109 protein-coding genes (1 of these 109 running past the window's edge) are annotated in these 115343 nt (G+C 64.5%); 43 read left to right on the forward strand and 66 right to left on the reverse strand.

Features of this window, described 5'->3' with window-relative positions; all coding sequences use genetic code 11:
- From ACP15R_RS13160 to ACP15R_RS13175, 4 genes are all read right to left on the reverse strand, one after another.
- A partial coding sequence (locus ACP15R_RS13160) for a formate--tetrahydrofolate ligase (RefSeq protein ID WP_424986878.1) occupies positions 1–795 on the reverse strand: 795 nt, incomplete at its 3' end.
- A gap of 27 nt (positions 796–822) precedes the next feature.
- Complete coding sequence (fdhF, locus tag ACP15R_RS13165) at positions 823–3600, reverse strand: formate dehydrogenase subunit alpha (protein WP_424986879.1); 2778 nt, start codon at positions 3598–3600, stop codon at positions 823–825.
- A 3-nt stretch (positions 3601–3603) separates the two neighbouring features.
- Entirely contained in the window at positions 3604–5286 is a 1683-nt protein-coding gene (locus tag ACP15R_RS13170; protein WP_424986880.1) for an NAD(P)H-dependent oxidoreductase subunit E, read from the reverse strand.
- 212 nt (positions 5287–5498) lie between these two features.
- Positions 5499–6479, reverse strand: a complete 981-nt coding sequence (locus ACP15R_RS13175; RefSeq protein ID WP_424986881.1) for a LacI family DNA-binding transcriptional regulator — start codon at positions 6477–6479, stop codon at positions 5499–5501.
- Positions 6480–6631: 152 nt separating this feature from the next.
- On the opposite strand from ACP15R_RS13175, the gene ACP15R_RS13180 reads away from it, so the two are divergent.
- Positions 6632–7387: an HpcH/HpaI aldolase family protein gene (locus tag ACP15R_RS13180; protein ID WP_424986882.1), complete on the forward strand. Its 756-nt coding sequence runs from the start codon at positions 6632–6634 to the stop codon at positions 7385–7387.
- Here the strand turns inward: ACP15R_RS13180 and ACP15R_RS13185 are convergent.
- Together ACP15R_RS13185 and ACP15R_RS13190 are read right to left on the reverse strand one after the other, a co-directional pair.
- Complete coding sequence (locus ACP15R_RS13185; protein WP_424986883.1) at positions 7384–8259, reverse strand: amidohydrolase family protein; 876 nt, start codon at positions 8257–8259, stop codon at positions 7384–7386. The two genes, ACP15R_RS13180 and ACP15R_RS13185, sit on opposite strands and share 4 nt — an antisense overlap.
- On the reverse strand, positions 8252–9211 hold the full coding sequence (locus tag ACP15R_RS13190; protein WP_424986884.1) for a glutathione S-transferase C-terminal domain-containing protein: 960 nt from the start codon (positions 9209–9211) through the stop codon (positions 8252–8254). Before ACP15R_RS13190 ends, ACP15R_RS13185 begins: the two co-directional genes overlap by 8 nt.
- A 196-nt stretch (positions 9212–9407) precedes the next feature.
- On the opposite strand from ACP15R_RS13190, the gene ACP15R_RS13195 reads away from it, so the two are divergent.
- The 4 genes from ACP15R_RS13195 (at position 9408) to ACP15R_RS13210 (ending at position 14808) form a co-directional block, all read left to right on the forward strand.
- Complete coding sequence (locus ACP15R_RS13195; protein WP_424986885.1) at positions 9408–10571, forward strand: TAXI family TRAP transporter solute-binding subunit; 1164 nt, start codon at positions 9408–9410, stop codon at positions 10569–10571.
- A 63-nt stretch (positions 10572–10634) separates the two neighbouring features.
- Positions 10635–12620, forward strand: coding sequence for a TRAP transporter permease (locus ACP15R_RS13200; protein WP_424986886.1), 1986 nt, complete (start codon positions 10635–10637; stop codon positions 12618–12620).
- A complete protein-coding gene (locus ACP15R_RS13205) occupies positions 12617–13693 on the forward strand; it encodes a LacI family DNA-binding transcriptional regulator (protein ID WP_424986887.1) in 1077 nt (358 codons plus the stop codon). Before ACP15R_RS13200 ends, ACP15R_RS13205 begins: the two co-directional genes overlap by 4 nt.
- Complete coding sequence (locus tag ACP15R_RS13210; RefSeq protein ID WP_424986888.1) at positions 13690–14808, forward strand: NAD/NADP octopine/nopaline dehydrogenase family protein; 1119 nt, start codon at positions 13690–13692, stop codon at positions 14806–14808. The genes ACP15R_RS13205 and ACP15R_RS13210 overlap by 4 nt, the downstream gene beginning before the upstream one ends.
- Before the next feature lie 12 nt (positions 14809–14820).
- Here the strand turns inward: ACP15R_RS13210 and ACP15R_RS13215 are convergent, their stop codons facing one another.
- From ACP15R_RS13215 to ectA, 4 genes are read right to left on the reverse strand one after another with little or no spacing between them, the layout of a single operon-like run.
- On the reverse strand, positions 14821–16245 hold the full coding sequence (locus ACP15R_RS13215; RefSeq protein ID WP_424986889.1) for an aspartate kinase: 1425 nt from the start codon (positions 16243–16245) through the stop codon (positions 14821–14823).
- A 1-nt stretch (position 16246) separates the two neighbouring features.
- Complete coding sequence (locus ACP15R_RS13220; RefSeq protein WP_424986890.1) at positions 16247–16642, reverse strand: ectoine synthase; 396 nt, start codon at positions 16640–16642, stop codon at positions 16247–16249.
- A gap of 5 nt (positions 16643–16647) precedes the next feature.
- Positions 16648–17943, reverse strand: coding sequence for a diaminobutyrate--2-oxoglutarate transaminase (gene ectB, locus ACP15R_RS13225; protein WP_424986891.1), 1296 nt, complete (start codon positions 17941–17943; stop codon positions 16648–16650).
- A 52-nt stretch (positions 17944–17995) separates the two neighbouring features.
- Complete coding sequence (gene ectA, locus ACP15R_RS13230) at positions 17996–18529, reverse strand: diaminobutyrate acetyltransferase (RefSeq protein WP_424986892.1); 534 nt, start codon at positions 18527–18529, stop codon at positions 17996–17998.
- 172 nt (positions 18530–18701) lie between these two features.
- Here ectA and ACP15R_RS13235 point away from each other — a divergent pair, with 172 nt between their 5' ends.
- On the forward strand, positions 18702–19247 hold the full coding sequence (locus ACP15R_RS13235; protein WP_424986893.1) for a MarR family winged helix-turn-helix transcriptional regulator: 546 nt from the start codon (positions 18702–18704) through the stop codon (positions 19245–19247).
- Here the strand turns inward: ACP15R_RS13235 and ACP15R_RS13240 are convergent.
- The 6 genes from ACP15R_RS13240 to ACP15R_RS13265 form a co-directional block, all read right to left on the reverse strand.
- The gene (locus tag ACP15R_RS13240) at positions 19244–20161 is read right to left on the reverse strand and encodes a LysR family transcriptional regulator (protein WP_424986894.1); all 918 of its coding nucleotides are present in this window, start codon (positions 20159–20161) and stop codon (positions 19244–19246) included. The genes ACP15R_RS13235 and ACP15R_RS13240 overlap by 4 nt on opposite strands.
- Before the next feature lie 58 nt (positions 20162–20219).
- On the reverse strand, positions 20220–21704 hold the full coding sequence (locus tag ACP15R_RS13245; RefSeq protein ID WP_424986895.1) for a tripartite tricarboxylate transporter permease: 1485 nt from the start codon (positions 21702–21704) through the stop codon (positions 20220–20222).
- A 10-nt stretch (positions 21705–21714) separates the two neighbouring features.
- Entirely contained in the window at positions 21715–22194 is a 480-nt protein-coding gene (locus tag ACP15R_RS13250) for a tripartite tricarboxylate transporter TctB family protein (RefSeq protein WP_424986896.1), read from the reverse strand.
- 24 nt (positions 22195–22218) lie between these two features.
- Positions 22219–23790: a sulfatase family protein gene (locus tag ACP15R_RS13255; protein WP_424986897.1), complete on the reverse strand. Its 1572-nt coding sequence runs from the start codon at positions 23788–23790 to the stop codon at positions 22219–22221.
- 98 nt (positions 23791–23888) lie between these two features.
- Positions 23889–24059, reverse strand: a complete 171-nt coding sequence (locus ACP15R_RS13260; RefSeq protein ID WP_424986898.1) for a hypothetical protein — start codon at positions 24057–24059, stop codon at positions 23889–23891.
- A gap of 24 nt (positions 24060–24083) precedes the next feature.
- On the reverse strand, positions 24084–24833 hold the full coding sequence (locus tag ACP15R_RS13265; RefSeq protein ID WP_424986899.1) for a Bug family tripartite tricarboxylate transporter substrate binding protein: 750 nt from the start codon (positions 24831–24833) through the stop codon (positions 24084–24086).
- A gap of 762 nt (positions 24834–25595) precedes the next feature.
- Between ACP15R_RS13265 and repA the strand changes: the two genes are divergently transcribed.
- The 3 genes from repA to ACP15R_RS13280 all read left to right on the forward strand — a co-directional run bounded on the left by repA (position 25596) and on the right by ACP15R_RS13280 (position 29092).
- A complete protein-coding gene (repA, locus tag ACP15R_RS13270) occupies positions 25596–26798 on the forward strand; it encodes a plasmid partitioning protein RepA (protein WP_424986900.1) in 1203 nt (400 codons plus the stop codon).
- Complete coding sequence (gene repB / locus ACP15R_RS13275; RefSeq protein ID WP_424986901.1) at positions 26788–27714, forward strand: plasmid partitioning protein RepB; 927 nt, start codon at positions 26788–26790, stop codon at positions 27712–27714. The genes repA and repB overlap by 11 nt, the downstream gene beginning before the upstream one ends.
- Positions 27715–28024: 310 nt before the next feature.
- Positions 28025–29092: a helix-turn-helix domain-containing protein gene (locus tag ACP15R_RS13280; RefSeq protein WP_424986902.1), complete on the forward strand. Its 1068-nt coding sequence runs from the start codon at positions 28025–28027 to the stop codon at positions 29090–29092.
- An 842-nt stretch (positions 29093–29934) separates the two neighbouring features.
- On the opposite strand, the gene pta is transcribed toward ACP15R_RS13280, so the two are convergent.
- The 4 genes from pta to ACP15R_RS13300 all read right to left on the reverse strand — a co-directional run bounded on the left by pta (position 29935) and on the right by ACP15R_RS13300 (position 35565).
- Positions 29935–30939, reverse strand: a complete 1005-nt coding sequence (gene pta / locus ACP15R_RS13285) for a phosphate acetyltransferase (RefSeq protein WP_424986903.1) — start codon at positions 30937–30939, stop codon at positions 29935–29937.
- Positions 30940–30982: 43 nt separating this feature from the next.
- Positions 30983–32023, reverse strand: a complete 1041-nt coding sequence (locus tag ACP15R_RS13290) for a YeiH family protein (RefSeq protein WP_424986904.1) — start codon at positions 32021–32023, stop codon at positions 30983–30985.
- Positions 32024–32116: 93 nt separating this feature from the next.
- Complete coding sequence (gene xsc / locus ACP15R_RS13295) at positions 32117–33898, reverse strand: sulfoacetaldehyde acetyltransferase (protein WP_424986905.1); 1782 nt, start codon at positions 33896–33898, stop codon at positions 32117–32119.
- Between the two features lie 50 nt (positions 33899–33948).
- Positions 33949–35565: a GMC family oxidoreductase gene (locus tag ACP15R_RS13300; RefSeq protein WP_424986906.1), complete on the reverse strand. Its 1617-nt coding sequence runs from the start codon at positions 35563–35565 to the stop codon at positions 33949–33951.
- A gap of 167 nt (positions 35566–35732) precedes the next feature.
- Here ACP15R_RS13300 and ACP15R_RS13305 point away from each other — a divergent pair, with 167 nt between their 5' ends.
- From ACP15R_RS13305 to ACP15R_RS13320, 4 genes are all read left to right on the forward strand, one after another.
- Positions 35733–36923, forward strand: coding sequence for a TRAP transporter substrate-binding protein (locus tag ACP15R_RS13305; RefSeq protein WP_424986907.1), 1191 nt, complete (start codon positions 35733–35735; stop codon positions 36921–36923).
- 119 nt (positions 36924–37042) lie between these two features.
- Positions 37043–37708: a TRAP transporter small permease gene (locus ACP15R_RS13310; protein WP_424986908.1), complete on the forward strand. Its 666-nt coding sequence runs from the start codon at positions 37043–37045 to the stop codon at positions 37706–37708.
- 2 nt (positions 37709–37710) lie between these two features.
- A complete protein-coding gene (locus ACP15R_RS13315; protein ID WP_424986909.1) occupies positions 37711–39069 on the forward strand; it encodes a TRAP transporter large permease in 1359 nt (452 codons plus the stop codon).
- Between the two features lie 9 nt (positions 39070–39078).
- Positions 39079–39858 carry an IclR family transcriptional regulator gene (locus ACP15R_RS13320; protein WP_424986910.1) on the forward strand — a complete coding sequence of 260 codons (780 nt, stop codon included), beginning with the start codon at positions 39079–39081 and terminating at the stop codon, positions 39856–39858.
- 74 nt (positions 39859–39932) lie between these two features.
- On the opposite strand, the gene ACP15R_RS13325 is transcribed toward ACP15R_RS13320, so the two are convergent.
- From ACP15R_RS13325 to ACP15R_RS13360, 8 genes are all read right to left on the reverse strand, one after another.
- On the reverse strand, positions 39933–40232 hold the full coding sequence (locus ACP15R_RS13325; RefSeq protein ID WP_424986911.1) for an SH3 domain-containing protein: 300 nt from the start codon (positions 40230–40232) through the stop codon (positions 39933–39935).
- A 78-nt stretch (positions 40233–40310) separates the two neighbouring features.
- Positions 40311–42107: a dipeptide ABC transporter ATP-binding protein gene (locus tag ACP15R_RS13330; protein WP_424986912.1), complete on the reverse strand. Its 1797-nt coding sequence runs from the start codon at positions 42105–42107 to the stop codon at positions 40311–40313.
- Entirely contained in the window at positions 42104–43009 is a 906-nt protein-coding gene (locus ACP15R_RS13335) for an ABC transporter permease (RefSeq protein ID WP_424986913.1), read from the reverse strand. Before ACP15R_RS13335 ends, ACP15R_RS13330 begins: the two co-directional genes overlap by 4 nt.
- The gene (locus ACP15R_RS13340; protein WP_424986914.1) at positions 43009–43947 is read right to left on the reverse strand and encodes an ABC transporter permease; all 939 of its coding nucleotides are present in this window, start codon (positions 43945–43947) and stop codon (positions 43009–43011) included. The genes ACP15R_RS13335 and ACP15R_RS13340 overlap by 1 nt, the downstream gene beginning before the upstream one ends.
- A gap of 51 nt (positions 43948–43998) precedes the next feature.
- Positions 43999–45540, reverse strand: coding sequence for an ABC transporter substrate-binding protein (locus ACP15R_RS13345; RefSeq protein WP_424986915.1), 1542 nt, complete (start codon positions 45538–45540; stop codon positions 43999–44001).
- A 51-nt stretch (positions 45541–45591) separates the two neighbouring features.
- The gene (locus ACP15R_RS13350) at positions 45592–46305 is read right to left on the reverse strand and encodes an SDR family NAD(P)-dependent oxidoreductase (protein WP_424986916.1); all 714 of its coding nucleotides are present in this window, start codon (positions 46303–46305) and stop codon (positions 45592–45594) included.
- Between the two features lie 13 nt (positions 46306–46318).
- Positions 46319–47479 (reverse strand): NAD(P)/FAD-dependent oxidoreductase, encoded by a 1161-nt coding sequence (locus tag ACP15R_RS13355; RefSeq protein ID WP_424986917.1) that lies wholly within the window; start codon positions 47477–47479, stop codon positions 46319–46321.
- Positions 47476–48777, reverse strand: a complete 1302-nt coding sequence (locus ACP15R_RS13360; protein WP_424986918.1) for an NAD(P)/FAD-dependent oxidoreductase — start codon at positions 48775–48777, stop codon at positions 47476–47478. Before ACP15R_RS13360 ends, ACP15R_RS13355 begins: the two co-directional genes overlap by 4 nt.
- A gap of 98 nt (positions 48778–48875) precedes the next feature.
- Between ACP15R_RS13360 and ACP15R_RS13365 the strand changes: the two genes are divergently transcribed.
- A complete protein-coding gene (locus ACP15R_RS13365; protein WP_424986919.1) occupies positions 48876–49781 on the forward strand; it encodes a LysR family transcriptional regulator in 906 nt (301 codons plus the stop codon).
- Between the two features lie 19 nt (positions 49782–49800).
- Here ACP15R_RS13365 and ACP15R_RS13370 read toward each other — a convergent pair whose 3' ends face one another.
- Positions 49801–50217 (reverse strand): RrF2 family transcriptional regulator, encoded by a 417-nt coding sequence (locus ACP15R_RS13370; protein WP_424986920.1) that lies wholly within the window; start codon positions 50215–50217, stop codon positions 49801–49803.
- Between the two features lie 105 nt (positions 50218–50322).
- On the opposite strand from ACP15R_RS13370, the gene ACP15R_RS13375 reads away from it, so the two are divergent.
- On the forward strand, positions 50323–51072 hold the full coding sequence (locus ACP15R_RS13375) for a 5-formyltetrahydrofolate cyclo-ligase (RefSeq protein ID WP_424986921.1): 750 nt from the start codon (positions 50323–50325) through the stop codon (positions 51070–51072).
- Between the two features lie 68 nt (positions 51073–51140).
- Positions 51141–51422: a DUF6522 family protein gene (locus ACP15R_RS13380; protein ID WP_424986922.1), complete on the forward strand. Its 282-nt coding sequence runs from the start codon at positions 51141–51143 to the stop codon at positions 51420–51422.
- On the opposite strand, the gene ACP15R_RS13385 is transcribed toward ACP15R_RS13380, so the two are convergent.
- Entirely contained in the window at positions 51419–54475 is a 3057-nt protein-coding gene (locus ACP15R_RS13385; RefSeq protein WP_424986923.1) for an efflux RND transporter permease subunit, read from the reverse strand. The genes ACP15R_RS13380 and ACP15R_RS13385 overlap by 4 nt on opposite strands.
- A gap of 7 nt (positions 54476–54482) precedes the next feature.
- Positions 54483–55541 (reverse strand): efflux RND transporter periplasmic adaptor subunit, encoded by a 1059-nt coding sequence (locus ACP15R_RS13390; RefSeq protein ID WP_424986924.1) that lies wholly within the window; start codon positions 55539–55541, stop codon positions 54483–54485.
- Between the two features lie 251 nt (positions 55542–55792).
- On the opposite strand from ACP15R_RS13390, the gene ACP15R_RS13395 reads away from it, so the two are divergent.
- From ACP15R_RS13395 to ACP15R_RS13405, 3 genes are all read left to right on the forward strand, one after another.
- A complete protein-coding gene (locus ACP15R_RS13395; RefSeq protein ID WP_424986925.1) occupies positions 55793–56455 on the forward strand; it encodes a Crp/Fnr family transcriptional regulator in 663 nt (220 codons plus the stop codon).
- Between the two features lie 166 nt (positions 56456–56621).
- On the forward strand, positions 56622–57053 hold the full coding sequence (locus ACP15R_RS13400) for a YeeE/YedE family protein (protein ID WP_424986926.1): 432 nt from the start codon (positions 56622–56624) through the stop codon (positions 57051–57053).
- 3 nt (positions 57054–57056) lie between these two features.
- Positions 57057–57491: a DUF6691 family protein gene (locus ACP15R_RS13405; RefSeq protein ID WP_424986927.1), complete on the forward strand. Its 435-nt coding sequence runs from the start codon at positions 57057–57059 to the stop codon at positions 57489–57491.
- 95 nt (positions 57492–57586) lie between these two features.
- Here the strand turns inward: ACP15R_RS13405 and ACP15R_RS13410 are convergent, their stop codons facing one another.
- Positions 57587–58201 (reverse strand): 4'-phosphopantetheinyl transferase family protein, encoded by a 615-nt coding sequence (locus ACP15R_RS13410; protein ID WP_424986928.1) that lies wholly within the window; start codon positions 58199–58201, stop codon positions 57587–57589.
- Positions 58202–58269: 68 nt separating this feature from the next.
- Between ACP15R_RS13410 and ACP15R_RS13415 the strand changes: the two genes are divergently transcribed.
- The 17 genes from ACP15R_RS13415 to ACP15R_RS13495 are packed head-to-tail and all read left to right on the forward strand — an operon-like array spanning position 58270 to position 72612.
- Positions 58270–58671 (forward strand): hypothetical protein, encoded by a 402-nt coding sequence (locus ACP15R_RS13415; protein WP_424986929.1) that lies wholly within the window; start codon positions 58270–58272, stop codon positions 58669–58671.
- A 4-nt stretch (positions 58672–58675) separates the two neighbouring features.
- Positions 58676–59386 carry a beta-ketoacyl synthase chain length factor gene (locus ACP15R_RS13420; protein WP_424986930.1) on the forward strand — a complete coding sequence of 237 codons (711 nt, stop codon included), beginning with the start codon at positions 58676–58678 and terminating at the stop codon, positions 59384–59386.
- On the forward strand, positions 59376–60137 hold the full coding sequence (locus ACP15R_RS13425) for a lysophospholipid acyltransferase family protein (protein ID WP_424986931.1): 762 nt from the start codon (positions 59376–59378) through the stop codon (positions 60135–60137). Before ACP15R_RS13420 ends, ACP15R_RS13425 begins: the two co-directional genes overlap by 11 nt.
- A gap of 5 nt (positions 60138–60142) precedes the next feature.
- Entirely contained in the window at positions 60143–60403 is a 261-nt protein-coding gene (locus ACP15R_RS13430) for a phosphopantetheine-binding protein (RefSeq protein WP_424986932.1), read from the forward strand.
- Positions 60396–60662, forward strand: a complete 267-nt coding sequence (locus ACP15R_RS13435; RefSeq protein ID WP_424986933.1) for an acyl carrier protein — start codon at positions 60396–60398, stop codon at positions 60660–60662. The genes ACP15R_RS13430 and ACP15R_RS13435 overlap by 8 nt, the downstream gene beginning before the upstream one ends.
- Positions 60637–61221 (forward strand): hypothetical protein, encoded by a 585-nt coding sequence (locus tag ACP15R_RS13440; protein WP_424986934.1) that lies wholly within the window; start codon positions 60637–60639, stop codon positions 61219–61221. Before ACP15R_RS13435 ends, ACP15R_RS13440 begins: the two co-directional genes overlap by 26 nt.
- Positions 61221–62543: an AMP-binding protein gene (locus tag ACP15R_RS13445; protein WP_424986935.1), complete on the forward strand. Its 1323-nt coding sequence runs from the start codon at positions 61221–61223 to the stop codon at positions 62541–62543. Before ACP15R_RS13440 ends, ACP15R_RS13445 begins: the two co-directional genes overlap by 1 nt.
- On the forward strand, positions 62536–62895 hold the full coding sequence (locus ACP15R_RS13450) for a hypothetical protein (protein ID WP_424986936.1): 360 nt from the start codon (positions 62536–62538) through the stop codon (positions 62893–62895). The genes ACP15R_RS13445 and ACP15R_RS13450 overlap by 8 nt, the downstream gene beginning before the upstream one ends.
- Positions 62892–64529, forward strand: coding sequence for a glycosyltransferase family 2 protein (locus ACP15R_RS13455; protein WP_424986937.1), 1638 nt, complete (start codon positions 62892–62894; stop codon positions 64527–64529). Before ACP15R_RS13450 ends, ACP15R_RS13455 begins: the two co-directional genes overlap by 4 nt.
- A complete protein-coding gene (locus ACP15R_RS13460) occupies positions 64526–64933 on the forward strand; it encodes an acyl-CoA thioesterase (RefSeq protein WP_424986938.1) in 408 nt (135 codons plus the stop codon). The genes ACP15R_RS13455 and ACP15R_RS13460 overlap by 4 nt, the downstream gene beginning before the upstream one ends.
- On the forward strand, positions 64930–65499 hold the full coding sequence (locus ACP15R_RS13465; RefSeq protein WP_424986939.1) for an outer membrane lipoprotein carrier protein LolA: 570 nt from the start codon (positions 64930–64932) through the stop codon (positions 65497–65499). Before ACP15R_RS13460 ends, ACP15R_RS13465 begins: the two co-directional genes overlap by 4 nt.
- Entirely contained in the window at positions 65496–67811 is a 2316-nt protein-coding gene (locus ACP15R_RS13470; protein ID WP_424986940.1) for an MMPL family transporter, read from the forward strand. The genes ACP15R_RS13465 and ACP15R_RS13470 overlap by 4 nt, the downstream gene beginning before the upstream one ends.
- Entirely contained in the window at positions 67786–69015 is a 1230-nt protein-coding gene (locus tag ACP15R_RS13475; RefSeq protein WP_424986941.1) for an NAD(P)/FAD-dependent oxidoreductase, read from the forward strand. Before ACP15R_RS13470 ends, ACP15R_RS13475 begins: the two co-directional genes overlap by 26 nt.
- A gap of 13 nt (positions 69016–69028) precedes the next feature.
- Positions 69029–70195, forward strand: a complete 1167-nt coding sequence (locus ACP15R_RS13480; RefSeq protein WP_424986942.1) for a beta-ketoacyl-[acyl-carrier-protein] synthase family protein — start codon at positions 69029–69031, stop codon at positions 70193–70195.
- Position 70196: 1 nt separating this feature from the next.
- A complete protein-coding gene (locus ACP15R_RS13485) occupies positions 70197–70637 on the forward strand; it encodes a hypothetical protein (protein WP_424986943.1) in 441 nt (146 codons plus the stop codon).
- 26 nt (positions 70638–70663) lie between these two features.
- Entirely contained in the window at positions 70664–71389 is a 726-nt protein-coding gene (gene fabG, locus ACP15R_RS13490) for a 3-oxoacyl-ACP reductase FabG (RefSeq protein ID WP_424986944.1), read from the forward strand.
- Positions 71386–72612 (forward strand): beta-ketoacyl-ACP synthase, encoded by a 1227-nt coding sequence (locus ACP15R_RS13495; RefSeq protein ID WP_424986945.1) that lies wholly within the window; start codon positions 71386–71388, stop codon positions 72610–72612. Before fabG ends, ACP15R_RS13495 begins: the two co-directional genes overlap by 4 nt.
- A 54-nt stretch (positions 72613–72666) precedes the next feature.
- Here ACP15R_RS13495 and ACP15R_RS13500 read toward each other — a convergent pair whose 3' ends face one another.
- From ACP15R_RS13500 to ACP15R_RS13535, 8 genes are all read right to left on the reverse strand, one after another.
- Positions 72667–73530 (reverse strand): Rossmann-like and DUF2520 domain-containing protein, encoded by an 864-nt coding sequence (locus ACP15R_RS13500; RefSeq protein WP_424986946.1) that lies wholly within the window; start codon positions 73528–73530, stop codon positions 72667–72669.
- A 151-nt stretch (positions 73531–73681) separates the two neighbouring features.
- A complete protein-coding gene (locus tag ACP15R_RS13505; RefSeq protein WP_424986947.1) occupies positions 73682–74629 on the reverse strand; it encodes an oligopeptide/dipeptide ABC transporter ATP-binding protein in 948 nt (315 codons plus the stop codon).
- Positions 74626–75600: an ABC transporter ATP-binding protein gene (locus ACP15R_RS13510; RefSeq protein WP_424986948.1), complete on the reverse strand. Its 975-nt coding sequence runs from the start codon at positions 75598–75600 to the stop codon at positions 74626–74628. Before ACP15R_RS13510 ends, ACP15R_RS13505 begins: the two co-directional genes overlap by 4 nt.
- Positions 75601–75605: 5 nt before the next feature.
- Positions 75606–76478 (reverse strand): ABC transporter permease, encoded by an 873-nt coding sequence (locus ACP15R_RS13515; protein ID WP_424986949.1) that lies wholly within the window; start codon positions 76476–76478, stop codon positions 75606–75608.
- A 1-nt stretch (position 76479) separates the two neighbouring features.
- Positions 76480–77400, reverse strand: coding sequence for an ABC transporter permease (locus ACP15R_RS13520; protein ID WP_424986950.1), 921 nt, complete (start codon positions 77398–77400; stop codon positions 76480–76482).
- Between the two features lie 74 nt (positions 77401–77474).
- Positions 77475–79007, reverse strand: coding sequence for an ABC transporter substrate-binding protein (locus ACP15R_RS13525; RefSeq protein WP_424986951.1), 1533 nt, complete (start codon positions 79005–79007; stop codon positions 77475–77477).
- A 56-nt stretch (positions 79008–79063) separates the two neighbouring features.
- Positions 79064–79678, reverse strand: coding sequence for an RraA family protein (locus ACP15R_RS13530; protein ID WP_424986952.1), 615 nt, complete (start codon positions 79676–79678; stop codon positions 79064–79066).
- Between the two features lie 105 nt (positions 79679–79783).
- Positions 79784–80128, reverse strand: a complete 345-nt coding sequence (locus ACP15R_RS13535; protein ID WP_424986953.1) for a RidA family protein — start codon at positions 80126–80128, stop codon at positions 79784–79786.
- Between the two features lie 169 nt (positions 80129–80297).
- On the opposite strand from ACP15R_RS13535, the gene ACP15R_RS13540 reads away from it, so the two are divergent.
- Positions 80298–81230, forward strand: a complete 933-nt coding sequence (locus tag ACP15R_RS13540; protein ID WP_424986954.1) for a LysR family transcriptional regulator — start codon at positions 80298–80300, stop codon at positions 81228–81230.
- Here ACP15R_RS13540 and ACP15R_RS13545 read toward each other — a convergent pair.
- The 9 genes from ACP15R_RS13545 to ACP15R_RS13585 all read right to left on the reverse strand — a co-directional run bounded on the left by ACP15R_RS13545 (position 81212) and on the right by ACP15R_RS13585 (position 89654).
- Positions 81212–82159, reverse strand: coding sequence for an ornithine cyclodeaminase family protein (locus ACP15R_RS13545; protein WP_424986955.1), 948 nt, complete (start codon positions 82157–82159; stop codon positions 81212–81214). The genes ACP15R_RS13540 and ACP15R_RS13545 overlap by 19 nt on opposite strands.
- A complete protein-coding gene (locus ACP15R_RS13550; RefSeq protein WP_424986956.1) occupies positions 82156–83400 on the reverse strand; it encodes a Zn-dependent hydrolase in 1245 nt (414 codons plus the stop codon). Before ACP15R_RS13550 ends, ACP15R_RS13545 begins: the two co-directional genes overlap by 4 nt.
- A 29-nt stretch (positions 83401–83429) precedes the next feature.
- Positions 83430–84713, reverse strand: a complete 1284-nt coding sequence (locus tag ACP15R_RS13555; protein WP_424986957.1) for a TRAP transporter large permease — start codon at positions 84711–84713, stop codon at positions 83430–83432.
- Positions 84710–85183, reverse strand: coding sequence for a TRAP transporter small permease (locus ACP15R_RS13560; protein WP_424986958.1), 474 nt, complete (start codon positions 85181–85183; stop codon positions 84710–84712). Before ACP15R_RS13560 ends, ACP15R_RS13555 begins: the two co-directional genes overlap by 4 nt.
- Entirely contained in the window at positions 85180–85554 is a 375-nt protein-coding gene (locus tag ACP15R_RS13565; RefSeq protein ID WP_424986959.1) for a cupin domain-containing protein, read from the reverse strand. The genes ACP15R_RS13560 and ACP15R_RS13565 overlap by 4 nt, the downstream gene beginning before the upstream one ends.
- The gene (locus ACP15R_RS13570; protein ID WP_424986960.1) at positions 85551–86540 is read right to left on the reverse strand and encodes a DctP family TRAP transporter solute-binding subunit; all 990 of its coding nucleotides are present in this window, start codon (positions 86538–86540) and stop codon (positions 85551–85553) included. The genes ACP15R_RS13565 and ACP15R_RS13570 overlap by 4 nt, the downstream gene beginning before the upstream one ends.
- Positions 86541–86722: 182 nt before the next feature.
- Positions 86723–87493 (reverse strand): ABC transporter ATP-binding protein, encoded by a 771-nt coding sequence (locus ACP15R_RS13575; protein WP_424986961.1) that lies wholly within the window; start codon positions 87491–87493, stop codon positions 86723–86725.
- Positions 87490–88542, reverse strand: coding sequence for a FecCD family ABC transporter permease (locus tag ACP15R_RS13580; RefSeq protein WP_424986962.1), 1053 nt, complete (start codon positions 88540–88542; stop codon positions 87490–87492). Before ACP15R_RS13580 ends, ACP15R_RS13575 begins: the two co-directional genes overlap by 4 nt.
- A complete protein-coding gene (locus tag ACP15R_RS13585; RefSeq protein ID WP_424986963.1) occupies positions 88539–89654 on the reverse strand; it encodes an ABC transporter substrate-binding protein in 1116 nt (371 codons plus the stop codon). The genes ACP15R_RS13580 and ACP15R_RS13585 overlap by 4 nt, the downstream gene beginning before the upstream one ends.
- Positions 89655–89752: 98 nt before the next feature.
- Between ACP15R_RS13585 and ACP15R_RS13590 the strand changes: the two genes are divergently transcribed.
- Positions 89753–90631, forward strand: a complete 879-nt coding sequence (locus ACP15R_RS13590; RefSeq protein ID WP_424986964.1) for an alpha/beta hydrolase — start codon at positions 89753–89755, stop codon at positions 90629–90631.
- A gap of 8 nt (positions 90632–90639) precedes the next feature.
- Here ACP15R_RS13590 and ACP15R_RS13595 read toward each other — a convergent pair whose 3' ends face one another.
- The 8 genes from ACP15R_RS13595 to ACP15R_RS13630 form a co-directional block, all read right to left on the reverse strand.
- Complete coding sequence (locus tag ACP15R_RS13595) at positions 90640–94515, reverse strand: amino acid adenylation domain-containing protein (RefSeq protein WP_424986965.1); 3876 nt, start codon at positions 94513–94515, stop codon at positions 90640–90642.
- The gene (locus ACP15R_RS13600) at positions 94512–94757 is read right to left on the reverse strand and encodes a phosphopantetheine-binding protein (RefSeq protein WP_424986966.1); all 246 of its coding nucleotides are present in this window, start codon (positions 94755–94757) and stop codon (positions 94512–94514) included. Before ACP15R_RS13600 ends, ACP15R_RS13595 begins: the two co-directional genes overlap by 4 nt.
- Complete coding sequence (locus tag ACP15R_RS13605) at positions 94754–96382, reverse strand: (2,3-dihydroxybenzoyl)adenylate synthase (protein ID WP_424986967.1); 1629 nt, start codon at positions 96380–96382, stop codon at positions 94754–94756. Before ACP15R_RS13605 ends, ACP15R_RS13600 begins: the two co-directional genes overlap by 4 nt.
- A 60-nt stretch (positions 96383–96442) precedes the next feature.
- Positions 96443–97843, reverse strand: coding sequence for a YncE family protein (locus tag ACP15R_RS13610; RefSeq protein WP_424986968.1), 1401 nt, complete (start codon positions 97841–97843; stop codon positions 96443–96445).
- A 72-nt stretch (positions 97844–97915) separates the two neighbouring features.
- On the reverse strand, positions 97916–98683 hold the full coding sequence (locus ACP15R_RS13615) for an SDR family oxidoreductase (RefSeq protein ID WP_424986969.1): 768 nt from the start codon (positions 98681–98683) through the stop codon (positions 97916–97918).
- The gene (locus tag ACP15R_RS13620) at positions 98680–99342 is read right to left on the reverse strand and encodes an isochorismatase family protein (protein ID WP_424986970.1); all 663 of its coding nucleotides are present in this window, start codon (positions 99340–99342) and stop codon (positions 98680–98682) included. The genes ACP15R_RS13615 and ACP15R_RS13620 overlap by 4 nt, the downstream gene beginning before the upstream one ends.
- Positions 99343–99357: 15 nt before the next feature.
- Positions 99358–100461: an isochorismate synthase gene (locus ACP15R_RS13625; protein WP_424986971.1), complete on the reverse strand. Its 1104-nt coding sequence runs from the start codon at positions 100459–100461 to the stop codon at positions 99358–99360.
- A 105-nt stretch (positions 100462–100566) separates the two neighbouring features.
- Positions 100567–102483 carry a TonB-dependent receptor gene (locus tag ACP15R_RS13630; protein WP_424986972.1) on the reverse strand — a complete coding sequence of 639 codons (1917 nt, stop codon included), beginning with the start codon at positions 102481–102483 and terminating at the stop codon, positions 100567–100569.
- 432 nt (positions 102484–102915) lie between these two features.
- Between ACP15R_RS13630 and ACP15R_RS13635 the strand changes: the two genes are divergently transcribed.
- From ACP15R_RS13635 to ACP15R_RS13655, 5 genes are read left to right on the forward strand one after another with little or no spacing between them, the layout of a single operon-like run.
- Complete coding sequence (locus ACP15R_RS13635; RefSeq protein ID WP_424986973.1) at positions 102916–103371, forward strand: hypothetical protein; 456 nt, start codon at positions 102916–102918, stop codon at positions 103369–103371.
- On the forward strand, positions 103368–104060 hold the full coding sequence (locus tag ACP15R_RS13640) for a MotA/TolQ/ExbB proton channel family protein (RefSeq protein WP_424986974.1): 693 nt from the start codon (positions 103368–103370) through the stop codon (positions 104058–104060). Before ACP15R_RS13635 ends, ACP15R_RS13640 begins: the two co-directional genes overlap by 4 nt.
- Positions 104050–104445: a biopolymer transporter ExbD gene (locus ACP15R_RS13645; RefSeq protein ID WP_424986975.1), complete on the forward strand. Its 396-nt coding sequence runs from the start codon at positions 104050–104052 to the stop codon at positions 104443–104445. The genes ACP15R_RS13640 and ACP15R_RS13645 overlap by 11 nt, the downstream gene beginning before the upstream one ends.
- Positions 104445–104834 carry an ExbD/TolR family protein gene (locus tag ACP15R_RS13650; RefSeq protein WP_424986976.1) on the forward strand — a complete coding sequence of 130 codons (390 nt, stop codon included), beginning with the start codon at positions 104445–104447 and terminating at the stop codon, positions 104832–104834. The genes ACP15R_RS13645 and ACP15R_RS13650 overlap by 1 nt, the downstream gene beginning before the upstream one ends.
- A complete protein-coding gene (locus tag ACP15R_RS13655) occupies positions 104831–105757 on the forward strand; it encodes a TonB family protein (protein WP_424986977.1) in 927 nt (308 codons plus the stop codon). Before ACP15R_RS13650 ends, ACP15R_RS13655 begins: the two co-directional genes overlap by 4 nt.
- A gap of 56 nt (positions 105758–105813) precedes the next feature.
- Here ACP15R_RS13655 and ACP15R_RS13660 read toward each other — a convergent pair whose 3' ends face one another.
- The 9 genes from ACP15R_RS13660 to ACP15R_RS13700 form a co-directional block, all read right to left on the reverse strand.
- Positions 105814–106800, reverse strand: coding sequence for an ABC transporter permease (locus tag ACP15R_RS13660; RefSeq protein WP_424986978.1), 987 nt, complete (start codon positions 106798–106800; stop codon positions 105814–105816).
- Positions 106800–108296: a sugar ABC transporter ATP-binding protein gene (locus ACP15R_RS13665; protein WP_424986979.1), complete on the reverse strand. Its 1497-nt coding sequence runs from the start codon at positions 108294–108296 to the stop codon at positions 106800–106802. Before ACP15R_RS13665 ends, ACP15R_RS13660 begins: the two co-directional genes overlap by 1 nt.
- Positions 108293–109234, reverse strand: a complete 942-nt coding sequence (locus ACP15R_RS13670; protein ID WP_424986980.1) for an ABC transporter permease — start codon at positions 109232–109234, stop codon at positions 108293–108295. The genes ACP15R_RS13665 and ACP15R_RS13670 overlap by 4 nt, the downstream gene beginning before the upstream one ends.
- A gap of 48 nt (positions 109235–109282) precedes the next feature.
- Positions 109283–110236: a sugar ABC transporter substrate-binding protein gene (locus ACP15R_RS13675; RefSeq protein WP_424986981.1), complete on the reverse strand. Its 954-nt coding sequence runs from the start codon at positions 110234–110236 to the stop codon at positions 109283–109285.
- 105 nt (positions 110237–110341) lie between these two features.
- Positions 110342–111505, reverse strand: coding sequence for a CaiB/BaiF CoA transferase family protein (locus tag ACP15R_RS13680; RefSeq protein ID WP_424986982.1), 1164 nt, complete (start codon positions 111503–111505; stop codon positions 110342–110344).
- Positions 111502–112671, reverse strand: coding sequence for a CaiB/BaiF CoA transferase family protein (locus ACP15R_RS13685; protein ID WP_424986983.1), 1170 nt, complete (start codon positions 112669–112671; stop codon positions 111502–111504). Before ACP15R_RS13685 ends, ACP15R_RS13680 begins: the two co-directional genes overlap by 4 nt.
- A gap of 16 nt (positions 112672–112687) precedes the next feature.
- Positions 112688–113491 carry an IclR family transcriptional regulator gene (locus tag ACP15R_RS13690; RefSeq protein ID WP_424986984.1) on the reverse strand — a complete coding sequence of 268 codons (804 nt, stop codon included), beginning with the start codon at positions 113489–113491 and terminating at the stop codon, positions 112688–112690.
- A 2-nt stretch (positions 113492–113493) separates the two neighbouring features.
- Positions 113494–114255 (reverse strand): enoyl-CoA hydratase/isomerase family protein, encoded by a 762-nt coding sequence (locus ACP15R_RS13695; RefSeq protein WP_424986985.1) that lies wholly within the window; start codon positions 114253–114255, stop codon positions 113494–113496.
- 11 nt (positions 114256–114266) lie between these two features.
- A protein-coding gene (locus ACP15R_RS13700) for a TRAP transporter large permease (protein ID WP_424986986.1) crosses the window boundary here: on the reverse strand, positions 114267–115343 show its 3' portion. It continues 204 nt past the right edge of the window; only the last 1077 of its 1281 coding nucleotides appear in the window; the start codon falls outside the window, past its right edge; its stop codon occupies positions 114267–114269.

Consider the following 115343-nt stretch of genomic DNA (forward strand, 5'->3'; position numbering starts at 1 on the left):
GTTGTTCTCCAGCGTCTGCACCAGGTTGGGCTGCATCGCGTCCTTGAGCAGCACGGTCATCGCGCCTTCGGCCTTGATATCACGGGCATAAACCGGCGTGCGGTCGCGGCGATAGGCGACGATCATGTCGCCCAGGCGCTTTTCCAGGTCCTTCAGGTCCTTGGCCAGGCAGAGGATTGCCATCACTTCGGAGGCCACGGTGATGTCAAACCCGCCCTCGCGCGGAAAGCCGTTGGCCACGCCCCCGAGGCTCAGCACCACATTGCGCAGGGCGCGGTCGTTCATGTCGACAACCCGCCGCCACTGGACCCGGCGCAGGTCGATCTCCTGTTCGTTGCCCCAGTAGATGTGGTTGTCGATCATCGCGCTCAACAGCGAATGCGCGCTGGTGATGGCGTGGAAATCGCCGGTGAAATGCAGGTTCATGTCCTCCATCGGCACAACCTGCGCCATGCCCCCCCCGGCGGCACCGCCCTTCATGCCGAAATTCGGACCCAGCGACGCCTCGCGGATACAAATCATCGCCTTTTTGCCGATATGGTTCAGACCATCACCCAGCCCCACGGTTGTCGTGGTCTTGCCCTCGCCCGCCGGGGTCGGGTTGATCGCGGTCACCAGGATCAGCTTGCCATCGGGACGATCCTGCACCGAGTCGATGAACGCCTGCCCGACCTTGGCCTTGTCATGACCATAAGGCAACAAATGCTCCGACGGGATCCCAAGCCCGTCACCAATCTCCTGAATCCCCTTCTTACGCGCTTCCCGCGCTATCTCAATATCACTTCTATAGGCCATGATGGTGCTTCCTGTTGGTTGGATTTGTTACTCGGCGGCGGTCTTGGCGATCGCTTCGACGCGCACCGCCGAGAATTTGAATTCCGGGATCTTGCCATAGGGATCGATCGCCGGGTTGGTCAGCACGTTCGCCGCCGCCTCGACATAGGCGAAGGGAACAAAGACCATGTCTTCGGACACCGCGCGGTCGGCGCGGGCCATGATGTCGATACTGCCACGCCGGGTGGTCAGGCGGATCATCTCGCCGGGGCTGACGCCCAGACCGCGCAGCGTTTTCGGGTGCAGCGAACAATTGGCTTCCGGTTCGACCGCGTCCAGAACGCTGGCCCGGCGGGTCATTGACCCGGTATGCCAATGTTCCAGCTGCCGCCCGGTGGTCATGATCATCGGATAGGTTTCATCCGGTGCCTCGTCCGGCGGGATCACCGCGGCGGGGGTGAATTTCGCGCGGCCCTCGGGGCGCGGAAAGCCATCACCAAACACCACCGCCTGTCCCGGATCGGTTTCCGACAGCGACGGGTAGGTCACGGTTTCGGTCTTGAGGCGCTCCCAGGTGATGTTGTCAAGCGATGCCATCACCTGTTTCATCTCGTCAAAGACCTGGGACACATCGGTGTAATCCCACGGCAGGCCAAGACGCTGGCCCAGCTCCACGGTGATCTGCCAATCCTCGCGCGCCTCGCCCGGCGGCGCCACGGCAGGGCGCACCCGCTGGACCTGGCGGTTGGTGTTGCTGACGGTGCCGTTCTTTTCATAGAGCGCCGAAGCGGGCAGGATCACGTCGGCAAAACAGGCGGTTTCGGTCAGAAAGATGTCCTGCACCACCAGGTGTTCGAGCTTGGCAAAAGCGTCGCGGGCATGTTCCACGTCCGGGTCGGACATGGCCGGGTTTTCCCCCTGGATATACATGCCCTTGATATTGCCCGCGTAAACCTGATCGACGATCTCGGTCACGGTCAGACCCTTTTTGTTGGACCAATCCTCGTCCCGGCCCCAGACGCCAAATATGGCTTCGCGCACCGCGTCATCCTCGACCGAGCGGTAATCCGGCACGAACATCGGGATCAGCCCGGCATCGGACGCACCCTGCACGTTGTTCTGGCCACGCAAGGGATGCAGGCCGGACCCCGGCCGACCCACCTGCCCCGTCATCAGCGCGAGGCTGATCAGGCAGCGGGAATTGTCGGTGCCGTGGATATGCTGGCTGACGCCCATGCCCCAGAAGATCATCGCCGCCTTGGCACCGGCAAAGGTGCGCGCCACGTCGCGGATCACATCGGGTGCAATGCCGCAGATCGGCTCCATCGCCTCGGGGGTAAAGGCCTTCAGGTGTTCCTTCTCGGCCTCCCAGTTCTCGGTATAGGCGTCGATATATTGCTGATCATACAGCCCTTCCTCGATGATCACGTTCATGATCGCGTTGAGCATCGACACGTCGGCGCCCGGGCGGAATTGCAGCATCTGGTAGGCAAAGCGCTTCATGCCCTGCCCGCGCGGATCCATCACGATCAGCTTGCCGCCGCGCTTGGTGAACTGCTTGAAGTAAGTCGCAGCGACCGGGTGGTTCTCGATCGGGTTGGCCCCGATGATGATCGCCACATCGGCGTTTTCGATCTCGTTGAAAGTGGCCGTCACCGCGCCCGAGCCGACGTTTTCGATCAGCGCCGACACCGATGACGCATGGCACAGCCGCGTGCAGTGATCGACATTGTTGTGCTTGAACCCCTGCCGGATCAGCTTCTGAAACAGATAGGCCTCTTCATTGGTGCATTTGGCCGAACCAAAGCCCGCCACCGATTGCCCGCCATGGGCCTGGCGCAGGTTCGACAGGCCGCCGGCCGCGGCCTGCATCGCCTCTTCCCAGCTGGCTTCGCGGAAATGGGTCATCAGGTTGCCGGGATCGACATTCAGCCCCTTGGCCGGGGCATCCTCGCGGCGGATCAACGGTTTGGTCAGCCGGTGCGGATGGTGAATATAGTCAAAGCCAAAGCGGCCCTTGACGCAGAGCCGGCCTTCGTTGGCGGGGCCGTTGATGCCCTCGACATATTTCACCTTGCCGTCCTTGACCTTGAGCGAGACCTTGCAGCCGACACCGCAGAACGGGCAGACACTTTCGGTTTCGCTGTCAAAATCGGCGCTGTTGCCGTGCTGGTGTTCATCCACCACCGTGGCGGGCATCAGCGCGCCGGTCGGGCAGGCCTGTACACATTCACCGCAGGCGACACAGGTCGAGGCCCCCATCGGATCACCGAAATCAAACACCGGATAGGCATCGTGCCCGCGCCCGGCCATGCCGATCACGTCATTGACCTGCACTTCGCGGCAGGCGCGCACGCAAAGGCCACATTGGATACAGGCATCGAGATTGACGCGCATCGCCACGTGGCTGTCATCCAGCAACGGAATGCGCCCCTCTTCCAGCTTGGGAAAGCGGCTGGCGTCGACACCATTGGCTTCGGCCATGTCCCACAGATGCGCGGATTTGTCATGTGCCGCGTCGCGTGCGGGCTGATCGGCGACCAGCAGTTCCATCACCATCTTGCGGGCGCTTTCGGCGCGGGGCGTGGCAGTCTTGACCACCATACCCTCGGACGGTTCGCGGATGCAGGAGGCGGCCAGCGTGCGCTCGCCCTCGATCTCGACCATGCAGGCGCGGCAATTGCCGTCGGGGCGATAGCCCGGCGCGGGTTTGTGGCACAGATGCGGGATCTTCAACCCCCGGCCATTGGCCACCTCCCAGATCGTCATGCCCGGTTCGGCGCTGACATCCTCGCCGTTCAGATTGAAGGTGATGGTCTCGCTCATGGCTCAGATCTCTTCCGGGAAATGTTTCATCGTCAGGCGGATCGGGTTCGGCGCGGCCTGTCCCAGGCCACAAATCGAGGCGTCGACCATGGTCTGGCTCAGCTCTTCCAGCAGCTCCTGATCCCAATGTTCGGCCTGCATAAGCTTGACCGCCTTTTCACACCCGGCGCGGCAGGGGGTGCATTGACCACAGCTTTCGTCCTCAAAGAACCGCAGCATGTTCAGCGCCGCCCCGCGGGCCGAGTCCTGGTCCGACAGGACCACCACCGCCGCCGAGCCGATAAAGCTGCCATGGGGTTGCAACGTGTCGAAATCCAGCGGCACGTCATCCAGCGATGCCGGCAACAGCCCCGAGGAGGGCCCGCCCGGCTGATAGGCCTTGAATGTGTGCCCGTCCAACATGCCGCCCGCCGCGGCGATGATGTCGGTAATCGTCGATCCGGCAGGCAACAGGTGGACGCCCGGAGCCTTAACCCGCCCCGAGACCGAATAAGACCGCAGCCCCTTGCGCCCGTTCTTTTCCACGCCCGAGAGGATCTGTGGCCCCTCACGGCAAATCCGCGCGATCCAATAGAGCGTTTCGACATTGTGCACGAGGGTCGGACGACCGAACACGCCCACCTGCGCCACGAAGGGCGGGCGGTGGCGCGGGATGCCACGCTTGCCCTCGATGGATTCGATCATGGCGCTTTCTTCGCCGCAGATATAGGCCCCGGCGCCGCGCCGCAATTCGACATAGCCCCTTGCGATCAGCCCCTTGTCCTCAAGCGCGGCGATCTCGCGGCGCAGGATTTCCAGAACTGCCGGGTATTCGTCGCGCATGTAGATAAAGCAACGATCCGCCTCGACCGCCCAGGCGGCGATCAGCATCCCCTCGAGAAAGACATGCGGCGTGCGTTCCAGGTAATAGCGGTCCTTGAACGTGCCCGGCTCGCCCTCGTCACCATTCACGGCGAGATAACGCACACCGGATTCCGCCCGCACAAAGCCCCATTTCCGCCCCGACGGGAACCCCGCCCCGCCCAGCCCGCGCAGACCGGCAGCGAGCAGTGTCTCTTGCACCGCTTGCCAATCGCCCTCCGCACGCAGCGCCCCGAGCCGGTCATAGCCGCCATCGTCGATATAGGCGTCAAGCGTTTCGTATGGGGGAATTCGCACGCCCGTATCGCCCGCGTCGATCGCCGCCCGTACCTTGTCCGGCGTGGCGTGGTCGATGTGGTTGTGCCCGATTTCCAGAACCGGCGCGGTATCGCAGCGCCCCATGCAGGGCGCGCGCAGCACGCGGACCTGCGATGCCTCCAACCCGTCCTGCAGCGCCTGTTTCAACTGTTCGGCCCCGGCCAGTTCGCAGGACAGCGAATCGCAAACCCGTATCGTCAGCGCCGGAGGCGGCGTCTCGCCCTCTTTGACCACGTCGAAATGGGCATAAAACGTCGCCACTTCGTAGATTTCGGCCATGGATAGTCGCATTTCCTCCGCCAGCGCCCGCAAATGTGTGGCAGAGAGGTGCCCGAAACGGTCCTGGATAAGGTGCAGGTATTCAATCAGCAGGTCGCGGCGACGCGGCTCTTCTCCAAGGAGGTCACGGATCTCGGCAAGTGCCGCGTCTTCATATTGACGCCCCTTCGGCGTATGACGCCCCTTGCCACGGCCAGACTTCCAGATACCGACGTCATCAAGCGACATGCTTCTTGGTCCTCTCAGGTTTCGAGCAGCTCAATATTTCCTTATAATCAAGTTATTTTACTACGCGTCAACACGTAGTTTTGCAGAAATCTGCGGAAATTTCCGCGCAATGGCGCGGATCCGAAACGGGTTTCCATCATCGGCACGCTCTGTCCCGATCGGGAACGGCCCGGCACCCTGGTGGCCTGGCCCCACGAATCGGAGGGTGACTGTCAGGCGCTGGCGCGCAGCTTGAGCTCGCCCGGCAGAATGCGAATGTCGCCCGCCGCCGCGTCCACATCCGGCGCGGTGATCATGTCGACCGCATGGCCCAGCATCCGGCGCAGCGGCTGGCGGATGGTGGTCAGCCGATAGGATTCCCAACCGGCCATCGGGATGTCGTCGAACCCGGCAATGGCCATGTCGCCGGGCACATCCACCGCCGCCGCGCGCGCCGCGTCGAGGGCGGCGATGGCCATGATGTCATTGGCACAAAAGATCGCGTCGGGCCGCGGGCGCATCGCCATAACCTGTTGCGCCGCCGCAAAGGCCCGCCGATAGCTGTACCCGCCGTCAAGCTGGCAAAGCAGCGTCAGACCGGCCTCGGCCAACCGGTCCTGAAAGCCGCGCACCCGTTCCAGATGGGTCGAGGTGTCCGCCCGCCCGCCGATCACCGCGATCCGTTGCCGGCCGGTTTCGACAAACCGCGACGCGATCACCCGCGCCCCGCCGTAATTGTCACAACAGACCGCCATCATGTCGCTATCCGATTGCACCCGGTTCAGCAGGACGGCGGGAATACCGTTGTTGCGGCACTGGCGGGCCAGCTGCGATCCCATCGAGGAACTGGCCAGGATGACGCCCTGGCTGCGGTACTCCAGCACCTGGCGCAACACCATGTCCACGTCCTCGCCCGTGGGCACCACATGCGCGATGACCCGCAAGCCGCGCGGCGGCAACAGCCGGCTCAGCTCGTCCGCGACCACCGGGTAGAACGGGTTGCGCATGTCGCCCAGCACCATGGCAATCGTGTCGCTCGCCTGTTTGGCCAGAACCTGGTCGATCGGGCTGACATAGCCCAGGTCGCGCGCGGCGGCAAAGATCGCGCGGCGCTTGTTCGCGGCGATGGGCGCATCGGCGCGATAGGCACGGGACACGGCGGAAACCGAGACCCCGGCCCGCGCCGCGACATCCTTGGCAGTGATCTTTTTCATGACACCCGGATAGTGCCGAAATCGCGCCGGATTGCAATTCTTTCACCAGATTGCACAGAATCCGTTGAAATTTTTTCGCTCTGCCCCCCGACGATTGCGCCGCGCGCCGCTTGCACCTAGGCCATGCACAGCTAATCCCGACAGGAGCCGACATGACCCCCAACGCCGATTTCAAAGCCCGCCTGACCGGGCGCGCGCCGCTGATGGGCGTGTTCGTCAAGACGCCGCATCCGATCGTGATCGAGGTGCTCGGGCAATCCGGTCTGGACCTGTTGATCCTCGATGCCGAACATGCGCCGTTTGACCGGGCCGGGATCGACCTGTGCATCATGGCGGCGCAGGCGGTGAATTGCCCGCTGCTGGTGCGTGTGCCCAATGCCGCGCCCGACACGATCCTGGCCGTGCTGGATGCCGGGGCGGCGGGCATCGTCGTGCCGCATGTGAAATCCGCCCGGGACGCCGCTGAAATCGTGCGCAACACCCGCTATGGCAAGGCGCAGGGACGTGGCTTTGCCGCCACTACGCGGGCCGGCGGATATGGCCGGCGCAGCGCCGCCGAGCACCTGTCGGCGGCGGCCGCCGAGGTCAGCGTGATCTGCCAGATCGAGGATCCCGAGGGGGTCGAGCATTGCGCGGCCATCGCCGCCACCGACGGGGTCGATGCGGTGTTCGTGGGGCGCGCCGATCTGGCGATTTCGCAGGGGCTGACCGATTTTCAGGCCCCCGCCATCGGCGACACCTGTGCCCGGATTCTCGGAGAAACGGGCGCGGCCACCGGGCTATTCTGTGCGCCGGGCGAAGACCTGGGCCGCTGGCGCGACGCGGGGGCAAGCCTGTTCATCGTCGGATCGGATCACGCGCTGATGGCGCAGGGGGCACGGGCGCTGCGCGACGGCCTGGACGGCTAGAACCCGAACAGCTTTGCCGGGTTGTCGCCCAGGATCGCCTGTTGCAGCGCGGGTTCCGGAACCACCCGCCGCAGCGCCGCCGCCAGGTCGCCAACCTGCGGACGTGCCGCGCCGCCCAGCATGATGAAGGGCCAGTCGCTGCCCCAGATGCAACGGTCGGAATTGGCGGCGAGCGCCCGCCGGATGAACCCGTCGGCGGCGTCGTAGGGGCTGTTCGAAAACCGGTAAATCCCGGACAGCTTGAGCCAGACCCCGCCATCCGCCAGCAGGGCAAGCAGCTCTTCGAACCCCGCGTCGCCGGGGCCGGCGGCCATGTCGGGCCAGCCCATATGGTCGATCACCACGTCGCAGGGCAAACGCCGCAGGTCGGGGGCAAGGGCGCTCATGTGGCGGTCGCTGTTGAGCAGGATCTGCACATGCATGTCGCGCGCCGCCAGACGGGGGGCCAGCGCCACGGTGCCGGCCCAATCGAGGACCCCGCCATGCACATAATTCAGCCTGACACCGCGAAACCCGCTGGCGGCCATGTGGTCAAGCTGCGCCTCGCTCACGGCGTTGTCCACCAGCCCGACGGCGCGGAAATTGTCGCGGCCCAACCGTCGCACCGCCTCGGCGGTGATGCTGTTGTCGAGCCCGTAGAGCATCGAATGCACGATCACCCCGCGCGACAGGCCAAGCGTCGCCAGATGGGTGCGATACTGGTCAAGCCAGAAGTCCAGCGGCCCCGGCGCCGGGTCCTCGCCGCGCTGTGCCGACAGGGGAAAGGCCGGATCGTCGCCGATCATGTGGGCATGACAGTCGCAGCCCCCGGTGATGCCCTCAAAGGCCGGGGCGGCGATGTCGCGGGTGGCGGGGGCTGAGGCGTCAGGCATGTTGGCGCTCCGTTTGCTGTGTGTCGAGCCAGCCCAGGGCCGGCGGCGCCGGGACGATCCCGGTCGGGTTGATATGCCGGTGCGAGCGAAAGTAATGCTGCATGCAGGCATCGAGATCAAAGGTCCCCGCCACACCGGGCAGGCGATGGATGCGGGCAAGGAATCCGGCAAGCGCGGGCATGTCGGCAATCCGCCGGGTGGTGGTGCGAAACAGCGGAACATAGATCGCGTCAAAGCGCGCCAGCGAGGTATAGAGCATGAAATCCGCCTCGCTCGGGCCATCCGCCAGGAGATAGGGCTGGCGTTCAAAATGCGCCTCCCAACGGTCGAGCGCCGCGCCCAGCCCGTCCAGCGCCGCGTCGTAATCCGCCTGCGCCCGGGCAAAGCCGCATTTGTAGACCGCCGACGTCACCCCCGCATAGATCTCATCCATCATCCCGGCCACAGCCCCGGACTCGGCGGCAGGCCGGAAATCCTGCCCGACCTCGCTAAAGGCGTCAAAGGCGCGGTTGAACATGGCAAAGATATCGCGCGTGTTGTTCGACAGGATCCGGCCGCGATGCAGGTCATAGAGAACCGGGGTCGAGGCGCGCCCGGTATAGGCCGGATCGGTGGCCAGGTAAGCCTCGTAGAGATAGCGGAACCCGGTCCGCGGTTCGGGCTGGCCTTCCGGGCCCGCGAACTCCCGGCCATTCACCCCCATCTCGGGCCGCACCGACACGGTCGGCACCACATGTTCCAGCCGCTTGGCCCGGTGCAGCATCGACACCCTCTGGGCCAGCGGACATCCCGGACATTCGACCAGCAGATAGCGGCCCGGCTCGGGGGGCGTGGCCGTGCCCGGCTCGTTTGACACGCGCTCGCGGAAGCCTTCCTTGCGCGGCTCCCATCCTGCGGCGCCAATCTGAAGATCGGTGCCCCCCGTCCATTTCCCGTTGACCAGTTGCCCCATGCTCTGGACCTCTTCTTGCTGTGTACACGTTTTCATTACGTCACGGGAACACTTAATATAAACCGCCTTGTTTTGCTGCATTTTCTGTACCAGCTGAAATATTTTCATATCTATGGACACGTGTACATTCAAAATGCAACCATCCAGAAAGACCAGCGAGTCGGATCAGGCTCGTGACCAACAGGGAGACCAAGAAATGAAAATTCACCGCATTCTTCCCGCCGCCCTTGCGGTTGCTCTGCCGGGGCTGGCCCATGCAGACGAGGTGCCGCTGCCCGACCGGATGACCTGGGCGAGCTATGACAGCCAGTCGATCGTCTATGCCGAGTCGATCGCCATCGGAAAGGTTCTCGAGACCCATTACGGGACCAAGTTGCAGGCCATCCCGATCCGCAACGGCTTTTCGCGGATGCTGCCGCTGTTCTCGGGCAAGGCCGATATCGTGACCACCGGCAGCGACGGGTATTTCGCGCAGGAAGGGGCGTTCATCTTTGCCAAGCAGGGCTATGGCCCGCAGCGGCTGCGCATCATTGCCTATAACGAGACCAACCCCGGCAACGGCGCCGCGGTCACCGCCGACAGCGGCATCAAGACCTGGGCCGATGCCAAGGGCAAGCGCGTTGCCGTGGTCCAGGGCAGCGCCGCCCCCGCCAAGGTGGTCGAAGCCTCTCTGGCCTTTGCCGGCCTGACCTGGGATGACGTGGTTCGGGTCCCGGTGTCGTCCTGGTCGGCAGGGCAAGAGGCGCTGATCAATGGACAGGCGGATATTGCCGCCGCCAACACCACCTCGCCCAGTGTCGAACGGCTGGCGAATTCGCCGCGCGGCATCCACTGGCCCGCCACATCGCATGACGACACCGAGGGCTGGGCCCGGCTGAACGCGGTCGCACCCTATATCCAGCAGGCCGAGATCTGCCAGGGCATCGGCATTCCCGAGGGCGAATGCGTGCAGATCAACGGCTATGGCTATCCGGAATACCTCGCGCTTCCCGATCTTGACGGGGACACGGTCTATGGTCTGGTCAAGGCGATGGACATTCATTCCGACGAGATCGCCACCGCCTTTCCACGCGCCAAGGGCTATGCCTTTGCCAACCAGCGCATGCAACAGGCCTGGCCCTGGCATGACGGTGCCATCCGCTATTTCAAGGAAAAGGGCGTCTGGGATGACGCGGCCCAGGCCCATCACGAGATGTTGCTGACGCGGCAGGATGTTCTGGCCGCCGCCTGGGACGAGATGACCTCGGGCGATGTTCCGGGCGACGAGGCCGAGTTTGCCGCCAAATGGTCCGATATCCGGGCGCGCCACCTGCGCGAGGCGGAACTGCCGGTCGTCTATGACGATGTGTGGAACTACTGAACGATACTCCCCCCGACTGCGGCCCGGCCTTGTGCTGGGCCGGCTCTTTGCGAGGCTTCAACCATGACCGACTCCGCCCCCGCCACACCCCCGCAGGACCAGGGCCGCCAGCGCAACCTTTCGACCGGCTGGCGTGTCGTGGTGGCGCTTTTTGCCGTCGCCAGCGTGGCGATGGTCGTCTACATGGTGTTCAACCTTGGCCTGTACGCGGGCTATATCCCGATCCAGGCGGTCTATTTCTATGCGGCGCTGACCCTGCTCTGCCCGCTGACGTTCATCCTGTTCCCGGCCCATGCCAGTGCCCCGCGCGACCGGGTGCCGTGGTATGACATGCTGTTGTTCGCGCTGTTCCTTGCGGCGGGCGTGATTGCCACCGTCAACACGCGCACCATCTTTGACTATGGCTGGGATTATCTCGCGCCCGACTGGGCGCTGTGGATGGCGCTTGGCGTCTGGCTGCTGATGCTCGAAGCGACGCGGCGGGCGGCGGGGCTGGCGGTGTTTGTCGTGGTCGCCATCGCCAGCTTTTACCCGTGGTTCGGCAGCGCGCCGTTTCTTGGCCTGTTCCAGGTGCCGGGCAGCACGCTGCTTGAGACCGCGCAATACCATCTTTTTGGTACCGAGAGCCTGATCGGCGTGCCGATGCAGGCGCTGGTCAATATCGTCATCGGCTTTCTGCTGTTCGGCGTGGCACTGCAAAAGACCGGGGCGGGACAGTTCTTTATCGACCTGTCCTTTGCCATCCTTGGCGGCACGCGCGGCGGTCCGGCCAAGGTTGCGGTGCTGTCCAGCGGGCTGATGGGCTCGATCAGCGGCAGCCCCGTCACCAATGTCGTCACCACCGGCTCGATGACCATCCCGGCGATGCGCAAGGTGGGGTTCCCCGCCGTGACCGCCGGCGCGATCGAGGCCTGCGCCTCGACCGGCGGGGTGCTGATGCCGCCGGTGATGGGGGCCACGGCCTTTATCATGGCGACCTATCTTGAGATTTCCTACCAGACCATCGCCCTTGCCGCGATCATCCCGTCCTTCCTGTTCTTTCTGGGGCTGTTCCTGCAAATCGACGCGATGGCGGCACGCAAGGGGCTGACCGGCTTCCCGCGCGAAGAGCTGCCCCGGCTTCGCAACGTGCTGCGCGAGGGGTGGTATTTCCTGCTGGCGCTGGTGCTGCTGGTGTGGCTGCTGTTCTTTCTGAAACAGGAATCGCGCGCGCCGTTCTTTGCCACGCTGGCGCTGATCGCCCTGAACCAGCTCAACCCGGCACGGCGCTGGCGCTGGTCGGACCTGATGGAATTCGCCGTGGCCTGCGGGCGGCTGTTTGTCGAGATCGCCACGATCCTTGCCGGTGTCGGGTTGCTGCTGGGGGCGCTGGTTCTGACCGGCAAGGTGGGTTCGCTCGCCTATGACCTGATCGCGCTGGCCGGTGACAACACGCTGGTGCTGTTGCTGGCGGGGGCGCTGACCAGCATGGTGCTGGGCATGGGCATGACGATCAGCGCCGCCTACCTGTTCCTGGCGATCGCGCTGGCGCCGGCGCTCACCGAAAGCGGGCTGAACGTGCTCGCGATCCACATGTTCATGCTCTATTGGGGGATGATCTCTTACATCACGCCGCCTATCGCCTTTGCCGCCTTTGCCGCCGCCCCGATCAGCGGATCGTCCTCGATGCGCACCGGGATCGAGGCGATGCGCCTGGGGACGATCATCTATTTCATCCCGTTCTTCTTCGTGCTGAACCCGGCGCTGATCGGGCAGGGAACCATGCCGGAAATCCTGGGTGTGCTGGCCACCGCCATCGTCGGGGTGCTGCTGCTGTCCTCGGCCTTGCAGGGCTATCTGCTGGGCATCGGACAGCTGGGCGGCGGCGGCGCGCTGCAATGGCCGATCCGCGTCGCGCTGTTTGCGGCGGGGCTGTTGCTCTTGGTGCCGGGGGGCGAGAATTTCGGCAATATCGACGGCGGCGTGTTTCTGATGGCGGCACTGGCCTGTGTGGCGGCGGGGCTGGCCCTGCACGCCCTGCCCCGCATCGCACGCGGGGTGCGGCCATGAGCGAAGGAACATTCCGACGCAACGCCACCTCGACCGACGTGGCGCGGCAGGCGGGGGTATCGCGCGCCACGGTGTCGCGGTGTTTTTCCGACCCCGAAACCGTGCGCGCGGATACCCGTGCCCGGGTGATGCAGGCGGCGCGCGACCTGGGCTATGCCCCGAACCAGCTGGCCCGCATGTTACAGACCCGCACCAGCGACATGATCGCCGTGCTGACCGCCGATTTCGCCAACCCGTTCCAGCCCGCCCTGATCGAGGCGCTGTCCGGTGGGCTGACCGGGCTGGGCATGATGCCCCTGCTGCTGAAATCCGACATCACCACCGACGCGGCGGATGAGCTGGTGCAGGTGGCGCTGGCCTATCGTGTCGCCGCCGTGGTGGTGACGGTACTGCCGGTGTCGGATCGCGCCATTCGCAGATGTGTCGAGGCGGAAACGCCGCTGATCCTGCTTAACCGGGTGGCCGAGGACAGCCGGGCAATCTCGATCTGTGCCGACCTTGAGGCCGGGGCGCGGCGGGCGGCGGATGTTCTGATCGAGGGCGGCCACCGCCGGATCAGCATGATCACCGGGCGCACCGGCCACTGGACCACCCGGATGCGGCGCGGCGGCTTTCGCCACCGGCTGGACGAACACGGGATCGACATCCTGACACAAGAGCCGGGCGATTACACCTATGAGGGCGGGCGCGAGGCAGCCCTGCGGATCATCGAGGCGATGCCGCAGACCGATGCGATCTATGCCTGCAACGACGCCATGGCCTGTGGTGCGATCGACGCGCTGCGCGGCAGCCTGGGCCGCCGCGTTCCCGATGATGTGGCGGTGCTTGGCTTTGACAACGTGCCGATGGCCGGCTGGGACGGCTATGCGCTCAGCACCATCCACCAGCCGATCAACCGCCTGATCGCCAGAGTCTGCGACACGCTCGAACTCCCGGACCGGGGCCTGTCGCGCGCCGGCAGCCAGACGTTGGAAACCTGCCGCTATGTCCAGCGGCACAGCACCCGCCCGGTGGCATTGCTGCCGGATGATATCGACGACCTGACCACCCCCCCGAAAGGACCCAGACCATGACCGGCCATATCGCAATCATCGGCAACTCGCCGCTCAATATCGGCGCGGTGATGGCCGCCGACCTGACCCTGGGCGGCGAAGAGGCGCGGTTGTTTCTGTGGCCCGATCAGGCGGAACTGGCCGATGCGGCCGGGGCGGCGGGCGGACTGACCGTCTTGGACCCCGCCGATCAATTGAAATCGGGCCAGACAGGTCTCGCCACGCCGCGGATTTTCACCGGCTCGCCCGCCGAGGCGGTGGCCGGGGCGGCGCTTGTGGTGATGGATGTGACCGGCGACGATGTGGAACGGCGCTTTCGTGACCTGCTGCCGCATCTGGAGAACGGCCAGGTGGTGCATGTGAACACCCATGGCTATTGGCCGTCCTTGCGGGTGGCCGGGATGCTGCGCGCGGCGGGCAAGAGCGGCGTCACCCTGACCGAAGGCGTCACCCCGTCAATCGCCGCCGGGCGCGACGGGGCGGTGATCACCCCGCATACCCTGCGCCGCAACGTGCTGGTGGCGGCCTTTCCCGCCAGCCGCAGCGACCAGGCGCGGGACCAGCTGGCGCGGATTTTCCACAGTTTCGAGATGGCGCGCGATGTGCTGCACGCGAACCTGTCGGGGATGAACTTCCTGATCCATCCAGGCATCGCTCTGGTCAATATCGGCTATTTCGACCGGGCCGGCGCGCGCGGCGACCGGATCAGCTTTTACGGCACCGGCAATACCGAGAACGCCATGCGCATGACCGAAGCGCTGGATGCCGAGCGCCCGGCCGTAGCGGCGCTGTTGGATGTGCCCTGTCCGAGCGTGTCCGAACAGGTCGCGCGGATCTATGGGCTTGCGCCGAAACCGCTGGGCGCACTGGTGGCCGAGGTGCCGTTCTATCGCGACCTGCCGCCGCTGCCCGCGGATGTGTGGAAGGCGTGGATGCGGTGGGACATCCCGCATGGCCATGTGCCCTTTGTCCTGCTCGCCGAGGCGCTTGGCCAGCCCGCGCCGCTGCATCGCGGGCTGGTCGACATCATGGATGCGCTTGTCGGCATGTCGTCGTGGCGCGATGGGCTGACGCTGGAACGGCTGGGCCTTGCGGGGATGAGCGCCGACGACATGATCCGCATGGTGCGGCAATAGCCGCCCGCCCCATCAAGCCGCGCTGACGAGGCGCGGCGCCGGGGTTTCGATCAATGTGCCATGCAGCGCCGCAATCGCGGGTTTCAGCATGTCCCGTTCCAGGATGAACTGTACATCGACATTGCGCGGCCCCTGGCTCGCCCCGATGGTTTCACAGCCAGCCTCGGCAATCGCCTGCAACCCGCGCGTCAAAACCGACAGCCCCGACAGGTCGCGCCCGACCACCGAGGCCATGGCGATGGCGCGGATCGAGATCTCGGCCGCCGGATAGCGCGCGGCCAGGTCCCGCTCGACGCGGCGCAGCACTTTCATCGAACTGTCGACGTAATGGGTGATCGTATTGGCATTTGATACCTTGGACACGATGCGCACGTCATGGCGGCTGAGCACGTCGAGGATCGCGGCGTCATAGCCCTTGACCCCGACCATGTCCTGTTCAAACAACGCCAGCGCAAAAAGGTCGAGACCGGTGACGATCTCCACGGCAGGGTGCTCGGCGGTCTGATCGTCGATCAGCGTGCCGGGATCCTCTGGCTCAAAGGCGTTGGTCACCCGCAGGGGCACGCGGGCCTGGCGCAGGGTTTTCGCCGCCTTGGGGTGGATCGCCTCCATGCCCAGGTTCGACAACTGGTCGGCCACGTCGTAATTGGTGCGCCCCAGTTTGCGGACCACCCCGGCCCCGACCAGGTTGGGATCGGCAGAGGACAGGTGGAATTCCTTGTGGATGATCGCCTCGCGCGCGCCGGTCAGCGCCGCCAGACGCGAAAAGGTCACTTCGGAATAGCCCCGGTCATACTCTTCCATCAGCCCCTCGGCACATTGCGCATAGCCGGTGACGATGGGCATTTCCCGGCGCGCATCGATGCCCTCGGTCGCCCCGGTGATCCGCGCGTCCAGCGACAGTTCGCCCTCGTCGCACCAGCCCGAGAGATCGACAAAGCGGGCATTCACCCCGGCGCGCTGCAACATCAGGCTGGTGACAAAGGCCGAATGCGATTCACCCAGCCCGGCCAGCATCTCGCGGGTCTGGCCCAGGTTGCGCGCCAGCCGGAAATGCCCATAGGAACACAGCCGTTGCAGATCGATCAAACAGTTGCGCGCGCCCAGGATACGGTCATGCACGAACGCATCCGCGCGCTCGGCATCCGCAGGGTTGGTCAGAACCCTGCGATGCGCCCGCGTCATCGCCTCGGCCACGCGGTCCAGCCGGCCGTGCCAGCCATGATCGTTGTCGCCATTGGCAAAGGCGGCATAGGCACCGGGCTCGCCGGTTTTCTTGTGCTCAAGCAACAGGTTGGTGATGCCGCCAAAGGCCGAGACCACAAAGATGCGGCCATAGACCGACCCGGCATCGCGATCGCCAAGGATCAGCGTATCGCGCAGCTCGTCGATGCGGTCCATCGAGGTGCCGCCGATCTTTTCCACCGTATGGGTCATCTCAGGCCTCTTCGGCAACCGCGTATGAGCCGTCTTCGCGATGCACTTCCTTGCCCGTCACCGGCGGGTTGAAGACACAGGCCATCACCAGCTCTTCCTCGGCGCGCAGGGTGTGGCGGTCGTGTTCGTTCAGCGCATACATGACACCGGGCAGGATCGCGTGGGTCTCGCCGGTGGCGAGATCGGTGATCGACCCCTTGCCCTTCATGCAATAGACGCTCTCGAAATGGTTCTTGTATTCGAACGTGTGTTCGGACCCCTCTTCGAGAAAGGTGATGTGAAAGGAGAAGCCCATTCCATCATCCGCCAGCAACATGCGAACCGAGGTCCATTGCGCGTCCGAAACCACACGGTCGCCCCCGGTTTTGACGATCTTGTTGAAATCCCTGACAATCATCTCTGTTACTCCGCTGCGATTGCGTGTTGTTGGTCGGCCAGCACATCCCGTGTCGCCGCGTGCAGGATCTCGAACCCCTTGCGCAGCGTCTCGGGGGGCGTGGTCAGCGGCGCGAGCACCTTGACCACCTGATCCTCGTTGCCCGAGGTCTCGATCACCAGCCCGGCCTCATAGGCGCGGGCACAGATCGCGCCCGCCAGCGCGCCCGAGCCCACATCGACCCCCTGCATCAGCCCGCGCCCCTTGAGCCGGGCGTCGGGTATCCGCGCCGCCATGTCGCTCAGCGCGTCATGGATCAGCCCGGCCTTTTGCGACAACCCCTGCTGAAACGCCGGGTCGGACCAGAATTTCTCGATCGCGACCCGCGCGGTGACAAAGGCATGGGTATTGCCGCGAAACGTGCCGTTGTGCTCGGCGGGGCCGAACACGTCATGTTCGGGCCGCACCAGCATCATCGCCATCGGCAGGCCGAACCCGGAAATCGATTTGGCCAGGGTCACGATGTCGGGCGTCACCCCCATCTGTTCAAAGGAAAAGAACGTGCCACACCGTCCGCACCCGGCCTGGATATCGTCGATGATCAGCAACGCGCCGTGATCCCGGGCAATCGCGGCGATGCGGCGGATCCAGTCGGGACGGGCGGCGTTCAGCCCGCCTTCGCCCTGCACCGTTTCCAGGATGATCGCCGCCGGTGCGTCGATCCCGCCGGATGCGTCGTTCAACAGGGTTTCAAGATGCTCCGCCGTGTCGGTGTCCGCGCCGAAATAGCCATCATAGGGCATGCGTGTCACCCCCTGAAGCGCCATGCCCGCCCCGCCCCGGTGATAGCCGTTGCCGGTGGCCGCCAGCGCCCCATTGGTCACGCCGTGAAACCCGTTGGTAAAGGCGATGACGTTGCTGCGGCCGGTGATCTTGCGCGCGAGCTTCATCGCCGCCTCGACCGCGTTGGCACCGGTCGGGCCGGTGAACATCACCCGGTGATCCATGTCGCGCGGCGCGAGGATGTGCCGCTCGAACGCCGCCAGGAACGCGCCCTTGGCATCGGTGTGCAGGTCCAGCCCATGCGCGATGCCGTCGCCCGCGATATGGTCGAGCAGCGCCGATTTCATGTCGGGATCGTTATGCCCATAGTTCAGCGACGAGCACCCGGCGAGGAAATCGATATAGGTTTCGCCATCGGCGCAGGTCAATTGCGCGCCGCTGGCGCGGGTGAATATGGCGGGCATCCCCCGGCAATACGAGCGCGCGGCGCTCTCGCGGCGGGCATAGATGTCAGGGGTTTCGGTCATGTCCTTGGGCATGAAGTATCCTTTCGCAGCGTGTGCGTTAATGATGTCTGAATGTGATCGGGGATCAGGCCGCGCGGGCAAGCCCGGTGGCGGCAGGCAAGGTGATTGTCACCATGTGCTCGGTGGCGTGTTGCCCGTTGAAATGGCTGTCCCGCGTGAAATGCGGCGCATCGCCGAGCGTGCCGCCCATGTCGCGGGCAAAGCTGCGGAACAGCGCCCATGAGGCATGGTTGTCTTTGGTGATGGTGGTTTTGAGCTGCCGGGCGGCGGCGCAGGCGTCGCGTTCGATCAGCGCGTGCAGCATCCGCTTGCCCAGCCCCAGGCCGCGCGCGCCGGGGCTGACCGCGACCTGCCAGACGAACAACGCGTCGCGGCCGGGGATGATATGGCCCGAGATCCAGCCGACGATCTCGCCCTCAAGCTCCGCCACCACACAGGTGTCGCGGAAATGATCCGCCTGGATCAGGTTGGCATAGACCGAATTTTCGTCGAGCGGCTTGCAATCTCTGACAAGCGCCCAGATTTCCGCTCCGTCCGTCGCATCGGGTTTGCGCAGACGGAGCTTGCGCGTTCGGGGGTCGGCGGTGTCTTTCGGCATCTGAATGGCTCCCTGATCGTTCGGTCATCTAACTAACCGGCCCGAATAAAAACTTCAACCGGCGAAGGGAATTTTTCTGATAGCCCGAAAATGCGAGGAAAATCGAAGAATTTCGACATACCGCCCTTTGCCTTCACTTCAACAGATGAAGCATAATGCAAGGGCGCTTTGGATGTTGAAGCAATCCGTATCCCTATGCCACACTGGCCCCATGACCGACCGGCCACCCAATCGCATTGATGACTGCCTGATCGCGCTGCGGCGGGTTCTGCGGGCCACCACGCTATACGAACGTGACCTTGCCATCGCCGCCGGGATCACCCCCGCGCAGCTCAGGGTGTTGCAGATCCTGCAGGGTCGCCCCGATGGCAGCACCAACCCCAAGGCGCTGGCGACGCAGATGGGCGTGGTGCAGGCCACCGTGACGGCGATTGTCGACAAGCTGGAAAAATCCGGGCTGGTGTCACGGCAGCGATCCGAGACCGACCGGCGAAAGACCAATGTGGTGATCACCGAACGTGGGCGCGGCGTGGTCCGCGAGGTGCCGGATGCGCTTCAGCAACGGTTTGTCGGGGCGTTCGAAGGGATGCGGGACTGGGAACAGGCGCAACTGCTGGCCTCGCTGGAACGCATCGCCGCGATGCTCGATGCCGGGGATATCGACGCCTCGCCGGTTCTGGCCGCGGGCGACATCCACAGCCCCCAGACCCCCGCCTAGCCGACCGCCGCCCGGCGCGCCAGTTCGGAGCCGAGATGTGACAGAAACGCGGCCTCCAGCCCCGACCGCACATGCGAGGCCCGCTGGATGATCCCGATGGGCCGCTGAAAGGCGGTGCTGTTCAGCGCGAGGAACTCGATAGTTCCCATATGGTCCGAGAGGATCGTCGGCAGGCGCGGCATCACGGTGATGAGGTCGGATTTGGCCACCGTCTTGTAAGCCGTTTCGGTCGAGTCGGTATCCAGCGCGATGTCAAAGGATTTGACCCCGAACTTGGCCAGGCCATCCTCGGTCTGCATCCGCAGATAGCTGCCCCGCGAATGGGCAACCCACCGTTGCGCCTCAAGATGCTGGGGCAGGATTTCCGGCCGGCGCGTCAGCGCGTGGCCCTTGCGGCAGACGATGCCCAGCACGTCCTCGACCAGCGGTTGGGTTTCCAGTTGCAGATCCACCGACAGCGGGCGCGCCGGGCCGATCACGTGGTTGACCTGGCCGGTGGACAGCAGGGTTTCAAGCTCGGCCACCAGCCCGACGCGCAGCTCGACCTTGCAATCGCCGTGCGCACCAAGGAAATCCGCGAGGATCGGCGCGAGGAAATTGTCGGCCAGCGATGGCGGCGTCCCGATCAGCAGGCTGCCCGCCTGGCCGGTGGCCACGTGGCGCGCATAGGCGCGGGCCTGATCATCCGCCGCCAGCATCATCAGCCCGAACCGCGCAAAGGTGCCGCCCAGCTCGGTGGCCACGGATTGCCGGCCGATCTTTTCAAAAATCGGCGCGCCCAGACGCTGTTCGAGCTTTTTCATGTTCTTGCTGAGCGCCGGTTGCGCCACGCCCAGCTTGGCCGCCGCCGCGGCAAACGAGCCGCTCTGGACAATGGTGGCAAGCTGGATCAGGTGGCGCGGATCGATCTGCATGGGCGGCTCGGGGCGGGGATGGCTGTTGGGGTACGCTACAGCCACCACCGGCGCGGGATCAACCGGCGGCGCGCCGCGCCTTGATCCGGGCCTGCACCAGCGGCCACACCGCGAGAACCAGAGTCAGCACGATGAAAAACAGCGAGATCGGCCGGGTCAACAGCGGCAGCAGGCTGTTGTCATAGAGCATCAGCCCCGAGCGCAGCTCCTTCTCGGCCAGCGGCGCGAGGATATAGCCCAATACGAACGGCCCCACCGGAAACCCGCCCCGGCGGAACAGGAACCCCAGCACCCCGAAGGCAATCATCACCCAGACGCTCGACATGGAATTGGACAGCGAATAAACCCCGATCACACAGCAGACAATGATCGTCGGGAACAGATAGGCGCGCGAGATGGTGGCGATCCGGGCAATCGGGCGGACCCCGGCGAACATCAGCGCCGCCATCATCACATTGGCCACCAGCGCCGCGGCGATCACCCCATAGGCGATCTCGGGACTGTTGGTGAACAGCAGCGGCCCCGGTTGCAGGTTGTGGATCACCAGCGCGCCGATCAGGATCGCGTCGATCACGCTGCCCGGAATGCCAAGGGTGATCAGCGGGATCAGCGCCCCGTTGACCGAGGCGTTGTTGGCCGATTCCGCCGCCACGATCCCCGCCTCTTCGCCGGTGCCAAAGGTCTCGGGATGCCTGGAAAAGCTCTTGGTGGTGGTATAGGCGACAATGGCGGCGATGGCGCTGCCCACGCCGGGCAGAACCCCGATCCAGGTGCCGATCAGCGACGAGCGCACCGCGTTGGGGCCATGTTTGCGCAGATCGCCCGCCGATGGCGCGAACCCGGTCAGCGGGCCGCTTTGCTGTTGGATCGGCGTTTCCGGCCTGAGCACGTCCTCGATGATCTGGCTGATGACGAACACCCCGAGCAGCACCGGCAGCAGCGAAAAGCCGCCGCTGATCACGTCAAAGCCGAAATTCAGCCGCAGCACCCCGGAGGACGCATCGGGCCCGACCATCGCCACCGCCATGCCAAAGAGCGCGATCAGCAACCCCTTGAGCAGCGTGCCCTCGGCAATGGTGGCAATCAGCACCAGCGCCATCAGCACCAGCGTAAACAATTCGTAAGGCCCGAACCTGAGCGCGAAATCGGCCAGTGGCGGCGACAGCAGCGCCAGGAACAGCCACGAGATCAGACCGCCCGCGAAGGACGCCATGATCCCCAGCGACAGCGCCCGCCCCGCCCGGCCCTGTGCCGCCATCGGATAGCCATCCAGCACGGTCATCACCGCCGAAGGCGTGCCCGGCATTTTCAGCATGATCGCGGTGATCAACCCGCCGCTGACCGATCCGACATAGATCGACACCAGCAGCATCAGCGCCAGAACCGAGTCCATGTAGAACGTCACTGGCAGCAGCAGCGCAATCAGCATCGCCCCGCCCAGCCCCGGAATCGCCCCGACGACGATGCCCAGCAACACCCCGAGAAAGATGAAGAACATCGGCGCGGGAGCGAGAAGGTTCACGAAAGCCTCGAACAATTGCATGACGCGTCTCCTATTGCGGCAACACGACCGACAGCAGGTCGGCGAAAACATGGGTCAGGGCCAGGCTCATCCCCACCGCGATAGCCAGCACGGTGATCAGCCGGCGCACGGAGAGGTCGCCCATCGCCGCCCCGAGTGCCGCCAGAAAACCAAGCGTGACCCAGGTAAAGGGCAGCACCTTGGCGGTCAGCAGCGCGAGATAGGCCAGCGTGATCGCCGAAACGAACGCAAGGCGGCGGATGTCCGGGCGCGGTCCCGCCGGTGCCGCCGCCGGCTTGCGGCCACGGGTTGCGGCGGCAAGAACCACGGCGCGCAGCCCGGTCAGCCCCAGCAGCAGCCAGCCGATCCAGCGGGGCAATCCGGCGGGGCCAAGCGGGTCGAACATCGGGGCCGGCAACGCCGCCGCCCCGACCAGCAGCGCCACACCGGTCGCCGCCAGCAGCAACAGGCACAGCGCCTCGCCGCGATATTCGGGTGACAGGATTGTCATGTGGGATCTCCTCGGGTTTGCGGCTCAGGCCCGATAGGTGGGCAGCGGCGCGCGGTCTTGCAGGTTTATCGTTTCGACGAGCATGGCCTGAACCAGCCGGGCCTGTTCCGCCGCATAGCGCGGATCGTCCCAGAGGTTGACCACCTCGTCCGGGTCGTTGCCAAGATCGTACATCTCGTTCCAATCCTCGCCGTGGCGGATGCTGATGCGCCAGTTTTTCTCCAGATAGGTGCGGACACGCTGGGGCCGTTCAAAGGCGGCCATGCTGCGCTGGCTGTCTTCTTCGATGATCAGCCCCTGACGCTCGGGCCCGCCGGCGAACGCGTTGGCCCCCTGCACCCCGTGAAACGGCTGGATGCGGGCGGCCTCCAGGATGGTCGGCCCGATGTCGAGCGCATTGCGCAGGGCGTCGTCGGTGCGGGCCCCGGGATCGCGCGGATCGGCCCAGATGAACGGCACCCGGATCAGCCCCTGGTAATGCATCAACAGTTTCAGCATCAGCCCGTGATCGCCCATGTAGTCGCCATGATCCGAGGTAAAGACCACGATGGTATCCTGCTCGAGCCCCTGTTCGCGCAAACTGGCAAGCACCCGGCCCACCGCGTCGTCGATCATGGTGATCGATCCATAGGTCAGCGCGATGATCTCGCGCGCCTCGCGGTCGGTGACGGCAAAAGGGTCCTGGCCGGTCCGGGTCTCGGGGGCCTCGGCCAATTGCCGGCGCAGGTTGTGGATTGGCGGGATGTCGCCCTTGCCAAAGCTGGAGGGCAGCGCGATGTCATCCGGGTTGTACATGTCCCAGTATTTGCCCGGTGGGGTAAAGGGGTGATGCGGATCGGGAAAGGACATCATCAGAAAGAACGGCGCGTCATCCTCGGCGCGGTTCCTGATATAGTCCTGGCACTGATCGGCGATCCAGTTTGTGGGATAGAGCTCTTGCGGGATCTGCGTGCGCCAGGCCTGTGGCGCGCAATAGCGGTCGTCGGGGATGGCATTGTCCGGCCCGCGCAGCGCATCCACCCGCGGATGGGTCCGGGCCAGCCAGGCGGCGTAATCGCCGGTGACCAGATCGGCGTGGTCGTCGGCAATCTGTACATGGTCAAAGCCGTAGAACGGCGTGCGCACCCGGTGATTTGGGTCTTGCTGCCAGCGCAGGGCGGTTTCCTGTTCATAGGCTTCGCCCGATCGCAGGTGCTTGCTGGCTTCGCGCAGGTTTTCGGACGGATCCTCGAGACCCGGCCTGACCTGCCGTTTCGCGGTCGCGGGCAGGCCGGTCATGCCCTGGATATGCGACTTGCCGATCAGCGCCGTGTCATAGCCCCGGTCGCGCAGCAGGTCCACGAAGGTCGTCGACTCGAGCGACAACGGGATGCCGTTGTGCCGCCCGCCATGCAGGCTCGGCATCCGCGAGGTCAGGATGCTGGCCCGGTTGCACATGCAGATCGGGTTGGCGACATAGAAACGGTCAAACCGCGTGCCCCGCGCCGCCAGCGCATCGATATGCGGGGTTTGCACCGTGGCATTGCCATAGCAGCCAAGATGGTCGGCGCGGTGCTGGTCGGTCACGATGAACAGGAAATTGGGCTTTTTCGACATGGTTTCTTCCGGCAAGGGGAGGGTCATGCGCTGCCGGTGGCAACGCCCGGTACGGGTCCGCCGACCGCGATCCGGGCCGGCGGGCGTTTCAGTTCGGGTTACTTCAGGTTCCCGGCCACCGCCGACAGGTCCTGATAGATCGCGTCAAGCCGCTGTTTCAGATCGTCACCCGCGACAAACAGAACCTCGTCGCCCTTGGCCTCCATCGACTCGATCAGCTGGGCATCCTCGCTCACCTGCCTGAACACCCCGGCCAGCGTCTGAACCACGTCATCCGGGGTGCCCGCGGGCGCCTACCAGACATTGTCCAGGCACGAGGTCACGTCATAACCCAGCTCTTTGGCGGTCGGCGTATCGGGCAATTCCGGGTGCCGCTCGGCGCCGTAATAGACCAGCCCCGAGAGTTTCGGGTTCTGCACCACCGGCGTCGCCACCAGCACCGCAGTCTTGGTGTGGTTGCCAAGGATCGACGCAATCCGGTCGGCGCCGCCGCCGGCATTGACATAGCCCACCTTCATGTCGGCGGCGCTGGCGAACATCTCGGTGGTGAAATGCGCGCTGCTGCCCACCAGCGTGGCCTCTTTGATGCCACCGGGATTGGCCCGCGCCTGTGCGATCCAGTCCTCGGCATCGGCAATGCCCGATCCTTCGGCGGTCGCGGTCAGCAGGCAGGAATAATTGGTCTCGGCCACCGGCACCAGGTCGGCATAGCTGAAGTCCAGAACCCCGGTCAGCTCCGAGGTCATCATCGTCTGGTGGATATATAACAGCGTGTGGCCGTCCGGGTCCGCGTCCCGGCCCTGCCGCATACCGATCGTCGCCGCACCACCGGGCACGTTGACCACGACCATCGGCTGAGCCAACAGGCCCAGCTCCTGGATACGCTGGATCACCAGCCGCGCCTTGACATCGCCCTGCCCGCCGGCGGCAAAGGGCACGATCACCTGGATCGGCTTTTCGGGATACCCCTGTGCGGTTGCCGCGCCGAACGAAACGGCCATCGCCAGCGCGCTGGCGGCAAATGTGCAGACCCCCTTGGACATACGGTTGTTCCTCCCATGCGTATGTGTCGGTTGGTTCCGGTTTACCGGTTTGTCATTTTCCAATCCAATAACATGTGGCGCCAATACATATCCGTTTGGAATGTATTAGCGATGACAGGGCCGGGATTTCATCTGCCAAAGACCTTCGCAAACAGAGCCTTGACCCCGCACCATGCGGACCGATAGGTTGAGATCACGAGGACGGCGCGGCGCTTGGACCGGCAATTTCCACCCGTAACCGCCCCACTGCAACCACGCCACACAGGTCCGATAATTTCCCCACGGGCCATTGGCTCTGCACCGGATCGGGTAAGTGATGGCACGCATCGGGCGGGTAACGCAAGCATCGGAAATTCAGCGCGCCTACCGATAGAAAAACCGCAATGAAACAGAATCGCAACATCCAGAAGGCGGACGCATCTGGCAGGGGATCGCCGCGGGTTGCGTTACAAGAACCAGCCCCGCCCCGTCCCCCCTACCCGCCTGTGGGTAAACCTGTGGACAAGTGGATTTCGTGAATATTTATAAATATCAACCACTTGTCGATTTTTTCAGCCACACGCGCCAGAGAGGGCATGAACCGCCGCATGAGCACGGCGCTGGTAACGCGAGAGCGCGCTGAATATTTTCCTTGAGTTTCAATGGTGCAAGCGGCATACCTGTAACGCGAAACATAAAAATATTTGCCGTCCGCGTTCCTGCCCCACCGAACCAACCGGCAGCGCAGGCGCGGAACAGGCAAAACAATACGGGCAGACAATTATGCACCCTGTGCTGCATGACAAGCTACAATCGGATGCCGACCGGCTGTCCGAGGCGCTGGAACACATGTCGAAACTCTTTCTTGCACCCAAGGAAGAGAAAACGCTGCGCAGTTTCACCACTGCCGAAGTCGGTGAATTGCTGCGTGTCAGCGACGGCTATTTGCGCAAGGCGCATTTTGACGGCCGTATTCCCGAAGTCAGCCAGGGCCCCGGAAACAAGCGCCTGTACTCGGCCGAAAACATCCAGGACATCCGCCAGATCCTTGCGCGCAATGCCAAGGACCCGGACCAGTTCCTGCCCGGGCGACGCCCCGGCGACAAGTTGCAGATCTGGTCGACCGTCAACTTCAAGGGCGGGTCGAGCAAAACCACCACGACGGTAACGCTTGGTATGCGGCTGGCGCTGCGGGGGTATCGCGTGTGCCTGGTCGATGCCGATCCACAGGCGTCGCTGACCACGTTTTTCGGCTATCAGCCCGAGATCGATTTCCGCAAGGGCGGCACGCTGTACGACGCGATCCGTTACAATGACGGCGAGATTTCGCGACAGCCGATCACCGAGATCCTGCGCAAGACCTATTTCCCCAATCTCGACCTTGTGCCCGGCGGCATCATGCTCTCGGAATTCGAAACCGAGACCCCCACCGCCCTCAGCCGGGGCGAACAGCCGGTGTTCTTCAACCGCATCCGCGATTCGCTGCGGCAGGTCGAGGATGAATATGACATCGTTCTGATCGACTGCCCGCCCCAGCTTGGCTATCTCACGATGGCGGCGGTCTGCGCTTCGACATCGCTGTTGATGACGGTCATCCCCGAACGGGTCGACCTCGCGTCGGCGAGCCAGTTCCTGACCATGGCGTCGGGCATTCTCGAGGTGCTGCATACCAATGGCGGCATCGGGGCCTATGACAATTTCGCCTACCTGCTGACCCGGTTCGACACCGCGATCAGTACGCAGCAGGACCTGGCGGAATGGATTCGCGAGCTCTTGGGCGACAGTGTGGTCCGGACACCATTTGTGAAGTCTTCCGCGGTAAGCGAGGCCGGGTTGTCACAAAAGACGATTTTCGAAGTCGACCTGGTCGGGTCCAAGAACCGCAAGACCTACGAGCGGGCGCTGGAATCCGCGATCGGCTTTTCGAACGATATTGAACGGATGATCCAATCCGCATGGGGCCGGGGAGGCAACGATGAAGCGTGACCTTCTGAGCAAGAGCCTCGCACAGATGGGGTCGAAGGCGACGGAACCCGCCAAGACGCAGGAGGACGCGCCGCGATCGCTCAAGAGCATGTCCGATGTCCTGTCGCAGGTGTCGGCGCAGGCCGCGCAGGATGTGGATGTCAATGACATTGCCGATTCCGAGATCGCCGACCGCTTTCAGGTGGAAGAGGGTCTGCAGGACCTGATCGACTCGATCCGCGCATCGGGGCAACAGCTCCCTGCCCTGCTGCGGTACCGGCGTGGTGCCGGGCCGCGATACGAGGTTGTCTATGGCCGTCGCCGCATTGCAGCATGCCGGGCACTCGGGATCAAGGTCAAAGCCTATATCAAGGAAATGGATCAGCGCGAGGCGCTGGTATCCCAGGCGCTGGAAAACTCGGCCCGCCTTGAGCGCAGCTTTATCGAACAGGCGATCTTTGCCACACGGCTTGAGGAACAGGGGTTCAACCGCGTCGAGATCGGCGAAGTTCTGGCGGTCGACAAGGGCACGCTGAGCAAGCTGATCGGGGTGGCGCGCGACGTGCCCGAAGCGGTGATCTATGCCATCGGCGCCGCACATGACGCGGGGCGGCGCCCTTGGCTGGAATTGCGGCGGCTGATCAAGGCGACCGGCGCGCGCGACGTGGTGTCGCTGGTACCCGGCAAGGGCGCACCGGCGGAACGGCTGAACGCGACAGTCGCGGCATTGCAGGCGGCCGAAGCCAAACAGAACGCCCCTGCCCCGGCCCCCTCCCCTGCCCCGCCGGCAAAACTGCGCGGCACGCCCGTTGCCTTTGCGGCGCGCGGCAAACGGTTGGTGGTCGAGGTGTCGGCAAGAGAGGAACAGGGCTTTCTGAGTTTCGTGGAATCGAATCTCGAGCGGCTCTACCAGGAATGGAAACAGCGGGAAACATGAGGGATAACAGTGTAACCCGTTGATTTCATTGATGTTGGCCATGGCCAACACGCAAATACAGGCAACAAACAAGCAGTAAGGAGGCAGACCAAGGACAAAAAGAAACCCCCCGAAGGCGGTGAAGCACTCCAGAGGGTCCCGATTTTCTAGCACCTAATTGGTACCCCTAAATTCGAATCACTGCAACACCGATTTCGGTGAATGGTACGATTTTGTCGTCTGAAATGTGATGAGACATCAAAATGTCACGGTATTTGATACCGCGGCACAGGTAAGCTGTGCCCAAACCCTGCCCCAGTCGTTCAGCGACATGGGAACCATCGCCGCGCAACCGGGATTCAGGCCGATCAGGCGTCGGGATCTGATGGCCGCGGTCAACACGATTGGCCGCGACTTGGGCCTGCGCCCCGCATCGGTTCTGGTTCTTGACGTGTTGCTAAGCTGCCTGCCGTGCAAACATCCCACCAGCGGCAAGGAAATGGCGATCACCCCGGACATGCTGCTGACGGTCTTTGCCTGCAACAAGACCCTGTGCTTTCGTGCCAAGGGCATCACCGAGCGTCAACTGCGTCGGCATCTGGAAAAGCTCGAACACTGCGGGCTGATCCAGCGCCGCGACAGCGCTAATGGCAAGCGTTTTCCGATCCATCGTGGTGGCAAGCTGGTGGGAGCCTTTGGCATCGATCTCAGCCCCCTGCTCGCCCAATCCGGCGCGTTCTCCGAGCGCGCGCACAAGGCCACCGAGGATGCCGCCGAATTGCGTGGCCTGAAAGCCCGCATTCAGAAACTGCGCGCCAAGTGCCTCGCCATTCCGCTGACCGAAACCGCCCGCGGCTATGTCGAGGCCACCCGCAACCAGATGCGCCGGGTTGGTGCCACGTTGACCGAGGCCAACGCAATCATTGCCAGGCTGATCGAAATCCTGCGGTCCGGACAGGCGCGGCAGCAACCGCAAGCAATCACACCGGAACCTGCGCAAACAAACCCAATGCCCGCCACTGACGGACAAAACGTCCGGCACAAAGAGTCAGAAAAACCAGATACAAAAAAAACAATCCGCACCCAGCTCTCGGAAACCTGGCGCAAGCTGACCTGTGTTCCAACTTTTTTTCCTGATGAACCAAGATCGGAACACGGATATCACAGCGTTGTTTATCAACTGGCGAATATGCTTGGAATTGAGCAGAACGCCGTCGCCCATGCCATTGCCAGAGTCGGATTGCTGAGAACCCTGACAGTGCAGGATCGTATAGCCGCGCGGATCGACCAGATTGATCATCCAGCGCGATACTTTTCCAATTGCATCATCAAGGACAAGGTTGGCCATGGCCAAATGCACGGTACATCGATGGTTTCAACCATCTGTGAAACACCATGACTTACTCGCATCAAAGATACTGGCACGTCCCAAGAAGCGGCAACTCAGGTTGGCCATGGCCAACTTTCTGCGAGCATCAAATAGCGTGGAACAGGGCAGGGCGAAAACATCAGGCATAGACGACGGGCAATTGGCATGTTCACCCACAAAGTTCCATGCGCCCAGGCAATCCCACACCGGAGAAACCCATTCTGAACATCCACGGACAAAACCCCCCATGCTGCAAATCGGTGGTACAACCGGAACAGCGCCAAACCGTCATGACGTGAGTAGGGGCACCGTAATCATTGCCCTCATCAACAGCGCGGCGCATGGAGCAAGGATTGGCCCATTGCTAGGATTCGCGTGATCTATTGATAGCTACGCACCGATCCCTGGCGAACTCACCTAAGTTGACCGAGGCACTGAAAAGGTACTGGGCCCAAAGCCCTACAGATGGACAATCAGTTACCTCAAACGGCAAGAGTGGCTAAACACAATGGAACACCACAGCACCCAACCATGTTGCCGAGAGGCAGTGCGGAAGCTTTATCTAGCAGACAAGGGCAAGGGACGCTGGAGCATCCGCGAGCCTTACCTGCACCTAACGCCGGTTAGATAGCGCCGAACTAATGCCATGTCCGGATAAACGCGATCCTAAACGAAATTTCCGGTATCCGACCGAAAAGCGCCGGAATATGTTGCAATATCAAATACTTATGGGAAATTTTCGACCAAATGGATCAACCGGACGCGCGATCAGGTCAATCAAACGCATCCGGGGCCTAAATTCTCGTGTCAGTGGGGGCAGGGGAGGGGGCACGGCCTGTGATTCCGCCGCGCAGACCCCACCCGCCGGGCCGTCAGGCCGGGTGCATCGCCTGGGCCGTGGTGACGGCGATGATGTGCAGGATGTCTTCGGCAGAGCAGCCACGCGACAAGTCGTTGGCCGGTTTCGCCAGCCCTTGCAGGATCGGGCCGATCGCCACTGCGCCGCCAACCCGTTGCGCCACCTTGTAGGCGATGTTGCCGGATTCAAGGTTGGGAAACACGAATACGTTGGCCGCGCCACCCAGGGCGGAATCCGCGGCCTTGGACTTGGCGACGTCCGGAACAAAGGCGGCGTCAAACTGGATTTCGCCATCGACGATCATGTCGGGGGCCATCTCACGCACCAGCTCGGTGGCCTTGACGACCTTGGAGACCTTTTCATGGCTGGCGCTGCCACGGGTCGAGAAAGACAGCATCGCGACGCGGGGCGTCTCGGCAACCAGCTGCTGCAGGGAGGCGGCGGATGCACAGGCGATTTCGGCCATTTCACGCGAATCCGGATCGATGACCAGACCGGCGTCGGCAAAGACATGCGCGCCCTTGGTCTCGTGGTGGTCCTTGCAGAACAGCATCAGGAAGAAACTGGATACCAGCTTGGCATCGGGCGCGGTGCCGATCATCTGGATGGCGGTACGCACGATCTCGGCCGTGGCGGTTGCTGCGCCGCCCACGGTACCATCCGCCAGCCCGAGATTGACCAGCAGGGCAGCAAACACATGCGGGTTCCTGACCGCTTCGGCGGCGCTCTCGGGGGTTGCGCCCTTGTGCTTGCGCCGCTCCAGATAGGCCTCGGCCATGCGCCCGGCCAGCGGGGTGTCGGTGGGGTCGTGAATCTCGATCCCGTCCAGCGTATCGCCCCCGGCCGCGGCCAGACGGGCACCGATCACGGCTGCGTCGCCCACCAGGACAATGCGCGCGACCTTTTGCCTGCGGGCCATGATCGCCGCCTCGATGACGCGCGGATCGGTTCCTTCGCTGAGGGCGATTTTTTTGTCGGACTGGGCGGCGTTGGCCAACAGGATTTGCAGGGGCTTCATTGCGGATCTCCGGGGTTGTCGGGGCAGGGGGCTGGCGCCGGGATCACCCGGTCAGCATCTTGATGCCAATCAGGATAAAGGCGGCGATGAACACGGTTTCGGCGACGATCAGGATAATCGCCTGACCACCCACGTCCAGAATGGTTTTGAGCGAGGTCTTCATTCCCACGGCGGCAATCGAGATCAGCAGCGCCCAGCGGGACAGGTCGCTGAGGGCGGATTGCACGAAAGCCGGGATCACGCCAAAAGAGTTGATGGCGGCCAGCAGCAGGAACATCAGCACAAAGAACGGGATCAGCGGCGGGCGCTTGCCACCTTCCTGCGCGGCGGTATCGGCATAGCTGCGAATGACCAGCGAGAACACCAGAACCACCGGGGCCAGCATGGTGACGCGGATCAGCTTGACCAGCGTCGCGGTCTCGCCGGTTTCTTCGGAGACCGAGAAACCCGCGCCGACAACCTGCGCCACGTCATGAATGGTGCCGCCAAGGAAAACGCCGGTTTGCAGATCGTCCAGGCCCATGGTCTGGGTGATGATCGGATAGGCGATCATGGCCAGGGTGCTGAGCACGGTAACGGCCAGCACGGTAAAGATCAGGTTGCGTTCGGAATGCTCGTTCTTGGGCAGCACGGCGGCAATGGCCATCGCGGCAGAGGCCCCGCAGATCGCAACCGAGCCGCCGGTCAAAAGGGCAAACCGCCAGCCACGGCCAAGCACCCTGGCACCGACGATGCCGAACAGGATGGTCAGGATCACACCGCCCACCACCAGCGAGATCAACTCGGGTCCGAGCCCGATCAGCAGTTCGACGCTGATGCGTGCGCCCAGCAGGGCAACCCCGATGCGCAGCACCGTGCGCGAGGTCAGCGCGATACCGGCGACACAGCGGCCTTCTTCGGCAAGGAAATGAAATGCAATGCCCAGCAGCAGCGCCATCAGCATGGCGGGCGCACCGTAATGTTCCGACAGGAACTGCGCGGCGACCGCGATCACCAGCGATACCAGAAAGCCCGGCGCATTGCCCGTGATGAACCGATGCACCCGAGCGGTCGGGGTTTGGGGCGTGGCGGTCGCGTCGGACATGGGGGCTCTCCTGCTGGGTCGCGAATGTGTTAGGGCGAAACGAAAAAATCTGTCCGGGGGGCGGCGTTGGCCACCGCCCCCCGGGAGGTTGGATCAGGCGATCTGCTGGTCGCGCATATCCGAGGCGTCGATGCCGGCAACCGAAACCGGTTTCTTCATCGCGTCACGGCGGAACGGTTCACCCAGTTCCTGGTTCAGCACAACTTCGATAAAGGTGGTGACGTTGTCGTTCATCTGTTCCTTTACTGCGGTGTTCAGCACGTCGGTCAGTTGCTCCATCGAGGTGACCTGAACGCCTTTTAGCCCGCATCCCTCGGCGATCTTGGCGTAATTCACGTCAAGATTCAGTTCGGTTCCGACAAAGTTGTCATCGAACCACAGGGTCGTGTTGCGCTTTTCCGCGCCCCACTGGTAGTTGCGGAACACGATCATGGTGATCGCCGGCCAGTCGCCGCGCCCACAGGCGGTCATCTCGTTCATCGAGATGCCAAAGGCACCGTCACCGGCAAAGCCGATCACCGGCGTGTCAGGGCAGCCGATCTTGGCCCCAAGGATCGCGGGCAGACCATAGCCGCAGGGACCGAACAGGCCCGGCGCCAGGTATTTCCGGCCCTTTTCAAAGCTCGGATAGGCATTGCCGATGGCACAGTTGTTGCCGATATCCGAGCTGATGATCGCGTCTTTGGGCATTGCCGACATGATCGCACGCCAGGCCTGGCGCGGGCTCATGCGGTCGGGCTGGCGGTTACGCGCGCGCTCGTTCCAGGTGACGCCCTCGTCGTTGTCCTCTTCGTGGTCCAGCGAGCTGAGCTCCTGCGCCCAGCGGGATTTGGTCATCGAAATCAGCTCTTTGCGCTCGGTGCGGCCCTTGTCGCCCGCGCCATCGGCGAGTTGTTCGAGCAGCTGTTCCGCGACCCGCTTGGCGTCGCCCTGGATCGCCACATCGACCTTTTTCGTCAGACCGATCCGGTCCGAGTTGATGTCGACCTGGATGATCTTGGCGTCCTGAGGCCAATAGTTGATGCCATAGCCGGGCAGGGTCGAGAACGGGTTCAGACGGTTGCCGAGGGCCAGCACCACGTCGGCCTTCTGGATCAGCTCCATCGCCGCCTTGCTGCCGTTATAGCCCAGCGGGCCAACCGCCAGCGGGTGGCTGCCCGGGAAGGCGTCGTTGTGCTGATAGCCACAGGCCACCGGGGCGTCCAGTGCCTCGGCCAGCTTGGCGCTGGCGTCGATGGCACCGGCCAGGATCACGCCCGCACCGTTCAGGATGACGGGGAATTCCGCTTCGGACAGCAGTTTGGCGGCATCGGCCACCGCCTGCGCACCACCGGCGGGGCGTTCCAGGCGGATGATCTGGGGCAGCTCGATATCGACAACCTGGGTCCAGAAGTCGCGCGGGATGTTGATCTGTGCCGGGGCAGAGCCACGCCATGCCTTTTCGATCACGCGGTTCAGAACCTCGGCCATGCGGCTGGGGTCGCGCACTTCTTCCTGATAGCAGACCATGTCCTCGAACAGTTTCATCTGCTCGATTTCCTGGAACCCGCCCTGGCCGATGGTCTTGTTGGCGGCCTGCGGCGTCACCAGCAGCAGCGGCGTGTGGTTCCAATAGGCGGTTTTCACCGGGGTGACAAAGTTGGTGATGCCCGGACCGTTCTGGGCGATCATCATGCTCATCTTGCCGCTGGCGCGGGTATAGCCGTCCGAGATCATGCCGCCCGATGTTTCATGGGCGCAGTCCCAGAACTTGATCCCCGCGGCGGGGAACAGGTCGGAAATCGGCATCATTGCGGAACCGATGATGCCAAAGGCATTGTCGATGCCGTGCATTTGCAGTGTTTTGACAAATGCCTCTTCGGTGGTCATTTTCATGGGGTGTCTCCTCTGGAAAGTGATTGCTATGTCGTTGGTTTAATTGGGTTTCAGTTGGCCAACTGTCGGTCGGCGATGATCAGGTCGCTGGCCTTTTCACCGATCATGATGGCCGGGGCGTTGGTGTTGCCCGACACGATTTCCGGCATGATCGAACAATCCGCGACGCGCAGGCCGCGAATGCCGTGAACCCGCAGCTTGTCGTCGACGACCGCATCCTTGCCCTGGCCCATCTTGCAGGTGCCGGTGGGGTGATAGATCGACGCGGTGTTGTTGCGGGCCCAGTCCAGCGTGGCCTCGTAATCGTTAATGTCGAGATCCGCGTGGGGGCGGAATTCCTCGGAAATCTTGCTGTCCAGCGGCGCGTGGCGGGCGATCCGGCGGGCAATGTTGACGCCCTCGACAATCGTGCGACAGTCGGTTTCGGTGGACAGGTAGTTCGGGATGATCCGGGGATAGGCCCGCCCGTCGCCGCTGGTCAGGCGAATCTCGCCCCGGCTTTCGGGACGCAGCTGGCAGACCGACATGGTAAAGGCCGAGAACTTGTCCGCCCCCTTGCCGGGATTCTCTGCCGACAGCGGCTGAACATGGAACTGGATATCGGGGGTTTCAAGATCCTGGTTAGTCTTGAGGAACCCGGTTGCCAGGCTCGCCGCCATGGTCATCGGACCCGAGCGGAACAGCATGTATTTCAGCCCGATCCGCGCCTGTCCGAACAGCGAGGACACCTCGTCATTCAGGGTCGGTTCGTTGCATTTGTAGACCAGCCGTGCCTGCAGGTGGTCCTGCAACCCCTTGCCGACGCCAAACAGGTCCTGTTCGACCTTGATGCCATGCTCGGCCAGCTGTTCGGCCTCGCCAATGCCCGACAGCATCAGGAGCTGTGGCGAGTTGATCGCGCCGCCCGACAGGACGATCTCGCGGTTGGCCTTGACGGTCTGCACCTCGCCGTTGCGGTCGGTATAGGTGACGGCGGTGGCGCGCTTGTCCTCGATCACCACCTTTTCGACCTGCGCATGGGTGATGATGTTCAGGTTGTCGCGCGAGCGGGCCGGGTTCAGAAAGGCCACCGCCGAGCTGCACCGCCGCCCCTTGCGCGAGGTCAGCTGAAAGAACCCGACGCCTTCCTGGTCCGCCCCGTTGTAGTCGGGGTTGAACTTGTAGCCCGCGGATTGCGCGGCGGCGACCCAGGCATCGGTGATCGGGCGCTGAATACGCATGTTGGACACCGACAGCGGCCCTTCGTCGCCGTGAAACTCATCGGCACCGCGCTCGTTGTTCTCGGAACGCTTGAACAGCGGCAGAACATCGTCCCAGCCCCAGCCGGAATTGCCCATCTGACGCCAGCGGTCGTAATCCTGCGGCTGTCCGCGCACATAAAGAAGCCCGTTCAGCGACGAGGACCCCCCCAGAACCTTGCCGCGCGGCCATTCGATCGACCGCCCGTTCAGCCCCGGATCGGGTTCGGTCTTGTAGCACCAGTCGACATTCGGATTGTGGATCGTCTTGAAGTAACCGACCGGGATGTGAATCCACGGGTTCCAGTCACGCCCCCCCGCTTCGAGCAGGACGACCTTGGCCTTGGGGTCCGCGCTGAGGCGATTCGCCAGCACACAACCGGCCGAGCCCGCGCCCACGACCACATAGTCTGCCTCGATAATTCCCATCGCATCCTCCTCCTCGTGCGAGCGCCGAAACCGGCGAATCTTTTGTCTTGCGTAACCTTCAATACGTCACTATTAATGAGACTGCAAGTATCAAAAATTGAAACACCATTAAAGGGAGGATCCAAATGGGTGTTGGTGAAAAACTGAGTCGGATTAGCCGGAGGGACTTGTTCAAGCTGGCCGGTCAGTACGGCATGAGCTCGACATTGATGGCGGCGGGAACCTTTGGCGGCGCGATGAGCATCGGCAGCCTGGCGCGCGCGGCAGAGTCCACTTACGAGCGGCGCTTTTCCAAGCCCGCCAAGCATACGCTCAAGTTCGGCGCGTCCGGCTTTAATGCCCGTAACCTGTTGATTGAACGTATGGGCGCGCTGGAATTCGCCCGTGATCTCGAAGCGCGCACCGATGGTGAAATCCGCATCGAGTTTATCGGTGACAACCAGATCTGCGGTCAGACGAGCTGTGTCGAAAAGACCCAGCTGGGCATTGTCGATATCTATGCGGCCTCGACCCAGAACTCGGCAGGGGCGGCACCGTATCTGAACGTGCTCGACTATGCCTACATGTTCCCGACCCGCGCATCGCAGTATCATTTCCTGTACAGCCCCGAATCGCAGCGAATCCTGCGCGACCCGCTGGAAGAGCGTCACGGGCTGAAATTCCTGTTCTCGCATTGCGAACTGCGCGGTCTGCAAATGGGCCTGAAATGGGAAAACGAACCCACCGTCACCAAGCTCGAACAGCTGTTTGGCACCAAGAACCGCGTGACTGGCACCCAGCTGGGCCGAATCGCCATGCAGGCGCTGAACCTGAACCCGGTGCCCGTCGCCTGGGAAGAAACCCTGGACGGTCTGCGCCAGGGCCTGATCGACGGCGCGGAAACCTGGGCGTCGGCGGTGGCCTATGCGGGCATGACCCCGGTGGTATCACAGTCGGTCGACCTGAAATTCTTCTGCGGCACCGAGCACACCTCGATGTCGACCAAGGTTTTCAACAGCCTTGAGGGGTATCTTCAGGACGCGGTGATGGAATCGGCCTATTGGGCGCAGGTCCACGTGCAGGGCGCGAACGAGGCGGCGCTGGTCAAGACCGTCGGCTTCTCGGATCCGCAGCTGCCTGATACCATGTTCGTTCAGGACAATGTGCGCTGTGCCTTCCTGCCGGACAGCGAGATCAAGATGGCCGAGGAAATGTGCTCGCCCGAGTTCCAGCCCCAGCTCTGGGAGCAGTGGCGCGAGCGTCTGAACAACTGGGCCGGTGGCATCGACACCTACCAGGAGATCTATAACATCGCCCGCGAAATCCCCGCCGACACCAAGCCCGAGAACGTCGAGCCGCGTCGTTGGTGGAAAGGCTGACCCTCAGCCATAAGCAACCCGGTCCGCTCCCCGCAGGGGGGGCGGCCATGCATTCAGTTACATATTGACCGAAGGGCCCGCAGCGTCGGGGGAGCGGTTTTACAAAGGAGGAGACGGCCATGACGTTATGGTCAGACGTCTTGGAAATCCTGTCTGCCCTGGGCAGCGGTGATTCCTGGACGATAAGCAAAGCATTGGCGACGGAAGGGGTCTGGATCATCGGCACCCTTGCGACCATCCTGGGCGGCGTTCTTGTTGCCGCGCTATATAGCTGGTTCCCGGTGCTTGAGCGCCATTTCGAGCGCAGCGTGATGGTCTATACCTATCTCGCCATCGCCATCATCATCTTTGTCGAGGTGATCCGGCGATTTGTCTTTTCGCTGCAGGCCCCCTGGTCGACGACCCTGCCGCCGGTGCTGTTCCTGGTGATGACCTGGTTCGGCTGTTCCTACAATATCCGCCTGCGCACCCACCTGGCCTTTGCCGAATTCCGCGGTTCGATGTCGCGCGGGTTGCAGATGCTGTGCCTGTCGCTGGACATGGTGCTGTGGATCGGCTTCTGCGTCATCGTGGTGGTCACCGCCACGCGGGTCGCGGCGAACTCGGCGTCGAACTTCCAGATCCTCGCCGGCACCGACAATTTCATGCAGTGGTGGTACCTTGTCACGGTTCCCATTGCCTTCATCCTGATGGCGGGCCGCGTGTTCGAAAACTGGTTCGAGGATCTCGCCAATTACCGCAGCGGTGAAGACCTGATCAAACCAACCGTGATCGGAGCGGATTAATCATGGCCGACAGCACAATCATCACACTCATCTCGCTGGGTGTCACCTTTCTGTTCATGCTGGGTGTCCCCGTGTTCCTGATCATCGCCTACTGGGTGATCGGCACCACCTTTGTCCTGGGCCAGACGCTCGACAATATCGGGGCCGCCCTGTCGGACGTGTTCACCGACGGTTTTGCCCTTCTGGCGATGCCGCTGTTCATCCTGACCGGTGATTTGATCAACAAGTCCGGCATCGCCAAACGCCTGTCCGATTTCGCCTATTCCTGCCTGGGATGGCTGCGTGGCGGGCTGGCGATGGCGTCAATCGGGGCCTGTGGCCTGTTCGCGGCGATCTCGGGGTCGAACTCGGCCACCACCGCCACCATCGGGTCGATGCTGCACCCGGAGATGGTCAAGGGCGGCTATGACGAGCGCTTTTCGGCGGCAACCGCCGCGGCGGGCGGCACCGTGGGCATCATCATCCCGCCCTCGATCATCTTTATCGTCTACGGCTACCTGATGAACCTGTCGATCTCCGACCTGTTCATCGCCGGCATCGTGCCCGGTGCGCTGATGGTGTTTGCCATGCAGTTCGCCTGCTGGATCCTGTGCCGCCTCAATGGCTGGGGCCATATCATCCCGCTGAACCTGAACCGTGTTCTCAAGACCGGGTTCGGTGCGTGGCTGGGCTTTTTCGCCATCGGGCTGGTGCTGTGGGGCATCTATACCGGCAAGTTCTCGCCCACCGAGGCGGCGGGCGTGACGGTTGGTTTCTGCCTGATTGTCGGCGTGATCTGCTATCCGCTGAACAAGATGATGAAGAATGACGACAACACCCCGGTCAACGAGAAAACCTATGCCGACATGCTGGTTGTCGGGGGCTTCAAGATCACCGAGATCCCCTCGGTCGTGGTGCGCTCGGCCCAGATCACCGGCATCCTTGCGCCGCTGATCGGCGTGTCGGTGGTGATGCAGCAGAACCTGTCCCTGCTGGGGGCCCAGCAGGTGATCGGCGATTTTGTCACCGGCATGGGCGGCTATTACGCGGTGCTTCTGACCAGCATGGCCATCGTCTTTGTGTCGGGCATGATTCTCGAATCCCTGCCGGTCACCATCATCCTTGCGCCGATTCTCGCGCCGATTGCCGCATCCGTGGGCATCGATCCGGTGCATTTCTCGGTGATCTTCCTTGTGGGGGCGTCCATCGGGTTCATCACGCCACCTTACGGGTTGAATCTCTATGTCGCATCTGGCGTAACCGGTGTTCCATACTTCAGGTTGCTGAAATACACTGTGGCCTACCTCGTGGCGCTGATCGGCACATGGTTCCTCGTTGCCTTTGTGCCCCAGTTGGCGCTGATGCTGGTACCGCAAATATAGAGACTGCACATGGCCGACACCGGAAACACCACTGACCAAGGTAACATTCCGACCAATCTGCGGCTGTTGATGGTTCTCGAAGAAATGGCCTCGGCCGGGGTGCCCGTCACCCCGACCGAGGTCAACCAGTCGCTGGGCCTGCCCAAGCCCACGATCCACCGGCTGTTTTCCACGCTCGAGGCCGAGGGCTTTATCCAGCGTGACATCGACGGGCGCGGTTACTCGCCCGGACAGCGGGCGCGGTCGCTGTCGGCGGGCATCCTGTCATCCCTGCGCATCCGCACCGCGCGGGTGGCGATCATGACGCAACTGGGCGAACAGATCGGCGAAACGCTGAATCTCGCGCTGCCCGAACGCGATGGCATGATCTATATCGACCGGGTCGAAACCAAGTGGCCGCTGCGCATCCAGCTGCCCATTGGCACGCGGGTGCCGTTCTATTGCACCGCCAGCGGCAAGCTCTATCTCAGCTCGCTCACCCCGCAGCACCTGGAACGCTATGCCCACGCCACCAAGTTCGAACAATTCACCGACCGCACCATCACCACGCCCGAGCGCCTGACCGAGGAAATCGAGCGGGTGCGCGAGCTGGGCCATTCCATCGACGACGAAGAGTTCATGGAAGGCATGATCGCCATCGGGGTGCCGATTGTCGAAACCAATGGCCGGCTGGTGTCGACCCTGTCCTTTCACGCCCCGGTTCAGCGCCTGTCGATGAAAGACGCCTACCGGCATCTGGACGCGCTGAAAGAAGCGGCGGTTCACCTCTCGGCGTTGCTGACCGACTGATCCGGGGCCATGTGCCGGCCCGCGATTTCGGAGCGGGGCAGGGGGGCGCGACCTGCTGATCTGTGGCGGCTGGCTCAGATCTTGCGCAGATAGGCCCACGAGACATAACCTTTGACCCCGCGCGCCTGTTTCAGCGACACCTTGCACCATCGCGTGCCGCCGGTTTGATCACAGCCATGCAACCGCAGGATGGTGCCATTGGGCAGCCCGAGCAGGATCCTGTACCCGGTTCCCGGCCCGGCGCGCATCTTGAGCATATCGTCGGTTTCAACGCCCACAACTTCGTGCAGCCCGGTGGAGCCTGCCTGTGCCGGGGCGGCGCAGAGCACCGCCAGCATGGTCGCCACGAGCGCGGCTGTGATGGCCTTGTGCATCACGTTCTCCTGTTTTCTGCCTCGGGCGCATGATACGCGCCCGCGCCCGGTGCGTGCAACAGGATCGGTCGCCCGCGTTCAATGGGCGGCGACGAAATGATCCGGCCCGACCCGGGACATTTCGCGGCGCGGCGGCTCCCATCCCAGCGGGCGCACCGGGCTTCTGAGCTCGTCGGTGATCAGGCTGCGGCGTCGCCCCCGGACCGCCGGGTCGGGCACCGGCACCGCCTCGATCAGCTTGCGGGTATAGGGGTGGCGCGGATTGGCCAGAACCTGGTCACGCGGCCCGATCTCGACGATCTCGCCCAGCAGCATCACCGCGATCCGGTGGCTGATCCGTTCGACCACCGCGATGTCATGGCTGATGAACAGGTATCCCACGCCCAGCTTCTGTTGCAGCTCCAGCATCAGGTTCACCACCTGCGCCTTGATCGTCGCGTCCAGCGCCGACACCGATTCATCCGCCACGATCAGCCGGGGATTGAGCGCAAGCCCGCGCGCGATGCAGATGCGTTGCCGCTGGCCGCCGGAAAACTCGTGCGGAAAGCGCAGGGCATGCTCGGGCGGCAGCCCCACCAGGTCGAGCAGTTCGGCCACGCGGGCGTCGATTGCGCCCGCCTCGGCCAGCCCATGCACCCGCAGCGGTTCGGCAATGGCCGCCCCCACGGATTTACGCGGGTTGAGCGAGCCATAGGGATCCTGAAAGATCATCTGCATCCGCAGTCGCACCTTGCGCATCTCTTCGGCGCTGGCCTGCATCAGGGATTGCCCCTCGAAACGGATCTCGCCCGCCGCCGGCTCGACCAGCCGCAGGATCGACCGCCCGGTGGTCGACTTGCCACAGCCGGATTCCCCCACCAGCGCCAGCGTCTCTCCGGCGCGCAGGTCAAAGGACACGTTCTCGACCGCGTGGACATTGCCATTGACCCGGCCCAGCAGGCCGCCGCGCATCGGGAACCGCGTGGTCAGCCCCTTGACATCAAGGATGACATCGCCCCGCGCATCCGGTTCATTGGCGGGCTCCATGCCCGCGCCGCTCAGGTCCATCTTGGGAAAGCGCCGCGGCGTCCGGCTGTTGCCGAGGCTGCCAAGGCGCGGCACCGCGCCGAGCAGCATCCTGGAATACCCCTGTTGCGGGGCGGCGAACAGGTCGGCGGCGGTGGCCTCTTCGACCTTGTCGCCCTTGAGCATGACAACCACCCGGTCGGCGATCTCGGCCACCACGCCCATGTCATGGGTGATGAACATCACGGCGGTGCCGGTCTCGGCCTGCAAGTCGCGGATCAGTTCGAGGATCTGCGCCTGGATCGTCACGTCCAGCGCCGTGGTCGGTTCGTCCGCAATCAGCAGTTTCGGCTGACAGGCCAGCGCCATGGCGATCATCGCCCGTTGCCGCATCCCGCCGGAAAAGCTGTGCGGGTGCTCGTTGGCGCGGCGTTTCGCGTCCGGGATGCGCACCAGATCGAACAGGCGCAGGGTCTCGGCATGGGCCTCGGCCATGCTCATGTCGCGGTGTTCGCGCAGCACTTCGGCAATCTGGAACCCCACCCGCAGCACCGGGTTGAGGCTGGTCATCGGTTCCTGAAAGATCATCCCGATCTCGTTGCCGCGCACCTTGCGCATGGCGGCGTCATCCAGCTGCAAGAGGTCGGTGCCATCCAGCCGGATCGCGCCCTCGATGCGGCCCATGTCCTGCTGGATCAGCTGCATGATCGAAAGCGCGGTGACCGATTTCCCCGAACCGGATTCCCCGACCACCGCCACGGTTTCGCGCCGGTCGATGTCAAAGCTGATGTCGCGTATCACCGGCACCCATGCGCCGTCAACCCGAAAGGATGTGGTCAGCCCGTCAACGGACAGCAACGGCGCGCTCATCCTTCACCCCGCAATCTGGGATCGAGCGCATCGCGCAACCCATCGCCCAGCAGGTTCAGCGCAAAGACCACGATCAGGATCACGATCGACGGGAACAGCGCCAGCCAGAAACTGTCGAGAATGTTCTCGAACCCCTCGCGGATCATCCCGCCCCATGTTGCTGTCGGCGGGCTGACACCCAGCCCGACAAAGGCCAGCGACGCCTCGACCCGGATCGCGGTGGCCAGCCACAGTGACCCCATGACAAGGATCTCGGGCGCGATATTGGGCAGGATATGGCCAAACATCAGCCGCGTGTCCGAATAGCCCAGGGCCCGCCCCGCCTCGATGAATTCGCGGTTCTTGACGGCGATGGTCGGGGCGCGGGCAATGCGGGCAAAGGGCGGGATCGAGGTCAGCGCAATGGCAATGACCAAATTGGCCACCGAAGGCCCGAGCATCGCAACAACGATCAGCCCCAGGATCAGCGACGGAAACGCCAGGAGCACATCCATCGTCTGCATGATGATGATGTCGGTGCGCCCCCCCACATAGCCCGCCACCAGCCCGATGACCGAACCGATCACCAGCGCGGCACCAATGGCCATGATGCCGATGGTCAGCGAAATCCGCGCGCCCCACATGATCCGCGACAGGGTATCGCGGCCGTAGTAATCGGTGCCGAACCAATGCGCGGCAGAGGGCGGTTTCAGCCGGTTCAACACGTTCTGATCCAGCGGGTCATAGGGCGCGATCCACGGAGCCAGCAGCGCGATCAGCGCCACCAGCAGGAACAGGCCCAGCCCGATCCACGAGGTCTTGTTGGTGTTGAAGGCGCGCAGCAGACCGTCGCCGGCCACCGCAAGCGAGCGGCGCAGATAGGCCCCGCGCGACAGGGTCGGGGGTGTATTCGAATGTGCCATCAGTATTTGATCCTCGGGTCGATCAGCCCATAGGTGAGATCGGTCAGCAGGTTCACCAGACCCACGATCAGCGTGTAGATCACCATCATGCCCTGGAGCATGGTATAGTCGCGCTGGTTCAGCGCGCCGATGATCAGCTTGCCCAGCCCCGGCCGGTTGAACACGATTTCGGTCAGGACCGAGTTGCCGATCAGGATGCCCAGATAGAGGCCCACCACCGTGACCACCGGGATCATCGCGTTGCGCATGCAATGGCGGCGGATGATGACCGCAAAGGCCAGCCCCTTGGCATGGGCGGTGCGCACGTAATCCTGATTGAGAACCTCGAGCATCGCCGAGCGCGTGACCCGCGTGATATAGGCCGCCATGATCAGACCCAGGTTGATCGCGGGCAGGGCGAGGTTCTGCAGCCGCTCGCCCGGCGTGCCGCCCTGTCCGGAGCTGATCACCGGGAACCAGCGCAGCTGGATGGCAAATACCAGAAGCAGCAGCACCGCCGAGACAAAGGCCGGAAAGGACAGACCCAGCAGCGACGCCATGCGGGTCACGTAATCGGGCAGCTTGTTGCGTTTCACCGCCGACCAGACGCCCAGCGGAATGCCCACCACCGCGCCCAGAACCAGCGCCGCCAGCGTTAGCTCCAGCGTTGCGGGCAGGACCTTGGCGATCTCCTGGATCACCGGCCGTCCCGAGACCAGCGAGACCCCCCAGTCGCCCACCATGACACCGCGCAGGAAATCGAAATATTGCAGCACCAGCGGCTGATCCAGCCCCAGCCGTTCGCGCAGCGCGATCAGCGCCTCCTGGCTGGCCTGATCCCCCAGGATCGCCATCGCCGGATCGCCCGGCAGGATGCGCACGATAAAGAACACGATGGTCAGCACCGCGAACAGCGTGATCACCGCAAAGCCAAGCCGTTTCAGAACAAAAGCAGTCATGTCACCCGCCTGTCTGGTGCCGGGCCGAAACCCGGCACCGTTTGGTTTGCCCTATTCGGTAAAGGTGGCCTGTTCGGTCACCGGCGGGCTCAGGTTGAGCGATCCGTTGACCTCGGTGCCCAGGTCAAGCGTGTCTTTCCAGGCCCACAATTGCAGGCTCTGCACCACCGGAACGGCACAGACTTCCTGCATGATCTTGGCCTGCGCGCTGGCCCACATCTCGGCCTGCTTGGCCGGGTCGGTTGCAACACGGGCCGCCGCGATGTCGTCATCGGCCACCGCGCAATGCGAGAAATTGGCAACCGCCGTGGGCGTGTTCACCGTGGCGTCCGAGTGAAAGAACTGTGACAGGTACACATCCGCCACCGGGAACCGCGCGGCGGCATAATGCACGACCTGGCTCATGTCCTTGCGGATCTGTTCGTGGAACGTGGCGTGTTCCACCGTCTCGATCTCCATGTTGATGCCCGCATCGCGCAGCATCGACTGTGCCGCTTCCATGGTCGACAACATGCCGGGCAGGGTGGTGTGGATCGCCTTGATCGTCACGCCGTCGGGGAAACCGGCCTCGGCCAGCAATGCCTTGGCGGCGTCGATATCGTGATCATAGGTCGGCACCTGGTCGGTATAGCCCATGTTGCCCTCGGGCACCGGCGAAATCGCGGCCAGCGTCACATCGGGGCCCTTGAACTGTACCATCGCGTCGCGGTTGATCGCATGGGCAAAGGCCTTGCGCACGCGAATGTCATCCAGCGGCGGCATGGTCATGTTCAGGTGCAGAACCGACATCTCGCCGGGTTTCATCACCGACACCCTGGTGCCGGGCAGCTTGCTGATCCGCTCAGACCATGTCTGGTCCTGCTTGCCATAGATCATGTCGATCTCGCCCGACTGGAACGCCAGGTCGCGCGAGGCATCGGACGGGATATAGCGGTAAAAGATTTCCTTGATCCTGGGTTCGCCGCGGAAATACTCGGGATTGGCCACCAGTTTCACATATTGCTGCGGCTGGTAGTCCGCGAACATGAACGGCCCGGTGCCGATCGGGGTGCGCTGGTAATCCTCTCCCAACGCCTCGACCGCATCCTGACAGACGATATTGCCGCCATGATAGGGCACCAACATGCCCAACAGGCTGGGCACCGGGTTCTTGAGCGTGATCGTCACCTCGTAATCGCCGCTGGCCTCGACTCTGTCAAAGGCGGCGAAATCCTTGGCAAAGGACGATTGTTCGGGATTGGCCGACCGGTTCAGCGAATAGACCACATCCGCCGCGTCGATGCCGCCATAGTCGCCATGGCACTGCACATCCTGTCGCAGGGTGAACACCCAGGTCAGACCATCCTCGGACGCGGTCCAGCTTTCGGCAATGTCCGGTTCGATGAAATCCGGGCTGGATTCTCCGGGCTTGATCCGCACCAACCCGTTGAACATCCAGTGCAGCAACCCCTTGTCCGGCGTCGACGTGGCCACATGCGGGTCGAGCTTCCCGGCATCCGCGCTGCCCATGCCGACATTCAGCGTGGTGCCCGCGGCCATGGCACCGCTGGCCGAAACCATGCCGGCGCAGGCCAGTCCAATCAATCTGTTCATCTGTGTGTCCTTTCTGTTGGGTGTCGTTTCTTGGTTATTCTGCGTTGGGCGTCAGAGCGTATCCTCCAGGCGGCAATTCACCAGCATCTCGGCCATGGCGGCGGTGTTGGGCAGGGCAATCGCGGTGGCCGCCAGTTCCGCAAGGTCCAGCGGGTCGATCATTTCGGCGGCGCTGACCTTGGTGACATCCGCCGTCAGGTCGGTCGCGACAAAGCTGGGGCAGAGGGCGGTGGCGCGCACCCCGTCCTCCCAGCCGATCCGCCGGGTGCCATGGGTCAGCGCCAGCACCGCGTGCTTGGTCATGTTATAGGCGATATTCTCGTTGCGCACGCGTTTCCCGGACAGTGAGGCGACATTGACGATGCGCCCCGATCCCGCGGCCCTCAGATGCGGCAGGCACAGCCGGGTCAGAAACAGCGGCCCCTTGACATTGACCGTCCACAGCGCATCCAGATCGGCCTCGTCCCCGGCCTCGATGGAAAAGCTGTTGCTGGTGCCCGCATTGTTGACCAGCCCGTCCAGCCGTCCGAACCGCGCCAGCGTCCCGTCCAGCCAGGCCGGGTGGCTGGAATGGTCGGCGGCGTCGTAGGCGGCGCAATACAGCCTATCCCCGGCCTGGTCGCGCAACGCCTGTTGCAGGGCGGCACTGTCGCGGGAACCGGCGCTGACCGAATATCCCCGGGCGTGCAGGACCCGCGCAATCGCCAGCCCGATGCCCCGGCTGGCCCCGGATACCATCACCACGCGGTTGGTCGGGTCGATCATGTCAGGCTCCTGTTCATCCGTGCAAGCTTAGCGGGGCGGTGGCTGGATTGGACGCGAACCGCCCGATGCCAAAGGGTTCGATCGCAAGGCTCGGGGCACGGTCCAGCGCCAGGTCGGCAGCCAGCGGGCCGGTGACAGGTCCGATCCCGAACCCGTGCCCCGAAAAGCCCGCCGCGACCACGAGGTTGCACAGGCCGGGCAGGCGGTCGATCACCGGCAGCCCGTCCGGTGTCAGGTCAAGCGCCCCGGCCCAGATGCTGTCGATTTCGGCATCGGCAAAGGCGGGCAACACGGCGCTGACCGTGGCGATGGTATCCATCACCCGCTGTGCCACCGGGCGGATCGCGGGGCGGCCGTCGCGTTCGATCAGCGCGCCGCCCTCATGCTGTGCGCCGCTGGTCACGCGAAACTGTCCCGACGCTTCCTGGCGCGCGGCCATGTCCGCATTCGCCACCCCCAGCACCGGCGCCAGCACCGCATCGCAGGGGGCCGAGCGCAGCACCGTCACCACCGGGCGGCGCAGCGGGACGGTCCAGCCAAGCGGCGTCAGCAACGCGTTGACCTGGGTTCCGGTGGCCAGGATGACGGTGCCCGGCGACAGGCTGCGCCGGTTGGTGACGACACGGGTGATACGCCCGCCCTCGACAACCAGCTGCTGCACGGTTTCGCCCATCGAGGCCCGCGCGCCGTGCCGTTGCGCCATGGCGAGATAGGCCCCGACCGTCGCCACCGGGTCCGCCTGTCCGTCGCTGGCACACCAGGACGCCGCGCGCACCCGGTCCGACAGGCCGGGTACGATGGCGCGCAGATCCGACAGGTCGGCCAGGAACTCCAGCGCCAATCCCGCCTGCGCCTGATCGGCGACCAGCGTGCGAATGATCTCGACCTCGGCGGCACTGCGCGCGAGCCGCAGGTTGCCGGTTTGCCGATAGCCGGTGTCGGCCTCAAGCCGTTTGTCCAGATCGCGCCACAGGGCCACCGCCGCCCGCGCCAGCGGCAATTCCGCCGCATCGCGCCCGGATTGGCGCACCCCGGCCAGGGTCCAGCCCGAGGCCATGGCGGCGGGTCCGTAGCGGTCGATGATATCCACCGAGACCCCGGCCTCGGCAAGCGCAAGCGCGGCGGTCACGCCGGTGATCCCGGCCCCGATCACCAGAGCGTCGGGTGTGTTCATGCCGCCGCCCTCCGGCTGAACCGGGTGGGGGAAAACGCCGCCGGATCGACCACGGGCGTGTCGCCGGTGATCATCTGCGCCGCCAGCAGCCCGACGCCGGGGCCGATGCCAAACCCGTGACCGGACAGCCCGGTCACCACCGACAGCCCGTCATGTCCGGGGATCGGGCCGATCACCGGGATCTCGTCGGGCACCACGTCGATCATCCCGGCCCAGCTTTCGACCGGGGCCACCCCGGCAAGCTGTGGAAACAGCTCGCGGGCCCCGGCCATCACATCATTGAGCAGAGAGGCATCCGGGCGCGGGTCCAGAACCCGGACCCGTTCGAACGGGCTGATGTCGTCGGCGCCCCATTTCATCCGGCCCAGGGGGCCGAAAAACTGTCGCCCGGCGCGGATCTTCATGATCTGCCACCGGTCGCGCAGCATCGGCATGTACTGTGGCAGATAGCGGAACGCCGCCGGGATCAGCTGAAACTCGGCGGCACCGCTGCGCGCGATGGTATACCCGCCGTCCCGACGCGGGCGGATCGACACCCGCTGTGACCCGATGGCCCCGCTACAGGGCACCATCGCCGGGCCGGTGCGCAGGACCGAGGACTTGATCGCCAGCTGCGGAAAGGCGACGCCGATATTTTCGAGAAACCCGCGCGACCAGACACCGCCCGCCAGCACCACCTCGGCACAGGCGATGCGCCCGCGTTCGGTGATGACGCCGCCGATGCGGCCCGCGGCATGGTCGATCATCCGCACGGCACAGTTTTCAATCAGCCGCACGCCCTGTGCCTCGGCAAGGCGGGCCAGCGCCGGAACGGCAAGGGCGGGCTCGGCCACCGCATCCGACGCGGTGTGCAGTGCGCCCAGGAATTGCTGGTCGTTGCGGCCCAGTAAGCGGTCGGTCTCGTTCCCGGTCAACAGCCGCGAGTCGAGCCCGAAATGCCCGTTGGCTTCGAGCCAGTCCACATGCCGGTGCAGCTCGGCCTCGCTGCGGGCCAGGTAGGTCGCGCCGCATTTGCGATAACCGATATCCTCGGGCATCTCGGCGGCAAGCTGCTCCCACAGGCGGGCGCTTTCGATCATCAGGGGCAATTCGCGATGGTCGCGCCCCATCTTGCGGATCCATCCCCAGTTGCGCGAGGATTGTTCGCCGGCAATCCGACCCTTTTCGCAGAGCACCACCGACCGGCCCCGCCGCGCCAGGAACAGCGCGGTGGACACCCCCGCAACGCCGCCGCCGATCACGACCACGTCAGCCGCTTCCGGCAAGGGAGCATCGCTCCCGGTTCTGCTTGCCTGCATGGTCACACGTCTTGCCCCCGTCATGCCGCGTTTACATTGAGGAAACCATGGGCCTATAAGTCAAATAGCTGTTCGTTTGATCGCTATAACAAAACCTCATGGGGAACATGCTCAGCCAACGCGCATTGGAAGCATTCAGGGAAGTCATGCGCTGTGGCACGATCTCGGCCGCGGCCGAGGAAATGCGCGTCTCGCAACCCGCGATCAGCCGCCAGATCCGCGAACTCGAGGATCGTCTGGGGCTGAGCCTGTTCACGCGCCATGGCGGGCGGATCGCGGCAACCCCCGAGGCGCATGAATTCTGGATGGAGGTCGAGCGCAACCTTGTCGGGTTGAAACAGATCGAGCGCGCCGCCGAACAGATCAAGCGCGGCCAGCGGTCGACCATCACCGTTGCGGCGGCCCCGGTCTTTGCGCTGACCGCGCTGCCCGAGGCGGTGGCGCTGGTCAATCGCGACCAGCCGCGGGTGACGACAAGTTTCCTGTCGATGACCACCCTGCCGGTGGTGCGGCAGGTGGCGCTCGGGCAATGCCAGGTCGGGTTCAACATGCGCACCCATCACAAGTTCGAAACCGACCTGATCTGTGCCGGGGCCTTGCCCTATCGGTTCATCGCGCCGGCGGATCACCCGCTGGCGGCAAAACCCGAGATCACCCTCGCCGATCTTGCCCGGCAGGAGTTTGTCGGGTTCGAGGATTCAACCCAGACCGGGCGCAACCAGGACCGGCTGTTTGCCGGCATGGGAAATCCGCCGCTGGTGCGGTTTCGCAGCTACCTGTCGCATATCGTGTCGGTGATGGTGCTGCGCGGCCTGGGCGTGGCGCTGGTCGATCCCTTTACCGCCGAAACCCACGAGCGGATGGGCGGGGTGTCACGCCCGTTCCGGTCGGGTGAGCGGTTTGAATATTCGGTCATCAAGGCCGTCGGCGCCCGGCTGAGCAGTGAATGCATGCAGCTGGTCGAAACCTTTGAACACCTGGTTGACCGGCACCGGATCGACTGACGCGGATTGGTGCAACCGGCTATGCCGCGCCGCGCAAGGGGGGCAGGGCGACATCGGCAAGGGTGGATTGATCGAGCGCGGCGAGAAAGGCGCGCTCGGCGACGCGCAACCGCCCTTTGAGCCCGCAATGCCCGTCGATCGTACACCGGCCACCGGTTTCGAAACACTCGACCAGCGCCTTGCCGTCCTCCAGCAGGCGCACGATATCGCCCAGCCGGATCACCGCGGGATCACACACCAGCACCGCGCCGCCCCCGCCGCCGCGCCGGGTTTCGACGATGCCGGCCCTGGCGAGTTTCTGCATGATCTTGGTCAGGTGATGGCGGGACAATCCGAATTCGGCGGCCAGGTCCGAGGTTGAAAACACCTGTCCGGGCGCGCTCGCCAGACGCATCAACATGCGCAGGCCGTAATCGGTGAACGAGGTCAGTCGCATGTGATGCCACCCTGTATCGGTATTTACAGTACCGATTAACAGGCGTAAACCCGTAAGGAAAGGCCAATCGGGTCGGGCGGCTCGGGAATGTCGGTCGGAGGGATTATGGGCAAGCCATCAGACAATCCGCGCGGGCAGGGGGGCTATGCGTCGTCGCCCTGCATGGCGGCGCAGGTCGCGCCGGACTATTTCGACCCGCTCGCGGTGGACCCGGCGCAGGCGCGGGATGTGGCGCGCTGGCGGCAATCCGAACGCCGCCGCCTGCGTGAAATGCGCAAACAGATCGCGGCCGGGCAACGCGGTGAAATCGCCCGCGCCCTGATGGCGGGGCTGGCCGCGCTGCTCGAGCAATGGGACCATCCCCGCTGTGTGTCCTTCTATTGGCCGATCAAGGACGAGCCCGATCTCAGGCCGCTGATGCACGCGCTTGGGGATCGCGGTTACGACATTGCCCTGCCGCTGGTCGAGACCCGCGCCGCGCCGTTGGTGTTTCGCCGCTGGACCCCGCAGACACGCATGGTGCGGGGGCATTGGAACATCCCGGTGCCGCCCCCTGACGCGCCCGAGCTGCGGCCCGACGTGGTGCTTGCGCCGCTGGTCGGCTGGGCGGACGGGGGGTATCGGCTGGGCTATGGGGGCGGGTATTTCGACCGCACCCTCGCCGCGAGCGACCCGCGGCCCCGGTCCATCGGTGTCGGGTTGCAATCGGCGCGGCTGGCGACGATCTATCCGCAACCGCATGACATCGCGCTGGACCTGATCCTGACCGAAGCCGGCGTGCAGGCGGGGCAGGGGGATTGGAAGGGATCACGACAGGCTGGCGTGACCCCTTGCGCGCCACCGCCCGCACCCTAGGTTACATTCGACAACACCGGGGCGCAGCGCATCCCGCGCCAGACGCCCGGTTCCAACGGAGCAGACCCATGAGCGAGATTTCCGTTTCCGCCGACGGTTTCGTGGTTGATGCGGGCTTTCTGGGCTCGGTCTTTGGCGTCGCTCCGGACACTATCCGGGCGGAGATGCGCGATGGCACCATCACCAGCCGCTGTGAAACCGGGGTCGACGAGGATGCCGGAACCTCGCGGCTGACCTTTTACCGCGCCGGGCGGGCGCTGCGGCTGGTGGTGGACGACAAGGGCAGCATCCTGAAACGCAGCAGCTTTCCGGTGTCGGCCAGACCCCGGCACCAGGCCGGCAGACCCTAGGCCGGGCCCGTTTCCGCCGCGCCGCGCCGGCGCGCGTCCTCGCGGCGGAAGAACAGGTAATACAATACCGGCGCGGCAATCAGCGTCAGCACCGAGGCGAAGGCCAGCCCGCCCATGATGGTGATTGCCATCGACTGAAAGAACGCGTCCGAAATCAGCGGCAACATCCCCAGGATCGTGGTAGAGGCCGCCAGAAAGACCGGGCGCAGACGCGAGGTCGAGGCTTCGACAATCGCATCGCTCAGCGCCATCTCGGGCCGGGCTTCGCGGGTCAGGTCGATCTCTTCGACCAGCACGATGCCGTTCTTGATCAGCATCCCCGACAGCGACAACAGCCCCAGCAAGGCGGTAAAGGTAAAGGGCAGGCCGGTGCCCAGCAGTCCGAGGCTGACCCCGTTGACCGCCATCGGCACCAGCAGCCAGATGATCAGCGGCTGGCGCAGCGCATTGAACAGCAGCACCGAGATCAGCACCATGATGATCAGGCTCAGCGGCAATTGCTTGCCCAGTGATTGCTGCGCATCGGTCGAGCTTTCGAGCTCCCCGCCCCATTCCATCTTGTAGCCCTGGGGGATCGGCATGGACTCGATGGTGTCGCGCACCTCGGCCAGCACCTCGGACGCGGTCATGTCGCGCGGAATATCGGCCCCGACGGTGATCACATCGGCGCGGTCGCGGCGCAGGATCAGCGTGTCCTCGGGTTCGAATACCAGGCCGTCGATGACCTGCTGCATCGGGATGGTGCCGTTGCGGCTCTCGGAATAGAGCAGGTGGTCGGTGAGGGCGAGATCGGCGTCCTGCTGGGCGCGGATGACAATCGGGATCTGGCGGTCCGCCTCGCGGAAGGTGCCGGCGGTCAGCCCCTCGGTCGCGAATTGCAGCGTTTCGGTGATGTCCGAGCGGGAAATGCCCGCATCCTGGGCGCGGTCCTCGGCATAGATCGGGCGCAGCACGAGTTCCTTTTCGCGCCAGTCCTGTCGCGGCGCCACCACGTTGTCAGAGGCCGACCTGAGCCGTGCGATCGCCTGGTCCGCAAGGTCGCGCAGAACTTCGGGATCGGGGCCCGAGAAGCGCACCTCGATCGGCGCGCCGCCGCCGGGGCCAAAGGCCAGGCGTTGCACCCGAAATTCGCCCTGCGGCACCGCGGTCTGCGCATAGGCTTCGAGCGCGTTCATCTCGTCCTCGATGACATCGAGCGAGCTGACCCGCACGATCAGGTGGCCATAGCTGGGGTTCGGATCCTCGCTGTCATAGGTTAGCATGAAACGCGACGCGCCCGAGCCGGCAAAGGCGGTGACGTTCCGAACCTCGTCGCGCCCGGCCAGCCAGTCTTCCAGCACGGCGAGATCGGCCGAGGTCTGCTGGATCGCGGCCCCCTGGGGCAGCTTGTAGTGGACAAAATAGAGCGGCGTGTTGCTGTCGGGAAAGAACTGTTGCCGGATCTGCCCGAACATGCCGTAGCACAGCACCGTGGTCACGACGAGCGCGCCAACCACCAGCCAGCGCAGGCGCAGGCAGGCGCGCAGAAAGGCGGAATAGCTGCGGAACAGCGCGCCGTCATAGCCCATCGCCGCGCCGTTCTCGCCCCGTTTGAAAAAGTAATGTCCCAGGAGCGGCGTTGCCGTGATCGCCAGAACCCAGGACAGCAGCAGCGAGATCGCGATCACCGCAAACAGCGAGAACAGGAATTCGCCGGTGGCATCCGGGCTGAGACCGATGCCCGCAAAGGCCATGATCCCGATCACCGTTGCCCCGAGCAGGGGAATCTGGGTCTTGCGGGCCGCCTCGGATGACGCATCGCGCGACGACTGGCCGCCCAGCATGGCAAACTGCATCCCCTCGGCCACCACGATGGCGTTATCGACCAGCATCCCCATCGCGATGATCAGCGCCCCGAGCGAGATACGCTCCATTTCGATGGATGCCAGCGCCATGAAAAACAGCGTGCCCACAACCGTCAGCAACAGGGTGGCCCCCACCACGATGGCCGCGCGCCAGCCCATGAAAATCGCCAGCACCACCACCACGATGGCCACCGACATGGCCAGGTTGACCAGAAAGTCGTTGGAGGCCTGTTCAACCACCTGGTGCTGTTGATAGATCGGTTGTACCGAAACCCCGACCGGGATCAGGTCGCGCAATTCCCCGAGCTTGCGGTCGACGCGTTTGCCCACCTCGACGATGTTCTCGGAGGCGACCCCGGCAACACCCAGGGTAAACGCTTCGTTGCCATTGTGGCGCACGATCAGGTTCGGCGAGGATTCCCGGCCGCGATAGACATGGGTGAAGTCGGTCAGGTTGACGATCTGGCCGCCCACGCCAATCGACAGGGCGGCAATTTCCGACACGCTGTCCGAGCCTTTGGGCCGCTGGATCAGGGTGCGGCCCTCTTGCGACTGGATGACCCCGCCATCGACGATCTCGTCGGCGCTGGCAATCGCGCCCTCGATGGCGGTGGGCGGAATGCCGAGCGTGGCGGCCAGGGCGAAATCGGGTTCGACATAGATCACCTCGTTGGGCAGCCCCGAAACCGCCACGTCCGACACCCCGTCCACCGCCAGCAATTGCAGCCGCAGGAACTCGGCCAGTTCGTTGATCTCGGCATCGCTATACCCCGGCGCGGTGACCGCGAAATACATGCCGAAGACGTCGCCAAAGCTGTCATTGACAAAGGGCACCGATGTTCCGCTGGGCAGCTGCGCCTCGCTCACCCGGTTGCGCAGCTTGGTCCAGATCTCGGGCAGTTCCGAGCCGTCATACTGGTTCTGCATGTTGACGGTGATCCAGGACAGGCCGGGCTGGTTCATCGTCTGGATATCGTCGACCTCGCCCATTTTCTGAATCTCGGATTCGATGGGTTCCGAGACTTCGCGCGCCACCTCATGCGCCGAGGCGCCGGGATATTGCGTCACCACCACGGCGGTCTTGATGGTAAAGGCCGGGTCTTCGAGCCGCCCCAGCGACAGGAACCCCCAAATGCCGCCCAGCAGACAGACCAGGATGATGATCCAGGTATAGATCGGGCGGTCGATCGACGAACGGGCGATATCCATGACGCGATCAGTTCCCAAAGCCGGCGAACCGGCGCACGGTCGCGCCGTCTTGCAGGCTGCCCGCGCCGATGGCGACGATCTCCTGGCCCGGTTCCACACCGGACAACAGCGCGACCGTGCCGCTATCGGTGGCGGCGATTTCAACGGGCGTGCGGGTCACGGTGCCTTGGTCCGCGCCGGTGGGGGTGAACACCATGACGCTGGTGGTTGAATCATTGCCGATGACAACCGCCGACATCGGTATCTCGATCCGCGGCTCGCCAAGGTGAAGAACCGCCGTGACCTTGGCCGACGACCCCGGCAGGATCGGCACATCATCGGGCGGGGCCATGCCCAGGGTGATCTTGTAGGTCTGGCCGATCTGTTCGGTTTCGGCGTTGAACTCGCGCACCTGCAACGGGAACGATCCCTGCACCGCGGGGAATTCCGCGTGGATATCGACCTTCTCCGCCTTGCCGGCGCGCTGGAACAGGGTTTCGGGCACGTCGATTTCGATGCGCAGGTCGGACATGTCATGCAGCCGCACCACCGGTGTCCCGGCCGAGATGGTCGAGAAATTCGGCACCAGCCGCGTGGCGACAACCGAATCAAAGGGCGCGTGCAGCGTCGCCTGAGACAGGGCGCGTTCGGCATTGCGCAACGCCAGATCGGCGAGCTCGACAGCGGTTTCCTCGTCCTGCACGGCGGTTTCGGTGACCGCGCTGCCCAGCAGTTTCTGATATCGTTCAAGGGTGCGGTGCGCCTGGACGCTGCGCGCTTCGGCCTCGTCGCGGGCGAGGGTGAAGGGCACCTGGTCAAGCTTGGCCACCACCGACCCGGCGGTGATCGCGGCACCCTCTTCGACCGGGAATTCAAGGATTTGTCCGCCGACCTGAAAGGCAAGGTCCACCGTCTCGCGGGCGACGACACGGCCAAAGAACACCCGTCTTGTTCCTGTGTCGCCGGTCGGAACCGTGGCCAGTTTCACGATGGGGGCCGGTGTCGGGTTGGGGGTTTGCGCCGAGCCCGCGACAGGAGCCGTCAGGATCGCCACGCCCACGATCAGCCCCCGGAGAATATCGGTCATCGTCAAAGACTCCGCTTCCTGTTTCGACAGATGGCACGGCCGGCGTTACCGCCAACATGCAGGTGGGGTGAATCCAACGCCGGAACAGGAATGTCCAGCGAAAGTTCACAAAGCGACCGTACGTCACATGGTTTCGTCGCGCACAGGGGGTGTGTATTGCTGCACAGGTCCGCGATGATATGAAACATCAGAAATGTGGTGCAAGTATATGACAATTAACATGCATCCAGATCAGACCGCGAGGTGGGGACATGACCGCAGACTGGACTGACCGCTTTGCCGGCACCCGTGCCCTGCCGCGCGGCGTGCGCGACCGGCTGCTGGGGGCCGCGCGCGTGCTGCGGTATGACAAGGGGCGGCAGGTCTTTGGGCCGGACAACGTTCCCGATAGCCTGCTGTTCTTGCAGGAGGGTCGCATCCGGGTGTCGCAATCGTCCGAAAGCGGTCGCGAGATTGTCCTTTACCGTGTCGAAGCGGGCGAAAGCTGTGTGCTGACCACCGCCTGTATGTTGGCCGAAGAGGCCTATAATGCCAATGGTCACGCGGAAACCGATGTCACCGCCGTGGTGCTGCCCAGGCCAGCCTTTGACCGGCTTGCCGCCGAGGAAGACGCGTTTCGCAATTTTGTCTTTGCGGCCTATTCGCGCCGGCTGATCGATCTGCTGCGCGTCGTCGATGACGTGGCTTTTGGCCGGATGGATGTGCGGCTGGCGCAGCGGGTGCTGGAACTGGCGGGAGATGAGCGCGAAATATCCACGACTCACCAGCAACTGGCGGACGAGCTGGGCACCGCGCGAGAAGTCGTGTCGCGGCTGCTCCAGGACTTTCAGAAACGCGAATTGATTGCCCGGTCACGCGGGCGCATCGTCGTGCTGGACCGTGCCGCCCTGAGCGCCATCGCCCACAGCGGCTGAGCGCAAGGCCGGGTTGGGTGACAATGTCACTGAAACCGCCGGGCGATGCGGCTAGAGTGACGATCATGACACGGGCACCGGAGGCCACGGGTTGATCGACACGGCACCGCGCGGGGCCGGACCGGTCGGCCCATGCCCCGGTCTGAAACACTGCGGAGGTTGGGCGATGGAAACGACATTCACACCGGTGGCATCCCTTGGCGGCGGGCTGGCGATCGGGCTGGGCGCGGTGCTGCTGATGCTGGGGCTGGGCCGGGTTCTCGGGGCAACCGGCATCCTGTCGGGGCTGGTCTTTGCCGAGAGCCGCGACGAGGCGCTCTGGCGCGGGGCGATGATCCTGGGCATGGTGCTGGCACCGGTGCTGATCCTTGCGGTGACCGGCGACATGCCCGCCATCGAGGTGCCGGTCAGCCCGGTGATGATCGGGGTTGGCGGGGTGCTGGTGGGGCTCGGGGCCAGCCTGGGGTCGGGCTGTACGTCGGGGCACGGGGTCTGTGGCCTGGCGCGCCTGTCGATCCGGTCGCTGGTGGCGGTGCCGACCTTCATGGCCACGGCGGCGATCACGGTTTTCCTGCTGCGGCATGTCATGGGAGGTTGACGGATGACGCTTGTCTATGCCATGTTCACCGGTCTTGTCTTTGGCGTCGGCATCGCGGTTTCCGGCATGATGAACCCGGCCAAGGTGCTGAATTTCTTTGATATCGCCGGGCAATGGGACCCAAGCCTGGCCCTGGTGATGGCGGGCGCGCTGCTTGTCACCCTTGTTGGCTATCGTTTGGTCTGGCGGCGGGCGACGCCGCTCTTGACAGCCCGGTTCCTGATGCCCGGCAACCGAGCGATCGACGCCCGGCTGATCGGCGGTTCGGCGATCTTTGGCATCGGCTGGGGCATCGCGGGGTTTTGTCCGGGCGCGGCGCTGCCGGCCTTGGGCACGGGCCGCTGGGAGGTGGCGCTGTTTGTGCTGGCGGTGATCGGCGGCTTTGGACTGCGCCGCATCCTGACCCGACCTGATCGCGCCAGCACCGCCTCGGGATAGGCATTCCGCTTGAGCTCGCGATAAATCGTCGATGGCGCGCGGCCATTAGTCGTTCCCGTAATCCGAATTATGTTGAATATGCGCCAATGCCCTGATCAGGATTGTTCGCACAGGCTCAGCACGTAACCGGGCAATTGCGCGACATCGAACCTATAGGTCACTCCTTCAATCGACACGAGGTACCGGCATTTTTGCCCGGCCTGGTCTAGCGCGCCGAGGATCTCGCTCGGGATGTGATGGGACACCGGAGCGGCGCGCGCCTTCAGCCAGGCCTCATACATCGCCCAGGCGGCAAAGCTCGTGTCGCGATCCCCGGGTATCGGTGCGGTCCGGGATGTAAGTTGCCGCAGGATATTTGCCATGTCCCGCTTGGGGTGGCGTCGCTCGATATCTATGCCGACACGGCCGTCGACCGAGAGTGCGGCCGCCACCGCGGGGCCGCTGTGGCTGATGCTGACGAAGAGCGGGAAATGGCAATCCGGGTGATACGCGCTCAGGCCACGATCACGCGAGATCGACCATGCGCGCCCGGCCAGGCCGGTTTGCTTGTGCAGCAACTGCCGCAGCAGCGCCCGTGCCAACAGGCTTTGCTTGCGCCGCTGCGCCCGGCCAAATGACGCCGCATAGGCATGGTCCGCCGGTGTCGAAAGATCAGCGATGCGGCGCGATGCATCCGGGGAATTCAAATCTCCGATTAAAATGGCAGCCACTGCAATTGCGTCTCCGGTTCCCTGCGGGCATAAACCCCGGCAAGAAGAATACATCAAGAGATCAGCAGATGAATAAATTTGTCCAATTCGTTGCATTGTCGGGCGCGGCCATATTTCTGGCCGCCTGCGAAATGCGGGTTCAGCCGGTTTACAATGTGTCCGAACACCCGGTCACTTCGGTTTCACACCAATTGTCGACCGCCCAGGTGCGCCGCGTGATCCTGAATGCCGGTGCCCAGCGTGGCTGGGTCATGGAGCAGGCCGGGCCCAACACCATCCGGGCCACCTTGCGGTTGCGCGATCATGTGGCGGTTGCCCGGATCGTCTATACCTCGACCGCCTTCAGCATCGAATATGTGAACAGTTCCAATCTGTTGTATTCGAACGGCAATATTCACCGAAACTATAACAGCTGGATTACCAATCTCGAAAATGACATTGCGCTCGGATTGAACAAGGCGTCGCAATAGCACCGTGCCTAGGTTTGCCCTTCAGGCATGGTCGGCTTGGTCTCCGGGGCTGACAACCCGGCAGGACTGGCATGCCTGGGCCAGGGCCGCGCGTGACATGTCAGCCGAGGGTACACCGCCGGTTGCCGATATTCCGATGCTGATGCGTCGCCGGCTGAGCCGGCTGGGGCGAATGGCGTTGCGCAGTGCGATTGATGCCAATGGTGACGGGATGCCGCATCTGGTGTTCACTTCGCGCCATGGCGAATGTGGCCAGACGTTGATCCAGCTGCAACGCCTGGCCGAGGCGACACCGCTTTCGCCGGCGCGGTTCGGCATGTCGGTGCATAACGCGCTGGCCGGCATGTTTTCGATGCTTACCGGGAACACCGCCCCGCATACGGCCATTGCCGCCGGGGCGCAGAGTTTCGAGCACGGTTTGCTCGAGTCGGTTCTGTTGGTTGCCGAGGACGCGGCGCGGCAGGTTTTGCTGGTTCACTACGACGAACCGATCCCGGAGTTCTACGAAATGCCGGACCCCGGCCAGCCGGCCATGGCGCTGGCGTTGCTGATCGGGTCGCAAGCGGGCGACCCCATGGTGCTTGGCCACGGGCCGGACGCGCCCGCGCAGGGCGACAGTGCGCTGGCCTTTGTGCGCTTTCTGACCGGTGCGCAAACACGCTGGTCGGGCATGATCGGGCAACAAGGCTGGAAATGCGAGTCCGATGCCGGCTAGGTTGTTTTATCTCTGGCGATTGCTCGGGACCGGCTTTGCGTTCCTGGTGTTCGGTGTGGGAGGCTTGGCGCTGACCCTGATCGTGTTCCCGCTGATCATGCTGACGCTGAGGGACGCGGCGCGGCGCGAGGCGGCAGTGGACAAGGTGATTCACTTGCTCTTCAGGCATTACATCGGGATGCTGCGTGCCATCGGGGTCATCGGCGTCACGATCACGGATGGCGAACGGTTGGCCTCTTGCCGGGGCAAGCTCATTGTTGCCAATCATCCCTCGCTTCTTGATGTCGTGCTGATCCTGTCGGTGGTGCCGCGTGCTAAATGTCTCGTCAAGGCCGCGCTCTGGCAGAACTTCTTTCTTGGCGGCGTGGTGCGCAGCGCCGGCTATATCCGCAATGATGCCGAGCCGGACGAGATCGTCGCCGCCTGTCGCGATCGACTGGAGGCCGGGAGCAATATCGTGCTGTTCCCGGAGGGCACGCGCACGGTGCCCGGGCAACCGATCCGCTTTCGCCGGGGGGCGGCCAATATCTCGCTGCTGGCGCAGGCCGACATCCAGATGGTCATGCTGACGGTGACGCCGCCGACCCTGACCAAGGGCGAGCCTTGGCATAACATCCCTGCGGTTCAGCCGCAGTTCGGAATTACCGTGGGGTCGAGTCTGGACATAACTGCGGACCTGCTGCAAAAGCCCCGTAGCATTGTAGCCCGAGAACTGACCCGGACGATGGAGCGGTATTTCACCGGAAAGTAATGAGTATGGACAGCCTTGAACTCGAAATTAAACAATTGATCATCACGGCGCTCGATCTTGAGGATATTTCCCCGACCGAGATTGCAACCGATGAACCGATTTTTGGCGATGGCCTTGGATTGGACAGTATTGACGCGCTTGAATTGGGTGTCGCAATTCAACGCAAATTCGGCGTCAAGATCGATGCGCAAGACAAGGATATCAAAACGCATTTCTCCTCGGTCGCCAATCTGGCGCGGTTTGTCGGATCGCATTCCAATGGCTGATCCCGTTCCCAGCCGCGATGAATTGAGGGCCAGGTTGTCCGAATATCTGGAAACCTATTTCGAGGTTCCGGCCGAAGATATCCGTCCCGATGCAAATCTGTACGAAGACCTGGATCTCGACAGTATCGATGCCGTTGACCTGATGATCAAATTGCAGGAATTGACGGTGGAAAAGATCGCACCGGAAGACTTCAAGACCGTGCAGACGGTCAGCGATGTCGTAGACAGGTTGCATGACCTCGTTTCAAAATCCGCATAAAGGCCTGCACCTTGTCATGGTCGCGATTGGCGTGGCCTACCCGTTCCTGGTGTATTTCGGGCTGCGACAATTCGGCAGCATCGTCGTCGGGGCGTTGCTGATCGGGTTGCTGATCGCGCGGCTGTTTCTGGTCCGGGCGGCGGGCAAGCCACGGCATGAATATGTCATTCTGCTGGCCAGCCTCGTGCTTGTGGCCGCGATATTGCCGGTCGACGGCACCCTGGCCCTGATGATCTATCCGCTGACAATCAGCTTTGGGCTGGCGGCCGCCTTTGCCATTTCGTTGTTGCGGCCCCCGAACGTCATCGAGACATTCGCCCGGCTGATGACGCCCGACCTGAGCGCCGCCGCGATTGCCTATACGCGAAAAGTGACGCTGGTCTGGGTCGTGTTCCTTGTGGCCAACGGGTTGGTGTCGGCGGCAACGGCGCTATGGGGGGATATGGAAATCTGGGTGCTGTATAACGGTTTCATTTCCTATCTGCTTGTTGGCGCGTTGCTGGCGGGCGAATTCGTGGTCCGCCAGTTCGTCAAGCAGAGCCACGGGACGGCGCGGTGATGTTTCTGCCGCTTTCAAGCCTGCTCGCCCAGGGGCGCGACAAGGCGCATACCGTTGCCCTGCGCGCGGGGCGTGACATTACATTTGCCGAGCTGCGGGCCGATGTGCGCGAAGCCATGCGCAGGCTGCCACCTGAACCCAGGGTCGTTCTGGCGGCGCAGGACAGCTATGTGTTTGCCGTCGGGTTGCTCGCCCTGCTGCACGCGGGAAAAACCATCTGCCTGCCCCAGAACCAGCGCCCCAAGACATTGGAGCCACTGCGCCGCCAAGGCTATGGCATGCTTATCGATGGCGTGGGGCAAGCGCCGCAATGCCATCCCGAGCCGTTCACCCGGCTTGATCCCGGCGCATGTGACATCGTCATGTTCACCTCTGGCTCAACCGGCGAGCCAAAGGAAATCCGCAAGACTCTGGCGCAATTACAGACCGAGGTTGCGGCGCTGGACGCGGTGTGGGGGGCGGCGCTGAGCGGGGCGACGGTGCTTGCCACCGTGACCCATCAGCATATCTACGGCATGCTGTTCAAGATTTTGTGGCCCTTGGGCGCGGGTCGGCCTTTTGTCGTGGATTCCTTTGAATACTGGGAACAGCTGCTTCCCTGGCTTGACGGCAAAACCTGTGTCCTGTCGAGCCCGGCGCACCTGACGCGCTATCCCGATACATTCAAGGCCCCCTGCCCGCCCGCGATGGTGTTTTCCTCGGGGGGGCCGCTGCCGTTTGGCGCGGCGCAAGACTGTCTTCACCGGCTGGGCACGCTCCCCGTGGAAGTGTTCGGAAGCACCGAAACCGGCGGCATCGCCCATCGCAGCCAGGCCACCGAAGATCAGCCGTGGACGCGGTTCGATCCGGTCGAGGTTGCGGCCGTGGATGACATTCTGCATGTGCGCTCGCCCTATTTGACCGGGGATGGCTGGTATCCGATGAATGACATGGTGCAATTTCAACCGGATGGCCGGTTTCTGCTGCGTGGGCGCAACGACCGGGTGGCCAAGATCGAGGGCAAGCGGGTGTCGCTGCCCGAGGTGGAAACCTGTTTGACCGCGCATGAATGGATCGACGATGCCGCGGTCCTGGTGCTGGACGGGCGCCGCAGGGCGTTGGGCGGCGTGCTGGTTCTGAACGATGCGGGGCAACGGCACCGGCAGCTGCTGGGCGATTTTCGCTTTGGACAACGGTTGCGCCGTGATCTGGGACAGCGCTTTGAATCCGCGGCCCTGCCGCGCCAATGGAGGGTCGTCCAACGGATGCCGCAGACCGCGCAGGGAAAGCGTATATTGGCGGACCTGACGGCGCTGTTTGCGCATGAGGCGGCAGATGTCTGACTGGGGCGACGGGCGCACCGAACCGGAGATACTCGAGGAAGAAATCAGCGCACAGACCGCGGTGTTGCGGTTGCGCGTGCCCGCCGACCTCTTGCAGTTTCAGGGGCATTTCCCCGATCACCCCGTCTTGCCGGGCGTGGCACAGCTGGATTGGGCCGTTGGGTTCGCCCGGCGTTGTTTCGGCCTTGGCATGCCGGTCCGGCAGGTTCAGCAACTGAAATTCAAGTCGCTCGTGCCGCCCGGAACGGTCATGCAACTGACCCTGCACAGAACCGGCGACGGCATTTCTTTTCTCTACCAGAACGACGAAACGGTCTTTTCCTCTGGCAAGGTCAGGCTGGGCAACGCATGAGTTTTGCCGCCTGCGCGATCATCCCGACCTATAATCATCACCGCGACATTGCGGGTGTGGTTTCGGCGTTGCGTGACTGTGATCTGCCGGTTGTGATCGTCGATGACGGCAGCACGGAACCGGCCCGCACCGCCATCACCCGCTTGCATGATCCGGCTGCTGGCGTCCACGTGGCGCGGTTGCCGGTGAACCGGGGCAAGGGCGCGGCGGTGTTGCACGGTATGCGGATTGCGGATGACATGGGGTTCAGCCACGCGGTGCAGGTTGACGCGGATGGCCAGCATGACGCGGCCGCCATTCCACGGCTGCTAGGGCTCGCACGGGACAACCCGACATCTCTTGTCAGTGGCAAACCGATCTATGATGACAGCGTCCCGCGCGCGCGCAGGATCGGGCGCTGGCTGACCCATGTCTGGGTCTGGATCGAAACCCTGTCCCTTGGCATCTCCGACAGCATGTGCGGTTTTCGTGTCTACCCCCTGCGGCCCTGCCTCGATCTGGCCGCGCGGCAGCCTATCGGCACACGGATGGATTTCGATACCGAGATCATGGTGCGGCTGTACTGGAGCGGCACGCCGGTCGTGATGACGCCGGTCAAGGTGATCTATCCGCCCCATAACACGTCGAATTTCGACATGATCGCAGACAATTGGCGGATCACGACAATGCACGTGCGGCTGGTGCTGGCCATGCTTGTCAACCTGCGCGGGATTTTGCGCAACCGCCCTCGCAGCGCGACGCATTGGTCACGCCTGGGGGAACGGGGCGCGGCGTGGGGATTGAATTTTCTCGCCCTGCTCTACCGGCTGCTGGGCAAACGGTTCTGCCTGGCGATGATGCAGCCCGTGCTGCTCTATTTCTTTCTGACGGGTTCAGAACAGCGGCGGGCGTCCCGGGATTATCTGCGGCGTGTCGGACTGCCCTCGGGGTGGTGGCAGAGCTATGCACATTTCCGTTCGTTCGGCCGCATGACACTCGACAAGTTCGCGGCATGGACCGGCGACATGACGCCTGCGGATCTGGTGTTTGAAAACGAGGCCGAGTTCAACCGGGTGGTCAAGAGCGGCAAGGGCATCCTGCTGCTGGTGTCACATCTCGGGAATGTCGAGGTGTGCCGCGCCCTGTCCCGCCAGCGCAGCGGCATCCGGATCACCGTGCTGGCACATCACAAACACGCGGTCCGGTTCAACCAGCTGGTGGCGCGCTTCAATCCCGGCTCGGCGGTCGACGTTCTTCAGGTCAGCGAGATCGGCCCGGCGACGGCGCTGGACCTGCAAGAGCGGCTGGACCGTGGCGATTGGGTTGTCATTGCGCTTGACCGGACGCCGGTAACGGCATCCCGACGGGTCAGCGACATCGATTTTCTGGGCGAGCCCGCGCCCTTCAGCCAGGGGGGGCTGATTCTCGCATCGATCCTCAAGGTGCCGGTCTACACCATGTTCTGCATGAAGGAAGACCGCCATCACCGGTTGTGGTTCGGGTTGTTTTCCGAGCGCATCCTTCTGCCGCGAAAATCACGGGACGCCTCGCTGCGCGCCTATCTGGAGCGCTACGCCGGGCGGCTCGAATTCATCTGCCGCAAGTACCCGTATCAATGGTTCAACTTCTATGATTTCTGGAGGGCCGGAACGTGATAACCGCAACCGTTCGCATCATGGCACAGTTTTACGATCTGGACCCGATGAACATCGTCTGGCACGGCAACTACCTGCGGTTCTTCGAGCAGGCCCGTTGCGCTCTTCTTGACCGGATCGGATATAATTACGACGAAATGCACGCGTCCGGCTATCATTGGCCGATTGTCGATGCGCGGCTCAAATACGTGCGTTCCGTGGCGTTTCAGCAAGAGATTGATGTCACCGCGACGCTGGTGGAATACGAACACCGTCTCAAGATCAACTACCTGGCCAGGGATGTGCAAACCGGGGCAAAGACCACGACAGGCACCACGATCCAGGTGGCGGTTGCACGGGACAGCGGCGAAATGTGCTTTGTGTCGCCCGCTGTTCTGACTGAAAAACTGGCCCGGCTGTTGTGATCCGCCTGTTGCTCTGCCTCGTGTTGCTGGCGTGTCCCGCCTCTGCGGACCCGGTTGTCGCCGCGGGCGACGTGCTCACGGCGTCGTTTCAGCAGACGCGCCAGATGGGCGGGGCCTTGAGGCCGGTGCACTCGCGTGGACGGTTCCTGCTGTTTCCGGAACGCGGGGTGATCTGGCATACGTCCGAGCCGGTCGCCAGTTACCTTGTGATCGACGATCAGGCGATGTGGCAATCGGTTGACGGACGGAAAACCCGCAAGATCGCGCTGCGCCGCGTGCCCGAAGCCCGGATATTGCAGACCGTGCTCAAGGCGGTCCTGATGCGCGACTGGCAGCAGATCGAAGATCGGTTCGGCACCCGGCCCCGCTTTGATGGCGCGCGTTGGAAGATGACGCTGGACACCGGGCAAGGCGGCCGTCGGGCCGCCCGGATCACATTGACGGGCACGACATTTGTCGAGCGCATCGATGTCAGGCGCAACACCGGGGGGCATGACGTCATCGAATTCGCGGATTTCTCGATCAGGCCCGCCCGTGACCTGGCGGAACTGGAGCGTCTGTTTTGAGGCGCATCGGGCTGGCTCTGTGGGTTCTGTTGATGCTGATCGCGCTGAGCGTGGTGGCGCACCGGTTGGTGTCCGGATTGCGGCTCGAAACCAACATTCTGGCACTGCTGCCACAGGGCGAGAGCGGCGCGGCGTGGCAGGAAGAGGCGCGTGCGGCCATGCAGAAACGCGCCACCGGCCATATCGTCGTGGTGCTGACCCATGCCCGCCCCGACATCGCGGTAGAGGCCGCCAGGGAACTCGCCCAGGCCTTGACCGGGGCCGGGCTTGTGACGTCAGGGCCGCGCGATGCGGTGGAATGGAGCGATCTCGCCACCAGCTATTATCCCTATCGATCCGGGTTGTTGTCCGATCAAACGCGGGCCTTGCTGCGCGCCGGCGATGCCCGGTCGGTCGAGGCGATGGCGCTTGCGCGGATCCATGCCCCGTTTGGCCTGGCGGATGCCGCACAATTGCGGGACGACCCCTATCTGCTGTTCGCCGATTATGTGGCCGGGCTGTCTGACGGGTCGCGGGATATGGCCCGCATCGATGGCTTCAATGTCCTGACACAACCGGAACAGGTGAATGTGATCGTTGATCTGGCCCTGGCCGGAAACAGTTTTTCGTCCCGCTTTCAAACGCGGTTCCTGCACCGGTTCGATCAACTCTCCGAGAGGCTCGTCGCGCAGTATCCGGGGTTGTCCATCAAGCAGACCGGTGCGGTATTCTACGCGGCGCGCGCGATGCAGGAGGCCCGCTCCGAGGCATCGACCATCGGCGTCGTGTCCATCCTGGCAATCATCGCCGTGACATTCGCGGTGTTTCGCGGGGTACAGCCGATAGGTCTGGCGCTGCTTGCTATCGGTGCGGGCCTGGTTGCGGGCATGGCGGCGGTGCTGTTGCTGTTCGACGGGCTGCACCTGATGGCACTTGTCTTCGGGGCCGCGCTGGTTGGGGTTTCGGTGGATTATGCCTTCCATTATTGTTGCCAGCGCTTTGCCCCCGGCGCCCCGCGCGCGCGTGCCCGGGCGATTGCCCCCGCGCTGAGCCTTGGGGTTGCCAGTTCGGTCATCGGGTTCCTGACGATGACCATTGCGCCGTTTGATGGGCTTCGGCAGATCGCGGTGTTTTCCAGCGTTGGGCTGGGCATGTCGTTTCTGACCGTCATGGTTGTATTGCCGCGGCTGGATCGGTCGCGCCAACGGCCGCTGCCCCGGGCCGTTGAATTGCTGGCGCACCGCTTGACGCGGTTCTGGCAAGCGCCGCGCGTGATCTGGGGCCTGCCCGTGGTGCTGCTTGTGCTGCTGGCCGGGGGGCTGGGGTCGCTGAGGGTCAGTGACGACGTCCGGCAATTGCAGAACCTGCCCGCGGATCTGCGCGCGCAGGAGAGAGACATCGCACAATTGACCGGCGTCGACCGATCGGCACAGTTTTTCCTGATCGCGCAGGACAGTACAGAACGCGCATTGATTGCCGAAGAAGAGCTGCGCGACGCGCTTGACCGGCTGGTCGGGCAGGACGTTCTTGCGGGCTATACCGCCCTGTCCCGGCTTGTACCATCCACTGCACGGCAGATCGAAAACCGCGCGTTGGTTGCTAAACATCTGTCGGGTGATCGGCTGCTTGCCTATCGCGACGGGTTGGGGATCGGGGCAGCCGGCGAGGATACCCGTTCCGCCGGGTTTCTGACACCGGACCGGCTTCCGCAGGGGCTGCGCCAGGCCGTGACCGAGCTGAGCCAACGAACTGCGGACGGCAAAACCGTGCATGTGATCGCGCTTCGGTCGGTGCGCGATCCGGCGGCATTGGCGGCGCTGGCCAAGGGGGCGGTGCATTTCATAGACCCGGCGGCCGAAATCAGCACGGTGTTGTCGACCTACCGGGTGCGCACGCTGCTCTTGCTGGCGGTTGCCTTTGGGCTGGTCTGGGTGATCCTGGGCCTGCGATACGGGCCGCGCCGCAGTTTTTTGCTGGTTGCGGTACCGGCCATCGCTGTTCTGGCGACACCGGCCGTATTGGCGTTTCTGGGTGAACCATTCACCTTTTTCAATGCCATGGGGCTGTTGCTGGTGTTTGCCCTGGGGCTGGACTACGCCCTGTTCTGCGCCCAAGGCGACACCGAACATGTTCCGATCAGCCTGCTGGCAAACTGTCTGTCGGCATTGTCCACAATTCTTGCCTTTGGATTGCTTGCCCTGAGCCAGCAATACGCGGTCCACGCCTTTGGACAGACCATCCTGGTCGGTGTCCTGGTGGCCTTTGGACTGGCTCCGATCAGCAGGCATTCCATCAGGAGACTGAGCCATGACGCAACCCCCGCCAAGCCCTAGCGTCGTTGTCATCGGAGCCGGGCCATCGGGCACGGTGGCCGCGAGCCTTCTGGCGCGGCGGGGCGTTGATGTTCTGGTGCTGGAAAAGGCACATTTCCCGCGCTTTTCCATCGGCGAGAGCCTGTTGCCGCAAAGCATGGAATTCATCGAACGCGCCGGGCTGCTGGACGCGGTCAAGGCGCGGGGGTTTCAATTCAAGGATGGCGCGGCCTTCGACTTTGGAGACATCAGAAACCACATATCCTTTGCCAGCAAGACCGCCGCGGGCTGGGACACGACGTTTCAGGTCCAGCGGGCCGAGTTCGACAAATGCTTGGCGGATGCGGCCGCCGGCAATGGCGTCGACATTCGCTATGGGCACGGCGTGGAGGCAATTGCGCTGGACGAGTCCGGCGCGCATTTGGTTGTCACCGACGACGCGGGACAGCGATTGGACATTCGCACCCGCTTTGTCGTTGATGCCTCTGGCTATGGCCGGGTGCTGCCCCGGCTTCTGGGCTTGGACAGGCCATCGGATTTTCCCATGCGCCAGGCCTTGTTCACCCATGTGGCTGACCGGTTGAAGGGCAAGCCTTTTGATCGTGACAAGATCCTTATCACCGTCCATCCCGAACAGGCCGCGATCTGGTACTGGCTCATTCCCTTCAGCGACGGCACCGCGTCGGTTGGCGTTGTCGCGCCGCCCGAGCGACTGCCCGGCGGCACGCCCTCTGAACAGCTGTGGAACCTGATCGGGCAGGCCCCCAATCTGTCCGCGCTGTTGCAGGATGCGACCCAAACGCGGCAGGTGTCGGGGCTGAAGGGGTATTCGTCGAATGTTTCGACCCTTTGCGGTCAGAATTTTGCGTTACTGGGAAATGCCGGCGAATTTCTTGATCCGGTGTTTTCCTCCGGGGTGACGGTGGCGATGAAGTCCGCCGACCTGCTGATTGATCCGTTGATGCGCCAGTTGAATGGTGAAACGGTGGATTGGAAAACGGATTTCGAGCGACCGCTGAAACTGGGTGTCGATTGTTTCCGCGCTTTTGTCGAAACCTGGTATGACGGGTCGCTTCAACAGATCATCAGGAACCCGCCGCCGGGGGACAATCCGGTGAAGCGGATGATCGCATCGGTCCTGGCCGGCTATGCCTGGGACGAGAAGAACCCGTTTGTCACACGGCCGCGTCACTACCTTGCCATTGTTGCCGACCAATGTGCGTGATACGGGAGGCCACATGACCGCGATGGTGTTTTTGAACGCGCTTGGCATTGCGAATCCGCTGGGTGTCGGCAAGGCGCAGGTGACACAGGCTTTGCTGACCGGCTCGCAGGCAGGCATGGAACGGCGACGCGATCTGATACCGGAAACCGAGATCACCGTCGGCGCCGTCAGCCGCAATCTGCCCGAAATCCCGGACATCCTGATTCAGCATGCCAGCCGCAACAACCGGTTGATGTCATTGGCTCTTGACGAGATCGATCACGACATTCGCGCGGCGATCGACCGCTATGGTGCAAGCCGGGTGGCGGTGGTGATGGGCACCAGCACCTCGGGGGTCGGCGATGCGGAACCGGCAATTGCCCACAAGATGGCGACCGGGGCATTTCCCGACGGCTATCGATTTGCGCAGCAGGACATGGCGGATCTGGCCGCGTATGTGGCGGCCCGTTTCGGGCTGACCGGTCCGGCTCTGACGATTTCCACGGCCTGCACATCGAGCGCCAAGACACTGGGCATGGCGCGGCGATTTATCCGGACGGGCGTTTGCGACGCGGCCATTGTCGGCGGTGCCGACACGTTGTGCAAATTGACGCTGAATGGGTTTCACGCGCTCGAAGCGCTGAGCGGCGGCATCTGCAACCCCTTCAGCGCCAACCGCGACGGCATCAACATAGGAGAAGGCGCATCGGTCTTTGTGCTAACCCGCGACGAAGCGGCCATACGATTGGCAGGCGTAGGAGAATCCTCGGATGCCTATCATCTGAGCGCACCCCAACCCGCGGGCCTTGGCGCGGAAGCCGCAATGCGCGCAGCCTTGAAAGACGCCGGACGTGCCCCGTCCGACCTAGGCTATATCAACCTGCATGGCACCGCGACCCGGCTGAACGACGCCGCAGAGAGTGCCGCGGTTTCGCGGGTTTTCGGGCAAGAACTGCCGGTGAGTTCCACCAAACCCATGACCGGGCACATGCTCGGAGCGGCGGGGGCAAACGAAATCGCCTTTCTCTGGCTGGCGCTCCATGCGGATGGGAAATTGCCGCCGCATGTGTGGGACGGCGAATTGGACCGGGATATTCCGGTGCTCAATTTTGACGGACAGCGCGCGGCGACACGGGCAATGCTGAGCAATTCCTTTGCCTTTGGCGGCAACAATATCAGCGTTCTGTTAGAGGCGGCGTGACATGGACCTGGCCACCCTCCCCGTCTCCCGGCTGATCGCGCACCGGCCCCCGATGATCCTGATCGACCGGGTGGTGTCATGCGATGCGGCAGAGATCACCACATCGGTTACAATCCGGCCGAGTTCAGCGTTTCTTCAGGAATCCGGCGTACCCGCCTATGTGGGCGCTGAATACATGGCGCAGACGGTAGCCTGCTTTAACGGGGTCAGGAGCCTGAACAAGGGTGCAAAGGTCAGGATCGGATATCTCGTGAGCATTCGGCGGCTGGACCTCGGTATTGATGCATTCCCAATCGGCTGCGAACTGAGCGTATCGGCAAATCAGCTTTACGATGATGGCGAGATGGCGGCCTTTGATTGCCGGATAATGCGGGATGATCTGGTTGTGGCCAAGGCCCGGTTGAATGTATATCAACCGCCTGTCGGCGATCCGGCGGAATAAGGCATCAGTTTCGGTTGAGCGGTATCATGTCCAGAACCATCCTAGTTACAGGCGCGAGCAAAGGTATCGGTCGCGCGATTGCAATACGTCTGGCGCAGGACGGGTTCGATATCCTGGTGCATTACGCCGGCGACGAGTCCGGGGCAAAGGAAACCCTGGAACATGTTCAGGCCGCTGGACGCAAGGGGTGGCTTGTTCAATTCGACGTGTCGCACCGGGATGACTGCGCGCGCGCCATCCAAGCCCATCTGGCCACAAACGGCCATTGTTACGGTGCCGTGCTGAATGCGGGCGTCACCTGTGACAAGGCGTTTCCGGCCATGCAGGGCAATGAATGGGACGGGGTTCTGCGCACCAATCTGGACGGGTTTTACAATGTGCTGCATCCGCTCCTGATGCCGATGATCGGGGCCCGCGAGGGGGGGCGCATCGTGGTGATGTCTTCTGTTTCCGGCCTGATGGGAAACCGGGGGCAAACCAATTACAGCGCCTCAAAGGCAGGGCTTATCGGTGCGGCCAAGTCGCTGGCCGTGGAGCTGGCCAAACGCCGGATCACGGTCAACAGCGTGGCACCGGGTCTGATCGACACAAAAATGGCCGAGGATTTGCCGGTCGAAGACATCAAGCGGGCCATTCCCATGCGCCGGCTGGGGCGGCCGGAAGAGGTGGCCGCGGTGGTTTCGTTCCTCTGTTCGCCAGAGGCGGAATATGTCACGCGACAGGTGATCTCGGTCAACGGGGGCATGCAGTGAAACGTCGGGTCGTGGTGACGGGCATGGCGGGGGTCACTTCGCTGGGCAATGACTGGGCGCGTGTCCGTACCAATCTGGCGGCTGGCAGGACCGGCATTCGCCATATGAGCGAATGGGAGCGCTACGGCGATCTGAACACCAGGCTTGCGGGCCCCGTGACCGAGCGCGACTGGGAAAACACCTATCCGCGCAAAAAGGCCCGCAGCATGGGCCCGGTGTCCCAGATGGCCGTCTATGCCACCGAACGCGCCCTTGCCGATGCCGGTCTGTCGGGGGACGCGCTGTTGCAATCGGGGCGGGTCGGGATCGCCTATGGCTCTTCCTTTGGCAGCACCGAACCGATGAAGGCCTTCGCGGATCTGATGGTCAAGGGGTCGATGCGCAACCTGACTGCAACCAGCTATGTCAAGATGATGAGCCATTCCGCCGCGGTGAATATCGGGGTCTTTTTCGGCCTGACCGGCCGGGTGATCCCCACCAGCAGCGCCTGCACATCCGGGAGCCAGGGTATCGGCTATGGCTATGAGGCCATCAAGTTTGGCCAGCAGGACGTCATGATCACCGGCGGTGCAGAGGAACTGTGCCCGTCGATGGCGGCGGTTTTTGACAGCCTCTATGCGACCAGCACGCGAAACGATGCACCACATCTGAGCCCGCGCCCGTTTGATCTCGACCGTGACGGGCTGGTCATCGGCGAAGGCGCGGGGACCCTGATTCTGGAAGAGCGCGACCATGCAGTGGCGCGCGGGGCCACCATCTATGCCGAGATCATCGGCTTTGGCACCAATTCGGATGGCCGGCACATCACGCAACCGGGCAGCGACGGGATGCAGGGTGCATTGCGTCTGGCGTTGCGGGATGCCGGGTTGGAGGCCGGACAGATCGCATTGGTCAATGGCCACGGAACAGCCACCGAAAGCGGCGACATTGCCGAAAGCGCCGCCACCCGCGCGGTTTTCGGCTCGGCGACGCCCTATCACACGCTCAAGGGCCATTTCGGGCACACTCTCGGGGCCTGTGGAGCAATCGAAGCCTGGCTTGGCATCGAAATGATGCGCGACGGCTGGATTGTCGAAACGGCAAACCTGCACACGGTGGATGCGCGATGCGGCCAGCTGGATTATATCGTCCGGGCGCCGCGCGACATGTCCGTCGAACATTTCATGTCGAACAATTTTTCCTTTGGCGGAATCAACACGTCCCTGATTTTCCGCAAGGCATGAATGGCCTTTGCCGAGGCAGCCTGCGGGCGGGCATGACCGCTGCGCAATTGGTGCCTATGTCCCGGGCGGTTCATCCGCTGCGAGAGCCCGGCCCTGACGCTTGAGCCGCTGCGCCATATCGCTGAGCTCCCGATAGAGCTGGCCGGCGGCGGGATGCCATTGCGTCACCTCCCTGCCCTGCGCCAGGACCACGTCGTGGTCGCCCCGTGCCGCCGGGCCGGTCAGCGCTTTTTGCGGGCCATGCGCGGCGATGTTGTCGGCGGTGGCGCGCAACAGCGAGGCGTTCAGATCGCGCGCCACCTCTTCCGGGACCCCGGCCTCGGCCCAGGCTTCGCGCGCGAGCGCCTGTAACACGGTGGTGAAATTGTTCGAGAAAACCGCCGCCGCATGGTAAAGCCCCTTGCTTTCCGAGCGGACCGGGAACGGGCGGGCACCGATCGCGGCAAGCACTGGCTGCAAGCGTGACACCGCCGGCTCATCGCCTTCGACACCGCATCGGGTGCCGGGAAACTGCGACACGGCGGAGTCCGCATCGGCAAAGCTCAGAACCGGGTGAACGCTGGCCAGCTGAAACCCGGCGGCACGCAGGGGCTCCATCTCGGCGGCGGGCAGAAACCCGCTACAGTGAAAGGCAACCGGGGCGGCTTGCGGCTCGGCGTGCAGCGTGCCGGCAATCCGTGATGCGACCTGTGCAATCCGCGTATCCGGCACCGTCAAGAGCCACAGATCCGCCGGGCGCAGATCGCGGAATTCCTGGAGCGGCCGACCCGCGCCGCAGAACCGCACCGCCGCCTCGGCCGCCGCCATCCGCGAGCTCAGCACGTCCTGAATGCGGTAGCCGGGCAAGCGGCTCAGCAATTTGAGAAACGTTTGCCCGACGCGCCCCGCGCCGATCAGGTTGATCCTTTGCCCAGTCATGACATCGCCACTCCGCTATCCCGTCGCCACACCAGTGGCGTGATACCATGGCGACCCTACCAGCCGACGCGGCAGAGATGCGACCGGATTCGATTGCGCCGGATGGCCGCCCGCAAACCCGCCGAACCCCGCCGCCTTTGTCGCGGTGGGGCTAGGCCCCGGCGCGCTCGCATCTGACGGTGGTTTCGCGGATGTCGCGCAGGATCTGCGGGGTTTTGGAACAGCTTTCGCGCATGTCGGGACAACGCGGCGCGAACAGGCAACCGCCATGCACCGCAAAGGGGTCGGCAGCGGCAGAGCCCAGCTTTTGCTCGGGCATGCCCAGCTTGGGATCCGGCAGCAGGGTCGCCCCCAAAAGCGCGCGGGTATAGGGGTGCTGTGCCCCTTCAAACAGCGCGTCTGTGGCGGCTTCCTCGATCTTCTGGCCCAGGTACATCACCGCAACCCGGTCCGCGAGATGTTCGACCACCGCGAGGTTGTGGCTGACGAATACCATGGTCAGGCCGAGTTCTTTCTTGAGTGAAAGCAACAGGTTGATGATCTGCGCCTGGACCGACACGTCAAGCGCCGAGGTCGGTTCGTCACAGATCAGCACGCGCGGATTCAGGATCAGCGCCCTGGCGATGGCAACCCGTTGGCGCTGGCCTCCGGACAGTTCGGCGGGATAGGCATCGGCCAGCCGGGACGGCAGGCCCACCAGGTCGAACATGCGTGTGACCTCGGCCTTTTCGTTTGTGCCCCCATGCAGCCGCAGCGGTTGCCCGATCAGCGTCTGGATGCGTTTCACCGGGTTCAGCGAGGCATTGGGGTTCTGAAACACCGGCTGGACCAGGCGCACGCGTTCATTGACCGGCATGTCGCCGATCTTCTGGCCGGCAATCTCGACCTCGCCCCCGTCCGGTTGCAGCAGGCCGAGCATGATGCTGATCGCGGTGCTCTTGCCACAGCCGGATTCCCCAACCAGCCCAAGGGTTTCGCCCTCGGCCACTTCGAGCGACAGATCGTTCACGGCGACCAGTTCCTCGCTCGCGGCAAACATGCCGCGGCGCAGGCGATAGACCTTGCGGATATTGCTCATGCGGATCATTGGGGAGGTCATGCTGCCGTCTCCGCTGCCTTGTAACATTCGACGAATTGACCGGGGCCGGGTTCATGGCGCGGCACCGGATCGCTGCCGCATTCGGGGCCGGCAACGGCACAGCGGTCGCGAAAGGCGCAGCCCTGCAGGGTGCCGATCAGGCCGGGCACGCGGCCCGGAATGGCGGGCAGTTCGCTGCCGCGCGGGGTGACACCGGGAACCGGGATCGCCGCCAACAGGCCCTTGGTATAGGGGTGGCGCGGTGTTGCGAACAGCTCCTGCGCCGTGGCCCGTTCGGCGATGCGCCCGGCATACATCACCGCGACCTCGTTGGCGATGGCCGCGACCACGCCCAGATCATGGGTGATCAACAGGATCGACAGGCCCAGATCGGCCTGCAACTCGCCCAGCAGTTCGAGGATCTGCGCCTGGATCGTCACGTCGAGCGCGGTGGTCGGCTCGTCCGCGATCAACAGTTTCGGCTGACCCATGAGGGCCGAGGCGATCATGATCCGTTGCCGCTGGCCGCCGGAAAACCCGTGCGGATACTGGGCCAGCCGCGCCGCGGGGTTGGAAATGCCCACCCGGTCGAGCATCTCGATGGCGCGTGCATCGGCGTCCTTGCGGCTCATTCCCTGGGTGCGCATCACCCCTTCGGTCAGCTGCCGCCCGATGGTCAGCGTCGGGTTCAGCGCGCTGGTCGGGTCCTGGAAAATCATCGCCACGTCGCGCCCGCGCATCCGGTCCAGCCCGGCCCGGGTCTTGCTGGTCAGGTCCTGCCCGGCCATCTCGAACCGGTCGGTGGTGATCTGCGCATAGCGTGGCAACAGCCCCATGATCGACATCGCGGTCAGCGATTTGCCACAGCCGGATTCCCCGACCAGGCACAGGGTTTGCCTCTTGGCGATCTGCAAGTCGACGCCGCGCACCGCGTTCAGCGTGCCCCGTTCGGTGGGCAGGGAAACCCGGAGGTTTCGGATATCAAGCATCATGTCGGTCATTTCTTTGCAGGCCCCGTGATATCGCGCATTCCGTCGCCAAAGAGGTTCACCGCCAGCACCAGCACGCAGAGCGCCGAGCCGGGCAGCGCGATCAGCCAGGGATCGAACAGGATGTTGTCGCGCCCTTCGGAAATCATCAGCCCCCAGGACGGGGTCGGCGGGCGCACGCCCAGGCCGAGAAAGGACAGCGCCGCTTCGAGCAGGATGACATTGGCCACCTCGAGCGACACGACCACAAGGATGGTGGCCTGCATATTGGGCAGGATCTCAAGGAACAGGATGCGCAGGCGGCTGGCCCCGATGGCGCGCAGGCCCATGATGAATTCCTGGTGCCGCAGGCTCTGGGCGGCGGCGCGGGTGACAACCGCGAACCGGTCCCATAACAGCAGCCCCAGAACCGTGATCAGCGTGGTCAGCGATGCGCCCCCCAGGGCCACCGCTGCCAGTGCGACCAGCACGATGGGCAGCGACAGGCGGGTGGTGATCGCAAAGCTGATGATCATGTCGATGCGGCCGCCGAAATACCCGGCCAGCAGGCCCAGCGTGATGCCGATGGCCCCGGACACCAGGATCACGCCCAGCCCCACCCCGAGCGACACCCGCGCGCCATAGATCATGCGCGACAGGTAATCGCGACCCAGGTGGTCGGTGCCCAGCAGGTGTTCGGGCACTGAGCGGTCATGCCAGAAGGGTGGCAGCAGGCGGCGGGTCAGATCCTGCGCCAGCGGGTCATGCGGGGCCAGCAGCGGGGCAAAGATCGCGATGGCGATGATCACCGCCAGCAGCGTGCCCCCGATCAGCACCCCGGTATTGGCGCGCATCTTGCGCCAGATGCTTGGACGTGCGGTTTCCATGGTTGCGTCGCTCATCTCAGGATGCCCCCCTCAGCCGCGGGTCAAGCACCGCGTTCAGAATATCGGCCAGTGTCGTCAGCAGCACATAGAGCAGCGACAGGATCAGGATGATCGCCTGCACCACCGGCAGGTCGCTGCGCAGCAGGGATTCCCATGCCAGCCGCCCCAGCCCGTTCAGGGCAAAGACGCTCTCGATCACGATCGAGCCGGACAGCAGCTGGCCCAGCTGCACCGCCGCGAGCGACACCAGCGGCAGCACCGCGTTGCGCACCGCGTGGCGCGAGATCACCAGATGCGTCGGCAAGCCCTTGGCGCGGGCGGCGCGGATATAGTCGGTCGCCAGCACGTCGATCATGCCCGAGCGGGTGATCCGCATCAGTTCCGGGATCGCGTAGTAACTCAGCACGATGACCGGCAGGATATAGCCCTGCCAGGTATCCGCGCCCGAGATCGGCACCCAGCCATACCAGACACCGAACACCACGATCGCCATCAGGCCCAGCCAAAAACTCGGGATCGCCTGCCCCGACACGGCAATGACCAGCGCGATCCGGTCGATCCAGCCATTGGGCCGCAGCGCCGCCGCGATGCCCAGAGGAACCGCGATCACCAGCGCCACGATGAACGAGATGAACCCGAGCCGCAGGGTCACGCCGACCCGGTTGCCGATGATCTCGGTCACGGGCACGTTGAAATAGATGCTCTGCCCCAGATCGCCGGTCAGCGCGCTGCCGATCCAGTCGAGATATTGCACGATGATCGGACGGTCAAAGCCATAGGCGACGCGGATTGCCTCGGCATCCTCGGCCCGGCCACCCGAACCGGCAATGGCGATGGCCGGATCACCCGACAGGAACATCAGGGCAAAGCTGAGCGCCGAAACCGTCAGGCATACACAAAAGGCAACAAGCAAGCGTCTGGAGATGAATGTGAGCATGATATCTTTCCGTTGATCTGGTGCCGGGCGGCAGGGAGAACTCCGCCCGGCACCGGTCCGCCTGGGAGGTCAGCCTATTTCCAGCTGGCCATCCACCAACGGGCGAACTCGTCCGGATGCGGCGTAAAGTTCAGGTCGTTGGAGAGGCCGTAATTCACGTTGAAATTGTACATCGGCATCCAATAGGCCTCGTCGGCGATCTTTTTGACGGCCATGGCATAGTTCTCGGCCCGCACCGCGCGATCAGAGGCGGTATCGGCCTCGGTCAGCCAGCCCGCGAGCTCGGCATCCTGCACCAGGTCATCCGCCCCGCCGCCAAAGAAGTTCGACAGGATGAATGCCGTGTCGCCGATGCCATAGCTGCCCCAGTTCGAAAAGAACGCCGGAAGCTCCTTGGCGCGCCATTTGCCGATGCCCGAGGAATATTGCTGTTCGTTGAGCACCAGCGTGACGCCCACATTGGCAAGATCGGCGGCCACCGCTTCGGCGGTCGGGCGCGGCATGGCGGCAAAGACCATTTCCATCTCGAACCCGTCCGCATACCCGGCCTCGGCAAGCAGCGCCTTGGCCTTTTCGGGGTCGTACTCATAGCGTGCCACGTCCTGCTCGCAACCGAACTGTGCCGGGTTGCAGGGGGTGTTCAGAACCTCGGAGGCGCCACCGGCAAAGGCGTCGACAATCGCGCCGCGGTTGGTGGCATGGATCAGCGCCTGGCGCACTTTCCTGTCGGCAATCGGGCTGTCACCCTCCAGCGCCTCGGGGGCAAAGCCGACATAGCCGATGCGCATGATCGGGGCGCTGATGATCTGAACCCGGCCTTCCAGGCGCGCGGCCTGATCCGGCGGAATGCGCCAGATCCAGTCGAGATCGCCCGACATCAGCTCGGCAAATTGCGTGTTCATCTCGGGGATGGTGCGCACGGTGATCTTGTCGATGGTCGCGCCGCCCTTGGGGCTGCCCGCATAGTGATCTTCAAAGCGTTCGAGCTCATAGCGGATACCCGCCTCTTGCGAGACCAGCCGGTAGGGTCCGGTGCCGATCGGGGTTTCCGCCATGCCCGCCGATCCGTTGGCGGCAAAGAATTCATGCGGATAGATCGGCAGCGCATCCGCCAGCATCTCGACCGCGCCGGCAAAGGGTTTGGACATGTTGATGCGGACCTTGTAATCGTCCAGCTTCTCGACGCTGTCGATCCAGTCGACCGAGATCGAATAGCGCGTGCCGTATTCCTCGGTGATCACGGTGTTCAGGGTCTCGACCACGTCATCGGCGGTGAAATCGGCGCCGTTGTGGAATTTGACGCCCTGGCGCAGGGTGAATTCCATGGTCAGCGGGCCGGTGAACTCCCAGCTTTCGGCCAGCGCGGGCACGATCTCGCCGGTGTCGAGATTCTTGTAGAGCAAACCGTCATAGATGTGGCGCGCCAGGATCAGACCCTGACGGCCGGCGATCTTGTAGGTGTCAAGCGGCTCGGGTTCGGCGGCAAAGGCCACGTTCAGCGTGTTTGAGGCCTTGTCCGCCAGCGCGGGCGTGGCCAGGCTCAGCGCGGTGCTGGCGGCCAGCGCCGCGATACCGCCAAGGATGAATTTGGAAGAGGTATGTGTCATGTGTCTCTCTGTTGCTTGGGTTGAGTGATTGGGGTGTACGCGCCGGTTTTCCGGTTCTATGCGGGTTGTTTTTTGCGCCGGGTGATCTCGGCCAGCGTTTCGCCCGCCCGCAGCCGTTCAAGGACGATCAGCTCGTCCTGCTGCATCTGGCGGGCGCGGTCGATATGGGCCTGTGCCTGCGCCGGGTTCAGCACGACAACGCCGCTCTCATCGGCGAGCACCATGTCTCCGGGATGCACGGCGACACCGCCGCAATGGATGGTGACATTGACATCGCCACCGATGCCGCGCGGCTTGGTGGTGATCGGCGAGCGGCCCCGGCACCAGACCGGGAAACCGGCCTGGGTGATTGCCGAGCGGTCGGTGACAAAACCGTCGATGACCACGCCGGCAACGCCGCGCGCCTGTGCGGCGCAGGTGGTCACCGCACCCCAGCAGGCATGGCGCATGTCGCCGCAGCGGTCGACGACGATCACCTGCCCCGGTTCGGCAATCGACAGCGCATCAACCAGCGCCGCGCCATCATCGCCCTGCATCCGGATGGTCAGGGCGGGGCCAAAGACCCGGCGATCCGGCAACAGCGCCTGAAGCGCGGGCGACATGAACCCGGTTTCCAGGAAATGGCCCAGCGTTGCGGTTTCGATGTCGGAAAGATCGTTTGGAGTGTTCATGCCCTGTCCTGACGCTGCGTGAATTGCAAAAAGAAGACGCCGGGACGGGGCTTGGGTCAAATAGGCGGGAGTTATGGCAACCATAACCCCCGGCCCGGAGCGGGATCAGATCGCCGCGGTGACGATGAATTCGACCTTGTAGTCGGGGGTGGCCAGCTTGGCCTCGCCACAGGCACGCGCCGCCGGGTTGGCGGGGTCGATCCAGGCGTCGTAAACCGCGTTCATCTCTTGGAAGTCGCTCATGTCGTCCAGCCAGATAATCACTTGCAACAGCTTGGATTTGTCGCTGCCGGCCTCTTGCAGCAGCCGGTCGACCGCATCAAGGCAGTCCTGGGTCTGGGTGGCGACATCGGCACCGGGGGTGCCGACCTGACCGGCCAGGTAAACGGTGTTGTTGTGGATGACGACCTGGCTCATGCGGGGGCCGGGATGCAGACGGGTAATGCTCATGGGTTTTGCTCTCCGATTAAAAGTTCAGCAAGCTTAGCGAAGGCCGGGCGGTCCGCACAGATGGAATGTATAGTTCAAGCTTATATCAGGCATAGTTTTTTGCTATGGTGGGTGTGATCATTTGTTGGGCACCCCAACACGCCACGCAACCCGAAGCCAAGGATCGCCAATGGACTCACCCCAGCAATCGGACCTGAACTGGAACCTGTTACGCATGTTCTACATGATTGCCAAGGAACAAAGCATCACCAAGGCGGCGAAACGGCTGGGCCTGAGCCAGCCCTCGGTGAGCAACGCGCTGCAAAAGCTCGAAGCCCAGCTGGATTGCCAGTTGGTTTTCCGCGACAGCCGCCATTTCGAGCTGACCACGCGGGGCGACAAGATTTTCCAGGAATGCCGCGACATCTTTCACAGCGCCGAGCGCATCTCGTTGCTGGTGCGCGATGCCGAAGAGGAAGAGCGCGGCCAGGTGCGCTACAAGATCATCTCGAACCTCGTGTCCCCGTTTCTGGACGAATTGCTGCGCCTCTATCACCAGCGCCACCCCTCGGTGCTGTTCCAGAGCGAGGTTCAGAACAGCCAGACCATCGTGCGTGCGATCCAGCAGGGCAAGGTGCCGCTGGGGTTCTGCCTTTTGGCCAAGCCGCTGGTGAACCTGCCGTCTATCCGGCTGTTCCGCGAGGAATTCTGTGTGTTTTGCGGTGCCGAACATCCGTTGTTCGGGCAGGAAACCGTGGAATTGCGCGACCTTCAGCGCGAACCGTTCATCTCATTTGCCTGCGCCACCGAGGGCATGGGGCTGGAACCCATGTCGGTGCTGCGCGAAGGCACCCGGCTGGGCAACCGGATCAACGGTCTGAGCACCAATATCGAAGAGGTCCGGCGGATGATCGTCGCCGGGCTGGGCATCGGCATCCTGCCGGTGCTGACCGCCAAGGACGACATCCGGCGCGGCGATCTCTGGCCGCTCAAGATCACGGACGAGACCATCGGCGCGGATGTCTACCTGGTGCATGCCCCGCTGGAGGCCTTGACCCCCTCGGAGCATCGTTTTGTTGCCATGGCGCAAGAGCTTCTGGCGCTTTATCCCGATATGATGTGATGCGCGGCCAGGTCGGCGGCGGCCAGGTCCTGAAGCGCCATGCCCGCCGATTTGAACACCGTGCGCGCCGTGGCATCGGTGCGTCCGGGATGATCGCCCCGGCACAGCTCGGTCAGATCGGCCAGCACATGGTCGGGGGCGATGACACCGGCCTCGAGCGGCTGGCTCAGGTCCCCGGCCAGCGTGGCCCCTGCCCTCAGATCGACAAACAGATCGGCCTGCGCAATCGCGGTATCGTCGCTTTCGCGCATGTCGCCCTTGAAGGCCCCGATCAGGTCCAGGTGGCTGCCCGGTTTGAGCCAGTCGCCCCGGATGATCGGTCGGGTCGAGGCGGTGACCGTGCTGATCACGTCGGCGGCGCGACAGGCGGTTTCCAGGTCCTCGGCCAGTGTCGCGGGCAATCCGCGCGCGGCAAGATCGGCGGCGATGGCCGCCGCCTTGTCGCGGCTGCGACCCCAGACCTCGACGCTGTCATAGGTACGCACGGCGCTATGTGCCTCGGCCACGGAAACCGCGAGCTGGCCGGTTCCGACCACCAGCAGCCGCCTTGCATCGGCGCGGGCCAGGTGGCTTGCCGCCAGTGCCGAAGCCGCCGCGGTGCGCCGGGCAGTCAGCGTGTCGCCATCCAGCGCCGCCTTCATCTGCCCGGTCTCGCCGTCAAACAGCAGATAGCCCGCGTTGATCGTCGGCCTGCCCTTGCCCGCGTTGGCCGGCAGAAAGGTCACGACCTTGACGCCGATGCTTTGCCCCGGAACCCAGGCTGGCATGATGAGCAGCGACGCGTCGCTGCCATCGGGTTGCCGGATGTTCAGCACCTGGCGATCCGGCGCCTCGACGCCGCCGGACACGTACCAGTCGCGCAGCTGCGCGATCAGCGCCGGCCAGTCCAGTGCCTGTTCGATCGCCGCGTGGCCGATCATCGCGCTCATCGGTCGGCCCGTTCCACCACCGCGTGCAACAGGATGTTCAGCGGCGCGAGGAAATCCCCGGGGTCGCAGTTTTCCTCGTTATTGTGGGTGATGCCGTTCTGGCAGGGTGCAAAGATCATCGCCGTCGGGCAATAGGTGGCGAGGAAATAGGCGTCATGCCCGGCCTGGCTCTGGATGTCGCGCCAGTTGAATTCCATGCGGATGGCCTGGTTGCGGATGCTGTCGATCATCTCGTGATCGAAAATGTCGCCGCCCCATTCCCATTCATCCTCGATCTTCGCTTCACAGCCACAGCGGGCGGCGGATTCAAACAGCGCGCGGCGCATCTTTTCGGCCATTGCACGGGTGGTGATCGGGTCGGGGTGGCGCACGTCGCAAACCGCCTCGGCCGTGTCCGAGAGAATGCCCGGCTTGTTCGGCCACGCCGTCAGCCGCGCCGCCGTCGCCTTGCCGTCATGCACCGCAAAATCCCAGCCGATGTCATCCACCGCCGTCAGCCAGCGTGCGCCCGCCGCCAGCGCGTTCTTGCGCAGGTCCATCGGGGTCGGCCCGGTATGCGAGGTCTGGCCGGCGAACGACGCGCGCATGCCGCGCACCGGATAGCCGCCGGTGACAATGCCGACCTGGCGCTTTTCGGCGTCCAGGATCGGGCCCTGTTCGATATGCAGTTCGAAATAGGCGTCGATCTCGCCCGCCTTGCATTCGCGCGCGCCCTTGTAGCCGATACGCTCGAGCTCGTCGCCGAAACGCGTGCCGTCATCGCCGATCAGGTCATGCACCCAGTCGATGTCGTACTTGCCCACGAAACAGCCCGAGGCAACCATCGGCGGCGAAAACCGAGCGCCTTCCTCGTTGGTCCAGTCAACGACGACGATGGGCCGCTTGGTCACATGGCCGATATCGTTCAGGGTGCGGATCACTTCGAGCCCCGAAAGAACCCCGGCGATGCCGTCAAACCGTCCGCCGTTGATCTGGGTGTCCAGGTGGCTGCCGATCAGGATCGGCGGCAGGTCGTTGTCGGTGCCGTCGCGACGGCCAAAGATGTTGCCCGCCTGGTCGACCTCGACGGTCAGCCCCGCCTCTTCGCACCAGCTGCGGAACAGGTCGCGCATGGTGCGGTCTGCGTCGCTCAGGGTCAGGCGCGACAGCCCGCCCGGACGGCCGACGCCGATATCGCCGGAGGCCTCGATGGTGGACCAGAAACGATCCAGGTTGACGCGGGTATCAGGTGTCATGGACATGGGAACCTTCTTTCTTTCGCAAGGCGGTATCAGAACAGGATCGCCGGAAGATCGGTGATCAGGGCGGGGAACAGGACAAGCAGCAGCAGCACCCCGACCATCACGCCAAGGAACGGCACGAGGTATTTGAACGATGCGCTGAGCGGGATTTGCCCGACACGGCAGGCGGCCATCAGGTCGATGCCCAGGGGCGGCGTATTGGCCCCGATGGCCAGGTTGATGGTCAGCAGGATGCCGAAATAGACTGGGTCGATGCCGTAATGGGCAAGGATCGGCAGGAAGACCGGCGCAAGGATCAGGATGATCGCGATGCTTTCCATGAAGGTGCCGAGCACCAGCAGGATCGCCATCATCATCAACAGCGCGACGGTGCCGCTCTCGGTGGCCTGGGTGATGCCGGCAACGGCCATCTGCGGCACCTGTTCGGCGGCGAGGATCCAGCCAAAGACCGAGGCCGAGGCGATCACCAGCAGGATCACGCCGGTCATCTCGGTGGTTTCCCGCAGCAGCCGCAAGAGTGTGCCGAACGACAGGGCGCGATAGACAAAGATGCCGATAAACAGCGCATAGGCCACGCCGATCCCGGCGGCTTCGGTCGGGGTAAAGATGCCGAGCCGGATGCCGCCGACGATGATGATCGGGGCCAGCATGGCAAGGATCGAGCCCTTGGCCGCGCGCCCGAGTTCACCCCAGGAGAACGGCTCGCCCCCCTGCCAGCCATTGCGCCGCGAAATCCACCACGCCACCAGCATCAGCCCCAGGCCGAGCAGGATGCCGGGCAGGATCGCGGCGACGAACAGCTGGCCGATCGAGCTGTTGGTGGCGGTGCCATAGACGATCAGAACGATCGAGGGCGGGATCACGGTACCAAGCGAACCGGCACAGCCAAGCGCCGAGGCGCTGAAGCCGGGCGCATAGCCCTGGTCCTTCATCGCGGGCAGCATCATGGTGCCGATGGCAACCACGTCGGCCACCCCCGAACCCGAGAGCGAGCCGAACATCATGCAGGCGATGATCATCACCATCGCAAGACCGCCGGTGCGCCGCCCGATCAATGCCGAGCACAGGGCGATGATCCGCGGCGCGAGACCGCCATGCACCATCAGGAGCCCGGCCAGCAGGAACAGCGGAATGGCCAGCAGGGTAAAGCTGTTGATCCCGGCGACCGCGCGTTGGGCGACCACCATCATCGGCGCGGCATCGGCGATCAGCAGGTAGAACATCGACGACAGGCCAAGCGCCACCGCGATGGGCGCATCCAGCAGCACCAGCACGACAAAGGCCACGAGAAGCAGGGCAAGGGCAAGGCTCATGAGCGGCCGCCTTTCAGGATCAGGCCCAGCAGCGAGAGACCGCAGCAGATGGGCAGGCAGAGATAAAACAGGCCGACGGGCAGCGACAGAGCGGTGGTCTGGTGCGACCATGTGATGCCGGTGATCTGGGCACCGGTGACGATGAACACGGCCAGAAAGACAAAGCTCGCCAGCCAGGCCAGCCAGGCCAGCGCCCGGCGCACCATCGGCGGAAAGCGGATCAGGTCGAGCAGCCCGGCGCGAAAATGGCTGCCGCGCACAAAGCCGGAAATGGTGCCGACGAAGGTCAGCCAGACCAGCGCCAGCCGGGGCAGTTCCTCGGCCCAGCGGGGGGTCGAGGAAAACAGGTAGCGCGAGATCACCACGTAGACGACCATCGCGGCAAAGGCGGCCACCAGCGCGGCCCCCGTCCAGCGCGCGGTGCGGTCGATAAGCGTTGCCGCCTGCCGGGTTCCGTCGGAAAGTGTCATGGTTTCGTTATCCCCTGGGGACCGCGGCACAACATGCATTCGTCGCAATAGGCGGCGACGACGACCCATTCGTCCGAGATCACTTCGACCGTGTGGTCGAGCCCCGGCGGCAGGCGCATGGCGGTGCCTTCGGTCATGTGGTATTCCTTGCCCCCTGCCCGCAGGACGGCCTCGCCCCTGAGCGTCAGGGTCACTTCGTCACGCGGATGGCAATGGGCAACGGATTTCGCGCCTTTCTTGCCGGTGGTCACCGAGAGCTTGATAAAGCCCTCGCCCCGTGCCGCCGGCGAGAACAGCACCTGCTGGCTAAAGTCGTAGAGCTGCACCGGTTCAACCGATGGAAGCTCCACTTGTTCCGGCCGCAGCGTCATTTGCGGTAGGTGTCCAGAATGGTCAGCAGCTCTTCGCCATACACGTCTTTCTGGCTTTCCCAGATCGGCGCGACGGCTTCGATAAAGGCGGTCTTGTCCACCTCGTTGAACTCCATGCCCTTGGCTTCCAGCTGGGCAATCAGCTCGGCACTGGCCTTGGCGACCATGTCACGCTGTTTCTCGCCCCAGGCGGTTGCCGCCGCCAGGACAACGGCCTGGTCTTCGGGCGAAATCTTGTCCCAGACCGATTTCGACATGGTCAGCGTCGCCGCGCCCCAGATGTGCTCGGACAGCGACACGTATTTCTGAACCTCGTAGAACGACGCGCTGTCGATGATCGTCAGCGGGTTTTCCTGCGCGTCAAACAGCCCCTGTTGCAGCGCCGAATAAAGCTCGCCAAAGGACAGCGGCGCGGGCTCGGCCCCCAGGGTTTCGAACGTGGCAAGGCGCACCTTGTCCGGGGTCACACGGATTTTCAGGCCGGCCAGGTCGGCGGGCTTTTCAACCGGGCGCACGTTGTTGGTGATGTTGCGAAAGCCGGTTTCCCACCAGCCGATGACCTTGATGCCCTTGGGCTCCATCATCCCGGCCAGCGCGGCGCCAAGTTCCCCGTCCAGCGCGGCAAAGGCCTGCTCGCGGCTGGCCCAGGCATAGGGCATCTCGATGATCCCCATGCGCGGCTCGACGCCCTGGAACGATCCGGCACCGATCAGCCCGGCCTGGACCGACCCGAATTGCAGCCCTTCGATGACTTCCTTTTCGCTGCCCAGCTGGCCCGAGGGGAAGACTTCGATCTGCACGCGCCCGTCGGTGGCGGTGTTGACCTCGTCGGCGAAACCGCTGGCCGCGATGTGCCAGCTGTGGCTCTCGGGCAGAACGTGGCCCAGGCGGATCGACACGTCGGCCGCCAGCGCGGCCACCGGTGCGACGGCGCTCAGGCAGGCCGCCAGCAGGCCGCCGCGGATCAGGTTGGTGTGGTGTTGCATTGGGTGTTCTCCTGTTGGACTTCGATTGCCGCATAGGAGATACCGGTTGCGAATTTCGCGCAAATAGGGCCGGGCTATGATTGGAATTGCTTTTGCCAATACCCGCCGCGCAGCGGGGTGTTGCGGTCACGCCAGATCATTCACGCCAGATCAATCATGCCGGGCCAATCATGCGGGGCCAATCATGCGGGGCCCGTCACGACGGTGATCAGGTTGCCCATGCTGTCGCGTTCCACGCGCGCGCAAATCCGGTAAACCTGCGCGAGGATGTCGGGGGTCAGAACCGCGTCGGGCTGGCCCTGGCTGTGGATGCGCCCGTCCTGCAACAACACGATCCGGTCGGCCCAGCGGGCGGCCTGGCTCAGGTCATGCAGAACCGCGACCACGATCCGCCCCTCGCGGGCCAGGACCCGCAATTCGGACAGGATGCGGAACTGCATCGCAAGGTCCAGCGCCGCGGTCGGTTCGTCAAGCAGCAGCAGCCCGGGATCCCGCACCAGAGACTGCGCGAGCCCCACGGTCTGGCGCTGTCCTCCCGACAGGCTGGAGAGGGGGCGTTCGGCCAGATAACCAATTGAAAAACGGTCCAAAAGCGCCTCGATCCGGGCCATTTTCTCGGCTGTCCCCAGGCCCGAGCGCCCGCCCGCATGCAGCGCCACCAGCAGCCCTTCGAGCACGGTCAGGTCGGTGTGGCTCGGCAGGTTCTGTGGCATGTATCCCACCCGGTCCGACCGCTGTAGCGGGCCAAGCCGCGCGAGATCGTCGCCATCCAGAACCGCGTGGCCGCGATAGGGCAAGGATTGCGAAATCGCCCGGAGCAAGGTCGATTTCCCCGCCCCGTTCGGCCCCGCGAGGGCGATGAATTCACCGCGCTGAAACGGCGCGGCAGTGACCCCGCGCAGGATCGTCTTGTCCCGTCGCGACAGCACGATATCGCGCAATTCAAGTGTCATTGGCCAAGGCTCCCGCGGCGCAGGATCAACAGGAAGAACACCGGCAATCCGACCAGCGACGTGACGATCCCGATGGGCAGCAGGATGCCCGGCACCAGCATCTTGGACGCGATCGAGGCAAAGGACATCATCACCGCGCCGGTCAGCACCGAGGCGGGCAGCAGGAAGCGGTGATCCTCGCCCACGGCGAATCTGGCGATATGCGGCGCGGCGAGGCCGACAAAGCCGATCACCCCGGCAATCGACACCGCCGCCGCCGCCAGGAGGCTGACCCGGATCAGCGCCCATTTGCGCAGCCGGGCCACATCCACCCCGAACCCCTGTGCCTGTTCCGCCCCGAACCGCAGCGCGGTCAGCTTCCACGACGCCCGCACCGAGAAGGGCAGCACAAGGGCGAGCGTCAGCGCCACCAGCAGGATGCCCGGCCAGCGCGCGCCCGACAGGCTGCCCATGGTCCAGAATACCAGCTGCTGCAACGCGTCCGCCGAGGCGACGAACTGGACCAGCGCCAAGAGCGACCCGGCGGTGAAATTCAGCGCGATCCCGAACAGGATCACCACGGTCGGCCCGCCCGCCCGCGACCCGGCGGCTCCCTGGAGGATGGCCAGCGACAGCAGCGCAAAGACAAAGGCATTTGCCGTCACCGCCCAGGCGGCGGGCAGGCCCGGGAGGCTCCAGCCGAGGATGATGGCGATGCCCGCCCCCAAGGCGGCGGCCGAGGACACCCCCAGCGTGAACGGCTCGGCCAGCGGGTTTTCCAGAACCGTCTGCATCTCGGTCCCCGCAAGCGACAGCGCCGCCCCCACCAGCAGGGCCAGCACCGCAACCGGCAGTCGCACGCTCCACACGATGACCTCGGCCCCGCGTGATGGCTCGCCGGTGCCGCTCAGCACCCGCAGCACCTCGGCCAGCGGCAGGCCCGAGGGACCGACGACAATATCCGCCAGCACGCCGCACAGCGCCAGGACTCCCAGCCCCAGCACCAGCGCCCCGCGTCGCAGGTTGCGGTGCCGATGGGCGGCGAAATAGATGCGGGCCGGCGCGCTCACGGGGCGTCGATCCACCAGGTGCCGGCCACCGAAACCGGGGCAAACCGCTCCTGCATCTCGCGCAGGGTCGCGGCGGGGTCGAGATCGGCGAACAGCGTCGGGTGAAAGCGGCGGGCCAGATGTTCGATCAGGGCGATATGCATCGGCGAATCGTTGAACAGGTGCCAGAAGCCCATGGCGTTGCCCGTCTCGGTGGCGCGCAGATCGCGCAGCCCCGGTGCCGCAAGCAGCGCGGCGAAACTGTCCCGGGCCTCGGCCCGGTCGATCCCGGCCCCCAGCACCAGCCCGTCGCGTGCCCGCAGATGCGCGCCGCCCGAAGCCAGAAAGAAATCCGGGTCCATCGCGATCAGGTTCTCAAGCCCCACATTGCCCATGATCCCCGGCACCGCATCGGCCCCCAGGTTGTGGCCCCCGGCGGCGGTGACAAAATCGTGGAACACGCCGCCACCCACCGTGGCACAGCATTGATCCGGCGTGGCGTGAACCTGTACGAACACGTCCGGTCGCGGCGGATCGGCCTGTTCCAGCCTGTCGCGGATCGTCGCCAGATGGGTCTCGTAGTAATCGACAAGCGCCTCTGCCTTGTCGCCACCGCCGATCACCCGGGACAGGATCGAGATGCTTTTGGTTGTGTTTTCAAGGGGGTGGCTGAAGAAGTCGACAAAAATCACGGGGATGCCCGCGGCCTCAAGCTGCAATAGCGCCTGTTCGCTCCTGGGGTCGCGCGCGTCGATCAGCGACAGAACCACCAGGTCCGGGGCAAGGGCAATCGTGCTTTCGACCGAGAGGCGGCGATTGCCCGCTCCGACCGGCGCAATGTCATCGATGGCCGGGAATTTCGCGCGCAGCGCCGCCATGCGCGCCGGGTCCAGCGCCTTGTCCTGCCGCCAGCCGACAATGCGGCTCACCGGGTTGTCGTCGATCATGCCAAGCACGACAACGTGCCGCGCGTCGCCCAACACGATCCGGGTGGCCGGTGCCGCAAGTGTGACCTCGCGCCCGGTGATGTCGGTCACCGGGATGTCGGCCCCCGCCGCAACCGGCGCGATCAACAGCGCGGCGCACAGGATCGCGGACCGCAGAACAGGGTGAACAGTTAAACAGCCTAACATTGCAGCCCCTTGATATTGCGAGAAGAGTCTGACGGCGCTATGGGTTTGCAATGCCCCATTGGCCAATTGAAACGGTGTGACACAGGATGCCGGACCCCTTGCGACCCCGGATTGCCGACCTGCCGCCGGTCATCCCGGCGGTCAAGCTGGATCTGCCGCCCCATGCGGGGCGCAACAGCGAACACAGGATCCTGCGCGATCCCGGCCCGACCCATCGGGTCGAGGTGATCGACGCAAGCGACATCCCGCATCCCGCAGCCGGGCCGGGCGATGCGCCCTATCGGCTGTTCCGCGCGGTTCCGCTTGGCGGGGTGCCAGAGGGCGGGTGGCCGGTGCTTTACATGCTGGACGGCAACGCCGCCTTTGATTTCCTGAGCGCGGCGCTGCTGGCCACGGTGCCGGGGCTGGTGGTGATCGGTATCGGCCATGCCACCGATCAGCAGTTTGACCGCATCGGCCGTGCTCGCGACCTGGGGTTTCCCGGCCAGGGCACCGGGAGCCGGGGCGGAACACCGCCGGGGGGCGGTGCGCCCGCGTTCATTGCGCTGCTGCTCAACACGCTGCGCCAGCGTGCCGAGGCCGGATTGCCCATCGACGGCAACCGGCGCGGCATCTGGGGGCATTCGCTGGCCGGGTTGTTCGTGCTCAGGCTGATGCTGGGGCAGCCGGACAGTTTTGCGCGCTATGCGTCGATCAGCCCGTCGCTGTGGCTGGGCGGGGATGAGCTGTGGCGAATGCTCGATCAGGCCCCGCCGCAGGGTCCGCTGCGGCTCTATCTGGCCAGCGGCAACCGCGAGAAACGCACCGGCAGCGATGGGCCCGAGCCCACCGACGCGCCGGCGGCGTTCCATGCGCTGCTGGCGCGGTTGCGTCGATGCGAGGGGATCGGGATGTCGCATCAGATCTATGACGGCGCCCGGCATATCGCCAGCCTGCCGACCTCGCTTGGCCCGGTGCTGCGCTTTGCAGCGGTCTGAGCGGGGTCTCATGCCGGCTCGGCGATCGGCTGTGACAACAACGTGACATAGCGGCGAATGACCGGGGCCGCGATCAGGTCGGGATGGTGGCAATCCAGCTCCATCGCCTGCACCTGCCCGGCATAGGGTTTCCACAGTGCCGCGCTGCGGGTGCTGCCCGCCTGATCGCGCATCGCCGCGACATGGAACAGCGGCGCGCGCATCGGTGTTTCGCGATGTCGGCGCACCAGGTCATTGGTGGCCCGCACCGACCGGATGACCCCGCCCTGTACCGCGTCGGGCAGCTGCGCCAGCGCCTGACCCTCGGCGCGAAGAAACCCCATGATCGCGGCGGGCGTGTCGAGATCCCTGTGGGCATCCGGATCATAGCCGGCAATCGCCAGCAAGGCGCGCAGGGCCTGGCCCTCGTCCGGTTCCGGTTCGTTCCGCCAGCAGTCGGACGGGTAGGCATCGAGCAGCACAACGCGGTCGACACGCCGCCCGCGCCGCTCGGCCTCGGCCCCCATCGCCTGTGCGATGATCCCGCCCAGCGACCAGCCCAGGAACACCAGCGGCCCCTCGGGCGCAAGCGTCTCGGCGCGATCCACATAGGCGCGGGCCAGGGCCGCCAGGCTCTCGGGGCGCGACGCCTCCGGGTCCAGCAGCGGCGATTGCAGCCCGATCACCCCGCGATCCGGCAGGGCGGCGGCAAGGCTGCGATAGCACCAGGCCAGCCCGCCCGCCGGATGCACCGCAAAGATCGGCGGCGTGTTGTTCGGCGCGGCGGACAGGTGCAGGATCGGGCCAAGCCCGTCATTGCGCGCGGCGGCCTGTTCCAGGTGGCGAGCGATATCCGCCAGCACCGGACGTTCGAGCACCGCGCCGAAACCGGGGTTCTGGCCCAAGGCCTCTTCCAGCAACAGGCACAGGCGTACCGCGCGCAGGGAATCGCCGCCCGCCAGAAAGAAATCGGTTTCAACCGGCGGCGGCGCGGCAAGCTCCAGAACCTCGGCATAACAGCGTGCCACCAGCCGCTCCATATCGGACTGCGGCGCGCGCCCGGTGGCGGCCAACAGCGCATCCGGTTGCGGCAATGCCTTGCGGTCCAGCTTGCCGCTTGGGGTCAGGGGCAGCGCGTCCAGCATCACGATATGCGCGGGCACCATCGCCTGCGGCAGCCGTGTCATCAGCGCCTGCCGGATGTCGCTGGCCTGCGCCCCGTGGCGGGCCACCGCATAGGCGAGCAACCGCGCCCCCCCCGCCGCGTCGCCTTGCAGCGTCACCGCGACCTGTTCGGCAAGCCCGCTGTCGCGCATGGCCTGTTCCACCTCTGCCGGCTCGACGCGTACGCCGCGGATCTTGACCTGGTGATCGACGCGGCCAACAAAGGTCAATGCCCCGGACTCATCAGAGACCGCCAGATCGCCGGTGTCATACATTCGCCCGCCGGGGGTGAAGGGATCGGGCAGAAAGCGTTCGCGGGTCAGGTCGGGTTGGCCAAGATAGCCGCGCGCCAGTTGCCGCCCCGCGATAAAGAGCCGCCCCGGCACACCGTCGGGCACCGGCCGCCCGCCCCCGTCCAGCAGGTAGCAGCCGGTGTTCCAGACCGGCCGCCCGATCGGGATGCTGCCGCCGCCCTGCCCCTCGGGCCGCGCGGCGCGGAACGTGACATCCACCGCCGCCTCGGTCGGGCCATAGAGATTGTGCAATGCGCCCCGGATGCGTTGGTGAAACAGCTCAGCCAGCCGCCGGGGCAAGGCTTCGCCGCTGGCAAATACCCGTGGGATGGCCAGCCCGGCAGAGGCGGGCGAGGCTAGGAACAGCTCCAGCATCGAGGGCACGAAATGCATCGCCGTGATGGCATGGGCGCGGATCAGCCCCGCCAGCGCCACCGGGTCGCGATGGGCCTCGGGGGGCGCGACAACCAGCGTGGCCCCCGACAGCAGGGGCAGAAAGAATTCCCAGACCGAGACATCGAATGTCGCCGGGGTCTTTTGCAGGATACGGTCCTGCGGGCCGAACCCATAGTGATCGCGCATCCACAGCAACCGGTTGACGATCGCGTCATGTTCGATGACGACGCCCTTGGGCTTGCCGGTCGAACCCGAAGTAAAGAGAACATAGGCCGCATCCCGCGCGCCGCATGGCCGGGGCGTGGCCTCGGGGCCGTCGGCATGTACGCGCATCACAACCGCGCCGGCGGCGGCAAGACCGGGCTCTGCCAGGATGACGGCCGGGGCCGCGCGGGCGATCATGTCGGCGCGGCGCGCGCTCTGATCCTCGGGGTCGAGCGGCAGAAACGCCGCGCCCGAGCGCAGGATGCCGACCAGCGCCACGATCAGCCCGAGGCTGCGCGGCAGGGCCACGGCAACGATATCCCCCGGCCCGATCCCGCGCCCCGCAAGCCGCCGCGCCAGCGCCGCCGATTGCCGGTCGAGCGCGCGATAGCTCAGGGTCTGCGCGTCGAATGTCACCGCATCCGTATCCGGCGTGGCCGCCATCTGTGCCTCGATCAACGCCGTAAGGGTGGTTTCGGCAACCGGGTGGGCGGTGGCGTTGCGATCCACCACATGGCGGCGGGTTTCCGCGGGCGTCAGGGTCGGCACATCGGCCAGACAGCGGGCAGCGCAGGCATTGGCCAGAAACCGCACCAGCCGGGCGCAATGGGCCTCGGTTTCCGCCGCGTCGTACAGCGCATCGTTGCTGTCGACCTGCGCCAGCAATCCGGATTCGGGATCGCCGCGAAAACACAGGGTGATGTCATCGACCGACCCGGCGCTCAGGATTTGCAGCGTTGTGTCACAGCCGTGAAATCGCGGGCAGGCATCAAAGGGCAGGATGTTCACCAGCGGCCCCCACAGCCTGCGCCCCGCCCCGATCCGGCCCAGTTCGCGTTGCAAGGCTTCGCCGCGATAGCGACCATGACGGCGCATTGCCGCAAGGCGCGCCCCGGCGGCCGCCAGCCAATCGGCCAGCGGGGCCTGTTCCCGTAGCGTCAGGTGCAGCGGCAGCACGTTGACCTGGGTCGACGGCGTGCGGGCAATCCGGCCCATGCGGTTTTGCAGGGGAATGCCCAGAACCACGTCGCGCGCGCCGCCCGAGGCCACGCCCGGCAGGTGCCGCGCCACATAAGCCCCGGTCAGGGCGGTCAGAACATCGGTCCAGTTGCACCCCGCCGCCGCGGCCAGTTGCACAAGCGCCGCGCCGACATCGTCGGGCAGGCGCTGCTCGGCGCGGTGGAACCATCGCCCCGCGCCCCCTGCCGGGCCCCGGCTCATGCTCTCGACATCGGGCAGGTCGGCAAGCGCATTGTGCCAATAGCCCTGTTGCCGCGCGCGGGCGGGGGCATCGGCAAAGCGCGCATCCTCGTCAAGCGCGTTGCGATACGAGGTCAGCGGCGGCCCGGGTTCGGTCCCCGCGCATTGCGCGTTATAGAGCGCCGCGAGCCGTTGGGTCATGCTCACCATCGCCTGCCCGTCGGCGGCGACATGGTGGATGCGTTCGCTCAGGATGTGATGGTCCGGGGCCAGCCGCCACAGGGTAAACCCGGCAATCGGTCCGGTGCCGGGATCGGGCGGCGCGCCGCGGGCTTCGGCCAGAACCTGATCCTGAACCTCGCGGGCCGGGATGCCGGTGCGGTCCCGGATCACCAGCCGGGGCGCGCCCTCTGGCGCGATCCAGTGCTCCGGCCCCTGTGGCCCCTCTCGCAATCGCATCGACAGACAGTCGGCCTCGCGCCCCAGCTGTTCGACCGCCCGCGCCAGCAGGTCGGCCTCCAGAGGCCCGCGAACATGCAGAGCCTGGCCGGTCATCAGCATCGGATTGGCGCGGTCGCGCTGTTGGGCGAACCAGATACCTGCCTGCGCCTCGCAGAGCGGACGTGGGTGATGAAGGTCGTCTGTCACCCCTGCCCGCCCCGGATGATTGCCCAGAACTCGGCGAGGGTCTCGGCCTCGTATAGCCGCGCGGTGTCGAGCTCGGGCTGGGTCTCTTCCCATTGCATCAGCAGCCGCATGAAGCCGATGGAGTCCAGCCCCAGATCGCCCAGATGCGCGTCATCTGCGATCTCTGCCACCGGGATGTCGAGCGCTCCGGCAATGTCCCGGCGCATCTGATCGGGCGTGAGGCGCGTGGTCTGATCGGTCATTGGCTCTGTTCCTCCATGAGGACGCTGTCGCGCAGGGTGTCGCGCAGGTGGCGGCGGCTGATCTTGCCGACAGCGGTTGTTTCAAAGGTCGCGACAAAGCGGATCTCGTCGGGGATCTTGAAGGCGGCGATATCCAGCCCGCGCATGAATTTGCGGATTCCGGCGGCGGTGGGCGCGGCATCCGTGGGCTGGACAAAGGCGCAGGCCCGCTCGCCCAGATGCGCGTCGGGGATCGACACCACCACCACGTCGAACACCTCCGGATGGCGCAGGATCAGGTCCTCGATCTCTTCGGCCGAGATCTTTTCGCCCGAGCGGTTGATCTGGTCATTCGCGCGCCCCTGCACCACCAGGTGCCCGGATGGCAGGCGCAGAACGATGTCACCGGTGCGATAGAACCCGTCAGGCGTAAAGCTGCGGGCATTGGCGGCGGGGTCGTGGTAATAGCCCCGGATCGTGTAGGGCCCGCGCGTCAACAGGTTGCCGGGCTGGCCATCGGGCACCGGCTGGCCGGCGTCGTCCAGGATCAGGATCTCGTCATCCGGGCTGATCGGGCGGCCCTGGGTTTCGACCACGATCTCGTCGGGATCGTCGGCGCGGGTATAGTTCACAAGCCCCTCGGCCATGCCAAAGACCTGCTGCAACCGGCACCCCAGAAGAGGGGCAACCCGGCGGGCGCTTTCCGGCAGGAACTTGGCCCCGCCCACTTGCAGGGTTTGCAGGCTGGGAATATCGGGCCGGGCCTTTTCGGCGGCCTTGAGCCACAGCAGCGCCAGCGGCGGCACAAGGCCGGTGATGGTCACGCCCTCGTCGCGGATCAGGCGAAAGGCGACCTCGGGCAGCGGCACCGGGCACAGGACCACGCGCGCGCCGGCATGGAACGCGCCAAAGCAGCCCGGCGAGGACATGGTGAAATTATGCGCCAGCGGCAGCGCCGCCATGAACACGCTGTCTTGGGTCAGCCCGCAGATCGCGGCACTTTCGCGCAGGGAATAGATGTAATCGTCATGGGTGCGCGGGATGAGTTTGGGCAAGCCGGTGCTGCCCCCCGAAATCTGCAGAAAGGCCACCGATTGCGGATCGGGATCATCGGGCAGCGTCGCCGGATCGCCCGCGATATCCTGCATCGCCAGCGCCCCGTCAGGCGCGTCATGGGTGACGATGACATGGTCCAGCCCCGCCTGCCCGGCCTGGATCGCCAGCGCCATGGCGGCGTGATCGAACCGTTCGATGCTGGGTTGCGTGATGATCGCGCGCGCCCCGGACCTGGTGGCGAGATGCGACACCTCGCGGCGGCGATGCGCGGGCAGAGCGTAGACCGGGATCAGCCCGGCGGCAAACAGACCGAAGACCGCCGTAAAGAACTCGGGCACATTGCCGATCTGCACCAGCACCCGGTCGCCGGGCGCCAGACCCAGAGTCAGCAGCCCCGCCCCGAAGCGGCGGGCGCGGTCGTTGAACGCAGCATAGCTCCAGCGGGTGTCGCCCGCGACGATGGCGATGCGGTCGGGATGTGCCTCGGCCCGCTCGCGCAGCAGCCGGGGAAAGGTCTCGGCGCGCCAGTATCCGCGCTCGCGATAGCGGGTGACGAAATCTTGCGGCCAGGTCTGTGTCGGTGTGGTCATAGCGGTCTGATCTTGGTGGCGGGCTGCCCGCCCGTGGCGGAGCGGGCAGCCGGGCCGGGGTTACTCGGCGGCCGAGATGCGGGTGATCTTGTTGCCCAGCGATGCATCCGCCCCGCGCCGCGCCATGTGCACGACAAAGACGTTGCCCATGTCATCGCGCGTCAGGTGGTTGGGCAGAGAGCCGGTCGGCAGGTTGGCAAGGATTTCGCCCTCGGGCGACAGCACGACCACGTGATCGGCGCTGCGCACGGTGACAAAGACATTGCCACTTTGGGGTTCGACCACCGCGTTCAGCGGTTTCGCCCCGACATTCACCTGCCGCAGCACTTCGCCGCTCTGCACGTCGATCACCGAGACGATGTCATTGTTCTGGCCAACCGCATAGGCGCGGGTGCCGTCATCATTCACCGCGATGCCGATGGTGTTCTTTGATCCCGGAACCGGGAAACCGCCCGATTGCGTGCCGGTGGCAAGGTCGATCACCGCGACTTCATCCGACCCGAGGCTGGCGACAAACAGCTTGCCCGCCCCGGCGGCCAGCGACAGCCCCGCCGCGCCAAAGGTCTCGCCGCGCCGCGCCGAGCCCGGCTCGATCGTCGGCAGCTCTTGCAGCGTTTGGCTGTCGAACACATGCACCTTGGGCGTGAAGGTCGCGGTCACATAGACCTTGCCCCCATGCGCCACCACGTCGCGCGGGTGGCTGACCAGGCCGGCATCGAATTGCTTGATCAGGCTCAGGTCGTTGGCGTCATAGACCGCAACCGTGTCCTGGTGGGTGTTGGACACCCAGATCTGCCCGGCCTCTTCGTCGATACCGATGCCGTGCACGGCAAAATGCCCCATGTCGCGCCCGTCGCGTTCCGGCGCGGGGCCGGGCTGGGCCTTGGCGATCACCTCGAGCGTCTCGGGGTCGATCTTGGCCACGTAGGTTTCGGTGATCGGCGGGCGGCCTTCGGAAGCGGCGATATAGAGCGCGCCATTGCCATAGACCACCTGGTAGGGCCGCTTGAGCGTCGCCGCCGAGGTGACGTCATAGGCATCAAGACCGGTCTCGGCGAGCACCGCCGAGACGGTCAGGTCAAAGGTCGTCGCATAGGGCGCGTCGCCGCCCAGTTCGGCAACCACCGGATACATGCCCGGATTGGCGGTGTCCGGGATCGCCAGGCTGGCGCGCAGGCTGCCTTTGTCATCGGCCATGAACGGTTCGCCGCCATTCAATGCCTCGCCGTTCTGGCGCAGAAAGACCGGCTGGTTCGGCTGGAACCCGCGCCCCATCAGCATCGCCTCGCCCCCCGGCACAACCGCGGTCTGGTCGGGGCCAAAGACGCGGATACCGCCGTCAAAACCGCCCACGGCGGTAAAGGGGTCGGCGATGGACATGCTGCTGGTGGCCATCAGGAAGGCCGAGACCGCCAATCCCCGCAAGATCCGCCGGGTCGCGGACGCTGTGCTGTTACTCATCTGTCGTGTCCTTTGATGCGGGATCTGCATCCCGGTGTGTTTCTGGCTGTGGCACGGGTTCGCCATGGCTGTTCATGCTTTCAACGTAGCGCCGCCATCGACATAGAGATCGGCCATCGTCACGTGCCCGGCCTCTGTGGACAGCAGGAACATCGCGCTGGCGGCAATGTCGCCGGGCGTCGCGAGCTTGCCCAGCGGAATGCCGGTCTTGTAGGTTTCAAGGCTGCCGGCGATGACCGATTGCGCCCCGTGGGCATCGGCCCACATGCCGGTCTGCATCGGTGTCAGGGTCGAGCCGGGCGCCACGATATTGCAGCGGATGCCATGGGGTGCCAATTCCAGCCCGAGACAGCGCATATGCATGTGCAGCGCGGCCTTGCTGGCGGGATAGGCCCCCATGCCAAGCCGCGGAACATCCGCCGAATTCGACCCGACGGCAACAATCGCCCCCTGCCGCCGGGGCATCATCGCCCGCGCCAGCGCGGCGGTGACATGAAACGCCCCGGTCAGGTTCACATCGATCACCCGCCGCCATTGGTCAGGGCTGGTGTCCAGGATCGCGCCGCCGGCCAGGATGCCCGAGGCCACGACACCGTGATGCAGCGGCCCGACGGTCTTTTCCGCCTCGGCCACGGTGGCGGCCACCGCGTCGGCATCGGTCACGTCCAGCGCCCGCCAGATGATGCCGGATGCATCGCCCTCCGCCGCCAGGGCATCGGGCAGATCGGTGGCAAAGACCCGTGCGCCGGCCCCGGCCAGCGCCTCGGCGATCGCGCGACCAATGCCCCCCGCCGCGCCGGTGACAAAGGCCCCGCGCCCGTCAAACCCGGTCAGCTTCATGTCGGTCCCCCCTGAAACGCGGCGATCACATCCGCGGTGCCCAGAACAGCGCCGGAACAATCCGCCACCCAGTCCAGCGCCATGCGGTGCCTGGCCTCGGAGAAATCCGCCACCGCGTCGGCAACCAGAAATGGTTCGATGTCGCGCTGGAACGCGTCGGTGGCGGTCGCGAGACAGCCGATATGGGCGTAGATGCCCGTCACCAGCAGCTGGTCGCGGCCCCGGGCGCGCATCAGGTGGTGCAGGTTGGACCGCTGAAACGCGCTGTAGCGATGTTTGACCAGCTGGATGTCGCCCTCTTCGGGGCCGAGCATGTCGATGATCTCTTCGTGTTCGGGGATGGCGCGCATCCCCGGCCCCCAGAGGTCTTTTTGCAGCCCGCGATCCGCCGCCAGCTGGTTGCCCTTTTGCGCGGTATAGAACACCGGCATCCCGGCGGCGCGGGCGCGCGAGGCGATCGCGGCGATGTTCAACGCCACCGCCCGCAGCAGCGACCCGTCGCGCCGCAGCGCATCCTCGCCATAGGCGGCACAGAAATAGCGCTGCATGTCATGGATCAAGAGCGCGGCGCGCCCGGTGGACAGCACAAAGGGCGCCCGTGCCCTGGGCAGGTCGGCGGGCCGTGGCAGCGGGTAATCGGTGATCTTGGGAAGGGCCATGAACTGTCCTCGCGCTTACATGATGCCGGAAATGCCAAGCGCCTGCCGCATGGCGAGAAACTTGGCCGCGGTCTCGGCGATTTCCTGTTGGGGCACCGAATCGTCAACGATCCCGGCCCCGGCGAACAATTGTGCCCGCCGCCCTTCGATGATTGCGCAGCGCAGCGTCACGTGCCAGTCGCCATTGTTGCGATCATCCACCCACCCGATTGTCCCGGCATAGAAATCCCGGTCAAACGGCTCGGCCCGCCGGATTTCGGCCAGCGCCGGTTCCAGCGGCGCACCGGCGACGGCCGGGGTCGGATGCAGCGCGTGCAGCAGCCCCAGACAGGGCGTGTCGGCATCGCGCAGCACCCCGGAAATCCGGGTGCCCAGATGCCACATCGACCGGGTCCGCATCAGTTCGGGGCGCGCCGGCGTGTCCAGGTTCCGGCAATGGGGCGCGAGAATGTCGTGAATGTACTCAACGACGATCCGGTGTTCGATCTTGTCCTTGTCCGAGCGCAGCAGCGCCGCCCCCGCCTCCGCATCGGCACCGCTGTCGGGCAGGCGGCGCGCCGATCCGGCCAGCGGCGTGGACAGCACATCGCCCCCCCGTTTTTTCAGCAGCCGCTCGGGCGTGGCCCCCACCAACCACCGCGTGTCACCCATGCCACCGGCGAGCGGCAGGCAATAACACAGCACGTTCGGATCGTCCGAGAGCAGCAGCGCAACCTGCATCGGGTCGATCGGCGTATCGGTTTCGAAAATCAGCGACCGCGCCAGCACCACCTTGTGCAGCGGGTTGCCCGGATCCGAGACCAGCGCCGCAACGCGGGCCACCTCGCGCCCATATTGTGCGCGGGCAGGCAGTCGTTGCAGGCCGATGTCCCGGGTACCCTGCGCCAACGGGAGGGCGGGCCGGGCCGCCGGCGTGGTGGCACAGAGATAGCCGGGCTGGTCGCGATCAAACGGAAAAGCTCCGAACTGGCGTCCGGAGATCGGTTGACGTGTCAGGCTTGCCAGCGGTCCGGACGTGACGCCGGCAATCTCGCCAAACGCCTCGCCCAGCAGCAGCGGCCGATCCCGCAGGGCGGCGTCGATCTCGGGGGGGCGCGAAATACGGTCTTGGGCTAGCATTTGGGGCACCTTGGAAAATCCATTGGCCAAATGGCTTGGCGTGGTTTGCGTGGGCCGGCGGGCGGGCGTATTGGCGCGCCCGCCGGGGTTGCGATCCGATGGGGATCAGAACGTATAGTTCAGCGACAGGCTGACCGAACGTCCCGGCTCGGCAAACAGGAAGTCATCATCCGCATCCCGCGACTGGCGCGAGAAATACTGTTCGTTGAACAGGTTATCGACACCAAGCCGGATATTGAGCGCCTCGTTGCCCGGCGGTGTGTAGGACGCGAACAGGTTGACCACCTGATAGGCCGGAAGGGTCTGGTCCGCGATGTCATAGTCCAGCGCCGCCTCGACAAAGCCGCCGACGACCAGCCCGTTGTCAAAATCATAGCTGCCGCGCAGCACCAGGATCTGACCCACCGGCGCACCCGAGTAATCGGCATAGCCCGCCAGCAGATCGCCATTCTCGCGCACATCGGCGTCGGTATAGCTCAGCGAGACAACCCCGCGCTGGAAGCGATAGCCGATATCCGCGTCCCAGCCCTTGGTTTCCAGGGTCTCACCGGCCAGTTCACGGGCCCGGGTGTTGCCGGCATCCTCGATCTTGGTGCGGAAGGCGTGAACGCCACCATAGAATCCGTTGGGCAGCGCCATGTTGAAACCAACCCGGTAATTGTCCGAGGTTTCCGCGTCGCCATCGGTATAGGCCGCCGCGTTGGTCAGCGTCGCGGTTTCACCAAAGTCGTAACCGCCGAACACATGCGACACACCCGCATCCAGGGTCAGCCAGTGGTTCGCGTCATACTCGGCATAGAGGTTGGCGCTATAGCCGTCATCCTTGCGGGAAAAGCCGGAATCCGCCTGCCCGGTGAATTCGGTCCAGTCATAGCGCAAACCACCCGCCACCCGCAGCCGGTCGGTGATGTCGGCATTGGCCTGTACGAAGAGGCCGGTGTTCTTCATCTTTTCGCCGACCTGGTTCCCGTTGTTATAGCTGGACGCGTCGAGGTAATCGAAACCGAAACGCACTTCGCCGCCGGCAATGGCTACCTTGTTCTGCACCTTGAGCGTGGTGTTCTTGGTGGTCACGTCAACATTGCTGAGGGTGGCGGTCGCGGGATCGGCGCGGCGTTCCTGGAACTGGTCTTCCTGGGTATGGGTCAGGCGGAATTCAGGGTTGAAGAACCCTTCGACCAGATCATCGGTGTATTCCAGCGTATAGGTATTGGTGGTGTTCTTGTTCGGAATGGCGTTCAGCCCGCCGCCGAAACCGAAATTGATGTCGCTGCGGATGTTCCGGTCGGCCTTGTCTTCGTAATAGGTGGTCGAAAACGCCAGCCGCCGGCCCTCGCCCATGTCATAACCCAGCTTGGCCAGAGCGGAGTTCACCCCGGTGCCGGTAAAGGGAACGGTATTGCCGTCGCCGTCTTCCCAATTGTTGCCGTCGGCGGTGCTCAGGTACAGCAGATAGTCGAAGTTTTCGGCGCGGCCGTAAACCGAGCCCTCATAGGTCATGACATCGCCATTGCTTTCATAGCGGATCCCGGCAAAGCCGCCGAAATCGTCATCCGCGTCAAGCATGTCCGCCGCGTCGATGGTGGTAAAGACCAGCGCGCCCGCTGTGGCAAAGGGGCCGATATCGGCCGGGGTGATGCCGGCATAGACATCGACCTGTTCAAACAGGCGCGGGTTGATGCCGCCCGGCCCGCCATGGTGCCAGACCTGGCTGCCCACCGGCGCGCCGTCGACCGTGACGCTGGCCGAGTTGGTTTCCAGGCCGTTGATGAAAATCCGGGTTCCCGAAACGCTGGTGCCGCTGGTCTGAACGTTGGTGACCGACTGGAACAGGGTCGACGCGGTGTTGGCACCGGTATCCGCGATGTCATCCGCGGTGATGGTTTCGGCGACTTCCTCGTCGGTTTCGACGCCCTGATCCAGAACGAGAGCGCCAAGGTCTACGGGGTTGGTTTCTTGTGCATAAAGCGGGCTGACGGCCAGAATCGTGGTGGATGCCAACCAAATAGATACTCTAGCCATGCCAGAATTCTCCAATTGATAGATGTATGGATTTGGCTAGCAAATATCGGGGATCTGCATGGCTGAACGGAACCGGGGTTCGTCTTCGGCGGGTTCCTAAGTAGTTTAGTCGGAATTGGCAACCCACAAATATTCCCAACCGCCATAAGGCGTTGCGGAATAGTTGACAAACTTAGTCTGATTTACTACGAGGCCCCCATCCCGCCAGGCGGGGTGAAAAAATCAACGCACAAGCCCGCTCCACAGCCAGCCAATCGATGCGTCGCGCATATAAGGGACGAACTTGTGAATACCCCTACGATTCGGCGCGGCCCTTTGGCTGCCCCCTCTTGTGACCACCGGCGCGATCACCGGCTTGGCGGCGAGCCGCCGGCGGCGATTCCCGGCGCGCGGATGCGGGCCTTGATGCAGACACCAGGAGCACCCCGGCAAATGAAACCTCTCCCTCGCAAGACCGCCTGTCACCTGGCGGTGTCGCTGGCCTGTGCGCTCGCGGCGCTGACCGGCAGCCAATCGCTGGCCCAGGACACCGCCGCCGCCCCGGCGCTGGCCATCGAACTCAACAGCGCGGACCAGCAGGACAATGCCTGCCGGCTGACCTTTGTGGCCCATAATGGCCTGGGGGCCGACCTGGAGACGGCGGTGTTCGAAACCGTGCTGTTCTCGACCGATGGGGCGGTGCTCAAGCTGACCCTGTTCGATTTCCAGGCGCTGCCCACCGGTCGCCCGCGGGTGCGCCAATTTGACGTGCCGGGCGCGCAATGCGCAGCGATCGGCCAGGTCCTGATCAACGGTGTGCATAAATGCAGCGGCGACGGCATCGCCAACACCGATTGCACTGCAGCGCTGCAAACCAAAACCCGCACGGACATCGAGGTGATGGGATGAGCTTGATCCAACATGCCATTGGCGCAGTTGAGAATTTTGTCGATCTGGGCGGCCCGGTTGTGGGTATCCTGCTCGGATTGTCGGTGCTGGCTTTTGCGGTGATCATCTTCAAGTTCTGGCAATTCCACGCGGCGGGTGTCGGGCGGCGCGGAGCGTTGAACGAGGCGCTTGTGCATTGGGATGCCGGCTCCGAAGCCGCCGCGCGCGGCGCGATCAAGCGCAGCCCTAACCATCTGGGTCCGCTGCTGGTCGAGGCGATGAACGCCTCGGCGACCGACAATGACCGGGCGATGCTGGCCGAGCGGCTGAACGCCCGCGCCGAAGCCCAGCTGGCCCGGCTGGAAAGCACCTTTCGCCTGCTGGACAGCGTGGCGCAGATCGCGCCGTTGCTGGGCCTGTTCGGCACCGTGCTGGGGATGATCGAGGCGTTCCAGAAATTGCAGGGCGCGGGATCTTCGGTTGATCCGTCGCTGCTGGCGGGCGGTATCTGGGTGGCGCTGATGACCACGGCGGTGGGGCTGGCGGTGGCGATGCCCACGTCGCTGATCCTGACCTTTCTGGAATCCCGCGTGGCGCGTGAACGCACCTTTATCGACAAGGCGCTGCAAATGATCCTCTGCCCCGGCGAATTCGACGAGCCCCGGACACAGCGCCCGGTTGCCGTTGGCGGACAGGCCCATGCGCACTAGGGGCAAGAGCTTTCGCAGCCGCCGGATGTCGATGACGTCGCTGATCGACATCATCTTTCTGTTGCTGCTGTTTTTCATGCTAAGCTCGACCTTTACGCGATTTGCCGAGGTCGAGCTGCTGAGTGCGGCGTCGGGCGTTTCGGTGCCCGGCACGCCGCCGCTCTTTCTGCGGATAACGCCCGAGGACATGACATTGAACGGTCAGCCGGTGCTGCTCGACGATCTCGCGGCGACCCTGTCCGGGAAAACCGCGACCGCCACAGACGCGGGACAATTGCTGCTGATCAGCCCGGCGGGCGAGGTGTCGTCACAGGGGCTGGTTGACGTGTTGACCCGGTTGCGCCCGGTGGCGCAATTATCGGTTCGGGTTCTGGGGGCGGGCTGATGCGGCGTCGTGTCATCACCAAACGCCCGCCCGAGCCGACCATTGCGCTGATCAATATCGTCTTTCTGATGCTGATCTTTTTCCTGATCGCGGGCAGCCTCGCGCCGCCGCTGGACCCCGACCTGAAACTGGTCTCGACCAGCGATCTGGACGGGCGCGAGCCGCCGGATGCGCTGGTGATCACGGCCGAGGGGCGTAGCCTCTATCGCGGTCAGGAGGTCTCGCCCGAGACCTACATCGCCGAGGTCGCCGGGGAGCAGGAAGCCCCGGAAATCCGCATCGTGCCGGACCGTGACCTGCCGGTCGAGACGTTGCTGACGGTCGGGCGCGCCCTGCAAGAGGCAGGAGCGGCGAAACTCTTTGTGGTGACGGAACGGGGGCTGGAATGACACCTAACCTGAAATATGCCGCCGGGCTGGCGCTGACCGCGTCGATCGGCGCGCATCTGGCCGGGTTCGGCATGACCGCGGGCCCGGAACCCACCCGGATCCAGGGCGGCGCGCCGCAGACCGTGGCGATGCTCGGCAACAGCCTGGCAAATATGGTCGAGTCGGTGACGCAGCCGGTTGAAACCCCGGATCCGCTGACCCCCAAGACGCCGGTTGCGCCGGATCAGGTGGCGAACGCGCCGGTGCCGGAACTGCCCCCGGCGCGGTCCGATGACATTGCCGCCCTGCCGGTGGGAACCGTGCAGGCCCCGATCACCGCGCTGCCGGTTGCACAGGCCAGCCCCGAAGCCGTACCCCCGACAAGGCTCGCGGCGCTGAGGGCGGTTGAGCCGACCCCCGCCAAGCCGGTTGAAACCGCCGAGCCGGTCAAGGTCACGCCCGAGACCATCACGTCAAGCGAACCGGTCGAGCAGCGCCCGCCGCGCAAGACGACCACCCGGCCGGACCCCCCGAAAAAGGCCGAACCGCGCAAGGAGCCGACCCGCACCGCCAAGGCCCCGAGCGCCCCCGCCGCGCGCAAGGGCCAGGCCGATGGCCGCGCCGATGCCAAGGCGTCGCAAAGCGCAAAGACCAGCGGCAAGTCAAAGGCGGCGGGCAATGCCACCGTGTCGAACTATCCGGGCAAGGTGATGCGCAAGATCCAGCGCACCCGCCAGGAACGGGCCGGTGCGCGCGGCACCGCAACCGTCGCATTCCGCATCACCGCGTCTGGCGGGGTGACGTCGCTGCGCATCCAGAAGAGTTCCGGCTCGGCCAAGATCGACCAGATCGCCCTGCGCCACATCCAGCGCGCCGCGCCCTTCCCGCCGCCGCCCAGCGGGGCCCGCACGAGCTTTAACCTCGAAATCGTCAGCAAGGGGTGATCGGCGGCCCGGATGGGTGTCGCTCAGTCCGGGCTCAGTCCGCGCTCGGTCCGGGCTCAGTCCAGCCGGGCGGCCCGCTGCGCTTGCAGCCAGGCCGATTGTCGCAGCGCCGAATAGCGGTCGATGGCCACTGCCGCCAGCAGCACGCTGCCCCGCACGATGTCATAGATATAGGGCGAGGCATTCAGCAGGTTCAGCCCGTTGTCGATCAGCACCAGGAACACCGCCCCGATGAACGAGCCGATCACCGTGCCCGAACCGCCGGTCAGCTTGGTTCCGCCCAGGATCACCGCGGCGATGACGGTGAATTCGATACCGATGCCGATGCCGGATTGCAGCCCGCCGACCCGTGCCAGCAGGATCAGCGCGGCGATGCCCGTGACAAGGCCGCTGAGCGCATAGACAGCGATGGTGACGCGATCGACCGGCAGGTTGGTTTCGCGCGCCGAACGGGCGGAATTGCCGATGGCACGGGCATAGACCCCGAACCGTGTGCGGTTGAGCAGGTAGACCCCGATCACCAGCACCGCCAGCAGGATCAGGATCGGGATCGGTATGCCCAGCAGCCGGCCATTGCCCAACGTCCCCATTTCACGCGGCACCGGGATGTTCTGGGCGCCGGTCAGGTGGATCGCCGCGCCGCGATAGATCGAAAACGTCGCCAGCGTGGTGATCAGCGGCGACATCGCAAAGCGCACCGCCAGCACGCCGTTCAACGCCCCCAGCACCGTCGCACAACCGATTGCCCCAAGGAACGCAATGGCATAGCTCTGGGTGTCCAGCATCAGCTGCGCGAACAGCGCCGAGGTCACGAACAGGATCGCCCCGACGGAAATGTCGATCCCGGCGGTCATGATGATAAAGGTCATGCCCACCGCCATGATCGCGGTGACGCTGGACTGTACGAGGATCGCCTGCAGGTTCGACAGGGTCAGAAAGGCCGGAGACACCGCCGACAGCACCCCGCCCAGCACGATGGTGGCCAGCGCGATGGCGATCCATTTCTGACGTGACATCAGGGCCCGAAGCCGGGGGGGTGTCATCAGGTTTGCCTTTCCGCCGAGCTGGCCGCCAGGGAGATGATCCTGACGCTGTCATAATCGGGCCGCCGGAATTCGCCAACGATGCGCCCCTTGCGCATGACCGCGATGCGATGGGTGACATGCAGCAATTCGGGCAAGTCCGAGGAGACGATCACGATGGCCTTGCCCCGGCGGGCTAGATCGACAATGGCGGCGTGAATGTCGAACTTGGCACCGATATCCACGCCCTTGGTCGGTTCATCCAGGATCAGGATCTCGGGATCGGTGGCCAGCGCGCGGCCGAGCAGAACCTTTTGCTGATTGCCGCCCGACAGGTCGTCCACCGGGTTTTCGATATCGGGCAGCGCCACGTTCATTTCACCGGCCAGCCTGCGCGCCGCGTCCCGTTCGCCGCGAAAACCCAGCCCCGGCAGGTGCCGCCGCACAAAGCGCGCAATCGACAGGGCCGACAGGTTCTCGCGCACGGGCCGGTTCAGGAACAGCCCGTCGCCGCGCCGGTCCTCGGTGACATAGCACAGGCCGCGCGCCTTCATCGCGGCGACGCTGCGGGTCGCGGGCTGGCCATCGATGCGCAGCTCGCCGGTGGCCGGGCGCAGGCCATAGACCGCCTGCGCCAGTTCGGTGCGCCCGGCCCCCATCAGCCCGGAGATGCCCAGGATCTCGCCCCGGTGAACGGTCAGATCGATGTCGCGGAAATCGGGCGATGACAGGTTGCGCAGTTCAAGCGCGGGCGTGTCGGTCGGCGGCGCGGGTTCGATCCGCGCGTCTTCGAGCGTACGCCCGACCATCAGCTCTTCGAGCCGGCGCTGTGACATCCCGGCCAGCCGGCCCTGTGCCACCTGCCGGCCATCGCGCAGCACCACGAAACTGTCGCAGACCCGATAGATCTCGTCCATGAAATGCGAAATGAACAGGATGGCCAGCCCCCGCGCCCGCAGCTTGTCGATGATCGCAAAGAGCTTGTCACGCTCAACCGCGGTCAAAGAGGTGGTCGGTTCATCCAGGATCAGCACCTTGCCCGCATGCAGCAGCGCCTTGGCGATCTCGACGATCTGCTGCTTGCCCGCGCCCAGGGTTTCAACCAGCGCCTGCGGGTCGATCCGGATACCGAGGAAGTCGATCTGTTCACGGGCCCGCTGTTCTGCCCGCGCCCAGTCGACCCGCGCGGCATGGCCGGGCAGGTCCGCGATGCAGATATTCTGGGTCACGGTCAGCGACCCGAACAGCGACAGTTCCTGATGCACCGCCGAAATGCCGTGCCGCCTGCGATCCACCCGTTCGACCGGCTGGCCGTCGACATGGATCTCGCCGTCGCTGGGGGTCAGCAATCCGCACAGCATGTTCTTGGTGGTCGACTTGCCCGCGCCGTTCTCGCCGACCAGCGCCAGAACCTCGCCCGGCATCAGGTCAAAGGTGACGCCGCTTACCACGGTCTTGCCGCCAAAGGACTTGGCCAGCCCGCGCACCGACACCACGGGTGTTGGCGGCGCGCTCACCGCTCGCGCCCCGTGCCGATCCGCATCGCCAGCCAGGTGCCCAGAAAGATCAGCACCCCCTGCACGATGAGCTGGTCGTAAAACGGGATCCCCATGAGGTTCAGCCCATTGGTCATCATCGCCAGGATCGCCACCCCCATCAGCGTGCGTTCGATGGAACCGCTGCCGCCGGTCATTGACGTCCCGCCCAGCACGACGGCCCCGATGATGATCAGCAGCAGCGTGTCGCCGACACCGGGGATGGCATTGCCGAGATTGGCGATCGAGATGAACCCGGCCACCCCCGCCAGCCCGCCCGCCACGAGATAGACGCTGAAATCGACAAGGCGCACGTTGATGCCGGCAAACCGCGCGGCCTCGTGGTTGGAACCCACCAGCATTACCTGCCGGCCCCAGTCGGTCTGGCCCATGGCCAACGCCCCAAGGACCACGATGATCAGCGCGATCACCGTGACCGCCGGGATGCCCAGCCAGAGCATGAAGCCGAAATCCAGCATCCAATAGGGCGTGCCCTTGACCGCGATGCCCTGGCTGAGAACAAAGGCGATACCGCGGGCGATCAGCTGGGTTGCCATGGTGGTGATGAACGGGGTCAGCCGGCAATACCCGATCAGCACCCCGTTGAGCGCGCCAAAGACCAGCCCCGAGGCCAGCGCGGTAAGCCCCCCGATCGCGACGCTGCCGGTCTGGGCCATGGCCAGCCCCGAGAGCACCGCGCTGGCGCTGATCACGGTCGAGATCGACAGGTCGATGCCCCCGGCAAGGAACACGATGGTCATGCCGATCGCCGCGATCAGAACCACCGCGTTGGCGCCCAGCATTGCCTCGATATTGCCGCCCGTCAGGAAATAGGGCGACAGCACCGAGAACCCGACGCCCAGCACCGCGATCATCGCCAGTGCCGGATAGGTTTTCAACAGGGATACAGGTGTCGACACGGGGGCCTCAATCGCGGTTCATCTTGTCGGCCCGGCCTTTGGCCCCGGCTATTTCGGCGCGCCCCAGATCCGGTCGGCATTCGCCTCGGCATCGGCGGCGGTATACAGCGCGCCGCCCACATAATTGGTCCGTTCGACCTCATCACCCGCGAGGATGCTGGCAACCAGGTCCACCGCCTTGCGGCCCGTGGCCTCGGTTCCCATCACCACAAAGGCGTCGGCGGTGCCCGACAGGACCGCCTGGTAGCCGTCGTTGGACCCGTTGACGCCGGTGACGACCACATGGTCCGCGTCGCCCGCCGGAACCAGCTTGCCCAGATCCGCGAGCACGGTTTCAACCGCCGGGATGTGGGTGTCGGTGGCGGCAAACACCGCGGCCACCTCGGGATTGGCCTGCAACGCGTTCTGGGTGCCCGACAGCGCGCGCGCGGAATCCCAGTCGGTGGGAACCTCGATCAGCTTGACCTCGCCCAGCGATGCCAGCCCCTCGCGAAAGCCCTTGGAACGGTCGATCCCGTTCTGGTCGTTCAGCGCGCCGATCAATTCGACAATGGTCACAGGACCGTCGCGCCCGGCCAGCGCCTTGGCGGTGTATTCCCCCGCCAGCCGCCCGTCGATCAGCGAATCCGGTCCGACAAAGGCCATGACGACACGGCTGTCGGGCAGGTCGCGGTCATAGGCAACAACCGGGATATTGGCGCGTTTGGCGGCGACCAGCGCCCGCTCGATGGTGTTCTGATCCACGGCGCAGACCAGGATCGCATCGACACCTTGCGAGATCAGCGATTGGATCTGGGCGTTCTGTTGTTGCGCGTCGCCGTCGGCGACCACTTCGATCACGTCATAGCCGCGATCCGCCGCCCCGGCCTTGATCCCGTCATTCACCGCCACCCGGCTTTCGAACAGCTGGTCCACCGACAGGCCGATGGTGATGTCACTGGCCAGCGCCGGGCCGGACCAGATCATGGCAGCGGTGGCGATGGCCCCCAGGAATTTCCTCATTTCTCGCTCTCCTCCAAGCATGTGGGCCGGGATCGCACCCGGTTCCAGTTAAGCAAGGAATTTTGATATGTGCAAGTAACTTTCGCACATGCCTGCCCTGCCCGCTCACCCGGCTGTGCCCAGGGCGAATTCCGTGGCGATCGCGTCGCCCTGCGCGTTCAACCGGGGGCCATAGGGGCGGATTTCCGGCCGCTGGTGGTCGATGGACAAGGGCGGCCTGAGGAAATGCACCGGTGATCCGCCCTCGCCGGAATAGGTCGCCACCATGTCCAGCGCGCGAAAGGTCTCGGACCGCATCAGCTCGTCCCAGGTCAGGACCCGGGCGCACCAGACGCCCCTGGCTCCCAGATGCCGTTCCCAATGGCGCGCGTCGTGATGGCGCAATCGTTCGGCGATCATTGCCCTGATCCGTTCGCGCGCGGCAAAGCCCGCGCCGGGCCGTTCCGAGATGGTCGCCAGCTCCGGCATCTGCAACAACTCGGCCAGCGTGTCGAGCGGGGTCATGGCCAGGGCGAGCTGTCCGTCGGCGGTGTCATAGACCCCGTAAGGCGCGCCCAAATAGACATGCGCCGACCCCTGCGCGGCACGTTCCGGGGGCGCGTGATTGCTGTTCAGATAGGTGGTGAGAAACTCGAACTGGGCATCCGCGAGGCATTCCAGCAGGCTGGTTTCCACATATGCGCCAATGCCTTGCGTGGCTTTCCTGAAGAGCGCGGCCAGCAACCCCTGGGCCAGCGTCGCCCCGGCGAGCATATCCGCGAGCGGCAGCCCGACCGGCACCGGCCCCGATGCGCGGTTGCCGCTCAGCCACATCAGCCCGGAGCGCGCCTGCGCCAGCAGGTCCTGGCCGGGCAGGTCGCGCCACGGACCGTCGCGCCCATAGCCGGAGATCGAGCCATAGACCACACCGGGATTGCGCGCGCGGATGGTGTCATGATCCAGCCCCAGCCGTTCGATCACACCGGGGCGAAAGTTCTGGATGACGATGTCGGCCCGCGCCGCAAGCTGCCGGGCGGCGGCGATCCCGCGGGGCGTCTTGAGGTCAAGGGTGATGCTTTCCTTGCCGCGGTTGATGGCGTGAAACAGGGTTGAATCGCCGTCATCCAGCAGGGTCTCGGTCAGGTAGAGCCGTCGGCACAGGTCGCCGCCGCGCGGGTTCTCGACCTTGATCACCCGTGCCCCGAGATCCTGTAACCGCAGGGCCGCGAACGGGCCGGCGAGGAACTGGCTGAAATCGGCGATCACGATGCCCGCCAGCGGCAGGGTCACGTGGCTGCCGGCGTTGCAAGAGTGGCCCGAAGCCGGGCGGTGTCGGCACCAAGGCGCGGCGCGGCGCGCGTTGCACCCGGCGCGCGCCCGTCAATGCGCAGCGGGCAACGGGTGGTTTCGGCGGTGGCCCCGGCAGGTGTCACGATGGTCTGGACCAGGTCCGCCGCCCTGAACCCGTCAGAGGCGACAAAACCGGCCCAGTCCTGCACCGGGGCACACCAGACACCCGCGGGTTCGAGCCGGTCCAGCCAATGGCCGGTGGGGTGCGCGGCGATGGTTTCGCCGATGATCGCCTTGATCTCGTTCAGCCGGGAAAACGCCTCGTGCTGCGAAAACCCGGCGATGCGCGCATCCCCCAGCAGCTCGGCAAGCCGCAACAGCGGTGTCATCGCCAGCGCCAGAAACCCGTCCGCCGTGCGATACAGCCCATAAGGCGCGGGTTGATAGGGGTTGGCATTGCCGCTGTCATGGCGGCGCGGCGTTTGCCGGTTGTCATTGAGAAAACAGGTGAATTGTTCGAATGTCAGGTCAATCGCCGTGGTCAGCAGATCGACCTCGACCAGCCCCCCGGCCCCGGTCCGGCCCCGGCGCAGCAGGCAGGCCAATATCCCCTGCACGAGGTTTCCGGCGGTGGCCACGTCCAGCATCGCAAAGCCGGTGGGCACCGGCCCGTCCGCCGCGTTGCCATTCAGCCAGGCGATCCCCGAGAGCGATTGCACCAGCAGGTCCTGACCCGGTTTGCCCACCCAGGGGCCATCGGTGCCATAGCCCGACACCGCCCCGTAGACCAGCGCCGGGTTCAGCGCGCGGACCTGTTCATAGCCCAGCCCGATCCGCTCCATCACGCCGGGGCGGAAATTGTGGATCATCACATCCGCCGTCCCGATCAGGCGGCGCACCATTTCCAGGTCGCCCGGCTCCTTGAGGTTGGCGGCGACGCTTTTCTTGCCGCGATTGAAGGTGTGAAACACCAGGCTGTCATCTTCGAGCCGCTGGTCGTTGACCACCATGGCACGGCACAGATCGCCGCCATCGGGGCGTTCGATCTTGATGACCTCGGCCCCCAGGTCCGACAGCCGCAACGCGGCCACGGGTCCGGCGAGAAACTGCGCGAAATCCAGAACGCGCAGGCCGGCAAGCGGCAGGTCGGTCGCGGTGTCGGGCATGGTCAACTCCTTTGGGTCATTGGGTGGAAACGGGGTCTTGCGGGTCGCCGTCGGGCCGGTATCCAAGGTTCTGCGACAGTTCGGCGGCTATCCCGCGCAGGCTGTCCAGCGTGTCCTGGGCGGATGAGTCACTTTCGACCTGGTTGATAAAGCCCGAGGTGATGGCGGCGACGATGCCACGGGCATCAAAGACCGGAACACAGAGGTTGCGCACCCCCTGGATCATCATGCTGGGCGTGTCTTCGAACCCGGCCCCGGCGATCTGTGACAGGCGCGCGCGGATCGCTTCGCGCTCGTTGGCGGGGCGCCGGGCGAGATAGCGTTGCTGGATGTCGGCGGGGGAATAGGCCAGGATCACATGCCCGGAACTGGTCTGTTCGACCGGGAACAGCGAGCCGGTGCGCACCGCGTAACCGGCGGGCAGCGGGCTGTGCACCGAGGCGAGAACCAGCACGTTGGTGCGGTTGAGCACCCCGAGGTGACAGGATTGCCGGGTATGCGCGGCGCTGCGTTCCAGCAGGGGCAAAGCCGCCTGGATCAGGCGTTCGGTCGGGTCGTGACGATGGGACAGTTCAAACAGCCTGAGCGTCAGGGCATAGCGCCCGGTATCGCTGTCCTGGCTGAGATAATCGCGCTCGGCCAGATAGACCACGACCCGGTAGATTTCGCCCATGGTGCGCCCGAGGGCGTCGACGATCTCGTTCATCGTCAGACCGGCGGGCACGCCGGCCAGAAGTTCCAGAACATCCAGCGCCTTTTCAACCGCGGGAACGGCGGATTTGCTCTTTTTTTCGCTGGCTGCGGTGGGCTCGCTTGGCATTGTCAGGGTTCCTTGCCTTCATTTGAGGCGCGCAGCTTAGCAAGTTCCACCTTGGCGAAACAGAGAGACATCAATTCGTTCTCGTTGCGCAGCCCCTGTTGCACGGGCAGGTCGATGGCGCTGCGCACGGCGGATTTCACCGCCTGCGTGGCCACCGTGGAATGACCGGCGATCCTGGCCGCGATCTCGCGGGCGGCGGTGACTTCCTCGCCCTCGTCGACCAGCCATTCGATCATCCCGATGCGGTCCGCCTCGGCGGCGTCAAAGCGGTCGCCCGACAGCAGGATCTTCATCGCCTGCCCATAGCCGCACATGCGGGTCAGGTGTTGCGCTGCCCCGCCCGCCCCGGTCCAGCCAAGCGCGACCTCGGGGGCGGCAAACACCGCCGAGCGCGCAACCACGCGCAGGTCGCAGGCCAGCGCGATTTCGAGCCCGCCACCAAGTGCCCAGCCCTTGACCGCGGCGATCGAGGGTTTGCGCAGCCCGAGGATCGGCGGGATATAGTCAAGCCGGTTGCGCCAGGCCCAGAAATCTTCGTAACCGTCCAGCGCCTTGATGTCGGAACCGGCGCAAAAGGCCCGCGTGCCGGCACCGCGAAAGATCACCGCGTGAACGTTCTGGCTGGCATTGGCGCGGGCGCAGCAATCGGCGATCTGGCGATACATCTGCGGCGTCAGCGCGTTGTGCTTGTCCGGGCGGTCTAGGATGATCTCGGCCAGGTTGCCCTGGTGTTCGAAACGGACGGTGCCATTCGGATCGGTCATCTGCGGGCTCCTCAGTTGAAGGTCAGGTTGGGCAGCCAGAGCGACAGCTGCGGCACGAAGGTCAGCACCAGCAACATGCCGAACAGCACCACGTAGAACGGCACGGCGGCGCGGATGAACCGGGCGATCGGCACGCCGGTGATCGAGCAGGTGGTGAACATCAGCGTGCCCAGCGGCGGCGTCACCCCGGCAACCGTCAGGTTGAACACCATCACGATCCCGAAATGCACCGGGTCGATCCCCACCTTGGTGATCACCGGCACCAGGATCGGGGTCAGCAGGATCAGCGCCGCCGAGCCTTCGATGAACATGCCCGCAAGGATCAGCAGCAGGTTGATCAGCAGCAGCAACAGGTAGGGGTTTTCGGTCAGCGCGAGCATCGCCTTGGCCAGGGTCGCCGGGATCATTTCCCAGGTCATGTAAAAGCCAAAGGCGCTGGCCGTGCAGATCACCAGCAGGATCACCGCGGTGGCCTGCATGGTCTGTTCCAGAATGGGTTGCAGATGGGCGAGCTTGAGTTCGCCATAGATCAGCCCGACAATCGCCGCGAACAGCACCGCCATCGCCCCGGCTTCGGTCGGGGTGAAATATCCCAGCCGGATGCCCAGAACGATGCCGACCGGCACCAGCAGCGCGAGAAAGGCACCGGAAAACGCCCGGCCCCGGTCGGCCCATGACAGCGGCGCGTCAAAGGCCGGCTTCAACCCGAGCTTGCGCGACTGCACCGCCACCGCCAGCATCATCGCGATACAGATCGCCACGCCGGGCACGATCCCCGCGAGAAACAGCTGGCCGATCGATACGTCGCCCATGAACCCGAACAGGATCAGCCCGATCCCCGGCGGGATGATCACCGAGATGATCGACGAAGACGCGGTCACGGCGGTGGAGAACGCGGGGTCATAGTCACGGCGCGTCATTTCCGGCACCAGGATCTTGGATTGCATCGCCGCGTCGGCATTGGCCGAACCCGACACGCCCCCCAGCAAGGTCGACAACAGCACGTTGACCTGGGCCAGCCCGCCTTTCCAGTGGCCGGTCATGGCCTCGGCAAAGGCCATCATGCGCGAGGTGATCCCGGCATAGTT

The organism is Microbulbifer sp. S227A, from assembly GCF_049800935.1.

Coding starts and splice junctions, on each gene's coding strand:
- fdhF (WP_424986879.1), bottom strand. CDS start 3,600: ATGAGCGAGACCATCACCTTCAATCTGAACGGCGAGGATGTCAGCGCC.
- ACP15R_RS13170 (WP_424986880.1), bottom strand. CDS start 5,286: ATGTCGCTTGATGACGTCGGTATCTGGAAGTCTGGCCGTGGCAAGGGG.
- ACP15R_RS13175 (WP_424986881.1), bottom strand. CDS start 6,479: ATGAAAAAGATCACTGCCAAGGATGTCGCGGCGCGGGCCGGGGTCTCG.
- ACP15R_RS13180 (WP_424986882.1), top strand. CDS start 6,632: ATGACCCCCAACGCCGATTTCAAAGCCCGCCTGACCGGGCGCGCGCCG.
- ACP15R_RS13185 (WP_424986883.1), bottom strand. CDS start 8,259: ATGCCTGACGCCTCAGCCCCCGCCACCCGCGACATCGCCGCCCCGGCC.
- ACP15R_RS13190 (WP_424986884.1), bottom strand. CDS start 9,211: ATGGGGCAACTGGTCAACGGGAAATGGACGGGGGGCACCGATCTTCAG.
- ACP15R_RS13195 (WP_424986885.1), top strand. CDS start 9,408: ATGAAAATTCACCGCATTCTTCCCGCCGCCCTTGCGGTTGCTCTGCCG.
- ACP15R_RS13200 (WP_424986886.1), top strand. CDS start 10,635: ATGACCGACTCCGCCCCCGCCACACCCCCGCAGGACCAGGGCCGCCAG.
- ACP15R_RS13205 (WP_424986887.1), top strand. CDS start 12,617: ATGAGCGAAGGAACATTCCGACGCAACGCCACCTCGACCGACGTGGCG.
- ACP15R_RS13210 (WP_424986888.1), top strand. CDS start 13,690: ATGACCGGCCATATCGCAATCATCGGCAACTCGCCGCTCAATATCGGC.
- ACP15R_RS13215 (WP_424986889.1), bottom strand. CDS start 16,245: ATGACCCATACGGTGGAAAAGATCGGCGGCACCTCGATGGACCGCATC.
- ACP15R_RS13220 (WP_424986890.1), bottom strand. CDS start 16,642: ATGATTGTCAGGGATTTCAACAAGATCGTCAAAACCGGGGGCGACCGT.
- ectB (WP_424986891.1), bottom strand. CDS start 17,943: ATGCCCAAGGACATGACCGAAACCCCTGACATCTATGCCCGCCGCGAG.
- ectA (WP_424986892.1), bottom strand. CDS start 18,529: ATGCCGAAAGACACCGCCGACCCCCGAACGCGCAAGCTCCGTCTGCGC.
- ACP15R_RS13235 (WP_424986893.1), top strand. CDS start 18,702: ATGTTGAAGCAATCCGTATCCCTATGCCACACTGGCCCCATGACCGAC.
- ACP15R_RS13240 (WP_424986894.1), bottom strand. CDS start 20,161: ATGCAGATCGATCCGCGCCACCTGATCCAGCTTGCCACCATTGTCCAG.
- ACP15R_RS13245 (WP_424986895.1), bottom strand. CDS start 21,704: ATGCAATTGTTCGAGGCTTTCGTGAACCTTCTCGCTCCCGCGCCGATG.
- ACP15R_RS13250 (WP_424986896.1), bottom strand. CDS start 22,194: ATGACAATCCTGTCACCCGAATATCGCGGCGAGGCGCTGTGCCTGTTG.
- ACP15R_RS13255 (WP_424986897.1), bottom strand. CDS start 23,790: ATGTCGAAAAAGCCCAATTTCCTGTTCATCGTGACCGACCAGCACCGC.
- ACP15R_RS13265 (WP_424986899.1), bottom strand. CDS start 24,833: ATGTCCAAGGGGGTCTGCACATTTGCCGCCAGCGCGCTGGCGATGGCC.
- repA (WP_424986900.1), top strand. CDS start 25,596: ATGCACCCTGTGCTGCATGACAAGCTACAATCGGATGCCGACCGGCTG.
- repB (WP_424986901.1), top strand. CDS start 26,788: ATGAAGCGTGACCTTCTGAGCAAGAGCCTCGCACAGATGGGGTCGAAG.
- ACP15R_RS13280 (WP_424986902.1), top strand. CDS start 28,025: ATGGGAACCATCGCCGCGCAACCGGGATTCAGGCCGATCAGGCGTCGG.
- pta (WP_424986903.1), bottom strand. CDS start 30,939: ATGAAGCCCCTGCAAATCCTGTTGGCCAACGCCGCCCAGTCCGACAAA.
- ACP15R_RS13290 (WP_424986904.1), bottom strand. CDS start 32,023: ATGTCCGACGCGACCGCCACGCCCCAAACCCCGACCGCTCGGGTGCAT.
- xsc (WP_424986905.1), bottom strand. CDS start 33,898: ATGAAAATGACCACCGAAGAGGCATTTGTCAAAACACTGCAAATGCAC.
- ACP15R_RS13300 (WP_424986906.1), bottom strand. CDS start 35,565: ATGGGAATTATCGAGGCAGACTATGTGGTCGTGGGCGCGGGCTCGGCC.
- ACP15R_RS13310 (WP_424986908.1), top strand. CDS start 37,043: ATGACGTTATGGTCAGACGTCTTGGAAATCCTGTCTGCCCTGGGCAGC.
- ACP15R_RS13315 (WP_424986909.1), top strand. CDS start 37,711: ATGGCCGACAGCACAATCATCACACTCATCTCGCTGGGTGTCACCTTT.
- ACP15R_RS13320 (WP_424986910.1), top strand. CDS start 39,079: ATGGCCGACACCGGAAACACCACTGACCAAGGTAACATTCCGACCAAT.
- ACP15R_RS13325 (WP_424986911.1), bottom strand. CDS start 40,232: ATGCACAAGGCCATCACAGCCGCGCTCGTGGCGACCATGCTGGCGGTG.
- ACP15R_RS13330 (WP_424986912.1), bottom strand. CDS start 42,107: ATGAGCGCGCCGTTGCTGTCCGTTGACGGGCTGACCACATCCTTTCGG.
- ACP15R_RS13335 (WP_424986913.1), bottom strand. CDS start 43,009: ATGGCACATTCGAATACACCCCCGACCCTGTCGCGCGGGGCCTATCTG.
- ACP15R_RS13340 (WP_424986914.1), bottom strand. CDS start 43,947: ATGACTGCTTTTGTTCTGAAACGGCTTGGCTTTGCGGTGATCACGCTG.
- ACP15R_RS13345 (WP_424986915.1), bottom strand. CDS start 45,540: ATGAACAGATTGATTGGACTGGCCTGCGCCGGCATGGTTTCGGCCAGC.
- ACP15R_RS13350 (WP_424986916.1), bottom strand. CDS start 46,305: ATGATCGACCCGACCAACCGCGTGGTGATGGTATCCGGGGCCAGCCGG.
- ACP15R_RS13355 (WP_424986917.1), bottom strand. CDS start 47,479: ATGAACACACCCGACGCTCTGGTGATCGGGGCCGGGATCACCGGCGTG.
- ACP15R_RS13360 (WP_424986918.1), bottom strand. CDS start 48,777: ATGCAGGCAAGCAGAACCGGGAGCGATGCTCCCTTGCCGGAAGCGGCT.
- ACP15R_RS13365 (WP_424986919.1), top strand. CDS start 48,876: ATGGGGAACATGCTCAGCCAACGCGCATTGGAAGCATTCAGGGAAGTC.
- ACP15R_RS13370 (WP_424986920.1), bottom strand. CDS start 50,217: ATGCGACTGACCTCGTTCACCGATTACGGCCTGCGCATGTTGATGCGT.
- ACP15R_RS13375 (WP_424986921.1), top strand. CDS start 50,323: ATGGGCAAGCCATCAGACAATCCGCGCGGGCAGGGGGGCTATGCGTCG.
- ACP15R_RS13380 (WP_424986922.1), top strand. CDS start 51,141: ATGAGCGAGATTTCCGTTTCCGCCGACGGTTTCGTGGTTGATGCGGGC.
- ACP15R_RS13385 (WP_424986923.1), bottom strand. CDS start 54,475: ATGGATATCGCCCGTTCGTCGATCGACCGCCCGATCTATACCTGGATC.
- ACP15R_RS13390 (WP_424986924.1), bottom strand. CDS start 55,541: ATGACCGATATTCTCCGGGGGCTGATCGTGGGCGTGGCGATCCTGACG.
- ACP15R_RS13395 (WP_424986925.1), top strand. CDS start 55,793: ATGACCGCAGACTGGACTGACCGCTTTGCCGGCACCCGTGCCCTGCCG.
- ACP15R_RS13400 (WP_424986926.1), top strand. CDS start 56,622: ATGGAAACGACATTCACACCGGTGGCATCCCTTGGCGGCGGGCTGGCG.
- ACP15R_RS13405 (WP_424986927.1), top strand. CDS start 57,057: ATGACGCTTGTCTATGCCATGTTCACCGGTCTTGTCTTTGGCGTCGGC.
- ACP15R_RS13415 (WP_424986929.1), top strand. CDS start 58,270: ATGAATAAATTTGTCCAATTCGTTGCATTGTCGGGCGCGGCCATATTT.
- ACP15R_RS13425 (WP_424986931.1), top strand. CDS start 59,376: ATGCCGGCTAGGTTGTTTTATCTCTGGCGATTGCTCGGGACCGGCTTT.
- ACP15R_RS13430 (WP_424986932.1), top strand. CDS start 60,143: ATGGACAGCCTTGAACTCGAAATTAAACAATTGATCATCACGGCGCTC.
- ACP15R_RS13435 (WP_424986933.1), top strand. CDS start 60,396: ATGGCTGATCCCGTTCCCAGCCGCGATGAATTGAGGGCCAGGTTGTCC.
- ACP15R_RS13440 (WP_424986934.1), top strand. CDS start 60,637: ATGACCTCGTTTCAAAATCCGCATAAAGGCCTGCACCTTGTCATGGTC.
- ACP15R_RS13445 (WP_424986935.1), top strand. CDS start 61,221: ATGTTTCTGCCGCTTTCAAGCCTGCTCGCCCAGGGGCGCGACAAGGCG.
- ACP15R_RS13450 (WP_424986936.1), top strand. CDS start 62,536: ATGTCTGACTGGGGCGACGGGCGCACCGAACCGGAGATACTCGAGGAA.
- ACP15R_RS13455 (WP_424986937.1), top strand. CDS start 62,892: ATGAGTTTTGCCGCCTGCGCGATCATCCCGACCTATAATCATCACCGC.
- ACP15R_RS13475 (WP_424986941.1), top strand. CDS start 67,786: ATGACGCAACCCCCGCCAAGCCCTAGCGTCGTTGTCATCGGAGCCGGG.
- ACP15R_RS13480 (WP_424986942.1), top strand. CDS start 69,029: ATGACCGCGATGGTGTTTTTGAACGCGCTTGGCATTGCGAATCCGCTG.
- ACP15R_RS13485 (WP_424986943.1), top strand. CDS start 70,197: ATGGACCTGGCCACCCTCCCCGTCTCCCGGCTGATCGCGCACCGGCCC.
- fabG (WP_424986944.1), top strand. CDS start 70,664: ATGTCCAGAACCATCCTAGTTACAGGCGCGAGCAAAGGTATCGGTCGC.
- ACP15R_RS13500 (WP_424986946.1), bottom strand. CDS start 73,530: ATGACTGGGCAAAGGATCAACCTGATCGGCGCGGGGCGCGTCGGGCAA.
- ACP15R_RS13505 (WP_424986947.1), bottom strand. CDS start 74,629: ATGACCTCCCCAATGATCCGCATGAGCAATATCCGCAAGGTCTATCGC.
- ACP15R_RS13510 (WP_424986948.1), bottom strand. CDS start 75,600: ATGATGCTTGATATCCGAAACCTCCGGGTTTCCCTGCCCACCGAACGG.
- ACP15R_RS13515 (WP_424986949.1), bottom strand. CDS start 76,478: ATGAGCGACGCAACCATGGAAACCGCACGTCCAAGCATCTGGCGCAAG.
- ACP15R_RS13520 (WP_424986950.1), bottom strand. CDS start 77,400: ATGCTCACATTCATCTCCAGACGCTTGCTTGTTGCCTTTTGTGTATGC.
- ACP15R_RS13525 (WP_424986951.1), bottom strand. CDS start 79,007: ATGACACATACCTCTTCCAAATTCATCCTTGGCGGTATCGCGGCGCTG.
- ACP15R_RS13530 (WP_424986952.1), bottom strand. CDS start 79,678: ATGAACACTCCAAACGATCTTTCCGACATCGAAACCGCAACGCTGGGC.
- ACP15R_RS13535 (WP_424986953.1), bottom strand. CDS start 80,128: ATGAGCATTACCCGTCTGCATCCCGGCCCCCGCATGAGCCAGGTCGTC.
- ACP15R_RS13540 (WP_424986954.1), top strand. CDS start 80,298: ATGGACTCACCCCAGCAATCGGACCTGAACTGGAACCTGTTACGCATG.
- ACP15R_RS13545 (WP_424986955.1), bottom strand. CDS start 82,159: ATGAGCGCGATGATCGGCCACGCGGCGATCGAACAGGCACTGGACTGG.
- ACP15R_RS13550 (WP_424986956.1), bottom strand. CDS start 83,400: ATGTCCATGACACCTGATACCCGCGTCAACCTGGATCGTTTCTGGTCC.
- ACP15R_RS13555 (WP_424986957.1), bottom strand. CDS start 84,713: ATGAGCCTTGCCCTTGCCCTGCTTCTCGTGGCCTTTGTCGTGCTGGTG.
- ACP15R_RS13560 (WP_424986958.1), bottom strand. CDS start 85,183: ATGACACTTTCCGACGGAACCCGGCAGGCGGCAACGCTTATCGACCGC.
- ACP15R_RS13565 (WP_424986959.1), bottom strand. CDS start 85,554: ATGACGCTGCGGCCGGAACAAGTGGAGCTTCCATCGGTTGAACCGGTG.
- ACP15R_RS13570 (WP_424986960.1), bottom strand. CDS start 86,540: ATGCAACACCACACCAACCTGATCCGCGGCGGCCTGCTGGCGGCCTGC.
- ACP15R_RS13575 (WP_424986961.1), bottom strand. CDS start 87,493: ATGACACTTGAATTGCGCGATATCGTGCTGTCGCGACGGGACAAGACG.
- ACP15R_RS13585 (WP_424986963.1), bottom strand. CDS start 89,654: ATGTTAGGCTGTTTAACTGTTCACCCTGTTCTGCGGTCCGCGATCCTG.
- ACP15R_RS13600 (WP_424986966.1), bottom strand. CDS start 94,757: ATGACCGATCAGACCACGCGCCTCACGCCCGATCAGATGCGCCGGGAC.
- ACP15R_RS13605 (WP_424986967.1), bottom strand. CDS start 96,382: ATGACCACACCGACACAGACCTGGCCGCAAGATTTCGTCACCCGCTAT.
- ACP15R_RS13610 (WP_424986968.1), bottom strand. CDS start 97,843: ATGAGTAACAGCACAGCGTCCGCGACCCGGCGGATCTTGCGGGGATTG.
- ACP15R_RS13615 (WP_424986969.1), bottom strand. CDS start 98,683: ATGAAGCTGACCGGGTTTGACGGGCGCGGGGCCTTTGTCACCGGCGCG.
- ACP15R_RS13620 (WP_424986970.1), bottom strand. CDS start 99,342: ATGGCCCTTCCCAAGATCACCGATTACCCGCTGCCACGGCCCGCCGAC.
- ACP15R_RS13625 (WP_424986971.1), bottom strand. CDS start 100,461: ATGCTAGCCCAAGACCGTATTTCGCGCCCCCCCGAGATCGACGCCGCC.
- ACP15R_RS13630 (WP_424986972.1), bottom strand. CDS start 102,483: ATGGCTAGAGTATCTATTTGGTTGGCATCCACCACGATTCTGGCCGTC.
- ACP15R_RS13635 (WP_424986973.1), top strand. CDS start 102,916: ATGAAACCTCTCCCTCGCAAGACCGCCTGTCACCTGGCGGTGTCGCTG.
- ACP15R_RS13640 (WP_424986974.1), top strand. CDS start 103,368: ATGAGCTTGATCCAACATGCCATTGGCGCAGTTGAGAATTTTGTCGAT.
- ACP15R_RS13645 (WP_424986975.1), top strand. CDS start 104,050: ATGCGCACTAGGGGCAAGAGCTTTCGCAGCCGCCGGATGTCGATGACG.
- ACP15R_RS13650 (WP_424986976.1), top strand. CDS start 104,445: ATGCGGCGTCGTGTCATCACCAAACGCCCGCCCGAGCCGACCATTGCG.
- ACP15R_RS13655 (WP_424986977.1), top strand. CDS start 104,831: ATGACACCTAACCTGAAATATGCCGCCGGGCTGGCGCTGACCGCGTCG.
- ACP15R_RS13660 (WP_424986978.1), bottom strand. CDS start 106,800: ATGACACCCCCCCGGCTTCGGGCCCTGATGTCACGTCAGAAATGGATC.
- ACP15R_RS13675 (WP_424986981.1), bottom strand. CDS start 110,236: ATGAGGAAATTCCTGGGGGCCATCGCCACCGCTGCCATGATCTGGTCC.
- ACP15R_RS13685 (WP_424986983.1), bottom strand. CDS start 112,671: ATGCCCGACACCGCGACCGACCTGCCGCTTGCCGGCCTGCGCGTTCTG.
- ACP15R_RS13690 (WP_424986984.1), bottom strand. CDS start 113,491: ATGCCAAGCGAGCCCACCGCAGCCAGCGAAAAAAAGAGCAAATCCGCC.
- ACP15R_RS13695 (WP_424986985.1), bottom strand. CDS start 114,255: ATGACCGATCCGAATGGCACCGTCCGTTTCGAACACCAGGGCAACCTG.